96 protein-coding genes and 2 riboswitches (1 of these 98 running past the window's edge) are annotated in these 115343 nt (G+C 50.4%); of the genes, 27 read left to right on the top strand and 69 right to left on the bottom strand.

Annotated features, from left to right (window positions below; genetic code table 11):
* Positions 1 to 1003, bottom strand: the 5' portion of a protein-coding gene (locus tag CRG97_RS02780) for an ATP-binding protein (protein ID WP_098741654.1). It extends 626 nt beyond the left edge of the window; 1003 of the gene's 1629 nt are visible here — the first part of the coding sequence; its start codon is at positions 1001 to 1003; its stop codon lies off the left edge, out of view.
* A 239-nt stretch (positions 1004 to 1242) separates the two neighbouring features.
* On the opposite strand from CRG97_RS02780, the gene CRG97_RS02775 reads away from it, so the two are divergent.
* Positions 1243 to 1854 carry a hypothetical protein gene (locus tag CRG97_RS02775; protein ID WP_098741653.1) on the top strand — a complete coding sequence of 204 codons (612 nt, stop codon included), beginning with the start codon at positions 1243 to 1245 and terminating at the stop codon, positions 1852 to 1854.
* 165 nt (positions 1855 to 2019) lie between these two features.
* On the opposite strand, the gene CRG97_RS02770 is transcribed toward CRG97_RS02775, so the two are convergent.
* The 3 genes from CRG97_RS02770 to CRG97_RS02760 form a co-directional block, all read right to left on the bottom strand.
* Positions 2020 to 3480 carry an aspartate ammonia-lyase gene (locus CRG97_RS02770; protein ID WP_237566268.1) on the bottom strand — a complete coding sequence of 487 codons (1461 nt, stop codon included), beginning with the start codon at positions 3478 to 3480 and terminating at the stop codon, positions 2020 to 2022.
* 219 nt (positions 3481 to 3699) lie between these two features.
* Entirely contained in the window at positions 3700 to 5064 is a 1365-nt protein-coding gene (locus tag CRG97_RS02765; RefSeq protein WP_098741652.1) for a sensor histidine kinase, read from the bottom strand.
* Positions 5061 to 5780, bottom strand: coding sequence for a response regulator transcription factor (locus CRG97_RS02760; protein ID WP_098741651.1), 720 nt, complete (start codon positions 5778 to 5780; stop codon positions 5061 to 5063). Before CRG97_RS02760 ends, CRG97_RS02765 begins: the two co-directional genes overlap by 4 nt.
* Positions 5781 to 5940: 160 nt before the next feature.
* Between CRG97_RS02760 and CRG97_RS02755 the strand changes: the two genes are divergently transcribed.
* Positions 5941 to 6648, top strand: coding sequence for a hypothetical protein (locus tag CRG97_RS02755; RefSeq protein WP_098741650.1), 708 nt, complete (start codon positions 5941 to 5943; stop codon positions 6646 to 6648).
* A 126-nt stretch (positions 6649 to 6774) separates the two neighbouring features.
* Here the strand turns inward: CRG97_RS02755 and CRG97_RS02750 are convergent, their stop codons facing one another.
* The 11 genes from CRG97_RS02750 to CRG97_RS02705 form a co-directional block, all read right to left on the bottom strand.
* The gene (locus CRG97_RS02750; protein WP_098741801.1) at positions 6775 to 7692 is read right to left on the bottom strand and encodes a polysaccharide deacetylase family protein; all 918 of its coding nucleotides are present in this window, start codon (positions 7690 to 7692) and stop codon (positions 6775 to 6777) included.
* Positions 7664 to 8986 (bottom strand): MFS transporter, encoded by a 1323-nt coding sequence (locus CRG97_RS02745; RefSeq protein ID WP_098741649.1) that lies wholly within the window; start codon positions 8984 to 8986, stop codon positions 7664 to 7666. The genes CRG97_RS02750 and CRG97_RS02745 overlap by 29 nt, the downstream gene beginning before the upstream one ends.
* A gap of 351 nt (positions 8987 to 9337) precedes the next feature.
* Positions 9338 to 10369 carry a copper amine oxidase N-terminal domain-containing protein gene (locus CRG97_RS02740; RefSeq protein WP_098741648.1) on the bottom strand — a complete coding sequence of 344 codons (1032 nt, stop codon included), beginning with the start codon at positions 10367 to 10369 and terminating at the stop codon, positions 9338 to 9340.
* Positions 10370 to 10533: 164 nt separating this feature from the next.
* Positions 10534 to 10881 (bottom strand): hypothetical protein, encoded by a 348-nt coding sequence (locus CRG97_RS33480; RefSeq protein ID WP_237566267.1) that lies wholly within the window; start codon positions 10879 to 10881, stop codon positions 10534 to 10536.
* Positions 10857 to 11123, bottom strand: a complete 267-nt coding sequence (locus CRG97_RS33475; RefSeq protein WP_237566266.1) for a TetR/AcrR family transcriptional regulator — start codon at positions 11121 to 11123, stop codon at positions 10857 to 10859. The genes CRG97_RS33480 and CRG97_RS33475 overlap by 25 nt, the downstream gene beginning before the upstream one ends.
* Before the next feature lie 37 nt (positions 11124 to 11160).
* Positions 11161 to 12609: an MDR family MFS transporter gene (locus CRG97_RS02730; RefSeq protein WP_372238799.1), complete on the bottom strand. Its 1449-nt coding sequence runs from the start codon at positions 12607 to 12609 to the stop codon at positions 11161 to 11163.
* 277 nt (positions 12610 to 12886) lie between these two features.
* Positions 12887 to 13606 (bottom strand): glycerophosphodiester phosphodiesterase, encoded by a 720-nt coding sequence (locus tag CRG97_RS02725; RefSeq protein ID WP_098741647.1) that lies wholly within the window; start codon positions 13604 to 13606, stop codon positions 12887 to 12889.
* Positions 13607 to 13854: 248 nt separating this feature from the next.
* Complete coding sequence (locus tag CRG97_RS02720; protein WP_098741646.1) at positions 13855 to 14715, bottom strand: carbohydrate ABC transporter permease; 861 nt, start codon at positions 14713 to 14715, stop codon at positions 13855 to 13857.
* Positions 14705 to 15661, bottom strand: a complete 957-nt coding sequence (locus CRG97_RS02715) for a carbohydrate ABC transporter permease (protein ID WP_481856174.1) — start codon at positions 15659 to 15661, stop codon at positions 14705 to 14707. The genes CRG97_RS02720 and CRG97_RS02715 overlap by 11 nt, the downstream gene beginning before the upstream one ends.
* A complete protein-coding gene (locus CRG97_RS02710) occupies positions 15661 to 16998 on the bottom strand; it encodes an ABC transporter substrate-binding protein (RefSeq protein WP_098741644.1) in 1338 nt (445 codons plus the stop codon). Before CRG97_RS02710 ends, CRG97_RS02715 begins: the two co-directional genes overlap by 1 nt.
* Before the next feature lie 297 nt (positions 16999 to 17295).
* Positions 17296 to 17850 carry a glycerol-3-phosphate responsive antiterminator gene (locus CRG97_RS02705; RefSeq protein WP_076322389.1) on the bottom strand — a complete coding sequence of 185 codons (555 nt, stop codon included), beginning with the start codon at positions 17848 to 17850 and terminating at the stop codon, positions 17296 to 17298.
* A 575-nt stretch (positions 17851 to 18425) separates the two neighbouring features.
* Between CRG97_RS02705 and CRG97_RS02700 the strand changes: the two genes are divergently transcribed.
* Complete coding sequence (locus CRG97_RS02700) at positions 18426 to 19481, top strand: LacI family DNA-binding transcriptional regulator (protein WP_076322390.1); 1056 nt, start codon at positions 18426 to 18428, stop codon at positions 19479 to 19481.
* Positions 19482 to 19502: 21 nt separating this feature from the next.
* Positions 19503 to 21200 (top strand): NPCBM/NEW2 domain-containing protein, encoded by a 1698-nt coding sequence (locus tag CRG97_RS02695; protein ID WP_098741643.1) that lies wholly within the window; start codon positions 19503 to 19505, stop codon positions 21198 to 21200.
* Between the two features lie 141 nt (positions 21201 to 21341).
* On the opposite strand, the gene CRG97_RS02690 is transcribed toward CRG97_RS02695, so the two are convergent.
* The 9 genes from CRG97_RS02690 to CRG97_RS02650 all read right to left on the bottom strand — a co-directional run bounded on the left by CRG97_RS02690 (position 21342) and on the right by CRG97_RS02650 (position 33657).
* Positions 21342 to 21812: a DinB family protein gene (locus tag CRG97_RS02690; RefSeq protein ID WP_098741642.1), complete on the bottom strand. Its 471-nt coding sequence runs from the start codon at positions 21810 to 21812 to the stop codon at positions 21342 to 21344.
* Positions 21813 to 21962: 150 nt separating this feature from the next.
* Positions 21963 to 24035 carry an amylo-alpha-1,6-glucosidase gene (locus tag CRG97_RS02685; RefSeq protein ID WP_098741641.1) on the bottom strand — a complete coding sequence of 691 codons (2073 nt, stop codon included), beginning with the start codon at positions 24033 to 24035 and terminating at the stop codon, positions 21963 to 21965.
* A 25-nt stretch (positions 24036 to 24060) separates the two neighbouring features.
* Positions 24061 to 26214: a beta-glucosidase BglX gene (gene bglX / locus CRG97_RS02680; protein ID WP_272914350.1), complete on the bottom strand. Its 2154-nt coding sequence runs from the start codon at positions 26212 to 26214 to the stop codon at positions 24061 to 24063.
* 1 nt (position 26215) lies between these two features.
* Positions 26216 to 27040 (bottom strand): carbohydrate ABC transporter permease, encoded by an 825-nt coding sequence (locus tag CRG97_RS02675; protein ID WP_098741639.1) that lies wholly within the window; start codon positions 27038 to 27040, stop codon positions 26216 to 26218.
* A gap of 5 nt (positions 27041 to 27045) precedes the next feature.
* Positions 27046 to 27990, bottom strand: a complete 945-nt coding sequence (locus CRG97_RS02670) for a carbohydrate ABC transporter permease (protein WP_098741638.1) — start codon at positions 27988 to 27990, stop codon at positions 27046 to 27048.
* A gap of 99 nt (positions 27991 to 28089) precedes the next feature.
* Positions 28090 to 29334: an ABC transporter substrate-binding protein gene (locus CRG97_RS02665; RefSeq protein ID WP_098741637.1), complete on the bottom strand. Its 1245-nt coding sequence runs from the start codon at positions 29332 to 29334 to the stop codon at positions 28090 to 28092.
* Between the two features lie 173 nt (positions 29335 to 29507).
* Positions 29508 to 31061 carry a response regulator transcription factor gene (locus tag CRG97_RS02660; protein WP_098741800.1) on the bottom strand — a complete coding sequence of 518 codons (1554 nt, stop codon included), beginning with the start codon at positions 31059 to 31061 and terminating at the stop codon, positions 29508 to 29510.
* Positions 31062 to 31068: 7 nt separating this feature from the next.
* Complete coding sequence (locus tag CRG97_RS02655) at positions 31069 to 32871, bottom strand: sensor histidine kinase (protein WP_098741636.1); 1803 nt, start codon at positions 32869 to 32871, stop codon at positions 31069 to 31071.
* Between the two features lie 42 nt (positions 32872 to 32913).
* Positions 32914 to 33657: a helix-turn-helix domain-containing protein gene (locus tag CRG97_RS02650; protein WP_076322399.1), complete on the bottom strand. Its 744-nt coding sequence runs from the start codon at positions 33655 to 33657 to the stop codon at positions 32914 to 32916.
* 111 nt (positions 33658 to 33768) lie between these two features.
* On the opposite strand from CRG97_RS02650, the gene CRG97_RS02645 reads away from it, so the two are divergent.
* The 5 genes from CRG97_RS02645 to CRG97_RS02625 all read left to right on the top strand — a co-directional run bounded on the left by CRG97_RS02645 (position 33769) and on the right by CRG97_RS02625 (position 39386).
* Positions 33769 to 36057 carry a glycoside hydrolase family 65 protein gene (locus CRG97_RS02645; protein ID WP_098741635.1) on the top strand — a complete coding sequence of 763 codons (2289 nt, stop codon included), beginning with the start codon at positions 33769 to 33771 and terminating at the stop codon, positions 36055 to 36057.
* A gap of 192 nt (positions 36058 to 36249) precedes the next feature.
* Entirely contained in the window at positions 36250 to 36924 is a 675-nt protein-coding gene (gene pgmB, locus CRG97_RS02640) for a beta-phosphoglucomutase (protein WP_098741634.1), read from the top strand.
* Positions 36925 to 37093: 169 nt separating this feature from the next.
* Positions 37094 to 38056 carry a phosphotransferase enzyme family protein gene (locus CRG97_RS02635; RefSeq protein ID WP_098741633.1) on the top strand — a complete coding sequence of 321 codons (963 nt, stop codon included), beginning with the start codon at positions 37094 to 37096 and terminating at the stop codon, positions 38054 to 38056.
* Positions 38057 to 38081: 25 nt separating this feature from the next.
* A complete protein-coding gene (locus tag CRG97_RS02630) occupies positions 38082 to 38591 on the top strand; it encodes a hypothetical protein (protein ID WP_098741632.1) in 510 nt (169 codons plus the stop codon).
* 168 nt (positions 38592 to 38759) lie between these two features.
* Positions 38760 to 39386, top strand: coding sequence for a copper amine oxidase N-terminal domain-containing protein (locus tag CRG97_RS02625; RefSeq protein WP_202618857.1), 627 nt, complete (start codon positions 38760 to 38762; stop codon positions 39384 to 39386).
* 83 nt (positions 39387 to 39469) lie between these two features.
* Here CRG97_RS02625 and CRG97_RS02620 read toward each other — a convergent pair whose 3' ends face one another.
* The 7 genes from CRG97_RS02620 to CRG97_RS02590 all read right to left on the bottom strand — a co-directional run bounded on the left by CRG97_RS02620 (position 39470) and on the right by CRG97_RS02590 (position 48798).
* Positions 39470 to 40630, bottom strand: a complete 1161-nt coding sequence (locus CRG97_RS02620; RefSeq protein ID WP_098741631.1) for an extracellular solute-binding protein — start codon at positions 40628 to 40630, stop codon at positions 39470 to 39472.
* A gap of 1 nt (position 40631) precedes the next feature.
* Positions 40632 to 42473 (bottom strand): RNA polymerase sigma factor, encoded by a 1842-nt coding sequence (locus CRG97_RS02615; protein WP_098741630.1) that lies wholly within the window; start codon positions 42471 to 42473, stop codon positions 40632 to 40634.
* A gap of 195 nt (positions 42474 to 42668) precedes the next feature.
* The gene (locus CRG97_RS02610) at positions 42669 to 43379 is read right to left on the bottom strand and encodes a DUF1266 domain-containing protein (protein ID WP_098741629.1); all 711 of its coding nucleotides are present in this window, start codon (positions 43377 to 43379) and stop codon (positions 42669 to 42671) included.
* An 8-nt stretch (positions 43380 to 43387) separates the two neighbouring features.
* Positions 43388 to 44701 carry a J domain-containing protein gene (locus CRG97_RS02605; RefSeq protein WP_098741628.1) on the bottom strand — a complete coding sequence of 438 codons (1314 nt, stop codon included), beginning with the start codon at positions 44699 to 44701 and terminating at the stop codon, positions 43388 to 43390.
* Entirely contained in the window at positions 44694 to 46367 is a 1674-nt protein-coding gene (locus CRG97_RS02600; protein WP_098741627.1) for an Hsp70 family protein, read from the bottom strand. Before CRG97_RS02600 ends, CRG97_RS02605 begins: the two co-directional genes overlap by 8 nt.
* 133 nt (positions 46368 to 46500) lie before the next feature.
* Positions 46501 to 47613 (bottom strand): GIY-YIG nuclease family protein, encoded by a 1113-nt coding sequence (locus tag CRG97_RS02595; protein WP_098741626.1) that lies wholly within the window; start codon positions 47611 to 47613, stop codon positions 46501 to 46503.
* 315 nt (positions 47614 to 47928) lie between these two features.
* Positions 47929 to 48798: an AraC family transcriptional regulator gene (locus tag CRG97_RS02590; RefSeq protein WP_098741625.1), complete on the bottom strand. Its 870-nt coding sequence runs from the start codon at positions 48796 to 48798 to the stop codon at positions 47929 to 47931.
* A gap of 125 nt (positions 48799 to 48923) precedes the next feature.
* Here CRG97_RS02590 and CRG97_RS02585 point away from each other — a divergent pair, with 125 nt between their 5' ends.
* Positions 48924 to 50213, top strand: a complete 1290-nt coding sequence (locus CRG97_RS02585) for a Gfo/Idh/MocA family protein (protein ID WP_098741624.1) — start codon at positions 48924 to 48926, stop codon at positions 50211 to 50213.
* A gap of 69 nt (positions 50214 to 50282) precedes the next feature.
* On the opposite strand, the gene CRG97_RS02580 is transcribed toward CRG97_RS02585, so the two are convergent.
* Together CRG97_RS02580 and CRG97_RS02575 are read right to left on the bottom strand one after the other, a co-directional pair.
* Positions 50283 to 51302 (bottom strand): Gfo/Idh/MocA family protein, encoded by a 1020-nt coding sequence (locus CRG97_RS02580; protein WP_098741623.1) that lies wholly within the window; start codon positions 51300 to 51302, stop codon positions 50283 to 50285.
* A 25-nt stretch (positions 51303 to 51327) separates the two neighbouring features.
* Positions 51328 to 52101: a sugar phosphate isomerase/epimerase family protein gene (locus tag CRG97_RS02575; RefSeq protein ID WP_098741622.1), complete on the bottom strand. Its 774-nt coding sequence runs from the start codon at positions 52099 to 52101 to the stop codon at positions 51328 to 51330.
* Between the two features lie 139 nt (positions 52102 to 52240).
* On the opposite strand from CRG97_RS02575, the gene CRG97_RS02570 reads away from it, so the two are divergent.
* Complete coding sequence (locus tag CRG97_RS02570) at positions 52241 to 53068, top strand: helix-turn-helix domain-containing protein (protein WP_098741798.1); 828 nt, start codon at positions 52241 to 52243, stop codon at positions 53066 to 53068.
* 127 nt (positions 53069 to 53195) lie between these two features.
* Here the strand turns inward: CRG97_RS02570 and CRG97_RS02565 are convergent, their stop codons facing one another.
* From CRG97_RS02565 to CRG97_RS02520, 10 genes are all read right to left on the bottom strand, one after another.
* Entirely contained in the window at positions 53196 to 53648 is a 453-nt protein-coding gene (locus CRG97_RS02565) for a hypothetical protein (RefSeq protein WP_237566265.1), read from the bottom strand.
* A gap of 37 nt (positions 53649 to 53685) precedes the next feature.
* The gene (locus CRG97_RS02560) at positions 53686 to 54936 is read right to left on the bottom strand and encodes an MFS transporter (RefSeq protein ID WP_098741620.1); all 1251 of its coding nucleotides are present in this window, start codon (positions 54934 to 54936) and stop codon (positions 53686 to 53688) included.
* A gap of 193 nt (positions 54937 to 55129) precedes the next feature.
* On the bottom strand, positions 55130 to 56005 hold the full coding sequence (locus CRG97_RS02555; protein ID WP_161952908.1) for an arylamine N-acetyltransferase: 876 nt from the start codon (positions 56003 to 56005) through the stop codon (positions 55130 to 55132).
* Positions 56006 to 56144: 139 nt separating this feature from the next.
* Positions 56145 to 57212, bottom strand: a complete 1068-nt coding sequence (locus CRG97_RS02550; protein ID WP_098741618.1) for a bifunctional transcriptional activator/DNA repair enzyme AdaA — start codon at positions 57210 to 57212, stop codon at positions 56145 to 56147.
* Positions 57213 to 57469: 257 nt separating this feature from the next.
* A complete protein-coding gene (locus CRG97_RS02545; RefSeq protein ID WP_098741617.1) occupies positions 57470 to 58339 on the bottom strand; it encodes a carbohydrate ABC transporter permease in 870 nt (289 codons plus the stop codon).
* An 18-nt stretch (positions 58340 to 58357) separates the two neighbouring features.
* Positions 58358 to 59233, bottom strand: a complete 876-nt coding sequence (locus tag CRG97_RS02540; protein WP_098741616.1) for a carbohydrate ABC transporter permease — start codon at positions 59231 to 59233, stop codon at positions 58358 to 58360.
* 45 nt (positions 59234 to 59278) lie between these two features.
* A complete protein-coding gene (locus tag CRG97_RS02535; RefSeq protein WP_098741615.1) occupies positions 59279 to 60604 on the bottom strand; it encodes an extracellular solute-binding protein in 1326 nt (441 codons plus the stop codon).
* Positions 60605 to 60701: 97 nt separating this feature from the next.
* Positions 60702 to 62273 carry a helix-turn-helix domain-containing protein gene (locus CRG97_RS02530; RefSeq protein ID WP_098741614.1) on the bottom strand — a complete coding sequence of 524 codons (1572 nt, stop codon included), beginning with the start codon at positions 62271 to 62273 and terminating at the stop codon, positions 60702 to 60704.
* A complete protein-coding gene (locus CRG97_RS02525) occupies positions 62254 to 64074 on the bottom strand; it encodes a cache domain-containing sensor histidine kinase (RefSeq protein WP_098741613.1) in 1821 nt (606 codons plus the stop codon). Before CRG97_RS02525 ends, CRG97_RS02530 begins: the two co-directional genes overlap by 20 nt.
* Positions 64075 to 64480: 406 nt before the next feature.
* Positions 64481 to 65560: a copper amine oxidase N-terminal domain-containing protein gene (locus CRG97_RS02520; RefSeq protein WP_098741612.1), complete on the bottom strand. Its 1080-nt coding sequence runs from the start codon at positions 65558 to 65560 to the stop codon at positions 64481 to 64483.
* A gap of 293 nt (positions 65561 to 65853) precedes the next feature.
* Between CRG97_RS02520 and CRG97_RS33160 the strand changes: the two genes are divergently transcribed.
* The 4 genes from CRG97_RS33160 (at position 65854) to CRG97_RS02505 (ending at position 72151) form a co-directional block, all read left to right on the top strand.
* On the top strand, positions 65854 to 66024 hold the full coding sequence (locus CRG97_RS33160; protein WP_202618856.1) for a hypothetical protein: 171 nt from the start codon (positions 65854 to 65856) through the stop codon (positions 66022 to 66024).
* Between the two features lie 471 nt (positions 66025 to 66495).
* Positions 66496 to 67386 (top strand): streptogramin B lyase Vgb(C), encoded by an 891-nt coding sequence (vgb(C), locus tag CRG97_RS02515; protein WP_098741611.1) that lies wholly within the window; start codon positions 66496 to 66498, stop codon positions 67384 to 67386.
* Positions 67387 to 67547: 161 nt separating this feature from the next.
* Positions 67548 to 69194, top strand: a complete 1647-nt coding sequence (locus CRG97_RS02510; RefSeq protein ID WP_202618855.1) for an SWIM zinc finger family protein — start codon at positions 67548 to 67550, stop codon at positions 69192 to 69194.
* Positions 69191 to 72151 carry a DEAD/DEAH box helicase gene (locus CRG97_RS02505; RefSeq protein ID WP_098741609.1) on the top strand — a complete coding sequence of 987 codons (2961 nt, stop codon included), beginning with the start codon at positions 69191 to 69193 and terminating at the stop codon, positions 72149 to 72151. Before CRG97_RS02510 ends, CRG97_RS02505 begins: the two co-directional genes overlap by 4 nt.
* Positions 72152 to 73108: 957 nt before the next feature.
* On the opposite strand, the gene CRG97_RS02500 is transcribed toward CRG97_RS02505, so the two are convergent.
* Positions 73109 to 73948, bottom strand: coding sequence for a helix-turn-helix transcriptional regulator (locus tag CRG97_RS02500; RefSeq protein ID WP_098741608.1), 840 nt, complete (start codon positions 73946 to 73948; stop codon positions 73109 to 73111).
* Between the two features lie 135 nt (positions 73949 to 74083).
* On the opposite strand from CRG97_RS02500, the gene fabF reads away from it, so the two are divergent.
* The 4 genes from fabF to CRG97_RS02480 all read left to right on the top strand — a co-directional run bounded on the left by fabF (position 74084) and on the right by CRG97_RS02480 (position 78109).
* A complete protein-coding gene (gene fabF / locus CRG97_RS02495; protein ID WP_098741607.1) occupies positions 74084 to 75325 on the top strand; it encodes a beta-ketoacyl-ACP synthase II in 1242 nt (413 codons plus the stop codon).
* 201 nt (positions 75326 to 75526) lie between these two features.
* Positions 75527 to 76039 carry an RNA polymerase sigma factor gene (locus tag CRG97_RS02490; RefSeq protein ID WP_098741606.1) on the top strand — a complete coding sequence of 171 codons (513 nt, stop codon included), beginning with the start codon at positions 75527 to 75529 and terminating at the stop codon, positions 76037 to 76039.
* The gene (gene rsiV, locus CRG97_RS02485) at positions 76039 to 76920 is read left to right on the top strand and encodes an anti-sigma-V factor RsiV (protein ID WP_098741605.1); all 882 of its coding nucleotides are present in this window, start codon (positions 76039 to 76041) and stop codon (positions 76918 to 76920) included. Before CRG97_RS02490 ends, rsiV begins: the two co-directional genes overlap by 1 nt.
* Before the next feature lie 73 nt (positions 76921 to 76993).
* Positions 76994 to 78109 (top strand): DUF3298 domain-containing protein, encoded by a 1116-nt coding sequence (locus tag CRG97_RS02480; RefSeq protein ID WP_098741604.1) that lies wholly within the window; start codon positions 76994 to 76996, stop codon positions 78107 to 78109.
* Between the two features lie 180 nt (positions 78110 to 78289).
* Here the strand turns inward: CRG97_RS02480 and comJ are convergent, their stop codons facing one another.
* From comJ to CRG97_RS02450, 6 genes are all read right to left on the bottom strand, one after another.
* Positions 78290 to 78775 (bottom strand): competence protein ComJ, encoded by a 486-nt coding sequence (gene comJ, locus CRG97_RS02475; RefSeq protein WP_098741603.1) that lies wholly within the window; start codon positions 78773 to 78775, stop codon positions 78290 to 78292.
* A 35-nt stretch (positions 78776 to 78810) separates the two neighbouring features.
* Positions 78811 to 79461, bottom strand: coding sequence for a hypothetical protein (locus CRG97_RS02470; protein WP_098741602.1), 651 nt, complete (start codon positions 79459 to 79461; stop codon positions 78811 to 78813).
* A gap of 88 nt (positions 79462 to 79549) precedes the next feature.
* Positions 79550 to 80149: an SMI1/KNR4 family protein gene (locus CRG97_RS02465; RefSeq protein ID WP_098741601.1), complete on the bottom strand. Its 600-nt coding sequence runs from the start codon at positions 80147 to 80149 to the stop codon at positions 79550 to 79552.
* A 269-nt stretch (positions 80150 to 80418) separates the two neighbouring features.
* Entirely contained in the window at positions 80419 to 81498 is a 1080-nt protein-coding gene (locus CRG97_RS02460; protein WP_098741600.1) for a DUF418 domain-containing protein, read from the bottom strand.
* The gene (locus tag CRG97_RS02455) at positions 81495 to 82082 is read right to left on the bottom strand and encodes a TetR/AcrR family transcriptional regulator (RefSeq protein ID WP_098741599.1); all 588 of its coding nucleotides are present in this window, start codon (positions 82080 to 82082) and stop codon (positions 81495 to 81497) included. The genes CRG97_RS02460 and CRG97_RS02455 overlap by 4 nt, the downstream gene beginning before the upstream one ends.
* 159 nt (positions 82083 to 82241) lie before the next feature.
* Positions 82242 to 82877 (bottom strand): carbohydrate-binding family 9-like protein, encoded by a 636-nt coding sequence (locus CRG97_RS02450; RefSeq protein WP_098741598.1) that lies wholly within the window; start codon positions 82875 to 82877, stop codon positions 82242 to 82244.
* 198 nt (positions 82878 to 83075) lie between these two features.
* On the opposite strand from CRG97_RS02450, the gene udk reads away from it, so the two are divergent.
* Positions 83076 to 83714: a uridine kinase gene (udk, locus tag CRG97_RS02445; RefSeq protein ID WP_098741597.1), complete on the top strand. Its 639-nt coding sequence runs from the start codon at positions 83076 to 83078 to the stop codon at positions 83712 to 83714.
* A gap of 115 nt (positions 83715 to 83829) precedes the next feature.
* Here the strand turns inward: udk and CRG97_RS02440 are convergent, their stop codons facing one another.
* The 6 genes from CRG97_RS02440 to CRG97_RS02415 all read right to left on the bottom strand — a co-directional run bounded on the left by CRG97_RS02440 (position 83830) and on the right by CRG97_RS02415 (position 91256).
* A complete protein-coding gene (locus CRG97_RS02440; protein WP_098741596.1) occupies positions 83830 to 86142 on the bottom strand; it encodes a histidine kinase in 2313 nt (770 codons plus the stop codon).
* A 2-nt stretch (positions 86143 to 86144) separates the two neighbouring features.
* Entirely contained in the window at positions 86145 to 86771 is a 627-nt protein-coding gene (gene kdpC, locus CRG97_RS02435) for a potassium-transporting ATPase subunit KdpC (RefSeq protein WP_098741595.1), read from the bottom strand.
* Between the two features lie 81 nt (positions 86772 to 86852).
* Positions 86853 to 88886, bottom strand: coding sequence for a potassium-transporting ATPase subunit KdpB (kdpB, locus tag CRG97_RS02430; protein WP_098741594.1), 2034 nt, complete (start codon positions 88884 to 88886; stop codon positions 86853 to 86855).
* A 21-nt stretch (positions 88887 to 88907) separates the two neighbouring features.
* Entirely contained in the window at positions 88908 to 90587 is a 1680-nt protein-coding gene (kdpA, locus tag CRG97_RS02425; protein ID WP_098741593.1) for a potassium-transporting ATPase subunit KdpA, read from the bottom strand.
* Between the two features lie 30 nt (positions 90588 to 90617).
* On the bottom strand, positions 90618 to 90695 hold the full coding sequence (locus tag CRG97_RS34165) for a potassium-transporting ATPase subunit F (RefSeq protein WP_481856176.1): 78 nt from the start codon (positions 90693 to 90695) through the stop codon (positions 90618 to 90620).
* 150 nt (positions 90696 to 90845) lie between these two features.
* Positions 90846 to 91256 (bottom strand): hypothetical protein, encoded by a 411-nt coding sequence (locus CRG97_RS02415; RefSeq protein WP_098741591.1) that lies wholly within the window; start codon positions 91254 to 91256, stop codon positions 90846 to 90848.
* Between the two features lie 130 nt (positions 91257 to 91386).
* Positions 91387 to 91554: riboswitch (cyclic di-AMP (ydaO/yuaA leader) on the bottom strand.
* Positions 91555 to 92096: 542 nt separating this feature from the next.
* Positions 92097 to 92265, top strand: a riboswitch (cyclic di-AMP (ydaO/yuaA leader).
* Positions 92266 to 92403: 138 nt separating this feature from the next.
* Between CRG97_RS02415 and CRG97_RS02410 the strand changes: the two genes are divergently transcribed.
* Positions 92404 to 92868 carry a hypothetical protein gene (locus tag CRG97_RS02410; RefSeq protein ID WP_098741590.1) on the top strand — a complete coding sequence of 155 codons (465 nt, stop codon included), beginning with the start codon at positions 92404 to 92406 and terminating at the stop codon, positions 92866 to 92868.
* A gap of 57 nt (positions 92869 to 92925) precedes the next feature.
* Here CRG97_RS02410 and CRG97_RS02405 read toward each other — a convergent pair whose 3' ends face one another.
* A complete protein-coding gene (locus CRG97_RS02405; RefSeq protein WP_098741589.1) occupies positions 92926 to 93846 on the bottom strand; it encodes a proline dehydrogenase family protein in 921 nt (306 codons plus the stop codon).
* A gap of 203 nt (positions 93847 to 94049) precedes the next feature.
* On the opposite strand from CRG97_RS02405, the gene pruA reads away from it, so the two are divergent.
* Positions 94050 to 95597, top strand: coding sequence for an L-glutamate gamma-semialdehyde dehydrogenase (gene pruA / locus CRG97_RS02400; protein WP_098741588.1), 1548 nt, complete (start codon positions 94050 to 94052; stop codon positions 95595 to 95597).
* 72 nt (positions 95598 to 95669) lie between these two features.
* Here pruA and CRG97_RS02395 read toward each other — a convergent pair whose 3' ends face one another.
* The 7 genes from CRG97_RS02395 to CRG97_RS02365 form a co-directional block, all read right to left on the bottom strand.
* Entirely contained in the window at positions 95670 to 97097 is a 1428-nt protein-coding gene (locus CRG97_RS02395) for a serine hydrolase domain-containing protein (RefSeq protein ID WP_237566263.1), read from the bottom strand.
* 59 nt (positions 97098 to 97156) lie between these two features.
* Positions 97157 to 97918, bottom strand: coding sequence for a polysaccharide deacetylase family protein (locus CRG97_RS02390; RefSeq protein ID WP_098741586.1), 762 nt, complete (start codon positions 97916 to 97918; stop codon positions 97157 to 97159).
* The gene (locus CRG97_RS02385) at positions 97915 to 98751 is read right to left on the bottom strand and encodes a carbohydrate ABC transporter permease (protein ID WP_076322448.1); all 837 of its coding nucleotides are present in this window, start codon (positions 98749 to 98751) and stop codon (positions 97915 to 97917) included. The genes CRG97_RS02390 and CRG97_RS02385 overlap by 4 nt, the downstream gene beginning before the upstream one ends.
* A complete protein-coding gene (locus tag CRG97_RS02380; protein WP_098741585.1) occupies positions 98751 to 99626 on the bottom strand; it encodes a carbohydrate ABC transporter permease in 876 nt (291 codons plus the stop codon). The genes CRG97_RS02385 and CRG97_RS02380 overlap by 1 nt, the downstream gene beginning before the upstream one ends.
* Positions 99627 to 99789: 163 nt before the next feature.
* The gene (locus CRG97_RS02375) at positions 99790 to 101043 is read right to left on the bottom strand and encodes an ABC transporter substrate-binding protein (RefSeq protein ID WP_098741584.1); all 1254 of its coding nucleotides are present in this window, start codon (positions 101041 to 101043) and stop codon (positions 99790 to 99792) included.
* Between the two features lie 164 nt (positions 101044 to 101207).
* Positions 101208 to 102167, bottom strand: coding sequence for a LacI family DNA-binding transcriptional regulator (locus tag CRG97_RS02370; protein ID WP_098741583.1), 960 nt, complete (start codon positions 102165 to 102167; stop codon positions 101208 to 101210).
* A gap of 234 nt (positions 102168 to 102401) precedes the next feature.
* Positions 102402 to 103313 (bottom strand): DMT family transporter, encoded by a 912-nt coding sequence (locus tag CRG97_RS02365; protein WP_098741582.1) that lies wholly within the window; start codon positions 103311 to 103313, stop codon positions 102402 to 102404.
* A gap of 124 nt (positions 103314 to 103437) precedes the next feature.
* Between CRG97_RS02365 and CRG97_RS02360 the strand changes: the two genes are divergently transcribed.
* A complete protein-coding gene (locus CRG97_RS02360; protein WP_098741581.1) occupies positions 103438 to 104295 on the top strand; it encodes a LysR family transcriptional regulator in 858 nt (285 codons plus the stop codon).
* Between the two features lie 114 nt (positions 104296 to 104409).
* Here CRG97_RS02360 and CRG97_RS02355 read toward each other — a convergent pair whose 3' ends face one another.
* The 4 genes from CRG97_RS02355 to CRG97_RS02340 all read right to left on the bottom strand — a co-directional run bounded on the left by CRG97_RS02355 (position 104410) and on the right by CRG97_RS02340 (position 108107).
* The gene (locus CRG97_RS02355) at positions 104410 to 105234 is read right to left on the bottom strand and encodes an alpha/beta fold hydrolase (RefSeq protein WP_098741580.1); all 825 of its coding nucleotides are present in this window, start codon (positions 105232 to 105234) and stop codon (positions 104410 to 104412) included.
* A 17-nt stretch (positions 105235 to 105251) separates the two neighbouring features.
* Positions 105252 to 105758 carry an SRPBCC family protein gene (locus CRG97_RS02350; RefSeq protein ID WP_098741579.1) on the bottom strand — a complete coding sequence of 169 codons (507 nt, stop codon included), beginning with the start codon at positions 105756 to 105758 and terminating at the stop codon, positions 105252 to 105254.
* Between the two features lie 76 nt (positions 105759 to 105834).
* Positions 105835 to 106167 (bottom strand): ArsR/SmtB family transcription factor, encoded by a 333-nt coding sequence (locus CRG97_RS02345; protein ID WP_076322685.1) that lies wholly within the window; start codon positions 106165 to 106167, stop codon positions 105835 to 105837.
* Positions 106168 to 106457: 290 nt separating this feature from the next.
* On the bottom strand, positions 106458 to 108107 hold the full coding sequence (locus CRG97_RS02340) for a glutathione ABC transporter substrate-binding protein (protein ID WP_098741578.1): 1650 nt from the start codon (positions 108105 to 108107) through the stop codon (positions 106458 to 106460).
* A 160-nt stretch (positions 108108 to 108267) separates the two neighbouring features.
* Here CRG97_RS02340 and nikC point away from each other — a divergent pair, with 160 nt between their 5' ends.
* The 4 genes from nikC (at position 108268) to CRG97_RS02320 (ending at position 113468) form a co-directional block, all read left to right on the top strand.
* Complete coding sequence (gene nikC, locus CRG97_RS02335) at positions 108268 to 109164, top strand: nickel transporter permease (RefSeq protein WP_098741577.1); 897 nt, start codon at positions 108268 to 108270, stop codon at positions 109162 to 109164.
* A 19-nt stretch (positions 109165 to 109183) separates the two neighbouring features.
* Positions 109184 to 110107, top strand: coding sequence for an ABC transporter permease (locus CRG97_RS02330; RefSeq protein ID WP_009595864.1), 924 nt, complete (start codon positions 109184 to 109186; stop codon positions 110105 to 110107).
* Between the two features lie 1343 nt (positions 110108 to 111450).
* A complete protein-coding gene (locus tag CRG97_RS02325) occupies positions 111451 to 112464 on the top strand; it encodes an ABC transporter ATP-binding protein (protein ID WP_098741797.1) in 1014 nt (337 codons plus the stop codon).
* Positions 112461 to 113468, top strand: a complete 1008-nt coding sequence (locus CRG97_RS02320; protein ID WP_098741576.1) for an ABC transporter ATP-binding protein — start codon at positions 112461 to 112463, stop codon at positions 113466 to 113468. Before CRG97_RS02325 ends, CRG97_RS02320 begins: the two co-directional genes overlap by 4 nt.
* 131 nt (positions 113469 to 113599) lie before the next feature.
* Here CRG97_RS02320 and CRG97_RS02315 read toward each other — a convergent pair whose 3' ends face one another.
* Positions 113600 to 114919, bottom strand: a complete 1320-nt coding sequence (locus tag CRG97_RS02315) for an FtsW/RodA/SpoVE family cell cycle protein (RefSeq protein WP_098741575.1) — start codon at positions 114917 to 114919, stop codon at positions 113600 to 113602.
* Positions 114920 to 115343: the final 424 nt, after the last annotated feature.

The raw sequence follows: 115343 nt of genomic DNA, 5'->3' as shown, positions 1-115343 counted from the left end.
CAACCTGACCGGCAAATACCAGCTTTTCCGTATTCCGCAGCACTTCCTCCGTCCGCTTCAGCTCTGTAATATCACGAAGAAAACCTACCACCCGCATGAGCTGTCCCTCACGGTCATAAGCAGGCTGAACATCAAGTATATAGTGATTCATGTTTCCAGAAATCTCAAGCGAAAGCTCTTCTCCGATGCAGATTTGCTGCCGGTGTATCACCCGCTCATAATACTCGCCAATCGGCTTGATTCCGAATACCGATCGACCCACATATTGGGTTCGGTTTCGGTCGCTGCCGCCTTTGCACAGCAGGCTTAAGCTGGTTTCGTTCATCTCCAGAATCTGACCCTTTGCATCGGTAATGATTACGCCATAATGATTCGTTCCGAGGAGCACCTGATTCAAGGTTTGCAGCTGCGTGTTCTGTTTGCGGGTAACCATCTCCCGTTCCAGGGAATCGGCCATCGTGCACAGCAAGGCATGCAAATGCGGGTGAACAAACTCCCTGTGCGTCATTAAAGAGATCGTTCCTATGATCTCCTTCCCATCCCCGCCATGAAAGGGAGCCGAATAACATGCCATGCGGTGAAGAATGTGATGAAAATGGTCCTCTCCTACCAACGTAAACGGCCGCTCGTACCGGAGACACAGATCAATTGAGCTTGGACCGTCTTCTTGGGAATAGCCGTTGCCCTCGGCAATACCCAAATACCGGGCTGTTTCTATAATGGTCGGGTCCCCTTCCATATCAAGAATGAATCCCTCGTTATCCGTAATTGTAATCACGACAGGGTTTCCTGATCCGGAGGAAAGGAACTTATTTACGAAAACTTGTATTACTTCAATGTACTCTTTATATTTTGCACGCCTTGCGGCCAATACCTCATCATTCAATCGATTCGTATGTGTTGGAACAAGCTCCGGGTCCATCCCCTTGTCTATACACTGCTGCTTAGTTTGCTGAATGATCTCCTGATCAGTTATTTCACCACATTGATTATCCAAAATCACATACCCCTTTTTATTATACTGCCACTTTAATGTACCCTAACGTTTATTCTATCACTTTTATCGGCAGATGGAGCCTGCCGGTAAACTTAATAGAATGTGAACATGGCAGCGTTCATCTTAGCATTTATGAATATATACGGGATAAGCAGAACTTTGGAAACATATTCTTTTATTCTTCTCCTGTTTATGTAACTCTTTACAGGAAATATCCGTTTAGGATGTAAAGGAGATGAGAATCCATGTTCAAACCCAATATGACTTACCTGTTCCTCATGGCCGTTCTATTTCTTGTAACAGCCTGCTCGAGCAATCAAGCTGAAGCGCCGACTTCATCATCCGAACCTGCGACAACTGCAGTGATTGACTACAACAGTACGGCGGAGAACATTTTTTCATTATATAAAGAGGAGGACATGAGTACCGAGGATAAAGTCACGAACATGCTTGCTCAATTGGAAGGCATAGACTGGACAGAATATAACCGCCTGAGTAATGGCCAAACATTGGCGACTCTTGAGCTGCTGTATACCCACCGCTCCCTTATCAAACCCGAGCATTACAGAAGCCTGTTCCTGGCAACAACAAATCTCGACGGCGCCTCTGCCGAGCAATATGCCGCCATCGCAGGAGAATTGTTTACCCAAGACACGGAAGGCGTGGTTCAAGCACTTGCTGATTTGAGTGACGATGCTAACAGGCAAAGCGTCATTTCCAGTATTGCTTACCATCTTGGTTACCAGGATGTTTCACAGGTGAGGCAAGAGCTCGAACAATGGCAAACGAATAAGGGGCTGGGGGATCCCGAGAAGAACGTCATCACCTCCCTCATAGCCGCACTTAACAATCCATAATACCATTAACACCCTTGCCCTGCTGGTCATATCTTGCGACCGGACTCAAACGGTTTCACAAGCCTTATCTATGTCATCAACTCGAGATAACCGACAACGCCAAAAAAAGCCGACCAAGATCTACATCTTGGTCGGCTCTTTGTATCGATAAAACAAGGGTACACCTTATTGGTTTAGCAGGAACTCTTCTCCGGCAATGCCTGGGGATGTCATATGGTAAGGGTCCAGGATGACCTGGATTTGTTCCTCTGTCAAAAGACCTTGCTCCAGAATAATCTCCTTGATGCTTTGGCCTGTCTTCTGGGCTTCCTTCACCAGTCTGGAAGCTACGTCATAACCCAGATGCGGGTTCAATGCCGTAATAATGCCGTAGCTGTTATCCACGAAGTACTTGCAGCGTTCCTTATTCGCTGTAAGATCGACCATCAGATTCTTGTAGAACACATCCATGCCGTTCTTCAGGATTTTGAGGGAATGCATCAAGTTGTTCGCTGCAACCGGAACCATGACGTTAAGCTCGAATTGCCCGGCTTCGCATGCCAAACTGATCGTATGGTCATTGCCGATAACTTGAAACGACACCTGGTTCATGACCTCGGCCATAACCGGATTGACCTTGCCCGGCATAATCGACGAACCCGGTTGTCTCGCCGGCACGTTCAATTCGTTCAAGCCCGCTCTCGGGCCGGAAGCCATCAAGCGGATATCGTTGCACATTTTCGAGAAGTTCACGGCACACACTTTGAGCGCAGCCGATAATTCCATATACGCATCGGTGTTCTGGGTAGCATCGACCAAATCTTCAGCTTGCTTCAAGGAGAAGCCTGTCTGCTCAATCAAATGTTGAACGACGCTGTGCATATAGTCAGGCGTTGCATTAAGTCCCGTACCTACGGCCGTCGCTCCCATATTAACGACTAACAAACCTTGCGCCGCCCGCTCGATGCGATTGATGTCACGCGTCAGAACATTGGCATAAGCCCCGAACTCTTGTCCGAGTCGAATCGGTACCGCATCCTGCAGATGCGTGCGCCCCATCTTGATGACATCGTCAAATTCCTTGGCCTTCGCCTGAATGCCGGCAACCAAGGTTCGGAACACCTCAAGCAGATCCTGTGTCAGACGGTAAGACGCAATGCGGATCGCCGTCGGAATGGCATCGTTCGTGGATTGCGACATATTGACATGATTATTAGGATTGCAGTAGAAATACTCAGCCTTCTGTTTTCCCAAAATTTCCAGCGCCCGGTTCGCCAAGACCTCATTCATATTCATATTGATCGAAGTGCCTGCTCCGCCCTGGATGGAATCGACAATGAATTCGGAACGGAGATTGCCCGCGATGACCTCGTCTGCCGCATCTATAATGGCACTGCCTATCTTTTTCGGCAGCAGGCCAAGCTCCATGTTCGCCAGTGCCGCGGCTTTCTTAACCTCGCCCAATGCAGAAATCAATTCTGCATGAATGGGTACCCCGCTGATCGGAAAGTTCTCTACCGCCCTAACCGTATTAATGCCGTAATAGGCTTCCACAGGAAGCTGTTTTTCCCCCAGAAAATCTTTTTCAATTCGATACTGCATATCCATGGACAACATCACCATCGCCTTTTGATTATTTTGTATCATGCTTGTCACCTGTTATCATCCAGCTTGCCCGGATATATACAGAATTCTGCCTTCCAACTTGAAATCCTCTATAGCTTACGCGTTTTGTTAGTGAATATTGAATGATATGTGTGAATGCGCAAAAAAAGAGACTTTCTTTAAGTATAAATACCCAGAAAAAGTCCCTCTTACCCAACCAGGGTGATTTCGTCTATGGACACCGATTGGGGCAAACATGAACTAGACCATGGTTGTCTTCCTATACGGAGGAAAACCTAACGAGATGACGGCGCCTCCCTCTTTGCGATTCCCCGCCGTGATCAAACCTCCGCAGCGTTCCACAATTGCGCGGGCAATGGCCAGACCCAGGCCGGACTCCCCGTTCTTGCCCTTCACAAACCGGTGAAACAGGTACGGAAGCAGTTCCTCGGATATGCCTTCGCCATCATCGGAAACGGTGAGCAATACCCGGCCATTTTGGATACCGGCTTGAATGTATATATGCTTGCTCGCGTGCCTCGCCCCATTCGAAACGATGTTCAGCAGCGCTTGCAGCAGCTTATCTCGGTCGGCATACACCATTAATGATTCGTTATCGCCATAGGAAGGATGCACGAACAGTCCTTTTTTCACCAAGACCGGATTGACTCTTTCAATCGTTTCCTCCACGAGCTCCTTCAAATTAACCGCCGTGGCTTTAAATATATCATCCTCGCTGTCCAGCTTCGCGAGCAGCGTCATCTCGGTCACGATATTTTTCATGCGGCTGCTCTCACTCATAATGATATCCAGCCCTTTGCGGATATCCTCCCCTTCGAATATGCCGTCCCGAATTCCCTCCGCATACCCGGAGATGGACATTAGTGGCGACTTCAGTTCGTGGGATGCGTTCTGGAAGAATTGCTTCTGCACATGATTGTACCGCTCCAATTCCCCCGCCATTTCGTACACAGACTCTGCCACTATGCCGATCTCTCCGCTTGCCGACACCCGCTGAACTTCGGAGAACTGGCGCTCTTTCACCTTCTTCAATTCCTCCCGCAGCAGCATGAGGGGCTTAATCAATCTCTTGGTGATGAACAAGCTTAAGATAACCATAATTACGCCCCCCACAGCAAATACGAGCATCAAACGCCCCATCAGCGCCTGCTCAATAGCCTTGATTTTGCTGACTGGCGTAATCAGCGTTACCGTTCCTTGGGGAACAGCCGTGACCTCTGTGAGATACGTATCATTCTTGATGGCGGATTGGAAGGATGTCGGGTCATCCTGCGTGAAGCGAGCTATCTCCGTATACGGATAAGCAGGAGCAACGGCCATTGGAGCCACCACATTTCCCTGAGCATCCTGAATAATGACTTCCACATCCGCAATCCGAGAAGCGGCATAGCCGCTGACGGCGATCGGCGTGCTATCGATCGGAATGCTCTGGGCAGCAGCCGTCTCGAGCGTTGCCGAAAGTTCGGCGCCAATGGACTGCATATCCTTTCTCTGCGTACCGATAAAATGGTCCAGCAGCACGTAATGAATCACGACCGCCGTCACGGACAGCACAAGTATGAGTGATAAAGCAAAGGCAAGATTGATCTGATGCACCAGCTTCATATCGACGTTTCCTCCCCATCCGTTCTCATTCGGTATCCATGTCCCCATATGGCCTCGATCGGCAGATGCTCTACTTTCTTTCGAAGCCGTTTAATGAGATGGTCAACCGCCCGGTCACTTCCAAAATAGTCGTCCCCCCATACGGAGGTCAGCAATTCGTCCCTTGTAAATGCACGGTTCGGATGCTCGGCAAACACTTTCAGCATCTCGAATTCTTTGTTGGTCATATCTACTTCTTCCCCGTTCCAGAACACGCGTCTCTCCTCCAGCATTAACTGAAGTCGCCCATTGCTTAGCTCCGGGGAGGCTGCCGTAAGCCGCGGAACACTCTCTACATGATTGAATTTATACCACCGGTTTAGCTGTCGTTTGATTCGGGCAATCAGCTCACGGGGGCTGAACGGTTTGACCATATAGTCATCGCTGCCCAGCTCAAGCCCCAGTATTTTATCCACTTCGCTATCCTTGGCAGAGATCATAATGATGGGTACCTCGGCTTCCGCACGTATCCGCCGGCACAATTCGAAACCGTCCATGCCGGGCAGCATAATATCCAGCACCCACATATCCGGCGGATTCGTTCTCCACATCTCCCAGCCTTCCTCTGCTGTTCCAAGCCCTACGGTCCGGTAACCTTCCTTGCGCAAATAAGCTTCCACCAAATTCCGTATATGCTGATCATCGTCGACCACGGCGATGAGATAATTTTGGTTCATATATATCGTACCTCCGAGTTAATCTCCTCCCAGTATACCAAGCGTCGTGCGGCGAATGGGGAATGCCATTATTTTTCCACAAATACACCAATGTTCTGCCAATGCTGACTCGTACACTGGGTACTGTAAGACAAACCAACCCGATAAGGAGTGTTACACAATGAAACACAGATTATTTGGAAAACTCGCCCTAACCGCCGCCCTGCTTGGAACAGCAGCCCTTCCAGTCCATGCCTCAGGTACTGACACACCAAGCGACGCACCAAGTCAAACAGGTAAAAGCGCGCCTCTTAAATCTGCTGCAACCATCTCCATTCTGCCAAATCCGCTGGAATTGGCAGAGAAATACGCGCCGGAAACGGTTCAGGATTGGAAGGAGACTCTGGAGAAATACGGCAAGCTTGCCGGAGCTGAGGGAACATTCTTTTTCTCGGAGGCAGCAACCACCGTTGAGGTTAATGGGGACGTGAAGCCTGATGACGTAAAGGGTGCCCTCGAATTTTCAATCGCTGTGAAGGCTACGCCGGCTAAAGATATCCAGGAATTAATCGACAGCGGAGAAATTAAGGAATTCAATACAACCATGATCAAAGAAAGTGTCACGCCTCTTGAGGATGTAACAGTATTTGAAACAGGAGAAGCTGTGAAAACGGATTCCGTTGAGGTTCCATCCAGCTTGATTCAAGCTGATGAAGCGAGTGTTAAGGCAGTGAAAATCAGCGATGAGGATCTGGCTTTCATTCATGCAAGAATAGATCTCTTCAAATCAGTGGATTCCAAGGATTCTGCAGCCATTAAAGATGCGCTGGCGAAACTGCTGGACCAGTACAAGGAACAGATCACCAAGCTGGAAGCTGCAGCGAAATAAAGTTAAATACAGTTACGTACTGTTAAATACAGTTGTAACTCACAACGCGCTGCGCACGCCCGATCATACTTAACAAAACACCCCTTGCCGGTGCCGCGGCAAGGGGTGTTCGTGCTGCAGGTTCTTTCACGATTTTTTCGCCATAACCTTCATCAGCTTAACAGCCGAGCGCACGCGGGGCCGCTTCAAGTGCTCCTCCACATAGCGGTAATCCGTCAGGATCACTTTGGCATCCCGTAGTCCGTAAGCAAAATCGTCATCGAACAGCAGCCGATACTCCCATACCCGCTTTTCCCAATTCGGAATATTCGCCAGCATCCATTCATCTTCCGCTCCGGGATGGACATAGGTTTCGCTGACTCCTTCAGGGAGTCTGTACAGCTTATCGATGAGCGATTGCTTGAAGCTCTCGTAGGTCTCTCCCTCGACAACAGGAAACGGATGCGAGAGCAGATAATCCGGGATTGGCACGCCAAACGTATCAGCAAGGCCTGAGGCGAGCGCAACCGGACGCTCGATATTCGGCAGCGAGCTGAGCAGCGGATCCTCCGGGTAGATATAGCGGAACAGTCGTGCGGGGAGGCGCCAACGCGAAGTCTTCCACAGCATCTGCGGAATGAGGCTTCGCCCCGTTTCCATCCCGTACAGGCTGCCCATATGATTATCCACATGACTGATGCGAATGCCGGCCTTGCTCGCCAGACGGTACTGTGCCTCCAGCTCTTTTAACACAGCACCTGTCACTGCTCCCCGTTCAAACTCCGGAACGGTCCGGTATTGATGACCGCTAGCGTCATGAAGGGAAGAGTGCCCCGTTAAGCTGCGCCATCGCAGAGCCTCGAATTCGCTCGTCAAGGTCAGATGCAGCCCCACGTTCGGTTGACGTCGGCGTGCCACCCAGGAGGCCGCTTCTTCAAAGCCGGGAGCCACGGTCATGATGGTTGCCGAGGAGACTTTGTTCTCCTCCAGCAGATGGCGGATCGCCTCATTCATGGCCTTGCTTTGCCCGAAATCGTCACAGTTGATGATCAGTCTTCGCTCCATGGTCGTGTCCCCCTCCTATGGTTTTTGAAAATTCGATTTTGGTTGCAAACGATAACAGAAAGGAAATAGCCAGCAAGCACAATGGAACGACACTGATCAAATACCTGAAGGTCGATTCCGGATCGCTCCCCGGATTATCACCGCTTTCATACCCGAATATCATGCCTACAACAAAAAATGCCAAAGCAGAGATCAATCCGCTGGAACGCGTAATAAAGCCGCTGACAGCCGTATAGATGCCCTCTCTGCGCAGCCCCGTCCGTTCCGCATCCTCATCGATGATGTTGCCGCTAACCATGGCCGGCGTTACCAGAAATCCCGCCAGACCGAACCCAACGCCAATGCCCGCCAGAATCCCGCTCATCAGATCGTAACCAAACCAGAGCGGAATGACCGAAAGTCCATACACGCCGAGCGACAACCGCCATGCTCTCACACCATCCATTCTTCGGATCATCCAATACCAGACGAATACTAGCGGAATGACCGATACAAACACGGCAGCCAGCAGAATGGATACTTGATTGTCAGGGATGCTGAGCACGTATTTTGCATAAAATGGGATCGTCGAGCTTATCAGTCCATTTACCGTCTGGGCAAATGAATTGGAGATGTTAAACACCCAAAACTTCTTATTGCGCAAGGTTTCGCGGAACGCTTGGAAAAGCTTGAGCGGCTCGCTTGCGGTGTACACCTCCTGCTCTTGGACGCTCATCATGCAGAGGAACATGAACACGCCGAACAGCAGCGCGTACAGAATCGCCATATTCGAAAACCCCATGGCGTCATAAATAATCGGGGTCAACGCGGTACCGATCAATAGTGCCACGACCTGGTAGCCCTGTTGGATGGCCGAGGCTTTTGCCCGGATGCGGTCTCCGCGGAACAGCTCGGGGAACAGCGCTCCATAATTGACCCATAGTACGGTTGCTACCGCTTCATACAGGATAAGGGCAACCAAGAACCACACGAACAGTCCGTTCTCAGACAATCCTTCCGGCGGCGAGAACACCAGCACGAAGGTCAGCATGAACAGCGGAATGGCGCCGAACACCCACGGCCTGCGCCGTCCCAGCCGGGTCTTGGTTCGATCAGACCAATACCCCATGAGCGGATTGTTAACCGCATCCCAGATCAGAAATACGGTTCGTGCCAGGGATGCGAGCCCAATGCCTAGACCCAATGTATCCACGTAGAAAAAGATGTAAAAGGAGCTGAAAGCCTGGCTTGGGACCATCATGGCAAACATGCCAAGCGAAAATGAATACGGCGAATTCACCCAACTGCGCTTCATCCGTTTCCCTCCATCCGTCATGGACGATTTTGTTGTACAGTATTCTGCGGATGGCACGAATATACCTGCTCCTGCCGGAGGGTAAAGAGTTCTCACTAATAAAGCTCATACAAAGGCCATTATGCGACCATAAGATTAGATGATCTTCCGAAAGGGTCAATGCCATGGAATCCCTCAAAAGCCGTGAGAAGCAGTTGGATTATGAGCGGGACATCCAGTAAGATCAGGGCTCTTCACTTAGAGCAGATATTTTGAATATCACCATCTGCGATAAGGAAATCCCAATTCCCCGCTGTACATTAACGAGTAAAGAAGCCTGGCGTTATCCGCCAGGCTTCTTGTTTGCATCCCTTATTGAAGAACGATTTTGATCGCATTGCCGATCGGCGGCAGGCTCTTGGTGAGCATCGGACTGTAGTAACCGATAATCTCCGCATCGTCGGTCAATTCGGTAGCTTTCAAGGTTTTACCGTCTTTATTCACGAGAACCGTCTCGGGTGTCAGATTCAGGATCACTTCGCTCGGCGATTGTTCCGTTAGTCCTTTTCCCTTGATCGTAACACGTAGGTTACCGCCATCGGCATTGATATCCGTGATGGCACCAGCTGTAGCGAGCTGGTCCGTCTCTTCCTTGTCCGACTTAACTCTGATTTCAAATGCATAGGTCTGAGGAGGCAGGCTCATGGTCATCGCCATGCTGTGAACCGCTTCAATCTTCATGTCTTTTGCAAGATCCTTAAGCTCGATCTTCTTGCCTTCCGCATCGCGGATGACGGTGTTCTCATCCACGTTCAGTACGATCCCTTCGGTACCCGTGCCGTTCATGTGAACGGCTTTGCGATCCTCATGATTGATAACTTCCGTGATGGTTCCCACGACGGTTTCTTTCTTAACCTCTTCTTCGGACGTGATGTTTACTTTCGTTCCATCAACCGATACGTTAGCCTGGAGCACTTCGCTGAAGAAGTTAGCCGGAACATAAAGCGCGCCCTTCACATTCACCGGCGCAGCGCCGAGGGACTTGTACATTTTGTTAACCGTATACTGGTCCTTACCCGTTTGCACGAGGGTCCAGATCGGGGATCCCGGTTTGGTCAGCTCCGCAGAGCGGTCCTGTTGATTCCAGTCCAGTTCAAATCCGAGCGCCTCGGATACGCTCCGCAGCGGGATCATGACCTGCTTCGCATCGGCGTTCATATAAGCGGCGCCGGCCACTTCCTTACCGTTAACCAGAACTCCATAATCCATTACAGCCGATATCACGACCGGTTGTTGTTCCTGGTTGCCTCCAGCCTGGGGTGCTGCATAAGCCGCTGCGCCACCAGAGACAGCGATGGCCGCAACCATCAATGTCGCCGCTTGCTTCTTCCATTGTTTGTTCATGCTCATCATCCTTTCTAGGTGCCTTAAATTATCATGTACTACTATACTGACGGGCGTATTTGCCAAATGTTGCAATGAAATGATAAGCGAATGTGGAAGATAGTACGCAGAAAGGCCGTTCCGGGATAGACTTATCAAGTCTTCCGAAACGGCCTTTATCTGACTTAGCGATGGATAAATAGCGGGTCAACAAAGCTTCTGCAATATTCCTCCGCAATCTGCTCCGCGCTGTATCCCATATCACGCATGTATAGAATGATATCCGCGCGCGGCAGAGATGCGAGCATCACAGAGGTGAACTGAGGGTCAAGCGGCATCAGTACTCCCTGCTCCGCCGCACGCTCCAGCAGGCGCTTGATCTGAAACCGTAAAAACGTGAAGGGAGGGTTCTCGCACATAATGTTCTTGGTTTCCTCCAACCGGTCAGAGGTCAGCATCACCCTGAGCCACTCCAAGTCTTCATTGAAATGCAGAATGACCTTTGTCATCACCGTCCGCAGCCGATAAGCCACCGGTTCACCCTCACTGCTCTGAAGGTAAACGTCCAGCCCCTCCATAACCGATCGATCTTGGCTTCCATCAGCGTGAAGCAAATCTTGCTCTTGCTGGGGTAACGGCGGTACAAGGTGCCTTGCCCGATCCCGGCCGTTTTTGCCACTTGATGCATGGAGACGTCCTCGACTCCGTATTTATTAAATAAAGCCTGAGCCGTATCCAAAATCTTTTGACCCAACTCGTCATTCTCTTTCGGCAATGCACGCATCCCTTTCTAATTTGAACACACGGGAACCTTATGCAGCAGACTGTTCTTCTTCAACGGGTGAAGTTGTACGTTTAACAAATAAGCCCAGTACTAAAGCGATGATTGCAAGAACGAGTCCGATTACAAAAGCATTATGAAGACCGGCAACCATGCTCTCTACCGGATTGAGATCCCCGGTTGTTTCAACGTAATTTTTAGCACCTGCTGTCATGATGCTGATAAAGAGCGCCATACCTACGGCTCCTGCTACCTGCTGCAGTGTATTCATGATGGCTGTTCCATGCGGATACAGCAAGCGCGGCAGCTGATTCAAGGCTGTAGTCTGGGCCGGCATCATAACCATCGAAATCCCTATCATCATCATAACATGAAGGAAGATGACATAACCACCGGTCCATGAAGAGTCGATGCGCGAGAACAGGAAGATGGCGACGCTCAAGAGAGCAAGACCTGGGATAATCAGAACTCTCGGTCCGAATTTATCGAATAGCTTTCCTGTAATCGGCGCCATCAATCCGTTGATGATACCGCCCGGCATCATGACCAAGCCTGCTGCAAGCGCAGTTAAGCCCAGTGCGTTCTGCAGGAACAATGGCAGCATGATCATGGTGGAGAACATGCTCATCATCAGCACCAGCATCAGCACGGTCACGAGCGAGAACATCGGAAATTTGAAGGTACGCAGATCCAGCATCGGTTCCTTCATCTTCAGTTGGCGCCATACGAAGAGCAGCAAGCTGATAGCCCCTGCCGTAATGCACCATACTACCTTCGGATCAGACCAAGTGCCTTCTCCGGCACTGCTGAATCCATATACGATACCCCCAAAACCGATAGTAGACAGTATAATCGAGATATAATCGACCTTCGGCTTGGTCAGTATCGATACGTTCTTCAGGAAAACCGCTGCAAATGCAATGGAGAACGCAGCAAGCGGAATGACCAGATAGAACAACCAGCGCCAGTTCAGCGCGTCCACGATCAAGCCGGACAGCGTCGGTCCGATCGCCGGGGCAGTCATGATGACAAGACCGATCATCCCCATAGCGGCTCCGCGATTCTGAGGCGGATAAATACTAAGTATCGTGTTCATCAGAACCGGCAGCATAAGCCCCGTTCCGACCGCTTGCAGGATACGCCCTACCAGCAGCACCCCAAATACCGGTGAAAAGCCGCAAATAATCGTACCTATAAGAAATAGCGTCATGGCGCCTATAAACATCTGTCTTGTCGTGAACCACAGCTGCAGCAGCGCCGTGACTGGCACCAGAATACCGACAACCAGCATATAGGATGTTGAAAGCCACTGCACCGTAGACTCTCCAATACCAAACTGCTCCATCAAGCTTGGGAAAGCGATGTTCAGCAGTGTCTCATTCAAGATGGAAACGAACGCGCCAATAATCAGTGCGGCAACAATCGGCCCTCTCTTTATTTTGCTTAAATCAATCTTGGCCGAACTTGGCCCCACTCCCATATCCAAGAGCTTATCCTCCCTTATCTCTGTATACACGGACAATTGTCCGGTAATGCGTTTTTTATTGTAACGGACAATTGTCCGCAGGTCAACTGAAAATTTTCATTGAATTTTCAATAAAAGAAAAATGGATGCCGTCCATGGTACGAATCCGCCGAATCATGCTGTGGAGACACAAGGGCAGTTATGTTCTTCACAAAAAAAGGATCCGCCCTACGCCGCAACTTAGGACAGATCCTTCGATTCTAGTATTCACGCACGTCGGCTCCGTGAGCCGTTACGCGTTCAGCGCAATCTTCTCCTTGTATACTCTGGCCCAGCCCTCCAGATTGTTCGTAACGATCAAGAGCTCAGGGTATTGGGCAAGAGATGCCAGTACAGCCTCATCATCTGGCGTCCAAACAATAAGCTGTACCCCCCGCTTGCGCGCTTCCTCCATAAATGAAGGGGTCACGTACACGTATTTGACGGACACATAACGAGCGCCGATCTCCTCCAGGTAAGGGAACACCGATGGCGTAGCTCCATATATCACCAGGCCCAGCTCGATGTCAGGATCCAGTGAACGTGCTCGTTCAATGGAATAATGATCGAAGGAGGTGAGGAATACCTGCTTCTCCATGCCCGTATCCTTAATCACGTTAATGACCTTCTGTTCCAGGCCGGGGTAGGTATCCCCCATCTGCTTCAGCTCAATGTCAACGATCATCCGATCCTTGGCAAAGCGCAGAGCTTCCTCCAGCGTGGGAATGACTTCTCCTGAACCTGCATCCAGCTTGCGTATTTCCTCCAGCGTGAAGGCATTGATTGCCCCTGTTCCGTTAGTCGTCCGGTTAACCGTTGGATCATGGATCACAACGGGCACGCCATCCTTCGTCAGCTGGACATCCAGCTCCAGGTGCGAGAAGCCAAGCTCCAACGCTTTCCGAAAGCCCAGCATCGTGTTCTCCGGGTATTTCAGCGGATACCCTCTATGAGCCAATCCCCGTACTTCCATGTGCCTTTCCCTCCAAACTTAAGTCGATTGATGGCCTCGATCACGGCCAATACCGTACGTTAACGGACTGAGTTACGTAATCGGGATGCCATTTGAAGCTCTATAGGACTGTTCGCCATGAACCTTCCGATCCCTGCTGTCTGCAGTAGATCATAACCTTCGGTAGAAAACAGAGAGACGGCATGACGGTGTATGCTTACCCACCGTATCCATACCGTCTAGAATACCTACATCATCCGGTTATGCGGTTATTTAAACGTCGAATTCGCCATCGCGGCCACAATATGCCTCTGCATGACCGTAAAGACCAGCACGATCGGGATAATCGCCATAACGCTGGACGCCATAATAACATTGAAGAACATGGCTTCATTTCCGGCAATGGAATCCCTCAGCATCGCAATCCCTACCGTTAGCACGCGCATGTCGTTGTCATTAGTCATGATCAGCGGCCAGAAATACGAGTTCCAAGACGAGATGAAGATCAACACGCCCATGGTAACGATCGTTGGCATCGCCATCGGGAACAACAGCTTGTACAGTATGGAGAAACGACCGGCTCCATCCACGCGCGCTGCTTCCAGCACGTCGTTGTTAATCGATTTGAACGCCTGCCTGAGCAGGAATATCGCGTAGGCGGAAGCCCCGTGGGGCACGATGAGCGCCCAGAACGTATTCAGCCAATCCAGCTTGGACATCATGACGTATACCGGAACGAAAATAACCTGCTCCGGCACGATCAATGCGGCGAGAACGAGCAAGAATAAAGCGTCCCGTCCCCAGAACTTTCCCTTCGCAAATGCATACGCCGCCATAAGCGCCACGTTTAGCTGCAGAATAATCGTTCCGACCGCCATAAGCAGCGTATTGCCGAAAAATCGTGCATATGGGATAACCCGGAAGGCTTCGGCAAAGTTCTGCCAGGCAAAGGTTTCCGGCCAGAATGTAGGTACGGCCATCCGCATCTCAGACTGCGTCTTGAGCGCGCTGATCAGCAGCCAATATACCGGAAAGAACATGACGAGCGTCACGATCACGGCTCCGATGATACGGAGTGCCATCATGGTCTTTCGGTATTTGGCGGATCCAGCCATATAATTATCCTTCATAGTGCACCTTCTTCCTGCTGACCACCCATTGTACCAATGTTAACAGCAATATGATTACAAACAGAATCATGACAAGCGCCGAGGCTCTTCCTGTTTTGAATTCTTCAAAGGCCATCGTATAGATCCAGTACACAATCGCGTTTGTTGCCTTGAGCGGACCGCCGTCCGTCATAACATCGATCGACTGGAACACCTGCATGGAGGAGATAAAGCTCGTGATGACAAGAAACAGTGTCATAGGCGACAAGAGCGGCAGCGTAATGTTGCGGAACTGCCGTAACTTGCTGGCTCCATCAATCGAAGCCGCCTCATAATACTCGGCCGGAATCCCACGCATGCCCGCGATAAAGAGGATCATCGCAAAACCGACGCCCTTCCAGACCGAAACGGCAACCAGCGCCGGCAATGCCGTCGAAGGGTTGGTCAGCCATTCGACCGGTTCCATGCCGAACCAGGAAACAATGGAATTCAGCAGCCCATATTGCCCGTTGTAAATCCAGGTAAATACCATGGCGGCGACAACCATCGAGACATAATACGGCATGAAGATAACGCCGCGCATGAAACCGAACAACCGTGAGGATGACACGTTGAGCAGCAGCGCCAGCAGCAGCCCGATGACAAGCGTGAACACTACGTCCATCACGGTGTACAAGAACGTGACCTTCAAGGAGTGATAGAAATCCGGGTTTGACAGCAAGCGCGTATAGTTATCGACACCCACGAACTTCTTCAGGGGTCGCGTCATATTCCAGTTCGTAAAGCTGATGTACACGGAATAACCCAGAGGATAATACAGGAACACGCCCATGAATAACAACGCCGGGAGCGCGAACGAAAAGTCCTTCCACTTCTCGATCAACGTATGGGAGATCCGTTTAGAGACCGAAGCGGTCGCCCGATTGGACGCCGCCTTTGTCATTGGTTTATTGGTCTCCATAGGCATCACTCATAGTCAGCCAGAATATCGTTGATCTTCTTGGCTGCATCCTGCATAAGTGGTGTCGGATCTTTTTTGTTCAGCACCATTTCCCCTACAACTTCTTTGTAAACTTCGCTGAATTCAGGGTAAGCCGGGTGCTGCATGCGCGGTGTCACTTCGTCAAAGTGCTCGTATACCGCTCTGTATTGCGGCCATCTTTCGAAATATTGATCGCCTTCCTCAGACTCAATGGCGGATTTTCTTGTCGGCAGGTATCCAACGGATTCAGCCCACTTAATGTTTTGCTCCGCCGAAGTCATGAACTCGATGAATTTCCAAGCCGCTTCCTTCTCCAGATCCTCGGCACCGTCCATCATGACGATCCCTGCGCCGCCGATGTTGGAGGTCCGTACTTTATCACCAGGGATGAAGGATACGCCAACCTCGAAGTTCGCATTCTCGCGGTACATTTTCAGCATCGCGGAAGTATGCTGTACCATCGCGATTTCACCGTTCAGGAACATTTGACGCATATTATCGGAGGCCCCTTTACCGAAGCCCATATGCATGCTGCCGTCATTTTGCCACTTGTAGAAATTCTGGAGGTAACGGAGAGAATCCTCATTCTCGACGGCCGAGGCACTCAGGTCCTCCGTCAGAATTTGTCCGCCACCGTTAATGTTCCATGGGTCATAGTACCATGTGTCCCATCCTGGAACGGAGAAAGCATAACGCGTCGTTTTGTTGCCTTCCTTTTTCGTTACCTTCGCATTGAAATCCTCGATCTCATCCCATTTCGCAGGAGGCTCTACACCCAGCTCGTCCAGCATCGTTTTGTTGTAGACGAATACGCTGGTGCTGACGATCAGTGGGAATCCGAATTGTTTCCCGTTGTATGCATAAGCGTTCAGCATACCTTGAGCGAAATCATCCATCTTCACTTCGTCCCGCTTAATCCACGGACCCAGATCAGCAAAAACGCCGCTGTCCGCAAAGTTAGCGAGTGAAGATACCTCAACATTAGTAACGGCTGGCACATCGTTCGCTGCTACTGCAGCCGATAGTTTTTTGTGAAGATCAGGATAGCCGCCTTGGAACACCGGCTCTACCGTAATATGTGGGTACTTCTTCTGGAACTCTGCAATCATGTAGTTCAAGCCTTCCAGTTGAGCATCCGCATGGGCATGCCAGTACTGGATTTTGACAGGTGTTGTATCATTCTTCATATCCATCGAAGCAGCTTCCACATCGTCGAGCGAAACCTCTCCTCCGGCACTTTCACTTCCACCGCCGCCTCCGCAAGCCGTGGTAATAACCATAAATATGGTCAATAACATTAACAACCATGATTTCTTTTTCATAGATGATCTGTTGTCCCCTCTCGAATCTATTCATCATTCATCTTCATCACTGCTGTCTATCCACTTCATCAAATAGCCGGTTCAACGGCACGTGGATCCTAAAATGGGGGGGATTCCCCCATCCAATCAACCCGTCTACCCCTTAAAAAGCGCACAAAAATAGAGACGTCAAAAGAGCGCAACCTAAGAGCCACCACCTCCTATAAAAGCTAAAGTAGCTGCTACTCGGGTTATCTCATCGTCTCCACCCCTAGCAAATATGTAATTATAGTTAATCCATCAACCGTACAGGGAACCTTACGTCCAAAAACGCGTATCTCCTGTAGATACGAGGTCTGCACCATTTGCCAGCGCCTCATCGATTTCTTCCTCGCTTCGTAAAAAACCTCCCACAATAAGCGGACAGTGAATTTCCTTCTTCAGGTCGCGGATCACGCGGGGTATGAGTCCCGGCATTAATTCCACCTCATCCGGACGGGCTTGTCCGATCATTTTCACTGCGGTTCTTAAAGCTGTCGTATCAATGGCAAACACTCGCTGTATCGAGCTAATGCCCGCTTGGCGCGAAGCCAATACCGTATTCGTCTTCGTCGTAATAATCCCGTCGATCTTGTACGAATCCGCCAAATACTGCACAGCCGAATTATCCCGGCCAATGCCGCTTACCATCTCCAGATGAACAAACACTTTTTTGCCTGAGGAGTGAAGTCGATTAACGATATCCCTGAGTTTTATGATATCGCCTGTCATCAGGTTCACACGCTCCACCGTGCTGTTCACAGCTGCATCGATCTGTTCCAGCTTGGTAATCGAAGCGATTACGGGAAGACGCCGTGTCCTTTGATCTGCCATAAGTGCGTGTCCCCCTTTTACCGAACACTCTTATGATAAAGACATAAGATCATGACAGTATTAACGATATGTAAAATCTGTGTTAACGGCACTCGCCAAGGCTTCGATATATCATGTATACGCTTACTATTTAGTTAACAACAGATTCTGCTATATCCTGGTTTGGTGGATTCCCCCTAGACTTAGGATCATTCGGTTCAGCGAAGAGGATAGCGCTTTCAGAATGGCTTGCCAAGCTATTTAATATCTATCATAGAGGAATGATTTAGCCATAGTCTATAGCGAAATTTGTATTATTTTGTCGAATTTGAAAGAATATCAACTCAATGTAACAAATATCATGGCGCGAACGACGAATGCATGATACTGCATCACCTTAAAGACCGTGCTAACACCGTCTTACTCGATACATTCCCGGAGCGGAGGGAACTCCCAAGGTTCCCAGGGTCATTTGCAGCAAAAAAATGAAAAATTGCGCAAAAAGTTGTTGAATAATTTTCCAATGTAGAATAAGATTGCGACAAAGGGAAAGGTAAGCGCTTTCCTAAATTTCAATAGACAGGTGTTATGCCGAAATGAAAATAACTTTAAAAGACATTGCCGACCATGCAAATGTATCTATTTCTTCTGTATCGAGGGCTTTAAACAACGCAAACTCAACAGCACTTGTAAACGACCAAACGCGTCTGCGCATTATTCAAGTTGCCAAGGACCTGGGTTACCATAAGTTTAACAATTCACTGCAAAAAAATGAAAATTTTTCAGTGAATAAAAAAGTTCCAAAGAGAGTGGGACTCGCTTTATATGATGTAAAAGCTAAATACCAAGATCCGTATTTTTCAGAGATCATTTACGGGATCGAAAGTGAATTGCTTGATCAAGAATGTATATTGGACTTTACATTTGAGGTGCAAGATATTTTCAATTTCAATTTATTCGGGGATATGAACGAGAGTGACTTAGGAGTTATTTGTATCGGACCGCTTAAGCATGATTTTATAAATGAGCTTAATAAGCGGGTTCCATTTGTCATATCGGTGGGCGGAATACCTAAGCTGGACATTGATTATGTTACGGTGGATTTTCGTAATGCGGCAATGCAAGCAGTTCAATATTTGGTAGATCTTGGTCATCGCAAAATTGCTTATATTGGCGGAAGCTCTCAAGTTGGAATGCCGATTGATCAAGAAGAACGTTTCTATGGTTATAAAGAAGCGATGGAGTTTAACCATCTTGACATTATTCCGGAGTGGGTTCAAGACGGCTGCTTTGATCTGACCAAGAGTTATGAAGCCATGAAAAAAATTTTAAACACGCAGAGTCCGCCCTCGGCCGTATTTACAGCTAGCGACAAAATGGCATTTGGGGCGTACAAGGCAATTGGTGAATATGGGCTATCGATTCCAAATGATATATCTGTTGTTTCTTTTGATAATGTCGAAATGTCAGAATTCATTAACCCTCCGTTAACAACGGTACAGGTCCACAAGGAGGAAATGGGGAGAATCGCAGTCAAATTACTGCTTCAGCGCATGGAAGGGGGGATACCTTTGCCATTGATCAGCTATTTGCCGACAAAACTAATGGTCCGCAGTAGCTGTACCGAGAAAAGCGAAGTGAAAACTATATGAACGTTTGAGGAGGGTATAATAATGAAAAAAGTAATGGCTTGTCTCGGTTTAGCCGCTTGTATGCTTATCCCCTTAGGTGCTCCAGTGCACGCGCAATCAGCCCAAGGGGACATAAATGCAAATGAAAAAAAACCAAAAGCAACCTTTCAAGTGATCAGTGACCTGCATATTAGGGATACATCGTTCTCTCATAACAAGCTTTCGAAAGCGCTTCACGACCTGCATTCCATTGACCCGCTGGCAGATGCTATGGTCATCAACGGAGATATAACGAATAACGGTTTTCCCGAAGAATATGCAAAGGCTCGCGAGCTTCTTGATCAATCGCCTAAACCGATGAATCTGTATATGACCATTGGGAATCATGAGTTTTTTAATGGAGCTGGAAATGAAGTGAACACCAGTCGGTTCGCAGACTTTATCGAAGAGGAGCATGTGTATTACGAGAAAATGGTGAACGGCTATCCTTTTATATTCCTTGGCTCTGAAAGCTGGGGGCCTGTCGATTCTCCCGCCAAAGACGATGCCTATCTGAGCGACGAGCAGTTGAATTGGCTGGAAGATACTTTGGAGAAACGCAGCAAGAGCGAGAAGCCTATGTTTGTTTTTCTTCATCAGCCCCTTTCCGCCGTATATGAAGCAGCAGAAAAGCGTCTAACCGATCTCTTCTCGAAGTATCCGCAAGTTATTTTATTCTCTGGCCATACCCATCGGGATATGCGACTTCCAAATATTAACCTAACACAGAATGAATTTACGAGCATCAATACAGCCTCTGTCTATTATACAACCTTCGCACCGACAGTAAACTGGGACGAAAGCCAAGGATTGTATGTGCAAATTTACGATGACAGGGTCGTAGTCCAAGGACGTGACTTTTACCGTAAGCAATGGATTCCCGAAGCGCATTACACGATTGATGTCCAATCGGCAACCACATTTTCTTATCGTAATAACTACGTTATTCCGGGTGAAACCGCCCTATTAACCACGAAATTTACAAATTATGGACAAAACACAGTCAAGGATATCCAATTGGACTTAACGGCCCCTGATGGTTGGAGTGTAGAGGCAGTAACCGATCCTCTGGTCACCCATCTTTCGCCTGGAAGTTCGATTGAAACAGATTGGCGTGTGACGCCCCCTGATACTGTTGAGCCTGGATTCGCAAAATTAGATGCAGCCGTCTCATTTAAATATGGAGAAAATAATAAGCAAACAGAATGGAGTGCCGACTCTATAGTCTGGATACCAGAACGGCTCCCAGCTGCCGATTCTTATGTAAGTGATGTGGAATGGATTCATTCCGCAAATCATTGGGGGCCCGTAGAACGGGATCAAAGCAACGGTGAAAAAGCAAAAGACGACGGAAAAACCATAACTATTGGCGGCGTAGAATATACGAAAGGCTTAGGTGTGCATGCGAATGCTGAGATTGCTTATTATATAGGCGGCAACTTCTCGACATTTACCGCAGATATCGGAATCGATGATGAAGTGGGAAATAGAGGATCGGTCGTCTTTCAAATTTGGGCGGACGGCGAGAAGGTATATGACAGCGGGCTTGTTACCGGATCTGATTCCGCCAAAAAAGTTCATGCTGATATCTCCGGCGCACACGTACTGAAACTGGTCGTCATTGATGGCGGAGACGGCACTGGCTACGACCATGCGGATTGGGCAAATGCCCATATTGCCAGATCCGATGTAAACAGCTAGAAAGGCTAATAAAAAGGGTTAAAAGGCACCCCATTTCCGGTCATTTCCGGATTTGGGGTGCCTTTTGCATACCTTGAATTACATACGAATCCCACATGTTTCGTTGCGTGGCCCCTCCTTTAGTTCTTCTGCGGGCAAAGGCTATTCGAATAACGGTACCTTCGGATCCTTCCCGTTACAGTGAACCAGCATCGCATGCAGCTGTCCTCTATGGTGATACACATGCGCCACGATTTCGAGCAGCCATTCATATCTCGAATAGGTGACGCCCCAGTAGGAAGTCATCTCTTGATGGAGTTCTTCTTCCGTCATCTCTCTAAATGCCTGCTCCAGATAAGAATAGCTGCTTAATAATTCAGCCTGTAAATCTTTCAGGTTATTTAACGACACACCCTCGTAATAAGCGTCCATCTCCTCTTGCGTGGCGCCGCCCGATATGTAAAAATCAGCCCGGCAGATCACTGCGATATGCTTGAGCAGCTCTCCAACGGAATGTTTGCCCTCCGTCGGCTTAACGAGCAGGTCCGCTTCATCCAGCCTGTCGATAATCGCAACAATAGAAATGACAGCAACCTCGATTTGATGCAATGCATATGTGCAATAGGAATTCATATGTTCTCTCCAATCCAATATGTATACACTAATATGTTGTTCGAACTCGCTTCATTATTATAGAACATACGTTCTTAATATTTCAACAAAAAAACAACCGCCCCTTAAATGCTAAGAGGCAGGTTGTTCCGCTATATATCTTATGACCGATCAGCCAACGAGATGAAATCCAGTTGTATTCTTAAGCACTTCCACATGAAACGTGCTGCCGTCAGCCCCGCGCACGACGCTAACCGACAGGTGCCCGCTTCCGATTGCAATCTGCTCAACCTTCAGTTCATTCATCCCTTCCGGAAGGAACGGGGACAATGCGATTTCCTTGGTCACCGCATTCGGATACAATCCGAGCATCGCCTGCAGGAAGACGATCGAGGTTCCGGCCGCCCATGCCTGCGGCGAGCAGGTAGTCGGGTACGGAACCGGATGGCCCAGCTTCGCATCATGTCCGCAGAACAGCTCCGGCAGACGCTGGTATTCAAAATGTGCGGAAGCCTGCAGCAGGCCGGAGATCACCTTGCCTGCCTCAGCTTTGAATCCTTGCTTGCCGAGACCCAGTAGGATCATGGCATTGTCATGCGGCCATACGCTGCCATTGTGATAGCTCACCGGATAATATCCGGTGGAGTCTGTGCTCATCGTACGGATGCCGTATCCGTTAAACATATCGTTTCGGAGCATCCGCTCGGACTGGGCTTTCGCCCTGCTCTCTTCCGGCAGTCCGCTCATGAGCAGATGCCCCGGGTTCGAGGAGACGCTTCGGACCTGACGCAGGTCCTTATCCAAAGCGATGGCATAACACTGCTCATCCTCCATCCAGAAGGCCGCTTCGAAACGGACGCGAAGCTCCTCGGCTTCCATCTCCAGCTTGCGAGACAATTCAAGCTCGCCCAGCTCCGCGAAGACGGGTGCCAGCGATTTCTTCGCTTGATACACATACCCCTGAACCTCCGACAATGCAATCGGGGATTCCGCGTATTCCCCATTCTCATGGATGATCGAGTTGGCGGAGTCCTTCCAGCCCTGATTCGGGAAGCCCTTCTCGGCTTCCTGCTTGTAGGCCATGAAGCCGGAGCCAGCTTCAAGTGCGGCATCGATGTAATCCAATGCCCGCAGCATGTTTGGCTTAAGCTCCTCCGCCAAGGAAAGATCGCCCGTCCAGCGGTAATACTCGCCGATCAGCGCCAGAAACAGCGGCGTGGAATCGATGGTGCCGTAGTACGGCGAGAACGGGGATTGATTCGTCGTAACCAGCTCTCCATAGCGAATCTCATGCATGATTTTGCCCGGCTGCTCATCCCGCCAAGGATCGTTCTTCTCTCCTTGATAAGCTGCGAGCGTTCTCAGGGTCCCCTTGGCATGGAGCGGATTCACCGGAAGCATGAACAGGGCCGTGATCAAGCTGTCTCTGCCGAATGGAACCGCGAACCACGGCAGCCCCGCGACCGTTGTATCGCCGAAGCCTACATCGGTCGTCAGCATGCGCAGATCCTGCAGTCCTCTCTGGTACAAGCCGCAGAACAGCGCGGAATCCGACTGGACCTGCGAGCTGTTCGCGTACCAAGCTTCATAGGAGGCTTCGAGCTTCTTCAGCCCCTCTTCGTAGGTCAACGGCTCCGCTGCGAAATGCTGCTCCGTCATCGGCGAAACAAAGAACGTAATAACCTTCTGCTCTTTGGCTTTCAGGGACAAAGGGAACGAAACATTCCCGGATTCATCCGCTTGTCCGCCATCCGCATCCCAAGTAATGCGTGTCTGCCTTCTCAGGTTGTCGGCGCCGACATAGGCCAGCGTCATATCTTGATCGCCTGTCCGTATACCCTCCATCTTGCCAACTTCCCCGGTACGATATTTACGCACCAGGAACATATCCTGAAAATCGGCATCAAAGGAAACCGTGAACTCGATATTCGAATCCGTCACAAAATAATTAGTCAAGGTGCAGCGCTCGTACAGGATGCCATTATAGATGAAACGCTCCCGAAGGATTTCGATCGCCCCTACATCCTTAGTATCCTTCATCAGGCGGAAGGTTGCCACATAACTCTTGTCGCCCGTAGAGGACAAGAGCGAAGGCTTCTCGCCGTCGATGAACAGCTCCATGCGGCTCAGGAAACGCGTATCCTTCGTATACAACCCATGGCCTTGATCATCCCCGAGGACGATATCTCCATTAAGCCCGGTCAGAAAAAATACGTCTCCTTCTTTAATTACGCGGTAGTCCATGCATAAATCCCCCTTTGATTCCGGTTTATTCAACAACCACAAGCTCAGCCTGCAGTCCTTCTTCCGAATGCGGTCCGACCCAGACATGGAACTTCCCGGGCTCGACCGTAAACGCAAGCCTCTCATCCAGGAGCCCTAGCTCTTCACGCCCCAGCGTAAAATGCACCGTCCGGCCCTCGCCCGGCTGCAGCTGCACCTTGCGGAATCCCTTCAACTCTTTGACCGGCCGGGTAGAGCTTGCTACCAAGTCGCGGACATACAGCTGCGCGGTTTCCTCGCCGGCTCTGGATCCGGTATTCGTTATGCTCACGGATACATGTACGGTCTCGTCCCGGCCAATTTGATGCCGGTCCAGCTGCAAATCCGTATATTCGAACGTTGTATAACTGAGGCCATACCCGAACGGATACAGCGGAGAATCATCGCAATCGATATAATCTTCGTACAAATGAGGACGTCCGGTATTCTTCCGGTTGTAATACATCGGAATTTGGCCCGTCGCACGCGGAACGGTAACCGGTAGGCGACCACTCGGATTGTAAGCGCCGGTAAGCACATCCACAAGCGCATGACCTGTGGTTGTTCCCAAATGCCACGCTTCAACCACAGCATCCGTATGTTCATGCAGCCATGAAGTGGCGAGCGGACGTCCGTTCATCAGGACGACGACGATCGGCGTGTCGGTCTGACGTTTCAGCTCCTGAATCAGGCGCTCCTGACAGGGTGGAAGCGTAATGGAGGTTACGTTGTAATGCTCGCCCGTCATCGCTTCGGATTCGCCCACAACGACCACGGCGGCATCACACTGTCTGGCGAGCTCCACAGCCCGTTCCACTCCCCCATCCAGTTCCTCCAAAATGCCGCTGCCCTGCTCATAGAACACCTCGGCTTTAGGTTCGATTTCCGATTGAAAAGCGTCCCATACCGTGACAACGTCCTCATCGCGGCCTTTCCAAGCCCAGCAGCCCATCGAGTTGTGGCGGTCATCCGCCAGCGGCCCAATTAACGCCAGCCTCTTGTGCTTACCAGTATCCAGCGGCAAAATCCCGCCGTTATTCTGCAACAGCACGATCGATCTCCGGGCGCTGTCCCTGGCCTGAGCCAGATGATCCGCTGGAATGGCTTGCCCTTTCAGCGGATCTCCGGCTCTTTCAGCGTCTTCGCTCACATACGGATTCTCGAACAATCCAAGGCGAATTTTCACCTGTAATATGCGGAAAACCGCATCGTCCAATAGTTTAAGCAGCTCAGGGTTTTCCTGGACCAGCGTTTCCAGATGATCAAGATAGACTCCGGCGTGCATGTCCATGTCGACGCCGGCGTTCAATCCCTTCAACGCGGAATCCTTCCGGTCTTCCGCATAGCCATGGTAGATCAGCTCTTCAATCGACTCCCAATCGCTGACCACCATGCCGTCAAAGCCCCATTCCTGCTTCAATATATCCCGCAGCAGATACCGGCTTCCGGAAGCCGGAACGCCGTTCAGTTCGCTGAAGGCACTCATCACGGACAGAGCCCCTGCCCGAATCCCGTGCTCAAACGGCGGCAGCACGGTTTCCCGCAAGGTCCGCTCCGACATGTCTGTCGTGTCATAGTCCCGGCCGCCTTCGATCCAGCCATAACCGGCAAAATGCTTCACGCATGCCGCTACCGTCGGGTAGCCATCCTCATTCGCGCTTTGAAATCCTCGGACCTTCGCGGCAGCAGCCAAGGAAGACAGATAGGCGTCCTCCCCCGTACTTTCCGCGATGCGGCCCCAACGAGGATCACGCGTGATGTCGACCATCGGGGCAAAGGTCCAGCGAATACCTTCCGCGGCCGCCTCTACCGCCGCAATGCGGGCGTTCTTCTCCATCCCTTCCAGATCCCAGCTAGCGGCTTCGCCGAGCGGAATCGGAAAGATGGTACGAAAACCGTGAATGACATCATCCCCGATGAGAAGAGGAATCCCCAGCCTCGTTTCCTCCACGGCCAGCCGCTGTAGCTCATTGATCTTTTTCGGACCATGTACATTCAGCAGCGACCCGATCTTGCCTTCGGCCACCATCTTCAGTTCCTGATCCTCGCACCGGCCGTACTGCACCGTCTGGCCGACCTTCTCGGTCAAGGTCATCTGCGCGAGCAGGTCCTTCGCGCGCTGTTCCACGTTATCCATGTCTAATCCCTCCGATGCTTCTATATCAACCTTTGACGCCAGCGTTCGAAATTCCCTCGATATATTGGCGCTGGAACAGGAAGAAGAACAAGATGATCGGCAGCGTGGACAGCACGACCCCGGCCATAATCATCGGCGTGTTCTCAAAGAACATATCCTTCACGCTGTTCAGACCCACAACCAGCACATACATTTCCGGCGTATTCGCAAGCGTGCTCGGAACAAGATAACTGTTCCAGGTTCCGGCAAAAGCAAGAATCGACATCGTAATCAGTGATGAACGGGCCAGCGGATACACGATCCGCCAGAAAGCACCCATCTTCGTCAGGCCATCCATCCGCGCAGCCTCCAGGAACTCGTTCGGCACCGAGATGAAGAACTGGCGGAGCATGAAGATGTACAAGCCCTGATACAGGAACGGCACCGTTAGCCCCCAGAACGTGTTCAGCCATCCGAGCTGCGCCACGTTCACGTACACCGGGATCAAGATCATATGGTACGGCACCATCATAGTAGCCACGACAATCCAGTAAATCAGGCCTTTACCTTTGAAATTCAGCTTGGCTAGCGCAAAGCCGGCCATCGGGTTAATTATCAGGTTCCCGATCACAACAACGCCGGTCATGATAATGGTGTTCAGAAACCATCTCGGCACATTGTACGCATCGTTCGTGAAGAAGATTTTGAAGTTCTCGAGCGTCCAGTTGGCCGGCGACGTCAACGTATTGACGTGGCGCATCGGAATGATGGACGTATAGATGGTATAGAGAAAAGGAAGGGCGAATAAGAGCCCAAGGATGATCGTGCCGATATACAGAAACAACCGACCGTTATTCGTACGGGTCTTCATTGCCCTCACTCCTTCTCATCCAAGAATTTTTTTTGCAGATACGTAATCAGCATGATGATCAAAAAGAACAGCACCACCGCCGCGCTTCCATATCCAATGTTCATGTAACGAATCCCGTGCTGGTAGAAATACGTAACCACCGTACTGGTAGCGCCCGCTGGCGAACCGAGCGCGCCATACCGGGAAATCGCCGCAATCTGGTCGTAGATCTGGAAGCCGGCGATCGTCGATACCGACACGATGAAGAACGTGATCGGCTTCAGGAACGGCACCGTGATGTAGCGGAATTTGTTCCATTTGGATGCGCCGTCAATCTCGCCCGCTTCATACAGATCCTTCGGAATTTCCTGCAGACCCGACAAGTACACAATCATGGTGAAGCCGGCTTGCTGGAAGATAAACAGAATACATACGAATAAGAGCGCATAGTTGGTATCCGCAAACCATGTTACATTCCCGAAGCCTAAAGCCCCGAAAAATTCCGTCAGGAAGGTGCCCTGCTTAAACAGCATCATGAACACGGTAGTGATCGCGATTTGCGAGGTGATATACGGGATGAAGAATACCGTCCGGAATATCCCTTTACCCTTCAGCTTCTGATTGACCAGGATGGCCAAGAGCAAACCGAGGACGGTCTGAATCGGAATCGAGATGACCACGATTTCCAGGGAATGAAGCAGCGCCTGGAAGAATTCTTTATCTTGAAGAATAGTTACATAGTTTTCCAGGCCGATGAATTTCGCCTGGTCCAAGGCAGCGAAATTCGCATCCTGAAAACTCCTTACGAAAGACTGGATGAATGGATAGAGAAACCACCACGCCCACAATATCAAAAAGGGCAGCGTAAACAACCAGCCCAGTGTCTTGTCGGAGTCTGCCAACGAACGGAACCAGGATTGCCTAATCTTGTTTCCTTTCAAATCAGCGTGCTTGCTGCTGTAATCGGACATAAGTTATCCCCCGCTTCCATGGCTTAAATTGAATGGATCATTTAACAAAGGCTCCCGCTCCCCTGAGAACAAGGAGCGGGAGCGGGTGTTGCCTTTTTCTTATTTGAATTGGCCTTGAATATCGTCGAGAATTTGCTGAGCCGTTTTACCGGAGCCGCCAAGAATCAAGCCTTCCAATTCTTTAACGAGTTCATCCGTGAAACGCTTGGTATCTGTCGGATAACCATAGTCTGTGCTGTACTCCAGCGCAGGCTGCAGCGCCTTGAATTCAGGGTTTTTCTCGAAATACTGCTGGGACAATGAGGCTACCGCCGGATTAAAGCCAAGCTCCATGAATGCGGTTTGCGTATCGTCATTGGTCATGTAATAAGCAGCTTTGAGCGCAGCTTCTTTGTTCTTCGCGTCTTTCAATACCATGTAAGCGTCAGAGCTCATGGTGCTTCCGTTGGTTGTTCCTTTTGGTACTGGAATAGCTACCATTTTGAGGTCCGGATTGGCATCCTTCAGGTAACCTTTGTACCAGTAACCACCTGTACTCATAGCGCCCTGCTCGTTGCTGAATACTTCGCCGTCCCAGCCAAAGCCGAGTGATTTAGGAGTTACAGCAAGTCCCTGGTCATACATATCGATGATCATTTCCAGCGCTTTGACGTTCTCTGGAGAGTTGATGGTCTCACCGTTACCCCAGCCACCGCCAAAGCTCTTCACGTAGTTCGTGATATGGAAGGCATCCAGATTCACGATAATGCCCTTTACATTGCCTTTGTTCAACACTTTCGCCGCTTTGATCACTTCATCCCAAGTGGTTGGGTACTCGCCGAGGCCAGCATCTTTCCACATTTGCTCGTTGATGAAGAACATCGCCGGCATATCACTGTTAGGCACACCGTATTGCTTACCGTCCACATTCCAGATGTTCTTCGATGTATCCGGGAAACGGTTCATGTCAACGCCCGTTGCTTGAACCAGGTCATCGATTGGTGAGAACAATCCCTTATTGATGTACTCGTAAGCACCTTCGTTGGACATCTTAATGAAATCAGGTGCAACGCCGGCCGCAATTTCACCCGGAAGCGTGTTCCAGAATTGCTCACTGCTTGGATATTGTTTGATTTTGAGTTCAAGCTCTGGATATTGCTCGGAGATGGTATCCGCTGCTTTCTGATAAATCTCCAAATCCTGTGCCGTACCCCAGAATCCGAAATTCACTGTTACTTTTTCCGCATCTGCGGCTCCATTATCTTTATTGTCAGCGCTTTTATTGCCGCCGCAAGCGGTTAAACCAACAACAAGAGCCAGGCACAACACCAGCATGGCCGAAAACTTCTTGTTCAATTTACCCATGATGCTACCCCCCACGTTTCTTTTCGTTTTACCTTACACCTACATCATAAAGAGCCGAGACAATAAAAAAAATTAATCAAATGATGATTAATTTTTTAAAATTGACTATTTTTTTATAAATAGATTGCACGTCAAGAGCGTTTTTATGAAAAATCACACTTTCTTTTCGAATATCACACTTCTTCTTTCCTATATTGCTTAGGAGAAAAGCCTGTGTATTTTTGGAATACAATGGCAAAATGGGCCTGATTATTAAACCCCACCATCTCGGCAACGTCATAAATTTTGTAGCGGTAGTCCTTGAGGAGCACCTTCGCCTTCTCGATCCGAAGCTCGTTGATATAATCAAACAGTCCTTGACCGACCTCTTGCTTAAACAGCCGACTGACATAATTCGGACTGACATGAAACAGCTCCCCGAACAATTTTAACGAGAGGCTCTCCGGGTAGTGCTCTTCCGTATACTCCATAATATTGCGCGTGAGCTGGCTGTATCCCTTCATCTCCAGATGGTTGCGGTTCTTAAACCGCTCCTCGAATCTGGCCCGGTACGCAGCCGACAGCTGCTGGAAATGATGGATCTCTTCAAAAGCCGTTACATCCTCTTGAACGGTTCCGCCGGGCGTACCCTCGCTCTCCCCGATCATAAACAGCAGACCTTCGTAAACCTTACGGACATCCTTCTCTTCCATGCATTCTTCCTGCTCCAGAAACGTCTCCCACTTGGACAGCAGCTCCATAAACCGATCGTTTGCTTCTTCCCTGAGCGCAGACTTCATCTGGCTTAAATAGGCATCCGCCTGTTTATATACATGCTCACTCTTCTGCTTCAGATGCTGATAATAGAATATCGACGTATCCGGGTTATAAAATTGATGCGCTAACGCGGTTCCTGCCTGCTCGTAGCCCTTCTGAATGCCGTCGAAATCAGCAAACCAGTCGCTGATACCCAGCACGATGTCGATGTTCACAAAGCGCTTGAGCGCGGAACTGATCATCTGCACCATTTTATTAACACGCGTCAACGAAGCCAGCAGGCTTTTCAGCTCGCTGTTGCTGATGAATACGACGCTGCACTGCTCATCCAGCTGAAGATATTCAACTTCCTTCTCCGTGGACAGAATCTCGCTGACCACGTTCTGAACCGTATTCGGCAGGATGGATTCGGTTTCTTTGGTATACCTTTGGATGACCGTATGATAATTCTTGATTTTGAAAAGAACGACGTATATGTTGCCCTCTTTAAGTCCCGTTTCGTGCAGGCCATGAACATGGCCATGGAGTGCGTCATATAGCATCTTCTCCTTCCGGTTGCCCGCTGCACCCGACTCCGCCTGAGCCGGAGTCCCACGGCTTCCAAACTGTTCCCGGACGCTCTTCAGCATCGCGGTCAGCTCGCGTTCATTCATGTCGGGTTTGTGAAAATAATCGAACGCCCCCAGCTTCAAAGCTTCCTTCACATATGTAATATCATCGAAGCTGCTCAGCACAATAGTCTGCACAGGAAGCTGCCGCTCCTTAATCGCCCGGAGTACCTCGATTCCGTCCATCTTCGGCATTTTGATATCCAGCAGCACCACGTCAGGTGCGGTTTCCATTATCATGCGCAGCGCCTCTTCGCCGTCGCCAGCCTCACCCACGATAGCCACACCCTGGGCCTCCCAATCAATTGCCGATTTGATCCCGATCCGAACGAGCGGCTCGTCATCTACTATAAGTATTCGCACTTGCTTATCACCCTGTTTCTTCTGTGATGATCGGAACCCGAAGCCATGCCACAGTTCCGCCATGCTCTCCCCTCTTGATCCACAGGCCGTATTCCGGTCCAAAATGAAGGGATATCCGGTTCCGTATATTGTTAAGTCCAATCGAGTTGAAGGTATCCTGCGGACCTCCCTGCTCCACCTTTGCTTGTCCACCCTCGGGAAAACCGCGTCCGTTATCACTTACTTTCATGATGAGCGCGTCCCGTTCCTCATAAATCGATATCACAAGGTTACCCTTGTAATCGATACCTTCAAAGCCGTGGAACACCGCGTTCTCCACAAGGGGCTGAAGCAGAAATTTCAGGGTCCTATGATTCATTACGGCCGGATCGACTTCATACGTGACATCAAATTTATTAAAATAGCGGAAATCGAGAATTTTCGTATAGTTTTCCATGAATTGGACTTCCTCCGCAATGGTCACGTAGTCGCCTTCCTTCTTCACCGTAAACTTGATGACCGAAGAGAAAGCCTGAAGCGCTTCTTCAATGCCGGTTGCTCCCTGGATCTTGGCCATCCACTTGATGACGTTCAGCGTGTTATATATAAAATGCGGACGAATCTGCGACTGCAGCGCATTCATCTCCAGATTCCGCTTCTCCTCTTCCTCCACATAGATCCGCTCGATTAACTCGCGAATTTCCTGCAGCATCTGGTCTACGGTATGGCTGATCACGCCAATTTCGCCGTGCTGTCTCGTATCAAAGCTTACGTCAAGCTGACCTTGGGAGACAAGCTTCATTTTGCTGTTCAGCACCGCCAGCGGTTTCATGATCGTGGTCGCGATGCGTGCCGAGATCAGGATGGACAGCACGAGCAGCAGAATCAATGCGGCGATTAAGATGGCAACCATAAGATAGACAATCGAGAACAAATCCTTCTTCGGAATGACCGTAACCGCCTTCCAATTAGCCAAAGAAGAGGAAGAAGAAATCATGTAGGTATCCCGATTGATCTTCGTGTTCACTTCGCCGTCTGCGTTATATTGAAAATCATTCCCCAATACTTCGGATGCCGACAGCCCGATTTCCTCGGGGTGGACGCTATGCACGATATGATCGGCTTCATCGATCAGATAGAAATTCGTATTCTCGGAAAATGCCGTATCGCTCCACAGCGTCTTGAGTTTATCCACCGAAATGTTAAAGAGGATAAACCCAAGATCCTCCTTCGTGTACGGATCCATGATGGCCCGGCCAACCGACACGACCGGAATTCCCTTGGCTGACAGCAGCCGCTCCTGACGAATCCCTACAGGGACAAGGCGACCATGGGCTCCTCTGATCTTCCGGATAAAAGGCTCACGGGTAAACTGCTCCTTGAAATAAGCGAAGTTCATATATTCCCTGTTGCTTCGGCCAATAATCGACTGACTGTTCTCGTGATAGATGACAACGGAGTCAATCAAATCCGAATACAGCATGATCCCGCTCTGGATCAAGCCGTTCACTTTATCGAAATCCTGCCCCCGTTCAAGCAATGGATACGTCACCTTGCCGTAATCCTTGCGCATAATGGCATACACCGTGGAATCCTGAATCGGAAACATCGACAGTCGCAGCAGCGGCTGCAGGGAGGTGTCGATATTTTTAATAATTTGTTTGTTGTTCTCCACGGCGGCATCAATCATCGTACTCCGGTTATTCTCCACGTATACCCAGGATACGATGCCGCCGATCAGCAGGAGGGGAACGATGATAAAGGCGGAGAACGCCACGATCAGTTTCTTCTCCAGACTTAAGTGAAGCATCTTCTGCTTTAGTTTCTTCATGAGCCGTATCTCTCTCTTCTCGTTGTTCGTTATGATCGTCCTTTATCGCGCCGTCCCGCTTATCCGAAATTTTCTCGGCGTCATCCCCGTAAAATTCTTGAACAATTGCGTATAATAACTCTGGCTGCAAAACTTGAACGTAAACGCGATTTCGGATATTGACTGGTTCGTATTAGCCAGCAAATGTTTGGACTCCTCAATCTTCCGCCGATTAATAAAAGTTGTAATGGATACGCCCGTCTCCCGTTTAAAGCGATCGGACAGATAGCTCGGGTGGACTTTCAAATATTCCGCAACCCTCTGCAAGGTCAGCTCCTCAAAAATATGCTCCCTAATGTAATAGATCGCCAGGTTCACAATGTGAGAGAAGGACACATCCTCTTTCTCGGAGCGAATCATCGAAACAAACTGCACCAGCATTTCATACTCAAAATGAACCAGCCGCTCCACATCGGTCATTTTCTCGATCTCAAGGATCAGCGTATCGCTTAAGTGAAAGGCAATCTCAGGATCCACGCCGCCCCGGATGATCGCGCGGGTAAATAAGGTACAGGAAGCAATCAAGGCATTCTTCTTCGACCGAAGCGGATACGTCGCCAGCACAGCTGCTTCCAGCTCGTTAATCTTACGCAGCATATCCATGGCTCTATTCTCATCGCCGAAGCGGATCGCTTCCAGCAGCTCGTGCTCATAATCAAATGGGGGATGGATAAAATTCTCGCGCAAATAATGCATACGGGAAGACAGATAAAACGGACGGTTTCCCGAGCGTGAAGGCTCTTTCATTATTTCCACACCACCTAAAAATATTGATAAAAACCTTGATATTTTAGTATAACATAACCCCGATTGGCTCTAAAATTCAAGCATAACCATGCTAGGAAGGATGTGTAGACCATGACCTGGAATATATCAAATCCTGATTTGTCACAGCAAGCGTTGCTGAATATGGAAAGTATTTTTGCACTCGGAAACGGTTACTTGGGTGTGCGTGGCAACTTCGAAGAAGGCTACGGAGAGAGTTTGTCCACCATTCGCGGTACCTATCTGAACGCTTTCCACGACGTGATTGACATCCCTTACGGCGAGAAGCTCTTCGCCTTTCCCGATACACAGCAAAAACTCGTTAACAATATTGATGCCCAAACGGTCCTGATCTATTTAGGTGACGAAAAAGAACCTTTCCGCCTCGATCACGGCACGATCACTGCGCATGAACGCCACTTGCATATGAACAAGGGGTATTCGGAACGAATTGTGCAATGGAAATCGCCTGAAGGCAAAGAGATCAAGCTGACCTTCCGCCGCCTGGTGTCCTTTACGCACCGGGAATTGTTCGCCATCCATGTACGGATGGAGCCGGTCAATTTCAACGGCCAAGTTCGCATCGTCTCCACCGTGAACGGCAAAGTGAAGAACTACACCAATGCCAATGATCCCCGCGTCGGAGCAGGGCATGCGGAACGGATGACCGTCATCGATGCCGGCGTCAAGGGCAGCGATGCCTATGTCGTTGACGAGACGATGGCGTCCAAGCTGCGTGCGGCTTGCGTGACCCGTCACCAGTTGGATGCCGATGCCGACATTCAGCTCGAAGCCGGAGCCGGAGAGGTTACATTCACGGCTACTCTTCCATTGACCGGACCAATCCACTTTACGAAATACAATCTGTATACCGACAGTCTTCGTCACGGGCAGGAGATGATCGAACGTGGAATCCAGCTGCAGGAGGAGTTGAAGGATACCTCGTTTGAGGACTTGCTTGCCGAGCAGGCCGAGTATCTAAACGCCTACTGGAAATCGGCCGACGTCGTGATTCAGAACGATGACCAGCTGCAGGAAGGCATCCGCTTCAACCTGTTTCAGCTGCTGCAATCCGCCGGTCGGGACAAGCACAGCAACATCTCTGCCAAAGGACTGAGCGGCGAAGGTTATGAAGGCCATTATTTCTGGGACACGGAAATTTACATGTTCCCGGTATTTCTGATGACGCAGCCGGACATTGCTCGCCAGCTGCTGCTGTATCGCTATTCCACACTGGATCAAGCGAGAGACAGAGCTCGGGAAATGGGACACCGTCAAGGCGCTCTGTTCCCGTGGCGCACGATCTCGGGAACGGAATGCTCCTCCTTCTTCCCATCCGGAACGGCGCAATACCATATCAGCGCAGACATCGCCTACAGTTACATTCAGTATTATCTCGCCGAACAGGATCGGGATTTCCTCATGTCCTATGGGGCGGAGGTGTTGATCGAAACCGCTCGCTTGTGGGCCGACATCGGCCACTATTATAACGGCGCCTTTCATATTGATGAGGTTACGGGGCCGGATGAATATACCTGCTGCGTGAATAACAACTATTACACCAACGTTATGGCGAAGCATAACCTGAAATGGGCTACCCAGAGCTGCACCATTCTGAAATCCTACGATGCTCAAGGCTTCAAGTCCCTCTGTGACCGGCTCGGCGTCACGGAAGACGAGATCATGGAATGGGCGAAAGCGGCGGACGCTATGCTGCTGCCGTACGACGAGGCACTCGGCATTAACCCGCAGGATGATACATTCCTCCGCAAGGCGGTATGGGACTTCGACAACACGCCGGAGGACAAATATCCGCTGCTGCTAAACTACCATCCGCTGACCATTTACCGTTACCAAGTGTGTAAACAGGCGGATACGGTGCTTGCTCACTTCCTGCTGGAAGACGAGCAAAGCTTGGAAACGATCCAGCGTTCGTATGACTACTATGAAGGCATCACGACGCATGATTCGTCCCTGTCCTCCTGCATCTTCAGCATTATGGCTTCGAAGATCGGCAGCATGGACAAGGCGTATGAGTATTTCATCGAGACGGCACGCCTGGATCTGGACAATACACACGGCAACACGAAGGACGGCCTGCACATGGCTAACATGGGCGGTACCTGGATGTCCATCGTCTACGGCTTTGCCGGCATGCGCCTGAAGGAAAGCGGACTTTCCCTCTCCCCGGCCATTCCGCAGGACTGGGAGAAGTATGCCTTCCGCCTGAACTTCCGCGGCCGCCTCATCGGCGTATCCATCGAGAAGGACGGCGTGACCTTGGAGATCGTGGAAGGAGATTCCATCGAGATCAAGCTGTACGACAAGGCCGTAACGCTTGAAGAAGGGAAATCTGTGAAACATGCGCTTCAGAGCAAGTAATTAGGTTTAGGCCGTGGGGTGATTGCCCTACCTATACGTATGACATCACTCCCGGTTTACGAAGAAAACGATCTATCGACATATATTCCATGAAGACAGACTGCGATAAGCCGTCATTTTTCCTGCGTTATCAGAGAGGTCCCATGCATCGAGTTTATCCTTTCTGATATCTCAAAAAGGAGCTATAAAAACATGAACGAAACACGTAAGTTGAAAGCTGTCATCTTTGACTTGGACGGCGTCATTACCGATACGGCGGAGTATCATTATCAGGCATGGAAAGCCACGGCAACCGAGCTGGGCATTCCCTTCACGCGAGAGTTCAACGAGAATCTCAAAGGGGTATCCCGCATGGACTCCTTAAAGCTACTGTTAAGTCAAGCGGAGAAGCCTGTAAGCTATTCGGATGAAGAGCTGGTACAGCTGGCCGACCGCAAAAATAAGCTGTATGTCGAGCTGATCGAAACGATTACGCCAGCCGACCTGCTGCCCGGCATTACGGAATTTGTGGCAGACATCCGGTCGGCCGGCCTGAAGACCGGCATCGCGTCCGCCAGCAAAAACGCCATTGCCGTATTGACCCGGCTTGGCGTCATGGACGAGTTCGACGTCATCGTCGACGTGACCAAGCTGAAGAACAACAAGCCGGACCCTGAGATCTTCCTCACCGCTGCCGCGCAGCTTGGCGTAGAGCCTGCCGACTGCATCGGGGTGGAGGATGCCGTATCCGGCGTTGATGCCATCAAGGGCGCCGGCATGTTCGCCGTGGCAATCGGCAATGCAGCGCATTTCCCGCACGCGGATGTCGTGCTGTCCAGCACGGCGGAGCTGGACTTTCGTAAACTGGCGCAGACGTTTGAAGACTGATCATAGATTGAAGGGGTGCTCTCTAGGGGGCGCCCTTTTTTCATGTGCCCACCCATTTTTGCAACCGCTCACCATCTTCGGTAGACTTGTAGTTGGTAGTGAATACCTGTAACTTATCCGGTATGTCAGTCAGACAAGCATATCGAGAATACGATAAAGGGGACTTTCCATGGAACAGGCTGTTTTGGATCAAGGTGCCGAGCGATTCGGACAAGGTTCTTATTCACTGAAGTTACTTGGGGGATTCGATCAGAATGTATTTGAATACAACGGTGAAGCCGGACGTCACTTCATTATTAAATTCTTGGACGCATCCAAATACCGCAAGGCCTCGATCATTCGCGAGCTCACGTGGATGGCCTATCTCGCCGAGCATGGGCTGAACATGGTGGAGTCGATTCGATCCGCTCAGGATCTTCTTATTGAAGAGATAACTCATGAGTCGAAGCGATATTATGTCATTGCTTTTACAAAGGCTCCGGGCAGCCCGTTAACTGATTTGGCATCGGATTTCGCCATGATCAAGCAGTGGGGGCGCGGGATGGGCCGTATGCATAAACTCGGCAAAAAAGACTCCACCGCAGCTTCGCTCGTTCACCAAATGGCCTTTCCCCAGTGGAATGATCATGTAATATTCACCAATGCGTTCCCGGAGGCTGCAGGTGAAAGAGTCCATGCACAGTGGAAGCAGTATCTTAAGGAACTTGAGGCCCTCCCGCAAGACCAGGAAGGCTACGGCATCGTTCACAATGATCTCCACCATAACAATTTTCACGTACATAACGGGGAGATTATTTTTTTCGACTTCGGGGATGTCTCCTGTCATTGGTTTGCCTACGATATCGCCATAGCCATCTATCATGCGGTTCAGACCGTGCCTGAAAGCGGAAAAGCCGAATTTGTCGCCAGATTCTTCGACTCGTTCTTATCCGGCTACCTTCAAGAGAATACGCTGAGTGAGGATTGGATCGAGCGAATTCCATTTTTCATCGACTTCCGCAATATCTACTCCTTTGTCTACTTTTCCAAATTCGTAAACTGGAAAGAGATGAACGAGCGCACCCGGAATTATCTCTTAGGGATGAAAGCTGATATTGAGGCAGGCAAATCGGTTGTGAAGCTGTCCATTTAATATAGAGAAGGAAGATTGCTCTACCATGAAACCAAAATCAAAACCTCTCCGCCGGCTCGGCTATTTGGGCCTGGGGTTACTCCTCTCGGCCTTCATTCTATACCTGTTGTTCCTACGGCCCACGCCAATCAAGGTGGGTGGATTTACATCCTTTACGGATGAAAACACCATGATCTTCGAGGTGATCAATGAAGGATTCGCCGATGTGGAGCTGCTGGACGTGCGGGTAAACGATGGCCGGAAGCCGGCCAAAGCCGAGCTGGGCGTCAGTTATTCCCTTCATCTTGTGGGTGGCAGCGACCTCGATGAAGATCCTAATATTGAATTCGTGGATATTCGGGAGTTGCCGCTAAAGCCCGATCTCATGCCCGAAAAGAAGAGAGCTGCGCTCGATCAAGGTTCTCGCATTCCGCTTAATTACGGCATCCGTCTATATAATGATGAGCCCATCACCCAGATTGAAGTGAAATATAAGTATGGAGGGATTACCTTTACGAGGGAGATGCCGATGGGACGATTTTTCAATAACGGCTAAGTCGTCCTGTCCGGCCTAATCCCCATTGGTTAAACATGAATTGTTTCGAGGTGGTAGCAATGAATCCGGTTCCGTCCTCATAGATACCCCTATAATTGGATTTAGTTAAAACTATATCCAATTATTTGCGTCTCTAGTTATATACGATAATTACGTGGAGGGATCAGGATGAAGAAAAGGTTGTTTTTATCATTATTGGCAGTAGTCATTGCTTTAACTACCGCCGTTGGTATGGCTTTTGCAAGGGGAACCATCAAAATCGTAGTTAACGGCGAACCCATTAAAACGGATGCTGTACCGCAGATAAGTAACGATCGAGTCATGGTCCCGATCAGCTTCATTTCAAAAGCCTTAGGTACCCATGTAAGTTGGGACCAGAAAAATCAAACGGTTTCAATAACGAGTAAGTCAGACGTTCAGGAAGATGTCTGGAATCAAAATCTTAATTTGACTGGTAGCAGCTGGTCACAAGTCAAAAATCTGATCGCGCTTTATATCGCGGGTTTTGATACGCGTGACGATAAGTTAATCCGCTCCATAGCAGTTGAAGGATTCGACATGATTCCAATCGGTGGTATGTACCCATCCATAATTGATTATGATATTGTGGATGCTCAGTCATCAAAGGGATTGATTAAGGTGAGAGTAAAAGTAATCTTTTATGAAGAAAAGCTCTTTGGAGAAGACTGGGACATTGAAATCGCTCAAGGCAAAATTAAATCGATGCAGAAATCCAAGCTCTTTGATGTCGATAATTATACTGTGTTCCCAGGACTCTCTTTTGAAAATAAATAAGTAAACCAAAGCCTCTATCCGTGTTGGATAGAGGCTAATGTGATAAAAACCAATTCCACAGTTCTCTGTAACTGATAGATTTCCTACGATACAATCTCCGCCCAGCGGGATAACGTCTCCTCAACACCTGCTTCTCCCTTGATCATCCGCTCAATATCCTGATTGATCTGCTGCCTGGACAGGTTCCAGACCTGATTGGAGAGATAAGCATTCTTATCGATTCGCTCCATGGCATACAAAGCCGGACCCCACCAAGGGTTATCGATACGTCCAAGCTCCTTAGCCAATGTTCTTGTGATGGGCACGCCCCAATAAGCACGCCTCGCTTCCTCTGAAGAAGGCAGTGCTAATTCTTTCAGCAATTCCCATGCCAGCTCCGAATACTTGGACGTGACAGGAATGCCGTAGCCTGTCGAGTACATCGTATAAATATCCCTGCCACCCTGTGCATGAGGCAATCCTACCACGCCATAGGTTTCACTTAACTCGGGATCGTAGGCAATCCCGTTATGCCAGCTAAAGTCATAGATCATGGCAAACCGATTCGAACGGAATATGTTGTCCACTTGGACGCCCGGCATAGGAGCCACTCGATGCTTGCGGTAAAGATCTACAATCCATTGATACGTCGCATGCGCAATCTCGCTATCCGCATAGCCCTTACCGACAGTTCCATCCTCCGACAAATGCCGCCCTCCCCTGCGCATAAGAAACGGTTCCAAAAATTCCACATCCGGATAAATGTAAAAACCATACCGTGATTCATCCCGGTTCTCTCCGTGCCGCGTCAAGCGGATCGCAACATCAAGAAATTGATCCTCTGTCCATTCATTCGTAGGAAAGGGTACATTCGCTTCGGCAAACCATTTTTTGTTATAAAAAATTTGGGGGACTGCGACATCCACAACCGGCAGCGCAGCTAGCTGGCCCTCCCACATCGGATGCGTCAATGCTCCCTGATAAAAATCATCCATCTCCAGCACCGGATCATTCTTCAGATAAGGCAGCAAATCTTGAACAACACCTTTGCGTAACTGAGTAGAATAACCACCCTCACGGATATGCAGCAGATCAGCCCCTTCGTGATGGAATTGTTCCATCACACCATAGCTGTCCTCCGCCTTTACCAGCACCACTTTGACGTCTGGCCTGAAAATTTCGAATGATTGAATCACCGTTTGCACATATTTTAGATCATGTCCGTTCGCTTCTGTGATGAGGCGAAGTTCAGTCGGTGTTGTCATTTTAATGATCCCTCCGTGTATGGTTAATCACGACTTGCAAATGCTTCATAGCTTCCCTCTCCTGTTCATGAGCCCAATTTAAATGACCGATCGCCGCTATGATCGATTCCGGGTCTGAACGGTCAGTGCCGCAAGGAAACGGGAAGAGCGCTTCCAATTCCGTCCACATCCTTGCGGATTCTTCATAACATGTTATGAGATGATCATAGACTTCATTTATCTGATACACAGGCGATGTCGGCGAATCATGGACTATTCCGCTATCAGCCGTTACATGGCAGTCCCTTTCTTTGTGCGCACTCCATTGATCCTTCAGATCACGCAGATACGCCACGGCATACCGCCGGGCATCCCCATACACACGAATCAAATAGCTCATCCCATGCAGATTGATATGCGCTTCACCCCGCTCCAGGTGATCCCTCCAGGCATCATAAGCCGTCAAACCCTGCACATAATAAGGAAATGGGGTACGCGGCGAATAACCGTCACCCTCTACAGCGACTCTGGCGATACGGCTTAGCTGCTCCGCCATAGAAGACGCTGCAATCTGCCCTGTGTCATTTACCTGTTCGGGTCTCTTTTTAATTCCGCACAAAAAACGCAAGCTGCTCGTTGTCAGCTCTTCGTACGTTATGATTTTCGTGTAAGGAGCCGACGGGTCCGTCACATAAAGCTCATGCCGACCGTCATCGTAACCGTAAATCAAGCTCCATTCAAACGTGAAGGGCTTCTGAACATAGGTATCAAAAAACATCACCGGCGTTCCCGCAATCAGATATTCCCTGATAAAGTTCATGACCTCAGGACTCCTTGATTTGGCAAAAGGAAAGGAGGAGGCTACGGGGACCAGCGGAACGATACCTTCATCCGGAAGCTGACCACTCACGAATGAAGTCTCATATCCCATCCCATCAAACAGCTGCCTTAATACCTCCTGCCAATCGAACACAAACGCACCGTCAGCATAGGTGGACAATCCGGAAATCCGCAAACGGAAAGCATAACCGGAGCGTCCCATCAGCTCGCTCACACTATATGTATGATTCGTCATGTCCAGCATCATGGAGACGGTATCGATGAGTGAAGACGCCGTTTTACTCGTTCTTGATTTAGGCAATGGCAATTTTATCACCTGGCCGTTTCCTCCATTCTCCTCCTGATCCAGTTTCCCTGGAGATGCAGGGATCAGCATGCGGGAATGTTCCTCGCGCACCTTGCGTTTGGCCCTATAGATGTAGGTATAGACCGACTGGGTTGTCGTCTGGAATAACGCGGCGATCTCATCAGGAGACCATTGTTTAAAAAAATAGGCTTCAAATATCCCGCGTTCCTTGCGGTTTAAGCAGTGCAGAAAGGATTGGATCATATCAATCGTTTCCTTGCGTAGGTACAATGTCTCCGGATTCAACTGGTTCTGTTTGTGCGTTAGCTGCATAGACAGAAATTGCAAAATATGTTCCACATCGCCCCAATCGATGTTGGCGGAATCCATCGCTTGGGATAGCTTTAGGCTGGTGAATGGCTGTTCGATTCGATAAGGACCGCCGCGTCGCAGCTTCATCTGGGCCTGCCTGCGAACAATGGCCTGCAGCCAGCCCATGAATCTGGATGAATCGATCAGCTGTCCGACGTGAAGGAACGCCTTGATTAACGAATCCTGCACGATATCCTCTGCCATATGGGTATCCCGGGTCATGGAACGCGCCCAGGAACGAGCCGAGGCACGATGGCGGCGAACAAGCTCCCCGAAGGCTTCCGTATCTCCTGCCTTCGCCCGCTCTGTTAAGATGCGGTCCTCCATCGTCTCGATGGTGGTCCCATCTGCCGTGGTTTCCAGCATAAGTTCCCTCTCCTCCTCTCTTTGAACGGTTATTTATAGGACCTATGAAGAAGATGCCTGCGGCACATATCATTTGAACAAAAACTACGAAATTTTTTAAAGCACAGTGGAAAAAACCAAGGTCTCCAATTCCAAGCAAGCAAGGAAAGGATCTCTTGGTTATCTGCATATCATCATTCACCCACTTCCTTATATTTACTGACATTGATCCCATGTGAGGTGTTTCCAGTAACTATATGGATGCTGTAGGCAGTTATAATAATTTTTCAAGAAGGCATCATCACTTCCACTGCCAGCCCAGAATACTCCACCTACCGTGCTGGACAGCGCATATTCTTTAAAACTTCTAAAATGTGTCTTGGCAAGAGAAGCCGTTTGTTCCAACCAGATCAGCATTTCTTCTTCGTCTATGTATCCTAAATATGCACACAATCGGCACAGACTCGTACCATTTGCAATATCGAAACCTCTAATGCCACAAGAGAGCAACGTCTTGTCGTATTGAGCCACAACCGAATATCGTATGTATTTTTCTTGTTCCTGTTGGGTACTTTTTAGCAGCTTAGCTCTTTCCTGCAAGGGCATAACAAGAAGTGAGCCCCTTATTGAATCAAATAAAGCATTCAGTTCGCTACCCTGAAGCAGCTCCTCCATCTTCACTTTAAATGTCTTGTGACTTGAAACACCAAAACGGTCTAGAAACTGACTGATTTCTTCCTTTCTTATCGCTCTCTCTAGCCCTTGTGATTCAGGAACGCCGAAAATGATTTCGGAATCGAGCCTAACCTCGTTATTCTTGATGTTCTCCCAAAAATCCTGCTTCGTAGACATGATCTCTAAATCATACTTTGCTCCAAATGCAGAAGTCATACTTAAAGAGAGATTCCATAACTTTTGATGAATCATCGAATAACTTACCTCTCTAATTGATTTACTAGTAATACTACTTTTATTACTCCAATAATCAAGACAACGATCAAGATCATGGACAGCAACACTTCTCCCATTTCAAAAATCATAGAGTATACCATAGTTATTAGAAACAGTAACATGCCACTAAACACGATGATCTGAAAAAGGAGAGGAAGGTTCCTCCTTATAAAGGTTAAATAATTCTCCTTCTCAGGAAGATCCGGAAAAAAGAACATACTTTCACTGCATTTGGAATAGTCCAACTCCAGATCCATTGCATAAAGATGGTCAAAACACTTGTCTTCCACCGTTTGGTTGCGAGCCTTTATTTCCTTAAGAATCAGGCCCAGGCCTCTCCGTGCCTCCATGTTATCCTGATCCCTGGATAAAACTTGATTAAAATCCTGCTTCGCTTTTTCATAATCGCCGTTTTGATAATATGCATAACCCCGATATACAAGGGCATCTACATCATTGGGAATGAACTTTAATACCCTGGAAAAAGTAATTTCAACGCGATCATAATCACCCACAACATAGTAAGATACGCCTAACAACTTATACAATACCGGGTCTCTATTGTATATTTCCATAGCCTGCATAGCATAATCTATGCCCTCTACGTATTTCCTATCACGGATAGCCAAAAAAGCTTGAAATCTTAAATCAGCATACTTCTCGTAATCAACAGCAAGATTAGGATCCAAGTATTGAAAAGTGAGCCCCAGGTCATATTGAATCATATCCTTCCAAGGGAACCATGAACGTTTGCTGAGAGACAATTCGCTGTCCAGGTATAACCATATGTCATGCGGCAGGTGAGGGTTGTCTATAACAAATTGTATGGCAATTTCGGATAATCGCTCGCTATCCACCAAGGATTGATGTAAAAAAAGTGATCTCCAGCTATTTATATCCCTACGTTTAAAAATATCCTCATAGATGGCACGCATCTCTTCATAAAAGCCGCTTGCCTCGACTTCATCTGTAATGATAAGTGGTGGCTCAGCTTCTCTGGATTCATCCGTAATAACAATTGGTTCTTCTTCCTCGGCTTCATCCATAATAACCGTTTGTTCTTCTTTCGTTATGAAGTTAGCTTCAGAACCAAAGAGCGCTGAATGAGTATTATTAGAAGGGGCTTTATCAAGCTGTTCGGCCCACTTCATAGCCTGTTCATATGCGGCCCGAAGCCTCATGAACCCGTCCGGGTTATCTTCCGGATGATATTTTTTTAATAATCTGGTGTAGGCACGTCGAATATCTTTTTTATTTTTTGTGGGCTCGATCTCCAAAGTACTCCACAATTCATTCAAATGGCCACTCCTCCACGCTTCTTAAAAATCGTTCGAGTCGCTGTGCCGCCCTATTAATTTCTTGAGGGTTTTGTTGATCTAAAATTTTCTCGAAATTCTCTAGTTCACGGGCAATGGTAATTCTTATATCCGATAAATTTTCCTCATATAACCTTTCCCCAAGCGCTAACAAATATTGATTTTTACTGTTCTCGCGAGGGTGGATTTTTAATTCTTCAAGTTCACGCAGTCGCTGATTTATTTCTTCCTCGGTCATGGTTATAGAACTATTGATAATAACCTTAGACTTCTTTTCCCGAGTTACGTGGGAATAAGCTTCGACCTCCAATAAACCATTGATATCATAGGTGAATCTAACATCAATGGCCGAGTGTCCTGCAGGAGCCGGCGGTATATCCAATTCAAGATCCCCAAGTTTCAAATTGTTCTCGCTATTGCGGCTTTCTCCTTGATAAATGCTTATTTTGATATGAGTCTGATGGTCATAAGCATTGCAGAACTCATCTACTTTACTGTAAGGAATAACTGTATTCCTCTCAATTAATGGAGCAAACCGACCGCCTGCAAGTCCAATACCTAAGGTATACGGACAAACATCGGTAAGTACCGTCTCGCGGAGATTCTGATGACGTTCTTTCATCGCTGCATAAATTCCGGCTCCAATACCTACAACCTCATCGGGATTTAAATGGACAAGAGGGAATTTACCGAATAATTTAGATACAAATGCGCGAATAACAGGCATCTTCGTCGAACCGCCCACTAAAATGACATGGTCCAATTCGTCTGGATGAACCGAGGAATCCAATAATGCCTGCTGTAGGGGTTTCCTGAATTTTACAAGTAAATCCGTTACCATCTTTTCAAATTCATTACTTGTAATCTCCGATATATAATTCACTCCGTTGATCATACATGACATCTGGGCAACATCTGATTGTGAGAGAGCCTTTTTACAATACTCTGCTTGTTTGCGGAGCATGGAGTAAGTCTTGCGAGCGGTCCTGTCTAACTTCATGTTGTGCTGCTCCAAGAAATACCGGATCAGACAATCGTCAAAGTCTTCACCGCCCAACAAATTATCCCCTGCAACAGCCCTTACTTCCATGACATCCTCCAACATATCTAAAACCGAAACGTCAAACGTTCCTCCACCCAAGTCAAAAATAAGCACTTGCTTTTCTTCTTTCAATTCATTTAAACCATAAGCTACAGCCGCCGCCGTAGGCTCATTAATCAATCGTTCGACCTTCAACCCCGCCAAAATCCCCGCTTCCTTCGTAGCCCTTCTTTGATGATCATTAAAATAGGCTGGGACGCTGATCACTGCCTCCGTAACTTCCGTTCCCAAATAGTTCTCTGCATCGGCTTTAAGTGATTTAAGTACAAAAGAAGAAAGCTCCGTTGGTGAAAATTGATAACTGCCCAGATCATACCTTTTTCCTGTACCGATATGACGCTTAAAAACAGCAGCGCTCATATGTGGATGAGTTATTAACCGCTCCTTGGCTGCACTGCCAATTATGATTTCACCTGTCTCAAGTACACTCACCACAGACGGGGTCAGTTTTTCTCCCATCGAATTGGGAATGATTACACACTCATTTTCTATAAAACAAGTAACTAAACTGTTCGAAGTCCCTAAATCAATGCCAATAATAGCCACTTCCATCACTCCATCTTTATTACAAATTTTCCAGAAAAATAATTCTTTTATATTTATATCGGCATTCCAAACTTTTTTTTGATTTTTTGGTAACAAAAAAACCGGGCTGTAGCAGCCCGGTTCATGAGCAATATTATAATGACACTATATCATGATTCAAAAAAATAAAATCCCTCAGAGCAGCCTCCATATCAGGCTCCCCACCGTCTTCGATCCACGGATCCTGAATAACAAGATAACGGCAGGCGCTGCTCTGCAAATAGCTGTAGATGATTTGTGCAGCATCGATATCTTCCCGGGTAACCTCGGTCGCATCGCAGTCCATATCCCTCGTGAAATAGCTGATAATCAAGGCTTTGACCCTCTGCCTCAGCGATTCAATGTCCACCGTGGTAGCCACAGAGCATCGCTCGCTGTGCAGCACAACGTTCCCCTTAATCAGGAATAACTTGATCGTATCTTCGTCTAGATACTCGTAGACAACGATGCTGTGATTCTCTTCGGCGAACTCGATCACATGCCGTTTACTTAAGAGAAAGTTCACCGCCTCCATGCCGTCCCTGTATTTTGCAGCCTGCTCAAAATCGAAACGCTCTGCGGCGCCCAGCATGGTTCGCTCCATTTCATCATATAAACTTCGGTCGTCCCCCTGAAGCAGAGCAATGAATCGATCCATGATTTCATCAAATTGCCGCGCGGTTTCGCCGCCAAGACACTTGCCAAGACAGAGGCCAATCGAATAATTCAAGCAGGGAGTATTTGCCGAAGAAGCGGCAGGTGTATGATTACAGGCGATTTTACGGCATTCCTTAACCTTTTGCACTGCATGTTCTAGACTATGTCTACTGGCTGTATAGGGGCCGAAAAAACGAGACCAGTCGCGACCGCCTTCATCCAGTGTATCTGTAATTTCCAGCCATCGCCAATCTCGCTTTTGCCGCAATACGATATAACTGTAACCTAGCGGATTTTTCATCTTGCGGTTATACATCGGCTTTAAGTCCTGAATGAGCCTGCATTCCAGCATGAACGCCTCAAACTCCGTGTCGGTGACGATATGCTCCAGGTCTTTGACATGCTGAACCAGCTTCTTCACTTTTGGGGAGTGCGATTTATTGTTGTAAAAATACGATTGTACTCGCTTTTTGAGACTTTTGGATTTGCCAACGTAAATGACCGTTCCCCGCGAATCTCTCATGAGATATACGCCCGGCGACAGCGGCAACTCTTGTATTTTTGTTTTCATTCGACTGTCGATCCTCTCAACGAATCTATCAAACATGGCGTTTTCCGTTCAATTCCAAGATACCATATGCACACCAAAAAGCACCACCGTCACGGGCTGATCCAACTCGATGAATGTGGTGCCTCTATTACCTCGACGGCACGCGCTGCGAAGATGGATAGATGACCAACTCAAATGCCCTCGTATGCCTTCACAACCTGCTCCGCATATTCCTTCACCCGTTCGGCCACTTCTCCATGTAAGACGAACCCTGATTCTTTTGTTCATCTAGAAATTCAAGGTGGAAGAACGGTAGGATGTAGCTTTCAGTTTCATTCAACTCATAATGACCCGATACTGCTGCCTGTAGGCTCTCGGCGACATCTGGGCCGCCCGCTTAAACATCTTCCCAAAGTGAGAGAAGTTGTTGAATCCCGAACGCATGGCGATATCCGTGATGGAATCATCGCTTTCCCGCAGCAAGCGCTGCGCTTCTTTAACCCGAAGCAGGTTCAGATAATCGCTAAAGGTAAAACCCGTGGTCTGCTTGAACAGCCGGCTGAGATAATGCGGGCTGATTCGGAATGCCGCTGCAACCTCGGGCAGCGTTAAGGCCTTCCGGTAGTTGTCGTTAAGATACCGGACGACCGCCTGGGTCTTCGGATGAAGAACCGGCTCGGTATCGGCGGAACAAACCTTTCCCAGATGTCGGTTACGGTAGGCGAAGAGCAGCAATTCAACCGTCCGGTGCCGCAGCAGCCAGCTGCTCCCCGCCTGGGGACGGACCATCTCCTCCACCATTTCACCGACCATTCGCTCCATGACTTCACATCCCGGTGAAGGAAGCCTTAGAATCGGAACATTCCAGCCGAACGGCTCCTTCAGTCCTTCGGCCAGGTCGGGTGATACGGTCAATTCCGCAAACAACTCCGGACTTATATAAAGGACAACCCGGTCATGATCGGGCCGGCCGCTGTCCAGCGTCTTATGAACGGCATTCCGGTCCACGAAAACGAGATCCCCAGCTCTGATCCGGTAGGAACGGTCCTTAATGAAGTATATGCGCTCACCCGATAAGAGGTAGTACAACTCGTAATGATCATGAAGATGGTCAACCGTCATAGAGAAGTATCCAATGCGGCGGTCATATTCAATGTCCAAATATCCGCTAGGATCGTGGTAATCCGCTCGAAACGGCTTCGTCATGTCGCTGCCCCCTTTGCTTGGATTATAGCAAAATAAGCGGTGTTCGAAAGCGATTGCGCATAAAATGCGGCGAAAGAAGTACTTCTTTGTTATAGGCTATAGCTATATTCAAGGAGGCGATAGAGATGAGTGACAAGAAACGCTATGTATTGGTCGGAACCGGCGGCCGAGCCGAATTTTTTTATGGCGCCCTGGCCCAGAATTTCCGTGACAGATCCGAGCTTGCTGCCTTTTGCGATATCAACCAGACTCGCATGAATTACGCGAATCAGCTGCTGCGGGAAAAATATAAATACACCGAGGTACCTACATACACCGCGGACCAATTCGACCAGATGATCGAGAACGAGAAGCCCGACTTCGTCATTGTCACGAGCATCGACCGGACCCATCACAAGTACATTATCCGCGCGATGGAGCTTGGATGCGATGTCGTGACCGAGAAGCCAATGACGATCGACGAGGAGAAATGCCAAGCCATCTTGGATGCCGCCAAGCGGACCGGACAAAATATCAGGGTCACCTTTAACTACCGTTACGCTCCCCATCATACCAAGGTACGGGAGTTAATCATGAATGATACCATCGGCCAGGTGACCTCAGTTCACTTCGAATGGCTGCTGAATACCCGCCACGGAGCGGATTACTTCCGGCGTTGGCACCGGGACAAGCGGAACAGCGGCGGACTGCTCGTCCATAAATCCACCCATCACTTCGACTTAGTCAATTTCTGGATCGGCTCGCATCCTGAAACCGTTTTCGCATTTGGAGATCTCATGTACTATGGTAGAGAGAATGCCGAAGCACGGGGCGTAACGCAATTTTACAATCGTGCCACCGGCAACAAGGTTGCGAAAGAGGATCCTTTCGCGCTCCATCTGGATTCCGATGCGCATCTCAAAGCCATGTATCTGGATGCTGAGCCGGAAGATGGCTATCATCGGGACCAGAGCGTTTTCGGCGACGGCATTAATATTGAGGATACGATGGGCGTTCTCGTACGATATCAGAACAAAGCCATTTTAACGTATTCGCTGGTGGCCTATCAGCCGTGGGAAGGCTATCGCATCGCCATTAACGGCACCAAAGGCCGGATCGAGATGAACATTGTTGAACAATCCTACGTGAATTCGCTGGGCGACAAGAATCAGGAAGGCGCGTTAATCGGAAAAACGCTGCGGGTGCTTCCAATGTTCGATGCCCCTTATGAGGTTCAAGTCGAAGAGAAAAAAGGCGGGCATGGTGGAGGTGACCCGGTTCTTCTGAATGATTTGTTCGGAGAGCCCGTGGAAGATCCGTACGCCCGTGCGGCCAACCATATCGATGGAGCGAGATCCATACTGACAGGAATTGCGGCCAACCGTGCCATCGCAACCGGCATGCCTGTCCGAATCAACAATCTGGTTCGTTTTTAAGCCGTACAAGGGTGCTCCACACACAACAGAAAAAGAGCCGTCCGCAGACGGCTCTCCTCTGTATATCTATTACAGCTTCACAATTTTACCCGTCTCTTGGGATTCGAATGCACCCAGGATCACGTTTAAGGAACGCAGTCCTTCCTCACCGGAAATGCTAGGAGGCGTGTTCGTAAGAATGGATTCGACAAAAGCGTCGATGACGCCGCTCGGAACCTGCTTCTCATTGGTTGCCATGACGCCAACCTTGTAGGTTTCCACCGTACCGTCGGTCAGCTCAACAACCACCTCATCGCCGTTAACAGTACCGATCTTCATGGCGCCGTTCTCGCACCACAATACCGTTCCGTTATCGCCGGATCTGTAATGCGTCCAGCTCGCCATCAGCGTGCCCACGGCTCCGCTCTTCATGCGAACGATGCAAGTCGCATTGTCGTCTACATCGGTTCCGTCTTTATGAACCGTTCCGATGAAACCCGCCACTTCCACGATTTCATCGTTCAGCAAATAACGGATAAAGTCGGATTTATGCACGCCGAGGTCACCCATAGCGCCCATAATCGCTTCTTCTTTGCGGAAGAACCAGCTGTCGCGACCATCGAGGCTCCAGCTCTCCGGACCGCCGTGGCCGAAGGAAGTACGGAAGGTAAGCACCTTGCCGAGCTTGCCGGAATCCAGGATTTCCTTCGCTTTCACGTGCGGAGGCATGAGACGCTGGTTGTGGCCTACCATCAGGTAAACCCCATTTTTGCGGGCTGCCTCGATCATTTGCTCTCCTTCTTCAGCCGTTGTTGCCATCGGCTTCTCCACCAGCACATGAAGACCGGCATTCGCAGCCGCGATGCTCATTGGAGCATGCAGATAGTTCGGCGTACATACGCTAACGGCATCGAGCTTCTCGTTCTTCAGCAGTTCTTGATAGTCTGTATAAGCTTTACCGCCATACTGGGCTGCCATCTCTTCGGCGCGTTCCTTTACCGGATCGGCAAAAGCAACCAGCTCCACGTTAGCATTGTTCGCGTATTCAGGAATATGTCTGCGCTGGGCGATTGCGCCGCAGCCAAACACAGCCACTTTAATTTTACTCATTGAAAGTCTCCTTTGTGCAAATAGATTAAAATTGGTTCAGGTAGTTCTGCTTCAGCCAGTTCATGCTGTTCTCGACGCTTTGCAGCGGCGGATTCTGACATACGTCCTGCTCGACGATCAACCATTCCGTGCCTGCATCGGATGCAGCCTGAATGACGCCCGGCAGGTTAACCGAGCCTTGGCTCAGCTCCAGTGTTTTCATGTTGCCTTCTGTATCCTTGCTGAAATCCTTCAGGTGAAGCAGCGGAAGACGGCCTGCATATTTTGGAATGTAAGCAAGCGGATCTTGTCCGGCAAATTGTACCCAGCATACGTCCATTTCCACTTGCACGGCTTCCGGCGTCGTTGCGGAATACATCGCATCAAATACGAACTGGCCATCGACCTCGGCTTCGAATTCGAATGCATGGTTATGGTAACCAAAGATCAGTCCCTGCTTGCGTGCTTCAGCCCCTACTTCCTCCAGGAAGGAGAAGAGGTTCTTCCAATCGTCGGCATCTTTACGATCTTCTTCGGCCACATATGGACACATCATATATTTAGCGCCAATGGTTTTCAGGTAATCAATTTCCTTCTGCAGATCTGCACGAAGAAGGTGCAGGCCTACATGACTGCCGATCGCTTTCAGGCCAAGTTCTTGAAGAAGCGTTTTCATTTCCTCGGCTGGAATGTCTCCATACCCTGCGAATTCCACGCCTTCATAACCTAATTCAGCCACTTTGCGAAGCGTACCGCGGAAATCCTGTGCTGTCTCATCGCGCAGCGTATACATTTGCAAACCAATGTTCATTCTTCTCATTATAGCGCACCTCGATTCCAAAAATGAGTTACTGCTCTATCTGCTACTATCATACATGCAAATAGGCTAAAATGAACATAAACAATATTGCTGCAACATGAACTATCTGCTTACATTTTTACTGGGGGTTGTTACCATGATGGAAGCAAGGCTGCTCATCTGCGACTATTCCTATCACTTTCAGCAGTTCAGCAACAGCCATCGGGGCGGCTTGACGACCTATCTGTTCCGTCTCCAAACCGAAGGCTCCTGCGAAATCTACTGCAACGGCATTGAGCACCACGTGCAGGCAGGCGACCTGCTGCTGCTGAAGCCCGGCGATGAATACGAGCTGCGGGTGAAGGAAGACAGCGAGGATGGCCGCGTGTCCAGCGGGGATTATTTTATATTTTGCGACGGCTCCTGGATTGATGATTGGTGGAACCGCATCCCCCGCCCTGTCGTCAGCCATGTCGGGCTCGACGATCATTTGCTGGGCCTGTGGAGACAGATGCTGCTGGAGAAGCGGCGCGGACTTGAGGGGGAAATCGGGGAGCTGACCGATTACCTGCTGCGGAGTCTCTGCCTGTGCCTAGATCGGGCCATTACCGAGATCAAGCCGACCGATCGTCTTGCCTTCACTGCCCTGCGGCTGAAGCGATTCGTGGAAGAACATGCCACCATCACCTTCAAGCTGGAGGAAGCTGCTTCCCATGTCGGGCTCAGCTTATCCCGGGCGGTTAAACTGTTTAAGGAGTATTACGGAAAAACCATGATCCAGTACGCCCTGGAGATCAGGCTGAATGCAGCCGTCGAGCGCATCAAATACAGCACCATGACGCTGGAGGAAATCGCGGAAACCTGCGGTTTTGCAAGCTATTCCTATTTTCACCGGGTATTCCGGGCCAACTACGGCGTGTCTCCGGTCAAGTTCCGGGCAACGGCAACGGTACCGGCCAGGCCGGAACAAGCGAAAGGCCCCCGCTGAATTTTTTCTACTATATAATGAAGTATTAAAAAAGCAGCCCATGCTCATCCATAAAGGCAGGAGCTTGGCTGCTTGCACATTAATAACTCGATATATTCTCCAGAATGCTTTTTCCGGCCACATCCATTCATATCATCGCGGCCCCGGCAGCAGCAAAGACTAGGGCGAAATAGACGCCTACACATACCAGATGATTGCGATTCCACTCCCGCGGCTTGATCTCAACTATGTACGGGAGCAGCCACAGGAAGCTGGCGACAAACCATACAGCGGAGGCCAATCCGATAAACAGCAGCTTCTGTCCTTGCTCGTATTGGAAGGCAGGGTCCATCCCGTTAAAACGGATCAGGGAGCCGCTGGTCAAGGTACAGGCATAGGCCAACGCCATGAACACGGCCATGACCAAGAGCGTGCCGATGACCTTGATCCCATCCGGGGTCAGGTAATTCGGCCGTCTCCCCTTCTTTCCGGTAAAGCCGATTAGAAAGAATACAAACCCGACCAGAATAGCCACGCCCGCCCCGGAGGCGACAACGCCCCCGGAAACGGCTGCTGCCAAGGCTAGAATCGAAACCATCATGTCGTCTTTCCCTCTCTTTCGTACCTGAACGATCGATCTAATGATTCACATCCGTCGTATCATCCATCTGGGCAGCCCGCATCGGTGAGAATACGAACCAAACTCCGACTACAGCCAGTCCGGTGATAACAGCGCCTAAGGCAGTCCGAAATCCAAATACATCAGCGATTAAACCACCCAGAGGCGCACCAATAACGATCATACTGCGGTTGATAGACCTCATGGTGGCATTCATACGCCCATGCAAGTGTGCAGGTGTGATCGTCTGCCGATAACCCATCTCAATCGGACCCTCAATACCTAATGCAAAACCATAGAGCAGTTGCCCAAATCCGATCAAGAGGAAGGTCAGAATCGACAGATTACCGTCATCAGTGGAAGGTGCCAGAACCATGAACAGGACCGCAGGTGCATACAAAAGCCTGGCAAACGCGATGCTGCGTCCAATTCCAAATCGCTTGCTGACCCGGGTAGATAACGTCGTGCCTATAACAGCGCCAATCCCGGCTGATGTCATGACCAGTCCCAGGGTTGACGCATTAAATCCCAATTCGGTGAGAGCGTAAGTTACCAGCACCGTACCCAGCATACTGTTAAATAGAAACCACACATGGGTATTGAGTGCCAGCGTACTAAGAAAAGGATGCCGGTAGACCCAGCGCAATCCTCCCTTTATCAATTCAACCATGCGTTCATTCGAGGCTTTTTCCTGTACGGGCTGATGTTTAATGAAAGCCATAACCAGCCCTGAAAACAGATACGAAGCTGCGCTAACCAAGACTGCAAACGGAGCCGTAACGATGGAGACTAATAAACCGGCAGCTGCGGGGCCGCTGGTTCCCGCAACGGCTGCGCTTTGCTCCAGCCGTGCATAAGCGGTCATTAAAAACCTTCTCGGCACGAGCTGGGGCACAATGGATTGAGATGCAGCATCATTGAATAACGACATCGCCCCGAATAGCATCATGATAATCATCAGAATGCCCACATTGATTCCATCGAACAATGCCAGTAGGCAAATCGCTACGAGCAAGATCCCCCGTCCCAAATCGGTCAGTACCAGGATGTTCCGACGACTGACGCGATCAATAATCACTCCCGCCACCAATCCCAGCAGCACATAGGGTAGCCACCTCGAGGAATTGATCCAGCCCACATCAACGGTACTGCCTTCCAGGTTAACCACCACCAGCACTTGGAGAGCAAGTGTGGTTATATACGTGCCAAAATATGAAATGGTGGAGGCTAACCAGAAAAATACGTAACTCTTATTGTTGGTGAGATTCATCTCTAACCTCCATCTGAGCGCCGTATTTTTCGGGTTAATTGTATATCAGTCACTGCTGAATGAAGTCACGAGCGCTATAACTAGTTAGATTGTAGCATATCTGTAACAGATAGAGTCGTACTCATTCCAATCGTTCCACGATCAAACCAGGGGGCGACTTATCGACAGAATGAATGTGTATGTTTCTAACGATCTACTCCAAGGAATTCGTTATAACGCTTCCCTTAAAAATATCATATCCGAGTTCCTGAAGAACCTTCACGGCATCTTCAACAGGCAGCTTGGGAAGATGAAACTCCTGATCGATGACCTCTCGCAACTCGCTGAGATCGGATAAAATACGCTTTTCCACCTTCCCGTTTGCATGCCGGATACTCAGCACATTGTCGACCAGGGACAGCGAGCGCTGCTGATCCAATTGCCACAGCTGACAGCGTAATGAAGAGGTGAAGAGATCATTCGGTTTAAAATAGGTTGCAATGGCCGGTTGGAAATCATCGAATTGATACGTTTCCCTCGTATCGAATGACCAAACCAATTCTGTCAGCAGCCGACCATCCGCATACCGATAGTACGTATACGTTCCGGGTTCATCCCCTGGGCGCAATCTGACTTCAATCCCAGCATATCGGGAAACATGATCGGGATCGGTCTCCAAACGAACGGGTTCGAAAAAAGGTGCGGAGTTTCCACAATCCACGTACACTTCTTCGTTTTCGTTGGGCAGACGAACAAGCAATCCAACATGCCCTCCGCCCAGCAACGTATAACGGGTTTGGAAACCAAGCCGGTTCAACAGCTGATGAAGACTACTGTTGATCATATAACAAGTACCTCCCGCATTCAGCTGCCAAAGCTGATTTACAAACCTCTGCTCATCCTGCTCCAGCCTGCCTTTTTGATGATACTCTTGATACTGCAGCAACGTGGTCATGTTCTCGAAAGGAATCCGCTGATGATGCGCGGTGCAAATTTCAGTCAAATATTCCAATGAAGGTTCCTTTACTGGAACTTGAATATATTGCAAATAATCGGTGGCCCATTCAGGTAATCGCTCTTGCTCCGTCACGAGGTTCACACTCCCTTATCAGATGTTAATATATTCTCTATTTTAAAGATTTGGCATCTGAATACCTCGTACGAACGACGGTTTGATCTATACAAAAATGGTCTTACCTATAGGTAAGACCGTCTTTTACGACTAAAGTCTAACATTCATGTATTCTTGCGGTACTCATGGATTTCTCGTGATTTAAGAGCCACTGCTTGCGCGACAATCCTCCGCCGTATCCGCCCAATTCGCCGCTCGTATTGATCACCCGATGGCATGGAATGACAATCGCGAGCTGGTTGGCGCCATTCGCTTGGGCAACGGCACGATAAGCGGTGGGCCTTCCCATTGTTGTCGCGATCTCGCCATACGAAGACGTTTGTCCGGGTGGAATCTGCAGTAACTTGTCCCATACTTCTTTTTGAAATGGCGATCCTAATAGAAACAAAGGCGTCTTAAATTCCGTTAGTTCCCCATCAAAATACGCGCCGAGCTCAAGCTCGATCGAACGAATCGGAGCTGTGTAACCCGGAACGATTGCCGACTTGGTTCTCTGCCGAAGACGCTCAACCTCACGCTCCAAGCCCCGACGGTCTACAAATTCGAGTAAATACAGCGCCTCCTCATCTGCGATGGCCATCATCGGTCCGAGACGCGTGTCGAGCCACGATGCTTTTAAGATCTTGTTATGCCCCGATCGGCTAGGCGCAGCGCCCATAATCCGCGAAAAGGCGTCCCTGAATCCGCTGCTGGACTCGTAGCCGGTCGACAGCTGCGCATCAATGACGGCATGCCCATCCCGGATTTGCTTCAGGGCAAGTCCCATCCGCCGTGCCCGTGCATATTCGACGAAGGTCATCCCAAACCGCTTTTTGAATTGGCGTCTCGCCGTCGAAGCATCCACGGACAGCTTCTGAAAATCCTGGTTGGTCCACCTTTTCTCCGGATTTTCTTCCACCGCCTCGACGAGCAGCCGGACCAGGTTGGACACCTGATTGGGGTGTGATAGCGGACGGCATCGTTTACAGGGCCTGAAGGAAGCAAGCAGCGCTTCTTGAGCCGTCTCGTAAAATTCGCAATTTTCCATCTTCGGTTTTCGGGCCGGACATGTCGGGCGGCAGAACACCCCCGTGGTCTTCACGCCCACATAAAACACGCCCTCGTACTCCGATTTCTTTTCCAGCAATGCCTGGTAATACTCCTGTTGATTCGCAGCCGATATCACTTGGGGTTCCTCCCTCGAACTAATGTACTTACTCTGTTGCTATCGCTTGCAAGCCATCCTATCATGCTCTCTTTGTCCTGGTGTTCCTATTATATTGGATATGCCGGCAAGACGTAGCCGAAAATCGTGCATGAATATTTTCGAGGGAGACGCGCCAACCCGATGATCCTGGTTGACCTAATCATACGAAAAACCCCTTCCGCGGACCGGAAGAGGCCTTTCTTTTAAGAATATTGAAATTCCTTAAGACTAAAGATTTAACCTTTGATGGACCCTGCCACCATACCCTTCATGATCTGCTCCTGCAAGATCAGGTAGGCCACGATCGTTGGAATGACTGCGATCGCCATCGCTCCCATCGTCAAGCTGTAATCCGTGCCGAAGCCGTCCGAGAACAAGGACAGACTGAGCGGCAGCGTCTTCAGCGCTTGCGTATTGATAAATACGAGTGCGAAGGAGAAGTCATTCCAGAATCGGAGGAATGCCAGAATCGATATCGTTGCTACGATGGGCGTACAGAGCGGAAGAATCATTCTGGCGAAGATTCCCCACCAGCCGCTGCCGTCAATCATGGCCGCTTCTTCAATCTCTCTTGGAATGGATGACATGTAGGCCATCGCCAAGAATATCGCGATCGGCAGCTCAAATGCCGTATAAGGAAGAATGAGCGCACCGTACGTGTCGAGCAGGCCGATATTTTTCATCATAATAAATAGGGGCACCAGCGTACTATGAATCGGAATCAGCAGCCCGGTCGTAAACAACACGACCACCAGCTTTTTGAACCGAAACTGGAATCTGGACAATACATATGCCGCAAGTACACTGAGCAGGATGGTCAGAACGACAGCTGTAATCGTCACAACCGTTGAATTCAGCATCGCTCTGCCCATATTTCCAAGCTCCCATGCCCGGAATAAATTCTCGGTCATCCACTCCTTCGGCAAGCCGTAAGGGTTGGTGAAGAAATCCTGATTCGATTTAAACGCGCTCGTAAAAAGCCAGTACAAGGGATAGAGCGTAAGAATCGCATACACAATCAGCAGCAATTTTACGAACCCGGTTAACCCCTTCGTGATGACGCGTTTCCCTGAGGCACTTCCGGTCCCGGTCGTCTGTAAATTCACATCGCTCCCTCCTTCATGTTAGCTTGACTTTCTGCGCGTTGCGAAATAGTTAAGCGCGATAAGAATGGCGCTGACGATCATAATCATCGTGGAGACGGCGGAGCCGTAACCGTAACGGTACACACTGAACGTGCTGTTGTACATATAAGTGGCAAGCAGCTCGGTCGATTGCGCAGGTCCGCCACCCGTCATGACGATGACATGGTCAAAAGCTTTCAGGCTTCCCGAGATGCAGAGCACAATGGTTACGACAACCGTGCTCCAGATCATCGGCAGCGTGATTTGCATCAGCTTGTTCCAGCCGGTGGACCCATCGATTTTGGCCGCATCATGGATCTCCGGTGAAATATTTTGCAGTGCTGCGATAAAGATGACCAGATAAGGGCCGACGTTCGCCCAGTTAATCGGGATCGATATCGCCAGCATGTTCACTTTTGGATCGGACAGCCAGGGACGGGTCCATGAGTCCAGACCGAGCATCTCCAGCACATAGTTGGCGATCCCGAACTGAGGATGGTAAATGTAACCCCAGATGAGACCGACAACAACCGTGGAGAGAACCATCGGCATGAATACGGCAGACCGAATGAACCTGGAGAAGAACGAATTCTTGAACAATACAATAGCCAGAATCAACGCGATTGGAACCTGACCGATAATGGATGATACGACCAGAATCAGGTTGTTTCGAAGCGCCCGCCAGAAGATCGGATCCTTGAACATCTCTTTATAATTATCAAGGCCGATAAAGGTGGCGTCTCCGAACCCTTTCCAACTGAAAAATCCGTAGTAAGCTGACCAGAAGACCGGAATAATGACAAATATTAGAAACAACAGAAGCGCTGGAAGAAGAGCTATGGCTATAAATCCTTTGCTTCTCATCGCTGTAGGCATGGCAGCCTCCTCCCTCCTAATCCTTATGCAGTGATGAATGGTTTCTTATGGAGTAGCGGATCTGGCTTGCGCATCCTGTAGCTTCTGGGCCACACCTTCGACGGGACCGCCCATCATAATTTCCTGCAGACCGTTGTTGATGACTTCAGCCGCCTCAGCAGACAGATAAGCATCGTATACCGGCGTAATGCTTGTGGATTTCACCAGGTTAAAGGCTTTGTAGTACAAGGAAGTAACTTTGGCCTGATCGATTTCGGTATCGTACATTACCATAGAGTTGCTCTCGGCAATCGCTTTTTGCGCTTCCGGTCCGCTGACCGCATAAATCAGTTCCAGCGCCAATTCTTTCGCTTTCCCTTCCGTTCTGCTGCTAAGGGCCAGACCGCCGCCAGCTCCGCCGGAGATCGTGTTAGCCTCACCTTTACCGCCCGGGATCGAAGGCAATGTCGTGACTTCAATATCCTTCATTTGCTCCTCCGAAGAAGAAGCCGCCAGGTTCGTGAGTGTCCATGCACCGCTGATCATCATCGCTGCATTTCCTTGGATGAAATACTGCTCGGCTTGCGTGTTGTCGATGCTGTTCGCGCCTTCCTGGAAGGCTTTGTTATCTACCAGCTCTTTGAAATATCCAAGCGCTTCGATAAACTCAGGATCGGTAAATTTCGCGCCATCCTGTGCTGCCGCTTTCTTGAACCATTCGGTGCCTGTCACACGGTCGGCAATCGATCCGATAATGGTGGATTGCGCAACCCATGGCGCTTTGTTTCCGAGCGCGATCGGCGTAATGCCGTTATCGTTGAACGTTTTAACCGCCGCCATCATTTCTTCCCAAGTCGTTGGAACTTTTACGTTATGTTTGTCAAACAATGCTTTGTTGTAGTAGAGAATCGAAGTTGCGGACATGCCTAGTGGAGCGGAGTAGATCTGGCCGTCTTCGAACTCGTACGGATCAAACGCTCCCGGTAGGAATTTATCCTTCCAATCCGAATGCGCATCGAGCACCTCTGTAATCGGCTGAAGCAGTTTCGCCTGATGAAGCTCGGCCGACTGGCTTCCTGCATATACGAAGAATACATCCGGCATTTCATTCGCAGCCGCAACCGTACTCAGACGTTGACGGTAACCGTCCGGCGGAATCGCTTGTGCATCGAGCGTAACTTCAGGATGGTCCTGAGCAAACTGATCGATAAAGCTTCGAACTGATTTTGCACGCAGGTCATCACCGGCAAAGTTATGCCAGATTGTCAGCTTGACCTTCTCTTGGTTGCCCTCATTTCCTCCCGCCTGCTCTTTGCTCTGCCCGCCTCCGCAAGCTGCAAGGACCAGTGACATCATCAGCAGTACAAGACCTATTTTACGTTTTGGTCTCATGGTCAATCCCCCTTTTTAATATACGAAAATGATGAAACGTCTTAGATGATTAGTCCAAGTATATAAAAGGATATAACGCTTACATAGGGGATATAATTCAGTCGATAGAGGGACAAAATTCAGGATTTGCCCGATACTCCGACGGGGTTTGTCCCGTCCATTTCTTGAACAGGCGGTTAAAATACTTAATATCCTCATAGCCGATTTCATTCGCGATTTCACTGATTTTGGCTGGCGTTTCCCTTAGCAGGTGCATCGCCTTTCGCAGTTTCGCCTGGGTCACGAATTCGATATAATTCTGCCCGGTTTCCTTCTTAAACATCTCGCTGAAATAGTTGGGGTTCATATGAACATGCTTGGCCACTTGTTGGAGAGACAAGCTCTGTCCCAGATGCTCATGAATAAAGGAGATCGCTCGCTGGACGGGACTTGTCGTCGACACCATATCACGGTACTCCTTCATGATGAGCCCGAGCGAATCGACCAGCACCTTCTCCGGATTCTTGGTCAACTCGCGGATATCGTACGTCTCTTCCACTTTCACCGGACTGGTATAGCCGATAGACGTCGCAGCCCGTATAAGCCAGCGCTGTGCCGAGACGATCAGGGAATGCAGGTAAGCCTGAACCGAGCCGGGCGTTGCCTGGCCCTGACTTTGGATGCGCCGCAGCAAATCCGTCACCCATGCCTGCAAGTCGGCGGATTCTCCCGAACGCAGCAGGGATGACAGCTTGGTTTCTTCTTCCATCGAACAGACCGTGCGGATGCCTGTACGTCCTTCGATATCTTCATAGCGGATATGCCGTTCCGATTGCAGCAGCCACTCGTAGGAGCTGGCCTCTACCGCGGTAGCCAGCGCAATGTGCAGCTCCCTGGCGTTTGCGACCCGTCGGCCGCTGGCAGCCGTGATGCGGCAGGCGTGCGTGGATTCCATCTTCCGCAGAGCGGAATCCACCCGCCCCCAGCCATTATTCGGCTCTGCCCGCACCAACAGAAGCAGGGAGCCGTTCCACTCCAGCCACGCACATTGCAGCACTTCGGCCAACTCCGTGCCGATTAATCGATGCAGCTCGCTAACGTTCGCTTGTTCCTCTTCTTCTGGATGCAGCGGATATACCGACAGCATCCAGATCTGCAGCACCGAGCCATTCGATTCCAAACGCAGCTCCGGGTATCGCTCACACAATTCGGCCTCGGCATGCTCGTCCAGCGGAGTGCCGGAAGCAAGCAGCCTTCTCAGGAAACCCCGGCTGACTACCAACTCCTGCGCCCTTCCCTTCGCTTGTGTAAGCCTGCGCTGCAACAGCCGTTCCCTGGCTTGGACAGCAGCCTCGATAATTTCCCCGGGCCTGCTCGTCTTCAGCAAATAGTCACTTACGCCTTCCCGCATCGCCTGCTGCGCATATGAAAATTCATCATATCCCGATATAACAATGATTTCGATCTCGGGATACTGCTGCTTGACTTCATGTGCCATATCCAGTCCGCTCAAGCCTGTCATGCGAATATCGGTAAAAATAATTTCGGGCATTTCAACAGGAATACGCTGAAGGGCTTCCTCCGCTGAAGCCGCGGGCGTCAGCACCGTAAAGCCGTTATCGGCCCAATTGATCACTGTACTCAGACCATTTCGAATGATCACTTCATCATCAACGATCAGTACCTTCAATGTCGCCATCCCCTTTGCTGGATAATTCAGATTGTTGAATTTCAGGTAAATCAGGTATCGTAAACATCACCCGTGTTCCGACTCCTTCCGTACTCTCCACACGCAAGCCCGCATCCTTGCCGTAATGAAGGAGCAGACGTTTATGGACATTTCGCAGCCCGAAACTTCCGCGCGGGGTCTGCCCCTTCTCGTACTGCAGCGGATTCTCAACCAGCTGATCCTGAAGCCACTTCAGGCGCTCCGTCGTCATTCCGATGCCATCATCCTCCACCACGAAGTGGATTCCTTCATGTTCACGGTGTCCGCGAATTGTAATCGTCCCCATCCCGTCACGGCTCAAAATACCATGCAGCATGGAGTTTTCAACCAACGGCTGCAGCAGCAGCTTTAACATGGTGTGCTGATACAGCTCTTCCTCCACATGAACCTCAAAGTTGAACTTTTCCGGATAGCGGATGGTTTGGATATTCACGTAATGACGGACATGCATAATTTCCTGCTGAATCGTACAATATTCCTGCCCGTTATTGAGGCTGAACCTCAGGAAATCGCTGAGCGATCCCACCATCTCGGCGATTTTCACATCCTGGTTCATCAGTGCCAGCCAATGGATGGATGACAGCGTATTGTAGAGGAAATGCGGATTAATCTGCACCTGCAGTGCATGCATATCCGCCTCCTTCTTCAGCGACTCATTCAATTTCACTTCATCGGTAAGCTTCACAATTCGGGAGCTGAGCCGGTTGTAACTGATAATGAGCTGCCCGACCTCATCGACCGTCTTAACCGGGAGCGCAGGCAGCGGCTCCTCCGGGCTTGAGTTCTTGAGAAACCTCGTTAGGACGGACAGCGGATTCGTAATTTTCTGGATCAGGAAAAGAACCAGTATTATGGCAAGCAGAATGGCCACGGTGACGGCAACCGCCGTCAATTTGATGAAATACTGGTTCTGGGAACGGTATTCCTGTGAGGGAATGATGCCGACCAGTTTCCAGTTCACGCTGGACATTTTCTTATAGAGAATGGTCTTCTTGTTGCTCCCCTCGCCATAGTCTATATTTCCGCTGAGCCCCTCAAACTCTCCAATCGAAGGATAATAGTCTGCAAGCGTGAGATTGGTCTCCATATCCGGCGGACCGGCGATAATCCGATTATTCTCGTCAAGAAGAAGGACAAACCCGGTCTTCTCCAGGACGGCCTGCCGGAATTGATTGGCAATGACGCCCTGGTCCAGGTTGATCTGCAGATTCCCGATCGGCTTATATTTATCCGTGCTCCGGATCGGCCTGGCCAACGTAATGACTTTCCTAACGCCTTCAAAGGTCCACTGGCGATGAACAAAGGACCACCATTTGGGATGTTGCTCGTAATAGTCGGGGACCACTTCGGTAATATTCCGGAACTCGGAGCGTACCAAGGATTTGTGCGAGATCGCATCTTTGCTGCCGAGCGGTTCGACAATGATGTTGGCAATATAATCTTTGGAAAAGGCCAGATTCGTCAAAAAATTAATAACCGTTGTCTGCTGGACATAGTTGCTCTGCTCGGTCTTCAGATAGGCTTGAACACCGATATGCCCGATGAGAAAAAGCGAGATATTCTCCACGTCTTTGACCATCGTATCCAAGTAAGCTTCCAGTTGCCGAAGCGTATTCATTCCTGTAATCTTGGCCTTCTCCTCCGTCAGACTCTTGGCTATGTTAAAAGAGAAAATTCCGAGAAACAGCAGCGGCACCAGCGTAGCGATAATAATAAGTAACGACAATTTATGCTTTAGCGATTTCCCAAGCCATTGCTGCATAAAAACACCTCGTTCAAAGCCCCCATGGTATGGACTTGTTATATTACTTGACATTGAATGCGTTTACTTCGAAACAACTCTCTTTCCCTAGCAAAAATGTGTCAGGTTTATTAACTATCTTAGAGGAATCTTAAGACTCAAGTAAATGGTAATAAAGACCTATGAAAGAGGATGAAATCTTCTTTCATAGGTTCTATATGCGCCATTCTCTCTGGTTCCTTTTTGGAAGTATGGAGGGAATAAATGGGATGGGCTGGATATTAAAAAGCACAAAAAGGGCGCCGTAGCACCCTTTTGATAAGCGAAGCACATCATTCTATCAAGATTTATGCTTCTGGTCCATGTTCATAACGTCTTATCAGATATGCGTTTATATGTAGATCTAAAGTTTCACATCAATAAACCGTTACTTCCCCCATTCTTCCAGACTACGATATTCAATGCCATCCACCACCAACCGGTTCAACTCTTCTTGAAATCGGTATGTTATTTGGAGATCGCCAGCGAAACCGGCAGGGCTGATGCTTCCTGCAGCTTCCGTAACAAGCTCGCCTTCCGCTAGTTTGTGTCTGACGACGGCCCCGAAGCCAACCTCATCATATAGGTAGCTTTTATCCTTGGAATCATCCTCGATCCTTTCGACATACTCCTTCCCGTCGATCAAAAGCTTGATCACAAAGTGGTCTGCATACTTCTCAATGTTGGATTGCACATGGCTCAATACCGCCTGTTCCAATGATTCGATAGGAATTTCCTTCAGAGTCTCGGCGTCGACTACATGCATCTCCCCCATGTAAAGACCCGTGCCGGTCCCGTTCACATAGAACACCACAACTTCCGGCTTGCCATCGCCTGTAACATCCTGATATTGAATGACGGGTTTGCGCATACCATCTCCGCCGTTCCAGTCCTTAAAGACCTGTTTCCTGCCTTTGACCTCGACCACCATACCTTCATATCTGCCGTATTTCGTTGCGCTTACCGGATACAGCTTCACATCCCGGTTCTCCTCAGCCGTCGACACGTCAACCTCCGGTGTATAGATGTAGACCATCCCGGCCTTCGTATCCAAGCTTACCTGTGCACCATACAGCTCCGCCATCCATCGAGCGGGAACCATGACGCGCCCATCCTTTAGCTGAGCGGGAACAGACAAGGTGTAGATCTTCCCCTTTCCCTTGGCTTCCTTGCTCCCCATTTTTAGGGTGACTTGATCGGTGCCTGTGTTGACGGTTAGTGTTTTGTTCCTGTTATTCCAGCGGAGGTGCATAGGCTTCAAATATTCCCTCACCGTGTTCAAAGGGACGAGCGCCGTACCATTCACGATGACAGGTTTAACGTCCGTCGTGACAACATAATGATTAACATTTAATCCCAATTCCTTCTTGTGCCCAGCCTCAGCCTGAGCCTGTACCATCGAGCTTAACAGCATTGTGGCCGCTATAGCGCCGCTTGCCGCCAGTTTTGTCCATTTCTGGGTTGTCATGTTCTTTAAATCTCCTTAGCTGAAAATATGAATCCTTATAAACTTTAACGCATCGTGACCGGGATTGGTTAGTCCATATCAACAAATAATGAAAATACTTTATCTGGCGTCCCCTTCCCGCCGAGCCTCCAAGCATTCGCCCCATTCTATGTCAAAAAATCATGAGCCCGATCCTTCTGATATGTTAGAATCAGATATGATTGTTATATTATGGGAAACAATTTGTTCGAAACGATTATGATGCCCGTGCCAGGACGGTCATGTACGGAAAATGTTGAAGGGAGGTGGGCTGCATGAGTATGGGGAGTTCCATGTTTAGTTTATGGCCGATGTTGATATTAATCATAAACGGACTTTTTAAGCTGCTTGGTTTGTATGCATTGTATCTGCTTATTAAATTTTTGATTCGCGCCATAACAGCTGTCGAGCTTTACATCGATGAGAAAAGAAACCGGCGGTTGTGAAGGTAAACTTCAGATCATTTAGGATTGAAACTACTGAATCTCCTGTGGTAAAGTCTAGGCAACCAGAAATGAAAGGGTGAACCAAAAGCCAATGATCTACTAATCCTGTCCCAAACATTGGAAAAATACTTCGATATGAGGTTTTTCGGGATAGGATTCGTGCGGCTTTTTTTATATGTGACGGGTAGATGCTTGAAGCTTCTTTATTCATGAAGCCGGTATCTTCTTTTGTCCGTATTCAGCCTCCTATTCCGAAATCTCGGAGTGGGAGGCTTTTTATGCAGCATTCGTAAACGCTATGATCCTGGCATGATCAGGAGCTGGTGGAGATCCGTTGGTGGGACGCTGATATCGAGTTAATCAACTGACTTATGGGTGCGATCGTGAGCGGTGACTTGGATACGCTTAGACAAATGAAGAATCCGTCTTAAAGCATTCCTAACAACTTTCTATACAGGGAGGCATGTTTGCATGCAGATCATAACGCAGGAGTACAAGACAGCTAATCGGGAGTCGGGACCTTATGGTATTACGACAGGACAAGATGGGACCATATGGTTCACGGAACAAAAAGGAAACCGGATCGGACGGCTCACCAAGAATGGGGATATGCGCACGTTCGAAGTGCCGACTCCGGATGCCGGGGTCATGTCCATCCTATCTACCCATACCGGTGACCTCTGGTTCACGGAGTACAAAGCGAATAAAATCGGAAGAATGACAGTGGAAGGAACATTTACGGAATTCGAAATACCTGAAGCCAACTCGTCTCCTTACGGCCTGACGGAAGGTCCGGATGGAGGCATATGGTTCACCGAGCTAACCGGCAACCGAATCGGAAATATAACGCCGGCAGGCGTTATCGCGGAATATGACTTACCATGCGAAGGGGCGTACCCTTCCTATATTACAGCCGGTCCGGACGGCGCGTTGTGGTTTACGGAAAACCAGAACAACTGCATCGGACGGATTACGGTGGACGGAGAGATTACCGAGTTCCGCATTCCAACAGAGCAATCCGGCCCGGTCGGCATCACGGCAGGTGCCGATAGCGCCCTATGGTTTGTTCAAATCAACGGCAATCAAATCGGTCGGATCACAACGGCCGGGGAATTCACCGAATTTAAGATCCCGTCCGGGAATGCCAGACCCCATGCCATCACGGCGGGGGTTTGCGAAGATCTATGGTTTACCGAATGGGGAGCCAATCAAATCGGACGAATTACCTGTAACGGGGACATTACCGAGTACCCGATCCCTACCCCCTCCGCAGAACCACATGGCATTACCGTGGATTCCGGCGGCGAGGTCTGGTTCGCCGAGGAATGCGATCAGATCGGCCGGTTTACGATTCAATATTAGGCTTAGGATGCCAACATATTGCTCCACCCATAAAAAAGCCCGTTCAGCAGCCTGTTGCCGGGCTTTTCCAATGCAAAGCTGCCCCGGCTTGTTTCTTCATCTATGCGAATATGATAGATTAAATGGATACTTAGAATTATTTCTCTTAGGAGAGTCCAATAATGAACCCAAACCAAACGTTAGATGATATACAGTGGCAGACGCTCATTCAACAAACCGCCGGTTACTTCAGCGATTTGACTATTAAACGGGGGTTTCAATATTACAAGCAAGGTCGTGTTCACACAAGCGAGTTGACAGAGGCTGCCGGGATAATTGAGGCTGCCGTTGATGGAACGGAAACTTACCGTATCCAGCTCCATCTTCATTCGCTGAGTGACAGCACATGCAGTTGTCCCGTTAATGAAGGCTGCAAGCATATGGTGGCTGTTCTGCTTGACTATGCCCAGCTTCAGGGTCGTTCCATTCACGCCCTAGTTAATGCCCATTCCACCACGTATGCTCCCACCTCTACGTATGACCGAAAGGAGTCCGACTTCAGCCCAGCGCAAGAACGGCCGTCTGCCGGAGCATCAAAATGGAGAGTCAAGGCGGACCATTTGCCCGAGCTGCCGATCTCCGCATGGCATGAGCTGTTCGAAGTTTGCACGGCTTCGCTGGGAGCTAATACGCAGAACTCGTTTTACGCCAAAAATGCACTGGCCTCCCTCCATCACATCAAACCGCCGATGCCGCCGGAAATGGGATCATTGTACGAGCTTCATGCTCATCTCTTTATTCTCGAGAAGCTGGTCAAGCAGCCCGCTAGTGCCTGGAATTCCTCCGGATCCTACATCGGCTATCATACGCAGGTAGCAGCGGATCATATCCTGGCCAGAATCGAGCGCATCTTCCATGAAGGGCTTGAGAGCAGCGAACATGGAGAGGCATTCAAGCAGCGACTGACCGAGACCATTTCGCATGTCCGGCGAATCATGCTGAGCGAGCCGCGGAACCGCAAATTTTACGCCCAGGTCTATATGCAGCTCTGGATGTACTGGATCTATCCGTTTGCCAAAAAGGACAACAGCTTAATCCAGGCGGAGTTAGAGCAGTTACAGGCAGCCGAAGCCGAATTCGGCAGCACCCTCTCGCGTGCCTCGTGGTATATGGCGCAGGGCTTAATGTCCTTCTACCTCGGACAAGACGAAACGTCTTGGAGCCTGATCAGGGAAGCAGACAAGGTGAGCAGTCTGTCTCCGGCTTTCGTCCTGGGCTTCTTCGACATGCTGCATTCCGGGCAACAATGGGAACGCTTAGCTCACTGGCTCCCAGAGATCGGCCCGCTGCTTGGCAGTCACCGCAACGAGCATCTCAGCAGCTATCAGTTCTATTGGGATGCCGTCATAGAGCACCTGCCCGAGGAGGCTGAACAGATGTGGAGCAGTCTTGCCGACATGCTTCCTTATGCGAAGGACATCTATCAGAATGCCTTGATCACGCACGGCAGATGGCGGGAATGGATCGACTACCAATTAAGCACAGGCCGGGAGCCGCTGGAGCTCCGGGTCAGCGAGCTCGCGCCGATTGAGAAGAATGCGCCCGAGCTGCTGCTGCCTTTTTACCATCAGGCCGTCGAGCGGTACATCCTTCATAAGAACCGAGCCGGCTATAAAGCAGCAGTCAAGCTGCTCAAACGGTTGGCCAAGCTATATAAAAAGCTCAAGCAGCAGGAGCGCTGGGATCTGTTCATTATCTCGTTGTCCGTACGAAACAGCCGGCTTCGCGCATTCCAGGAAGAGCTGCGGAGAGGAAAGCTGATATCATGAGCAGACACACAGAAACCATCACGGTCCACATGGCATTAAGCGAATACGGAGATGCCGTCATATACGGCTCTACCGTCATGCGGGGTTACGTGTCCGGACAATACCTGAAGCACCGTTTATTCGCGTGGCACGAAGCTTCCTTCTACGGAACAGAGCTTACCGTTCAATCCGTCCAGGATATGGAAGTGATCATCCTGCCTTCCGAGCAGGTCATACCGTTTTTTGCGGATGGACGACTGCTCGAGCATATTGAATGGGTATGGGACGAGGATTGTCTTCCCTTCATTGAAATTGCTCCTTCGCTGGCAGCTTGCATTCAGGACAAGCAATACGCACCCAGCTTGAGTGCCTTCAAATCGGGCAAGCTGCAATGGATTTGGGATCCGGAGGCATTCACAGCGGAAGAGTTGTCCCGTCTTTCCCTGCTGAATGCAGACGAGATATGGAATGAGGGCTTACGGGCGGCGTTCTCTGCCGCCGTTCAAGATCAGTGTTACGGCAGCGAAGAGGCGGCGGCTGACCTGCGCAGAGAATACCCTCTTCTCTTCTCGCCGAACCGCACGGCAGCCGAAGGCATGGACGACAAGTCATGGCTGATCGCCATCGGATGGCGGCCGGATACCGCTCCATTCCGACCGCTGCTGCAATTGTTGGAGCCTGACGAAGAAGAAGCCGCATGGCGCCTTCGGCTTGTATTGCAAGACAAGCAAGACGCTGGATCGCTTGCAGCCGTTCGTCTGGCTGAAGACGGGCAGGCATACGGATCATGGCCGGAGACATGGACACCCCATATCAAGGAGCGGTCCCCCGGGTGGCTCCAAGGCTTGCAGGCAGCACTGCCGGCAAGGGTGCTTCACGCTCCAACTGAAGATGCGCTCGGTACGCCTCTATCCGACGAGGCTGCATGGCAGTTCCTGACCGTTGACAGCCAGCGGCTGCTCCAGTCAGGTTGGCTGGTCCTGCTGCCCGCTTGGTGGGAAGCCGCCAGCAAGAAGAAACCCAAACTGCGGGCGAAGGTACGCTCGGGCGAGGGCGAGAACGCCGAGCGAAGCAGCGGCGGTTCCCTGTTCGGTCTGGATGCGCTGGTCAATTTCGATTGGCGGATCGCCATCGGCGAAGCTACTCTTTCCGAGGCGGAATTCGCGGAGCTTGTTGCCCGGAACGAACGGCTGGTACGGTTCCGGGGCCAGTGGATTCCGTTGGATCCCGCTCTGGTCGCCCAAATCCGCCAGATGATGGCGGGCGTAGATCGTGAGGAAGGCCTATCGTTCCAGGATATTCTGCACCTGCATCTGCTCGGGAACAACGATGAGTCGGAGCAGACTCAGCAGGATGCTGAGGAAGCGCGGGACCCGGAACGGATCAAGCTTGAGGTGGAGCTGAACGAGCACCTCGTGAAGCTTATCGGCCAGCTTGGCCGACAAAGCGAATGGCCGAACCTTCCTGTCCCGGCTGGGCTGAAGGCCGAGCTGCGGACTTATCAGCATGACGGCTTTGCCTGGCTTGCCTTTTTGCGGCGTTACGGGCTTGGGGCATGCCTTGCCGATGACATGGGTCTTGGCAAAACCGTGCAGTTTATCGCCTACCTGCTGCACGTGAAGGAGACGGCGATGCAGCGGGAAGAGCGGCGCCTCCCTTCCCTGCTGATCTGTCCCACCTCGGTGCTGGGCAATTGGCAGAAGGAGCTTGAACGGTTTGCCCCGTCGCTTCAGGTCATGCTTCACTACGGCGGCAAACGAAGCAGCAGCGAGGATTTCTATAAAGAGGCTTACCAAGCCGATATTATCCTTACTTCCTATGCGACGGCCACGCTCGATCAAGAAATGTTAAGAGACATGAAGTGGGAAGCGATCGGCATCGACGAGGCCCAAAATATCAAAAATGCCGACACCAAGCAATCCGCCGCCGTGCGAAGTTTCCCGGCAAGGCATCGCGTTGCCTTAACCGGCACACCGATTGAGAACCGGCTGTCCGAACTGTGGTCCATCTATGACTTCATCAATCCAGGATATCTTGGAAGCCTGCGCGCGTTCAATCTCCGGTTCATCCAAGCCATCGAGAAAGACAGGAGCGAACAGCGCACGGCTGATCTGCAGAAGCTGATCAAGCCCTTCATGCTCCGGCGCAAGAAGAAGGATCCTGCAATTCAGCTCGACCTGCCGGACAAAAACGAGATGAAGACCTATATCCATCTCACAGCTGAGCAAGGTGCGCTTTACGATCAGACCGTGAACAGCCTGCTGGAACGCATGCAAAAGCTCGAGGGCATCGAGCGCAAAGGGGCCATCCTGGCAGCTCTTACACAGTTCAAGCAGCTCTGCGATCATCCGGCTCTGCTTACGAAGGAGCCGCTTCCGGAATTGCCGGGAGGCGGCGGCTTGCTCGACACCGAAGCTGTCGTCAACCGTTCAGCCAAGCTGGAGCGGCTGCTGTCCATGGTGAAAGAGCTGCGGGAAGAGGGCGAGCGCTGCCTGATCTTCACCCAGTATATCGGCATGGGTGAGATGATGCGACAGGTGCTGCATCAAGAGCTTGGGGAGCCCGTGCTATACTTGAACGGCAGCACGCCCAAGCGGACGCGCGACCGCATGATCGAACAATTCCAATCCCAGACGCTGCCGCCCGAAGAGCAGCCGAATGTCATGATCCTCTCGATCAAGGCCGGCGGCGTTGGTCTGAATCTGACCGCGGCGAATCATGTGTTCCACTTCGACCGCTGGTGGAACCCCGCGGTGGAGAATCAGGCAACCGACCGCGCTTATCGGATGGGACAGACCAAGGATGTCCAGGTGTACAAGTTCATCTCCATGGGGACGCTCGAAGAGCGGATCGATGAGATGCTGGAGAGCAAGCAGCAGCTGAGCGATCAGGTCATCGCAAGCAGCGAGGGCTGGATTACCGAGCTGTCCACCGATGAGCTGAAGGATCTCTTCACGCTGCGGCGCGACTGGGCGTAAGCGTCGGATCAAGAAGTACACGGATAGGCGACATTCGACGGATCTGCGGCAATTCTTCCTCATAGATCAGGACCTCGATCTGGACATACGGCCCCAACAGGTGGAGCACAGCGGAATGCCTGTGGAACTCCTAAGCGGCCACCAGGTGTCGCTCTATAACCATATGTTGAATAATAGAATGCCCCGTGTGCGACACGGGGCTTTTGTTGTTTAGAGGAGTTTAATGATTAGAATACTTTCGCTTTGGTTTACGCGCATGAAGCTTATATGACTAAGGATTCTAAGGTTCGAACCAGTTGAAGTACTTTGTCTTGGGTAATCAGGCTCAACTTAAGATACTCTTGCTTAGAAGATAATCCGCCTCACTTGCGCGAGTTGGGCAGCACCCTTACGTCGGGCCTGGTAGCAGGGTAATAGGTGGCGATGCTATCCATAAACGGACACAGAATACGTTATTCAGGAAAAAATCCACCATTTTTGAACTCGAACGGACCCTAGTTCCGTTATTTGCTCCAAAAAACGATGAAAAGGCCGAAAACGAGCCCAATAGCGGATCTAGTGTCCGCTAAGTTTGAAATTATGGCATGATCTCATAATATAACGGATCTGGAGTCCGATAGGTCGGGAGCAACAAGTAGTAGATGACTTCAAGACCAGTAAGTACCGGCACGGAATCCGCTATTTCTGGTGTAGTAAGTGCAAACGCCACTGGAGCCCTCAACTCCAGGCGCAACGAGTGCAATCAGCAACGGAATCCCTACTCTTGGTGCGCAAGTGCACACATCACTGGAGTCCTCTACCTCAGTTCCACCAAGTGCAATCAGCAACCTGTTCCCTACACCAGCCACACCTAGTACAATCGGTAACCAGGCCGCTACTTCAGCCGCACCAACAGCAAACAGTAACCAAGCTCCTTACACCAGGAGCAACAAGAGCAGCCAGCCCCACTCCCTCCGCTTACTTCTCCTCCATCAGCTGCCGCAGCTTTGCTTCTGTTGTCGTATCGGGAGCTGGCGTATAGATGCTGCACCGCAGGTCATCATTCCCGTACACTTTGAGCGACGTGAGCTCGTATACCATTTTTCCGGCCTTGGCATGCCGGAACTCCAGATGTACTTCCGGGGCGTAGCTGACCTGGCTGTGCTCCCACATCCGATTGAAATCCGGATGCCCCTGCTTCATCTCTTCCAGAAAACGGTCATACCACTCATCCTCGACATATTGACCGTAATACGACCGGAACATCGACAGGAAGCCGCTGGCGAACTGCTCCCAGTTCACCGCCAGGCGTTGAAACTCCCTGCGGGTGAAGAGCAGCCGGATCATATTCCGCTCCTCGGGCGGAATGCGGTCAAAATCAAGGAACACGTATGCAGCTGCACGGTTCCACCCCACGATGTTGCACATCCGATCCGATATCATGACGGGGCAATATTTTAGCTCGGTGATGATTTTTTGCAGGGACGGACTGATCTGCACCGCCTCTTGTTTGACCGTATACGGCTCCGCTCCGCTCTCCAGCGCCAGCGAATACAGATATCTACGCTCATCCGCATTCAGCTGAAGCGCATTGGCGACACAGTCCAGCACGGATGACGACACCTGGATGTCGCGTCCCTGCTCGAGCCAGGTGTACCAAGTGGTGCTGACACCCGCCAGTTGGGCGACCTCCTCCCTGCGCAAGCCTGGTGTTCTCCGTCTAGTCCCGGGCGGAAGTCCGACGGACTCGGGCAAGATTTTGGCACGCTGACCTTTCAAGAATGCCGACAACGCTTGCAGCCTAACCTGGGAATTCATTGTACAAGCCCCCTTCATTCATTAAGGATAGCAGTATTTATACTAGGATAAACGGTATCTTGTAATAGGATACTACACGTGACATTATAACCTTAAGATTGACAAGTTATAAAGTCTTAAGGAGGCTGTTGATCCATGGAAAGAGTTGTTATCACCGGTATGGGCGTCATATCACCGCTGGGCCATGATGTTGAGACGTTCTGGTCCCGGCTTGTACGGGGAGAGTCCGGTATTACACATATAGAAACAATGGATACATCAAGACAAAAAGTAAAAATAGCGGGTGCCGTGAAGGAGTTTGACGCAAACGCGCTGTTTGGCGTTAAGGAAGCTCGGCGTTTGGACCGCTTCTGCCAGTTTGCCCTGGCTGCGGCGGATCAAGCCATAAGTCAGTCGGGACTCGATCTTGATCAGATCGATCATGAGCGGATGGGGGTATACGTTGGCTCCGGCATCGGCGGTATTCAAACCTTAATGAATCAGAGCGACACGCTGTCTTCGCGAGGACCAGAGCGGGTGAGCCCCACCCTGGTTCCCATGATGATTCCCAATATGGCGGCAGCGCTCATTAGCATTAAATACAAGGCGCTGGGCTCTACGCTTGCGCCAGTTACGGCATGTTCGATCGGCAATACGGCGATCGGCGAGGCTTTCTTTAACATCCAGGCAGGCCGATCCGACGTGATTATTGCAGGAGGCTCCGAAGCAGCATTGACCGACATCTCGCTGGCCAGCTTCGCGAATGCAACCGCCCTTTCCTCCCGTAACGACGAACCGGGCCGGGCCAGCCGGCCGTTTGATACAGACCGGGATGGATTCGTCATGGCGGAGGGTGCCGGCATCCTCGTTCTGGAATCCCTCTCCCATGCCTTGAGCAGAGGCGCTGAAATTCTGGGCGAGGTCATTGGATACGGCGCCAGCTCGGATGCCTATCATATGGTCGCCACGCCGGAAGACGGCAACGGCGCGGCACGGGCGATGAAGCTGGCCCTGACCGAGGCGAACCTCTCCCCAGCCGACGTGGATGTCATCAGCGCCCATGCCACAAGCACGGTCATCGGTGACCGTTCGGAGACAGCGGCCATTAAGCAGGTGTTTGGCAAGGAGGCGTATCGCATTCCGGTAACGGCCAACAAGTCGATGACCGGACATATGCTGGGCGCATCCGGCGGCGTGGAGGCCATTGCACTCGTGAAATCTCTGCAAGAAGGCATCATACCGCCGACGATCAATCTGGAGCATCCCGATCCGGCATGCGATTTGGATTATGTACCGAACCAGGCGAGAAACGCCGAGCTCCGGATTGGCATGTCGAATTCCTTCGGCTTCGGCGGACATAATTCGGCGATTGTTATCCAGAAATATGAGCACGAATAACCATGAGTTCCAGACCCCAGTGAAAACTGGGGTCTTTTTCTTGTTGCGATTCTGGAAGAATGGGCTGAATAATGAGACAGAAACACTTTTTAAATTTTTTTTCGCAGAATCAAACTTTTTGCAAGACTCGCACGTCTTGCTTCCGTAAGGCAATTGCAATTGATGGTTACCCGCGCGGGCCCAAAGGAGTGTCATATTTACATGAGTGGCGGCCGGAAGCTTGAGAAGCTTCTTATTCAATGTATAACCGAAAATCAGGACAGCGCCTACCGGCTGGCATACAGCTACGTTAGAAATAAAGAGGATGCCCTCGATATCGTTCAGGACGCGATCCACAAAGCATTTTTATCCATGGAAAAGCTGAAGCAGACGGGTTCAATAAAAAGCTGGTTTTTCCGAATTATTGTTACAACCTCCCTGGATTTCATTAGAAAACAGAAAAAAGTCCATGTCATGGACGACGAGAACCTGGAGGTTATATTACCCGGGAGCCATGATCACTATCCGAATCTGGATCTGGCCCAATCTTTGGAGGAATTACCCGATAAGTATCGGGTCATCATCATACTCCGGTTTTTTGAAGATATGAAGATTGACGAAATTGCCGAAGTGCTCCACGAGAACGTCAGCACGGTGAAAACGAGATTATACCAAGGACTACAGAGACTGCGGGTGAACTTAAGCGAGGAAGATCAAGAGGAGGCACAACGATAATGCATGACAAGCTGAATAGGATGAAAGAGCAGTACGAGAGCACTCCTATTCCTGACGAACTAAGCTCGATTGTCAACAAGACCATAGCAACCAGACGAAAAAAAAATAGAGCGCTGCCCTGGCTCGCTAGTAGCGCAGCTGCATGCATCCTACTGTTCGCCGGAGTGAATACCAGCCCTGCCTTCGCCCGGGCCATGTCCGATGTGCCGGTTCTGGGCCATATCATCAAGGTGATCACCATCCGTGAATATGCCGAGCAAGACGATAACACGGAAGTGCATATTGAAACACCCGGCATTGCCAACTTAGGAAATACAGAGCTTGAGCAAACCCTGAATAACAAATATCTGGAAGAAAATAGAAAGCTGTATGAGAACTTCAAAGACGAAGTCGCCCTGCTAAATAAAGAAGGCGGCGCGCATCTGAGTCTTGCTAGCGGTTATGAAGTAATCACCGACACTGAACAGCTGCTGACGCTTTCGCGCTATATTGTCGAATCTGCTGGAAGCTCCGCCGAATCAAGAAAATACGATACGATCGACAAGAAGAACCAGATGGTGATCACGCTGCCAAGTCTGTTCAAGGATGATCGTTATATCCAAGTCATCAGTGACAATATCAAGGAGCAGATGCGCCAGCAGATGCAGGATAATCCGGACAACATCTACTGGGTGGAGCAGCCCGGTGTGGAGTCCGATGTACCGGAGGATCTGTTCCAAACGATCGCCAAGGACCAAAACTTCTACATCAACCAAAACGGCAAACTGGTCATCAGCTTTAATGAATACGATGTTGCACCCGGCTATATGGGTGTCGTGGAATTTACGATCCCAACGGAAGTGATCGCAGACCAGCTCGTCAGCAGCGAATACATCCGATAGATTGACCGTTCATCACTACGAATACAGATCACAAATTGTAGATACCAAACCATAAACCTGGAGGTAATATATAATGAAAAAAACAATGAAAACAACAACCCCAATAACCAAAACCCTGGCGGCTGCCGGATTAGCGGGCATCCTGATGATATCCGCTTCGGGTCTGCCATCCGCTCATGTCCATGCCGAAACCAAAGCTGCAGCGAGCACGAATCGGGTGACCGCTCCAACCGTTGCCCCGCAACGGGTAACATCCAAAGCACTGCAATCCAAGGATAAATGGCTGGAAACCCATATTAAGATCCCTGTATTCCAAGGTCTAACTGACACCAAATATCAAGACCAGTTGAATGACATTATTGAATCCCATGCTTCCAAGGATATGGACAAATGGGAGAAAGAAGCGGCGGAAGCTGCTGCAAATGCACAAAAGAACGGCTATACCATGCACCCTTATCAGCTGACCATCACTTATGAGCTCACATCGGATGGTAAAGACGACAGCTTGATCTCCCTTAAGGTTATCACTGAAGGCATCGGAATGAACAATGGCGATCCCCGCGTGGATACGTACAACTTCACGAACGAAGCCGAAGCCCAGCGCGTGACGCTCGAAGATCTGTTCGGTAAAGATTACAAATCCATCGTGGATAAGGCGGTCAAAACGGCGATTGCCGCGGATCAGGACAATTACTTCACGAACGAAGACGGATTTCAAGGCATAGATGCAGAGCAATCCTTCTATGTCGCGGACGGAAAAGCCTATATCGTATTCGAAAAATACAGCATCGCCCCCGGATCCACAGGTACACCGGAATTTGCCGTAAAGCTGCCGGGTAAAGTTTCCAACCAAAAGCCTGCTGCAGCCGTAGTGAAATCAGGCGCTTATTACAAAGATAACAACGGCAAGATCATGGTTCAGGTATCCGTGCTGCGCCAGCTGCAATTCAATATCAAGTGGAACGGCAAGAGCAAAACCACAGAAATCTCCAAGGGAGCTGTCTGGAGCGCGGTGAAGCTGAACAAGGATGCTTACACTTTGGGTAAAATGACCCCACGTTCGCTGGGCTCGGCTCCTGTAATGAAAAAAGGCCACATCTATGTTCCGCTTGCTTTCCTGACAGACGTTCTGAACCTGAATGCAGATCACAGCAAGGATGGCCAGATTACGGTGACAGCTGCAAAATAATAGATCCACTCCATTCAAAGCCTGCGCCTCCTGCACACCATCTTTTAAAGCAGGGACAGCACGGCATGCGGTAAAAAAGAGGCCCTCTCCAACACGGAGACGGCCTCTTCTTATTTCATGTTAAGCTAAGGACGTACCTTAACGAGGCCTTCCGTACCCTCGTTACAGTGCAGCATGCCGTCAACAATACCCCTCCGACAAATCTTCTCCTGCCTTGCCGCCCCATTCATCATCCATCAGATACCGGGCATGAACCCTTTCTCCCTCATCCACAAATGTGAAACGATAATACACTTCTTCATCCTCGCAAATCTCAAAATACAGTGCATATCGCCCTGCTTGCAGCGGAAGCTCAATAACGGCGTCCGACATGACGGACAACAACTCCAGCTTCTCGGGATCGAGAACGTCAAACGGCACGACCATCCGCCGCTGCGCGTTCGGATCTTCGATGAACGCCTCTTTCAAGGCCAGTTTCACCCAGGCGCCGAAAGCATCCTCAGGGATGGGATCAAAGGTGAGATAACCGGGATGAATGACAACGCCCTGCTTGATATTGGTTTCTCCCCATTGGCACAAATCCTCATCAAAGTCCCGTGAGCGGACTTGTATCTGATGGTGCGATATAGTGAGATCGACCTCTTGAGTCATTTTCGTATGCTGCATATGTATAAGCACCTCGCTTTTTGGATATCTGCATTCTATTTAAGCCGCTCCATATGGATCGTGGCCAGCCTGCGTTCCTTATCCACCTGAACCCGCATGCTAATGCCCAGCTTCTCCTCGAACAATCGGGTGACATTCAGATACTTATCCTCTACGACTCCCGATCCTCCTCGGCCGTTGGAACGCGTCATGCCTGCGGTGATAATCTCTTTCACCATATCCCCATCCGCTTTGGCGTCCGGATCATATGTAAATATAGGCTCTTTACGGTCATTATAAAAGATCATGTCCTGCCGGTAATCCTTTGCGTTCACATACTCTTTTCGCGTCTCGATATAGTCGCTCTCCAGATGGTCATACTGAACCCGCCCTGCCAAGAACGGATTGTCCTCCGAAACCTCCACCTCGAACTGCCCGTATGCCAATTGATACAGCATGTTGAGGTCCGACCCTTCCAACCTGTAGTACAACGGACGAAGTTCCCCTTGCTTGTCGGTTGCGGCGAAGCCGGCCAGCAGCGGCCAAGCATCCACTTGTTCACCATCCACATCAACGGCCAGCTGGTACTTGGTCAGGACCACCTCATTCTGAAAAAGCCCATACGTGCGCGCAATAAAATAGCCGGGTATCAACAGCGTGGCTGCCACCAGTATGATCACTCCCCAGAGGACCCGCCTGCCTTTCATGCTGTCACCTCCCCTCGCTAGTTCTTCTTCTGATTATCACGCACAACGACATCTTATGTAAGCATCAAGAGCGCTTCCTGCTAATCCATCAGTAGTCCACCTCTTCAATGTCGGTGCGCAGATTGCGATTGGACGCCTGAAGCAGCTCCGTGAAGGAAGGCGCGATATAATACACAAAATCAGGATCATGCACGTACATGATGATCTGCCCGGACGTTCCCGGCTCAGCCGGATCGAAATCCAGCATCAGATACAGCGACCCGCCTGCCATCGTGGCAAACGGATACCACGCCTTGTGAAACAGGTACGGTTTAATCTCCGGATCCAGCTGCTGTATTTCCTCCGAACTATAATACGCATCCAGTGGTTCATCCCGCTCGCAAAAATAAGATTTGACTTCCTTCATCTCATCCAGGCTCATCAGATAAAACGGCGTGTATTCCCCATCCCCCTCATTACCGGGATAGAGCACGTGAAACCCGTATCCGCTGCCGTTCTTCTTACTGTAAAACGAACGAAAGTCCTGCGGCAACTTGATCCCGAACTCCGCTTCGAAAAGCTGCAACTGGTCAGGAGCAGCCCCCTCCAATTGTTTATATTCCTCCAGCAGATCCCGAAGATCTTCGGCGACCTTCTCCTCCAACTGCTGCTCCAGCTCGAGCATCAGTCCATCAATGACAGCATTCATACAATAACCTCCGTTTATTACATGTCCACTTACTCCAAGCGGGGTGCTTCCCTTTACTAAAAGTATATAGAACGCTGCAATGAAAACAACATGTCCTGCGGCATGCAAAAAAAGGGACAAAATCCCTGTTGAGATGTTGGTTTTGGTTCTTTTATGAAAACACCCCAGGATATTTATGGCTGCTGAAGCGAAGCTATTTCATGCCGGAATCAGTTAATTCCATCCCAGGGATAAGCGGGACAGAGATAGCCCGCTCTCCTGCCGGAGAGTTAGCACCATTTTCGCATAAGCAGCTCCATGGGACCTCGCTTCACTCGCTTTCTCCATACCCAAGAGAAGATGACAGCCATCACAAAGTAACCGCAGCCGTAAGCAACCGCAAAGCCCAGATTGCCATGGTTCAAATACCCGATCGCTTCCAGCAGCCCCAATCCAATGAAGATATGACCGAGATAATGGGAGAGCGAGAGCTGCCCGGTCCATATAAGCCACCTTGTCAGACGGTTCTTCTCCAAACGCTCAACGATATAAAAACAGATCGTAATCACGGCAACAGCCAGACAAGCGGCAGAACATACATAGAGCAGCGTGGGTGGCATCGGCTTGGTGGTAAACAGATAACTCGCCGAATCGGCATCAAGCCACGGGGACGTCCAGCGAATGAGGAAATACGATAACAGCTCGAATATAACCGCTCCGGACAATGAATAAATCATGAGCTTCCGTCTGTGGTTGCCACCCCACCAGCCTTTTCTTCCAAGCCACATGCCGATGAGGAAAAAGCTGCTCCATGGAAAAAGAGGATGATATCCGTTGAACATCAAATTACGGATGAATCCTTCCCCGGTCCAAAAGCCCGTATATCGATGAAAACCGGAGTCCCAGCCCTTGCTGTAGTCCATCAGGATCAACATGAATGACGATAGAATCAGAACGAGTCCGGCCAGGATTAGGAGCGTTCTGTCCGATACCGTTATAAGTACCGCGGCCAGAAGTAAAAATACCGCATAATAGTGCAATATATCGGCGCTCCATCCGGTCAGCAGCAGAAGTGTCCCGGCTATGAACAAGAATACGGCTCTCCTCACCAATGTCTTCCGATTCTCTCGAATCATGTGTGGGTCACGGGAAACACTAGCCTTCGCAGTCATTAAGGATACACCAATGCCTGCCAGCACCACGAACAATGCAGAAGCTCTTCCTTCAAACAGACCGGCGATGGTTTGCAGCCAAATGGCTCCATGATCCCCCACCTCCATGGCAAGTTTATAATTGACAATAATCATGCCGAAGATGGCCCAGGCCCGAGCATAATCGAGTGCGGTTAAACGCGTTGTCTTAGAGCTCATTTCCCGCCAGCTCCTGACATCACCTGGTTGACCGCTTGCGTCCAGATCACCTCATAATCGTACTCAAGACCGTAACTCATGAAGTTATCCATGCTGTCAATGATCATCGTCAGCATCTGTGCCTGAACTCTCATATTGCCCTCCGGAAGAGCTCCCATGGAAACACCATGCTGTAGCAGCTCCGTTAAGCCGGAAGTGAACCCTTCCAGAATGCCGATTAGCTGCCGTGCATATTTAGGATCGCGGTAACCCAAGGCCTGATACTGATTCATAATTCGAGTGTAGTGTTCATCTTCCTGTTGCGTATGAATCATGTTCAATCCGTCAGAAGTAAGCCTCGCGCCGAAATTCTCCACCGTATATTGCTCCAGTTGAAAATAAACATGAAAACCGATGCTGCGGCAAATCTCTTCAAAAAGCTTGTCAATAAGAGCTTCCTTCGAAGAAAAGTGATAATAAAGCGCAGGCTTGGATACATCCAATTCCTTGGCGATCATCGCCATGCTCGTTTTCTCAAAACCTTGTTCCGCAAACAAGCGATAGCTTGTATCTAAAATAACCTCGTACGTTGATGGATTACTCATCTTGATCTAAACAGCTCCTCATAATTCTACTTACCGGTCGGTAAGTGAATGATAATACAGGATGATCTTATTTGCAACATGATTCTCTTTGCAAACACAAGAATGCCGCACAGCGGATATGAAAATCCACCGATGCGGCATTCCGGTTACATTGATATGCTAGATGACATCGACAAACTCCAGCTTCCCAAAACGCGAAGGAATATGGTAGTTCACCTCACCGGTCGGGCTCCATGCCTGATACTCCCGGTTTCCTTGGGTGTCCTCGTCAATGCGGTAAAAATTCACGTTCCAGCTTCGTCCCGCTTGCGGTGGATTCTTGAAGTTCGCAGCGGGAATGCGAATTTCATAAATCAAATTCCCCTTGCCGTCATCCTCTACCGAAGTCTGAAGACCGGCAAAATCCCACTTTATATCGCTGCTTGCGATCGACTTATGTCCGTCGCTTTGGATCAGGGCGTCAAATATAATATTGTTCGGGCTAACCTCAAGCTCGATATATTCCATTCCCGTTCCTGCTTCGTCGATAAACAGTTCCACGACATCCTGATCATACAGCGGATCATCCCGATGCTGATACTCTGATACGATATGAGAATCCTGACAAACAAACCGTACATAGAAGTATTCGGAGCTCCAGCAGGCGCGAACCTCGGTCGCTTCCTTCGTAGCAAGCCCGGTCACGGTATCACTTAAGGCCACCGCTTCATAACGGTCCCAATCGACGCTCCCCTGATGCTCTCCCTGCTGAATGTATATAACGGGCTTGCACGGGTAAATTGCCGTATACTGCATGATTATCCCTCCGAAAAAATTCAATAGTTAAATCTATCCTCTATGATAAGACATACAGATTCGGTTAGCTATTCCATGGTAAGAATAAAGAAAGTACGGGAAATCCCATCTTTTGCTCTATGTCCCCATAGTGAAAATAAGCGCATGCTGTGCTACAATAATAAAATTGCAAACTCTAGGGAGGGTTATGGATTCGCCATGCTCATAATTGGTATCGCCGGCGGCACCGGATCGGGCAAAACGACGGTTGCCCGCTCTGTCATTGACCGTCTTGGTTCAGATAAAGTGACTTTCATTTCGCAGGATAACTATTACAAGGATCATAAGGAACTCAGTTTCGAGGAACGCGAAGCGATTAACTATGATCATCCGTTCGCCTTTGACAACGAGCTGCTCGTCGAACATCTCGGCATTTTGAAAAGCGGACAACCCGCATTCGCACCAGTGTATGATTTTACTGCCCATGCCCGCTTCACGGATCAGACCCTCGAACTGAAGCCGAACAACATCGTCATCATTGAAGGCCTTCACGTGCTGTCCGATGAGAATCTGCGCAAGCTGCTTCACATTAAAGTGTTTGTGGATACCGATCCCGATGTACGCCTGCTTCGCCGGGTCGTACGCGATATCGAAGACCGCGGCCGGACCATCCAGTCGATTCACAATCAGTATCTGACAACCGTTAAGCCAATGCATGAGGCGTTCATTGAACCCTCCAAGAAATACGCCGACCTGATCATTCCTGAAGGCGGAGAGAATGAAGTTGGCATTCGCCTGCTCTCCATCTTAACCGAGAAATATTTGACCGGCGACCGCACATTGTCAGGTGAACAATAGGACAAGCCTGCGTATCAGCCCTTTGGCAGTTTGGCAGCAAGGAAAAAAGCCCGCGGATCTGTAATTACAGGTCTGTGGGCTTTTTGGTGTTATCCGTGTCCTTGCGCTAGTATTGCTAATCCGCAACCACGAGCACATCCATATGCCTTGCACATCGCAGCAGGCTCCGGATCATTTTCCGCTGGGCGTACAGCTTCCATCCGGCCATCTGCGGCTGTCCGATAATCAGCTGGGTAGCTTTCGCCTCATCGGCTGCGGCGACCAATTGAGAAGAAATGGCGCGTGCTGGCCCCTTTTTTAAGGGCAGCAAGGTGAACGTTCCTCCGAGGCGGTCCGTTAACGTCTCAAGAGCCGTCAAGCGCTGGCGGTCGTCATGGAATAGATGAAGTTGACACGCCCTTGGGAATGGAAATGCCACATACCAGGCAGCCTTCAGCCGATGGGCGATCCGGAAGCCGCGGCGAATGAGCCGCTCAGCCTGTGGGCCGCTGCCAACTATGACATAAATAACCTCCTCGCGCCGCCACGGTCCTCGAAGCGAGCTGCTGCGCTGCCATGACTCCAGCCTCTCGTCCACATCATCCGCGATTTCTCTTAAGGCAAGCTCTCTTAAAGCAATGAGGTTTCCCGTCTTAAAAAAATGGCCGAGCGCCTGCGGGATTTTCTCCGGCGCATAGATTTTCCCGTCCTTCATCCGCTGCCGCAGCGACTCCGGCGTCACGTCGATGAGCTGAACCTCATCGGCCAATTGCAGAATATGGTCCGGCACCGTCTCGCGGACACGAACACCGGTCATTTGCTCAACGGCATCATTCAAGCTCTCCAGATGCTGCACATTCACGGTTGTAATGACAGAGATGCCGGCCGAGAGAATACCCTGCACGTCTTCATACCGTTTCTTGTGCTTGCTTCCGGGAACATTCGTATGCGCCAGTTCATCCACAAGAACCACGTCCGGCCTGCGACGAATGATTTCATCGGTATCCATCTCCTCAAGGCGTGATCCCTGGTATGCCATCACTTTTCGCGGAAGAACCTCGAGATCACCTACCTGGGACAGCGTATCCATCCGGCCGTGCGTCTCCAGCAATCCGGCCAGAACCGTCAATTCCTTCTTTAGCAAATCATTGCCTTCGCGCAGCATCGCATACGTCTTGCCCACACCCGGAGCAGCCCCGATATAGACTTTAAACCGCCCCCGCTTGACCTGCTCCATCTTCCGGTCCAACTCTTGTTCATTCAAGCGATGGAACGATTCGGAAGGGAGCCGCTGCGGATGGAGCCGAGCCGGGATAATCCGCTCTCCGTCATGTGCCGCCCGATCCGCCACCATAAAAATATCCATCCCGCGCGTCTTCTTCAGCAGATCCTGAAGGATCGAGCCCTGCCACAGCTCTTGCATGCGCGTCTGCTTCGAATGGCCAAGAACAATGCGTGTAACATGGTGCTCCAGCGCATACTGAACAAGCGCGTCAGCCAGCTTCCTCCGGGAACGGAGGGGCAGTTCCTCCAGATTGGCACCAATCCGCACCGCGAGCTTAACCATGGAACGCTTAAAGGCGGCCTGTTCTTTGGTAAGCTCTAATCCCGGTTTCACAAACGTGATGGCCAGAAGCTCGCCGTTCAATCTCTTCGCGATCTGCTGCCCGCGCCGCATATAGATAGATCCGTTCCAATGATACTGGGTAGATACCAGTATTCGCTCATGGGCTCCCGATGGGCCGACGAGTCCCTGTTCTTTGCGGTACCGCTCCAGCGAGTGGCTCACTCCCTCGGCAACGAGGCGGAGCGTCAACTCCCGGAGCACGGCCAGATTGCCCTGCTTCCATACGCTGCCGCCTCCAAGCAGGCCATCCTGTGCCCGTTCCAGCATCGTTTCGGGCGTTACGTCAATGAGCACCACCTCATCGGCACTCTCCAGCGTATCAGCCGGCACCGTATGGCTGGCCTTAATGCCCGTCAGCTTGGCGGCAATGCCTTGGACGTCCTCCAGCTCATACACATTGACCGTTGTGATGACGCTGATCCCCCGGCTTAACAGGAATCGGATGTCATCCAGCCGCGTGGCATGCCGCGCTCCCTTCCGGTTCCGATGGGCAAGCCCATCAACAAGCACCACCTCCGGGTTGCGCTGCACCAGCAGATCCAGATCAAGATCCTTCTTCTCTACGCCGTCCTCCACCCAATGAATGCTGGGCACCCGCTCCAGATTCCGGACCTGCTCCACCGTTTCCGGACGCTGCATCGTGGATACGGCACATATGACGACATCGATGCCTTGCAGCCTCAGAGTCTGTCCTTCGCGAAGCATATGATAGGTTTTTCCCGAACCACTCACAGCCCCGATATATACCTTGAGCCTTCCATGATGAAGCTTCGCAATCGACCTTAAGATTTCCTCCGGCGATTTTCTCCGAAATGGGTCCATAATCAATCAAGAAGCTCGGCAAGAGCCAGGTTCAGCTTCAACACATTGACGCGCGGTTCACCGAACACGCCCAAATCCCGTCCCTCCGTATGCTCCTCTACCAACTGCTTAAGCTCCGCTTCCGTGATTCCGGTCAGCTTGCTGATCCGCGGAATCTGAATATCCGCTGCCTGAGGCGAGATGTGAGGATCCAATCCGGAGCCGGAATTCGTTACCAGATCCATCGGCACCTCGCTCACCGGAACGTCCGGATTGTTCTCCTTCCATGCTTCAATCGAAGCCTTCGTTCGTTCGATCAAATCCGGATTGGAAGGTGCGTAGTTATTGCTGCCTGAGCCGGCTCCGTTGTATTCAATGCTGGACACCCTACCGTGAAAATATTGAGGTTTCGTAAAGTTCTGGCCGATCAATTCCGAGCCAACCACCTTTCCGCCCCGATCCGTGACCAAGCTGCCGCCGGCTTGCTTCGGCATGAGCAGCTGCGCCGCTCCCGTCGTAACCAGCGGATAGAGAACTCCGCATAACACGATAAATACAAGACTCGTTCTTAGGGCAATGCCCAGGGAGATACGGGCGGCACCTGCCTTGGCATGAGGCGCCGTTGATGATTGTTGCAATGGATTATTCATGGTTCCTCGATCCTTTCCTTCATATCTTCCACGTAAAGTAATCTTCGAGTTATCTCTTTATGCCTGTTACGATTATCATATCTAGATCCATAGATGGACGATCATGTCGATCAGCTTAATCCCGATGAACGGTACGATCACGCCACCTAAGCCATAGACCAGCACATTGCGCTGCAGCAGCTTCGACGAGCTCATCGGCTTATAGGCTACGCCCTTCATCGCAAGCGGTATCAGCAGCGGGATAATGATGGCATTAAAGATCAGCGCCGACAGAATCGCCGACATGGGGGAACCCAGTCCCATGACGTTGAGAACATTCATGCTTGGTATGGCGGCTGCAAACATCGCCGGTATGATGGCAAAATATTTGGCGACATCGTTCGCGACGCTGAACGTGGTCAGCGCGCCCCGCGTCATCAGCAGCTGCTTGCCGATGGCAACCACCTCGATAATCTTCGATGGATCCGAATCCAGATCCACCATATTGGCCGCTTCCTTGGCTGCGGTGGTACCGCTGTTCATCGCCAGCCCCACATCGGCCTGCGCCAGCGCCGGGGCGTCGTTCGTACCGTCACCGGTCATCGCTACTAACTTCCCTTCGGCTTGTTCTCGGTGGATGACGGCAATCTTATCCTCGGGCTTGCTCTCGGCGATATAATCATCGACACCTGCTTCACGGGCAATCGTCGCCGCGGTGAGCGGATTGTCGCCCGTGCACATAATCGTCTTGATGCCCATCCGGCGCAGCTGCTCAAACCGTTCCTTCATGCCCGGCTTCACGGTATCCTTCAGGTAGATCAGACCATAGATGCGGTTATCCACGGCGACAGCGAGCGGAGTTCCGCCCTCTGTTGCGATGGCGTCACTGTTTGGCGTCAAATCCGAAGGGATGGAGCCTCCTTGCGACAGCACCCACGCCTTGACGGCATCCACCGCGCCCTTGCGGACTTTCCGTCCATCCTTCAGATCCATACCGCTCACCCGGGTCTCAGCCTTAAATTCGATGAATTCCGCCCGAGCCGCCATGCTTTCATCCACTTCGAGTCCTTCCTTCTTCAGCAGCTCCAATACCGAGCGTCCTTCCGGCGTCTCGTCTTGCAGCGAGCTCACGGCTGCCCACTGGGAAACCGAGGCAAGCGATTCACCGCCAACGGGAATCAACTGGCTGGCCATCCGGTTCCCAAACGTAATCGTACCCGTCTTATCCAGAATCATCGTATTGATGTCACCGGCGGCCTCCACCGCCTTGCCCGACATCGCCAGCACATTGAACTGCGTCACCCGGTCCATGCCGGCAATCCCGATCGCCGACAGCAAGCCCCCGATCGTGGTCGGGATGAGACATACCAGCAGCGAGATCAGCACCGGAACGGACAGCTCGATGCCAAGATACTTCGCAATCGGTGCGAGCGTAACGACAACGATCAGGAAAATCAGCGTTAAGACGATCAACAACGTGTTCAGCGCAATTTCATTCGGCGTCTTCTGGCGGGAGGCTCCTTCAACAAGCGAAATCATCCGGTCGATAAACGATTCCCCCGGATCGCTCGTAATCCGGATTTTGATCGTATCGCTGACAACCCGAGTGCCCCCGGTGACCGAGCTGAAATCGCCGCCGGCTTCTTTAATGACGGGTGCGGACTCGCCGGTAATCGCCGATTCGTCAACGGACGCAAGGCCCGCAATGACTTCCCCGTCCCCGGGAATCATCTCGCCCTGCGTAACGATCACGATATCTCCTTTGCGAAGATCCGTGGACGGCACGGATTGTACCCCTCCGTTCTCCATCACTTTATGGGCCGTCATTTCCTGCTTGGATTGCTTAAGGGAATCGGCCTGCGCCTTCCCGCGTCCTTCGGCAAGCGCCTCTGCGAAGTTAGCGAACAGCAGCGTCAACAGCAAAATCACAAACACCGTCAGATTAAATCCGATACTGCCCTCTGTCCCGAAATAGGACGGAAATAACGTCATCAGCAAAACAACCAGGGTGCCGGCCTCCACCACAAACATGACCGGATTTCTCATCATTAGGACGGGATTCAGCTTCGTGAAGCTCTCCTTGAGCGCCTGACGAACCATCTCTTTGGACATCACTTTTTTTCTCGTATTATTCATGGTAATAGGCCACCTTTTCTATTAACGGATCGTCAGATGCTCAGCAATCGGACCAAGCACAAGTACAGGCAGGAAGGTCAATGCACCGATAATCAGAACCACCGCAATGAGAATGCCGGCAAACAGCTTATTATCTGTCCGGAACGTCCCAAGCGTCTCGGGAACCCATTGCTTCCGCATCAGCGAGCCGCCTACCGCCAACAGGGCAATCATCGAGATGTAACGGCCGAAGAGCATGACCAGTCCGGTCGTAATGTTCCAGAACGGCGTGTTATCTGACAGACCCTCAAATCCGGAACCGTTATTGGCTGCGGAAGACGTGTATTCGTACAATACCTGCGAGATGCCATGAAAGCCCGCATTGGTAATGCCTGCCTGCCCTGCATCCGTCATCAGCGCAAGTGCGGTCGGAGCCAGGATGATAAATGGATGCACCAGGATAACAATTGCAATCAGCTTCATCTCCCGCGCCTCGATTTTTCTGCCTAGAAATTCGGGGGTTCGACCAACCATAAGACCGGCCAGGAACACCGCCAATATCGCGTACATGAGCATATTCATCAGCCCAACGCCCTTTCCGCCAAAAACAGAGTTCAGCATCATCAGGGACAGCGGCGTAATCCCGCCAAGCGGCGTGAGCGTATCATGCATGTTGTTGACCGACCCGGTCGTGGCCGCGGTCGTCACCGTGGTGAACAGAGAAGATTGGGCAACCCCGAACCGGACCTCCTTGCCCTCCATGCTGCCTTGCGAGGCATCGATGCCCAAGCGGTTCAGCGCCGGATTGCCATTGGTTTCAGCGGCATAGTTCAGCGACAGGAAAGCTATAAACAAGGTCATCATCACCGAGAAAATAATCCAGCCCTGTTTGCGGCTCTTGGCGAATAAACCGAACGTATACGGAAGCGCCGCCCCGAGACTCCACATGGACAGGATTTCGATGACATTGGTCAGCGGGGACGGGTTCTCGAACGGATGTGCCGAGTTCACTCCCATATGCCCGCCGCCGTTGGTGCCCAGATGCTTGATCGATTCAAGCGCAGCTACGGGCCCTACAGCAATTTGCTGCTCACTACCTTCCAGCGTGGTGACGCTGAGCGTAGGCTTCAAGGTCTGCGGCACCTGCAGCGCAACCAGTATCATTGCAATGATGAACGCAGCCGGGATGAACACCCGGGTGTGGGCTTTGACGAAGTCCTCAAAAAAGTTACCGACGGTTGTACCCTTACTGGTCACCGACCGGATAAAAGCAATCGCCACGCAGAGCCCGGTTGCCGCGGACGTGAACATCATCATCGTAATGACAGCCATCTGGGCCATATAGGATAACCCCGACTCCCCGCTGTAATGCTGAAGATTCGTATTGGTCATAAAGCTGATGATCGTAGAGAACGACAAGGTCGATTCCATATTATCGATGCCATTCGGGTTGAAGGGCAGTACTCTCTGCAACCGCAGAATCAAATACCCCGCCGCGACCAGCACGATATTCGTCATCACAAAGCTGATGGCATACCCTTTCCACGTCATTCCCTTGCGTTCTTTCAAGCCAATCAGTGCGAAGATCGGTTTCTCCGCCCAGGAGAACCATCTGTCCGTTCCATTGCTTTCATTGCGAAACACCTGATATAGATAAGTTCCAAGCGGCTTTACCAGCAGCACCAGAACGAGTATAACGATGGCAATTTGTAAAATGCCCATGGCGAATGCCTTCCTCCTTCAGCTGTCTCCCTAGAATTTTTCAGGGTGAATCAGCGCATAAATCAAGTACAGAAAAATAAAGAGCGTGCATACCAAAATGATTATCATGGTTAATCCGCCTCCGGTTCCGAAACCACGCGCCCGCACCAGGACATAAACAGCATGAACAGTCCGTAGGTTCCTCCCAATATGAGCACCATATATAAATCCTGCATGAATATAACCTCCTAAAACCTCGTTGTGATATCCGCCAAAACCTTAGCTGACAATGGATGAAATCAGGAAGGATACCTGGTGATGATTCGTATGAAGCACCACATCGGCACCCAGCCCTTTGTATATCAATCGCGGATTGCTGGAGTGGGTAATCACATAAATCGACTCCGTGGTCCAAGTCCGGAAAATCCGTAAATAGCGGCAGCATAGATTCAAGCTGCTCTCGAACAGAAACACCTTGCTGACGGGAAACTCGGGAATGATCCAGGTTTGCTCGTCCCTTGTATCGATTAGTATCATGTTGGTGCAGCCCAGTTCATGCAGCCTCTCCTGTTCAACCCGGTTGTTGGCTATGGCCACAAACGAAATGCGCTTAAAGATCAGCTGGCGGATAAATTCTTCCCCGGCCTTGTTCGGTGCGGATACCAGGATAAACTCCTGCGATTTCTCCATCTTTTGTTCTCCTCCTAAGTTCGGAAAGAGAAGACAACAACAAAGAAGCCTGTGGAAAGAGAAGAACTCTTCCCGCAGGCTCCTTAATAGGACACGGTGAAATACACCGTGGCCCAAGTCCACGACAATCGTTGCCTCTCTCGATACGCTTACGAGGTTAGCTGACGGATTCGGGCGTGAGAGTCGCCCTACCCATAGACCGTTATCTTGTCCATAGGATTCACCCCTGAGAGATAGGTTCATCTCCCGACTGGTTCCCCCGTTCCTTTTCCATTCAAGGACTCAGCGAAAATTGAAAACGAGTAGCATGTTATTCTATTAGCCATTGACTAAACATCCAGGTCCGGCAAAACAACACAGCATCAGGTTCGAGCGGTGAGAGTCGCATCATCCTGCAAGCTCAGCGAAGGCCCATGGTGCCTTCGCCCGAGATTCGATCCATAAAAGAGCCTGACGCAGCTCTCACACTGTCTGTAGGCCTTCATGGAACGGCTGCCCGTATGCCTGTCGCTGATGTCCGTCAATTCATAGTTCGTATCATACGTCTGGCCCTGCAGGAAGTAAATGTGAGCAAAAACACATGTGGCGTTATGTCGAACAGGAACTGACCAATATCACTTAATTATCTCCTGAATACTGCTCTATACTATGTATTTCTCTTGTTTTCTTGTATTTATCGCAATCTATCGAGATACCGAGATTTTGCCATGATAATCGATGACACGACTGAATGTACACGTTTTCTTATACGGTTTTCATCGATTTTCGGAATGTATCCGTCCCATATGGTCATTTACTTTTAGATTCCTCCGGCGTATGATTCATCCATCTATTCGAAACATTCGTTATACGCTGAGCTCCCGACAGATGGGGAGACGGGGGAACCAAAAGCCAGTCTTCGATTGGTGAATGGGGTGAATCCGCTGTGCCTAGGATCAAATGGACCGGCGGTAGGGTGCTCTCAGCCCGAATCCGTCAGCTAACCTCGTAGGCGCGTTTTTGAGAGAGAACACCATCCAAGCTTTGGCATAGCGGCCGCCGGAATTGGGCCTCTAACCATAAATAGGCCTGGAGAGCGGGGTATCTCTGCTCACCAGGCCTTTTTGCCGTGCATATAACATTCTTATAAAGGAGCGTAGATCATATCATGACGAAACTCATCGAGGCAGCACGTACACCCGTCATCGAAACCGCAGTGCCTGCATTAGGTGAAGAGACCATTCGCCATATGGAGATATTTCGTTTCGACCAGGGCTCGGCTGAACGCTTTATCCCCTGGAGCAACCGAGATTGGAACTGCGGTTTGTTCAAAATCAGCTGCAAAGACGCGGCCGGGTATGCCGAATATGCGCTGCCAAGCAACAGGCAATTCACGGATCTAGTCCGCTGGGCATCCGTCTTTACGAGGCTGAGAGGCATGTCCGTAACCGAGGCCGTTCGCTATGCCCAGAAGCAGCACCAGTGGGGATCCGCCCGGATGCAGCTCGCCGTATCGGCCCTCGCCGATCTGGAGACCAATCTGCAACAGCACATCACCCGTAAGCGGTTAGGCAGCTTGCCGCTGGAGCGTTCCTTCCTGATGGACTGCTCGGAGGCGTATTATTTCTTCTAGGACAGTAGCTAGAGAGCTACCGTCCTCGCTTCCCTTTCAATTGGTTGTTTCCCCCGCTCACTTGAACATATTTTTGAGCACCATCATCAGGTTGGCCGGCTTCTCCGCCAGCCGCCGGGTAAAATACGGGTACCACATCGTTCCGTAGGGCATATAACACCGGATGCGATAACCGTCCTGTGCAAGCGCTGCCTGATCGTTCATCCGCAGCCCGTACAGCATTTGAAACTCAAATTCCTGTTTGTCTATGTGGCTCTGCTCGGCAAACACCTTCACCCAGTCGATGATGTTGTCATCGTGCGAAGCAATCGCGACGTAGGTACCCTGATCAAAATGCATTTTGATCAATTTCTTATAGTTGTCAATGACCTCCCGCTTCTGCTGAAAAGCGATGGTTCCCGGCTCTTTGTACGCCCCCTTCACCAACCGCAGATTAACACCGGCATTGATTAAATTCTTGACGTCCTCCTCCGTACGGAACAAGTAGGCCTGCATCACGGTCCCCACATTGGTCAGCCCCTCCTTATGGAGCCGCAGCGTTATGTCTATCGTCGCCTGGGTATACGGCGAATCCTCCATATCCAAACGAACGAAGTTGCGGTGCTCTTTCGCCTTTTTCGCCACCAGCTTAATATTCTCGTAAGCCTTCTCGGGGTCCAGTGCCATGCCCATCTGCGTCGGCTTCAGCGATACATTCGATTTCACTCCCCGCTTGGCAATCCCTTCTACAAGCTTCAAATACTCCTCCCGGTACCCGGCCGCTTCGTCCAGCGTCGTGATACCCTCCCCCAAATGATCGAGCGTGACGAGAATGCCCTTCTCGTTCAGCCTCTCAATTTCATCCAGCGCCTCGTCCAAGGTATCGCCGGCTATGAATCTGCCCGCCAGTTTTCGGCCGTACTTGATCGACAACCACTTCACGAATTTATTACCGGACACCGTCAGGATCACTTTACGGTAAAGTTCGGTTCCGTCCATGCGAGCTCCCCCTTTGCAAAAGGCAAACCAAAATGCACTCTATCTTAACTCATATGCAAAAATCATGACGGCATGCAGAAAGACATACATATCTAACATCGAGCTTTTCACCAAGAGATTCTAAACACCCCACCATGACGCATTCAGCAGCTGGACCATAAACCTAAAGCTCCGAATCATATCATGTTAAGGAGGGGCCTTCCATGCGAGTACCTTTTCGGAATGAACCATTTCTGGACTTCAAGAACGAGTTGAACAACAAGTTATACGATGCTGCGCTATCCGCGGTCGAAGCCGAACTCGGCAAGACGTACCCTCTGGTTATCGGCGGTGCCCAAATCCATACGGAGCGTACCCTAAAGTCGGTCAATCCGTCCCGTAAACGTCAGGTCATCGGCATTGTATCCCAAGCCGATACCGAACTTGCGGAACAAGCCATTCAGACAGCCGCACGGACTTTTGAGACGTGGAAACACACCGCGCCGAGCGAACGGGCACGATATTTGTACAAGGCTGCAGCAATCATGCGGCGACGCAAGTTTGAATTCTCCGCACTGATGACGCTGGAAGCCGGCAAAACGCGTGCCGAAGCGGATGCGGATACGGCCGAAGCGATCGATTTCATGGAATTCTATGCACGCGAAATGCAGCGCCTGAGCGCGCCCCAGCCGCTAACGGTTCATGAGGAGGAAGAAAATCATCTCTATTACATTCCACTCGGCGTCGGCATCGTCATTCCGCCGTGGAACTTTCCGCTCGCGATTATGGCAGGCATGACCACGGCGGCCATCGTCTCGGGCAACACCGTTGTGCTGAAACCGGCGAGCACCACGCCGGTCATTGCCGCCAAATTCGTGGAGCTACTGGAAGAAGTCAGCCTGCCTCCGGGTGTTGTTAACTTCCTGCCGGGACCGGGCCAGGAAGTAGGCGACTATCTGGTAGATCATCCGCTGACCAGGTTCATCAGCTTTACGGGATCCCGCGACGTTGGACTGCGGATTCAGGAACGCGCGGCCAAGACACAGCCGGGGCAACAATGGATCAAACGCGTCATCGCCGAAATGGGCGGAAAAGACGCCATTATCGTAGACAGTGAGGCCGATCTGGACCTCGCGGCAGACGCGATCACCGCCTCCGCATTCGGTTTCTCCGGCCAGAAATGCTCCGCCTGCTCCAGGGCCATCGTGCATGAGGACGTCTATGATACCGTGCTGCAGAAGGTTATCGACCGCTCCAAGAAGCTGGTTATCGGCAGTCCGTTACACGCCGCGGTGCAGGTAGGGCCTGTCATCGACGAAAAGGCCTACCGTAAAATTCTGGACTATATCGAAATCGGAAAAGGCGAAGGCACGCTGGTACTCGGCGGATTTCCGGGCGATCCGGAGGGGTATTTCATCCAGCCGACGATCTTCGCGGACGTGGCCAGCACCGCCCGTATTTCCCAAGAGGAGATCTTCGGCCCGGTGGTGGCCTTCACGAAGGCCGCCTCCTTCGACGAAGCGATCCAATTCGCCAACAACACCGACTACGGGCTGACCGGCGCGGTGATCTCGAACAACCGCGCCCACCTGGAGCAGGCGCGGCGTGATTTCCATGTTGGCAACCTGTATTTGAACCGGAAATGCACCGGTGCCTTAGTGGGTACCCACCCATTCGGCGGCTTCAATATGTCCGGGACCGATTCCAAAGCCGGCGGGCGCGATTACCTGCTCCTGTTCACACAGGCGAAGGCGGTGTCAGAGCGATTCTGATTACGGCATGCAAAAAAACCTCTCCATGACGATGGAGAGGTTTTTTATGTACCGTTGCTTATTTTACTGGCTCTATGCCTTAACCTTGCCCTTAATCTCCCGGACCACCTTGCCCTCGAACGATTGATTCATCCAGTATGCAAGATGAATGCTTTCCTCACCGAAGGTGCATTCCGTAGTTAAGTAGAATGGCGTCTCTGTCAGTCGGATGGTCAACTTCAACGTCCGGTCATCCTTCCAGGTCATGGAGGCAGCATATTCGTTATCCGCCGTCATCATTAGCTTCGTGGTTCCCGACTTCCACTCGTTACGACCACAGACAACCAAATTGATGCCGTGTTCCCCCTCAAGCTCCATGACCGCGCCATCTTCTTCAAATCGAACGGAGAATGAACGCAGCTTCTCCTCATTCTCCTCGAGATCATAGACGATCCCGGAGACGTCCTTCTCAATTGGGGATACCGCCTCTTCGATTGGCGGATCCAGCTTAAGCTCTTGCAGCATTCTAGTAAGTGAAGCCTCCGCTCCGGTATCGACCGGCAGCGCATCCAATCCCATCGCTGGCTGCAGATGCTCCCATATCTCATTCAGCACGGCCTGCATGTCTCCAAGGCCGGAGGTAATCGCAATCACCGCATCCTGTTCCGGGAACACGACGCAGAATTGTCCAAAGGCACCGTCGCCGCGGTAGGCCCCGTGGCGGCACATCCAGAATTGATAGCCGTACCCTTCGGTCCAATCCGAAGAGGAATCCGCAGGTCCGTTTGATATCTGCTTGGAGGTTGCCTCTTCAATCCACGCTTCCGGGATCAGACGCTGGCCTTCCCATACCCCCTTCTGAAGATAAAGCTGACCGAATTTGGCAATGTCCTCAGTCTTCAGCTTAAGTCCCCATCCGCCGGTGTTGATCCCCTGCGGACAACTTTCCCAGGTGGCTCCATGGATGCCGAGCGGCTCAAACAGACGGGGCTGCAAATAATCCAGCAGCGTGATGCCAGTGACCTTCTGCAGAATGGCCGAGAGCATGTAAGTCGCTGCGCTGTTATATACAAAGTGGGTCCCGGGTTCATGTTCAACCGCTTGTTTAAGAAAATCGGCCACCCAAATATCGGACTGCATGGCAGGCTCCTCGGCGTGCCCCGTTCCCATAATCAACAAATCGCGAATCGTCATCGCGGACAGATTCGGCGAGGGATCTTCAGGAGCGTATTCCGGAAAGAAGTCGATCACCCGATCCTCCAGCGTAATCCGGCCTTCCTGGACCAGAAGTCCAATCGCAGTAGAGGTAAAGCTCTTGCTTAGCGAGAACAGCATATGCGGTTTGTCCGCATCATACGGCTTCCACCAGCTTTCCGCTACGACATGTCCATGCTGTACCAGCATGAAGCTGTGGAGTTCCAGCTCCTTTTCCTGAATCGATCGGATAAAGCGTTCGATAGACTGCGATGAGATTCCTTGATTTTCGGGGGTGCTTCTTGGCAATAATTGAACCATTTTCATGTTCATCTTCCTTTCGCCTCTCCCTGTATCCATAAGGTAAATTCATTACGGCCCTTCCATTATACACCAGGTAATGGTACCGCTTCATCATAACGAATAGCGCGGAAACCCAGTCGCTCACTAATCTCATTTAAGTCCTTCCGTGCAAGAAAAGAAGCCTCCTGATCGCGTCCGCGCGCCAGCTCTTCCCCATCCACTTGAGCATTGCCGCACTGCACCATTTCCTTCGAATATAGGGCTGGATGGGACAGGAAGAAGTACTGGTCTTCCGTCAGGCCGCCAAGCACCCTTTCAAACGACTCGACCCCGTCCGGAACGCCACCCGGGAAAAAGTTGTAGTAATGGCGATGGTTGATTAGCCCCTTCGCTTCAATCCAGCGGTCCAGCTCTTCCTGCAGCCCGGGTATGAAGCGCTCCGGCAGCATATGAGAATCGACATAAGAAATGCTGAAGCCTGCTGCGGTCAGTTTATCAAGCTGTGCTTCGCACTCTACAAGGATCTCCTGCAGCGAAGGCGGATGATCCTGAAACAGGAACGGATCCTGATAGAAATATCCGGCCTCATCGACAAGCGAAGGAACCTGTTCCTTCGCGGCAACAGGTCCCCAGCGTACGTCATCCCATTCCGCGTTCAGCGTCATATGGAAACCGAAGCAGATGTCCTTGCGATGCGCCAACAGCTGCGCGGCCTCGGTAAGATAAGAGCCGGGCGCCATGATGGACACATTTTTGATGAACCCGGCCTCTACCGTCCGGGTAATCGCTAGATTGGCGGAACGGCTGGAAGCATAATCGTCGGCTCTCGTAATGATTCGCCTCATTTTACCGCACCTGCCGCAATCCCCTTGATGATGTATTTCTGAGCGAAAATATAGAAAATGACAACCGGGATGATCGTCAGCGTCAGACCGGCCATCGCCTGGTTCCACACAATCGTGAACTCCCCGAAGAAATAGAAGGTCGAGAGCGGAATCGTCCGCAGCCCTTTATCCGACAGCGTCAGCGATGGGAGCAGGTAGTCGTTCCACAACGCAATGACGTTCAGAATCGCGATGGTCACACTGATGTTCTTCAGCAGCGGGAATACGATTCTCCAGAACACGCCCAGCTTGGAGCAGCCATCTAGCGTTGCCGCCTCCTCCAGCGCAACCGGCACGGATTTGATGAACCCGTGGTACAGGAAAACCGCCATACTTGATGTAAAGCCGACGTTCATATAGATCAAGCCCTCATGGGTATTGAGCATCGGAATGTGCAGATTGCTTCGAATCCAGTCCATCACCTGCATCAGCGGCATCATGAGCGTCTGGAATGGAATCAGCATGGTCGCTACAAACGTGAAGAAAATGATTTTGCTCAGCTTATTATCCGTCCGCACCAGCATCCATGCCGTCATGGAGGCGAGAACGATGACAATGATCACCGAGATGACGGTGACATAGAGCGAGTTACCCAGAGCGGTGAAGAAATTCATCTTCTCCATCGCCAATTTATAATACTCAAAGCTGAAGGAAGAAGGCAGCGCGAGCGCATTCTCATATAGCTCCGCACGATCCTTGAACGAGTTAATCAGCATGATGAAGACCGGAGACAAGAAGACCAGTGCAACGAGGAACAGCAGGATATCGAGCAGCCATTTCCCTGATTTCTTCATTACATCTGCACCTCTCTTCTCTTCGTGATGATAACTTGCGTCAGCGTAAGTCCGGCAACAATCAGGAAGAAGATGATCGCTTTTGCCTGACCTAAACCATAATTACCGTAAGCAAAAATCTCGTTGAAAATATTCATCGCAAACATCTCCGTCGCATTGCTCGGTCCACCCTTGGTCAACGACAGGTTCACGTCATAGATTTTGAACGCCCCGGACAGTGTCAGGAACAGACAGATCGTGAACGAAGGCATTAACAGCGGGAACACAATGCTCTTCAGTCGCTGCCATATGTTGGCGCCATCGACCTTGGCCGCTTCCATCAATTCATCCGGAATCCCCTGGATGCCCGCGATGTAGATGATCATCGTATAACCCGCCAGCTGCCAGGTGAATACCGCAACGATCGCGTACAGTGCAAACTGCGGATGCAGCAGCCAGTTAAAGAACACGCTGTCAAATCCGGTCTTCTCGCCCAGGAAACTGAAAGCATCCGTAAAAATAAACTGCCAGATGTAACCCAGAATCAGGCCGCCGATCAGGTTCGGCATGAAAAACATCGTCCGCGCCGCATTTCTCGAGCGAAGCTTTGTCGTAACGAGCAGCGCAAACCCTAGACCCAGAATATTGACGCACACCAGCGCGAGCAGCGTGAATTGAACCGTATGCCAAGCCGAGGTCAGGAATCGGTCGTCCTGAAACAGCTGAACGTAATTGTCGAACCCAACGAATACTTTAGGATTCGCCGGAATGCCGTCCCAATTGACGAAGGAGTACACGATCCCGATAATGAACGGGATGATGACCACGGTCGTGAAAATAAACAGAAGCGGCACCGTAAACAGGGCAAACCAGGCTTTATCCTTTCTTTTGCTCATAATCCATACCTTCTTTCCGGTCCGGATGATTCCCGCAAGGCGGCATCAAACCTTGAATTCGTGTTAGAAAAAACAAAAGCCTAACGCTCATCATTAGAACGTCTGAGGCTAGGCTTTCGTTTTCATGGAATTGTTATTTCAGGTGGTTTTCGTTTCGCCTCGATTATTTCGATGCTTTCGCCCATACTTCATCCAGCTTCTGCAGGAACTGCTCTCCTGTCATGCCTGGATTCATGAAGTACTCCTGCGTCGCCGGAGCCAGGTCATTGGTGATGATTCCCGATGGGAAGTAGTTCAACGCCCAAGTGATCGTCTCACCCTTCGTTGTTGCTTCGTGCACCGCTTGCGACAAAGGATCCAGATCGCCCGCTTCAATATTCGTTAAAGCCGGGATGAATTTGAAATCGTCCACGATGGCTTTCTTGCCGCTGTCGCTAGTAAAGAGCCAGTTCAGGAAAGCGTTCGCAGCTTTGACTTCCTCAGCATCCGCCTGATTGTTTACGACCCAGTAGCTGGCCACGCCGACGGCGATTTTGTCATTGCCGGCGAGCGGGAATGGCATCATGCCGACTTTGGAGCCGAAATCACCGAAGTCCGCAAGCATGGAATAACTCCAGTTGCCTTGATGCACCATAGCCGTTTTTTCCGTTGCAAAGTCACCCATCTGGCTATCATATTTCACTTCTAGCGGATTCTTGGAATTCGCCTTGATCACGTCCATGAATTTCGCCCACTCTTGGAACTCCTTCGTATCCGCCATCTTCACTTCGCCTTTGTTCAGCTGCTCGATAAAGGCCAGCGGATCGGATTGAAGGGCAAACGGCGTGTTGATGATGTGTCCGATCAAGAAGTAAGCCTCCTGGGACAAACTCAAACCGTTCTTGCCGTCGGCTTTCAGCTGCTCCAGCGTTTTGGTGAAGGAATCCAGATCTTTCATGTTAGCCGGATCTACCATATCCTTGTTATACACAAGACCGAAACCTTCTACGCCGTATGGAACGCCGACCGTTTTATCTTCGACCTTCAATTCCATGTCAGGCGCAATGTTCTTAACATACTCTTCACCGCTCAAATCGGAGAAATAGGATTTCAGCTTCTCGGACTCGGGCCCTGGAGCCACGCTGAATATGGTCGGTCCCTGGTTGCTGCTGAGCTTCGCTACCAGCTGCTGCGAATAAGCGTCACCTGCGGCACCCCATACTTCAACCTCATTGCCGGTTTCTTCTTTATAGGTTTTAACCAAAGCTTCAAGAGGTTCTGTAATTTCAACTTTCGATTGGAAGAGCGTAATTTTCTTCAGCTTATCTCCCCCGGATGCTGCTCCAGAATCTTTGTCAGATGTACCACCACAGGCTGCAAGTGTCGCAACCAAAGCCGTTGCTGTTAGTATGCTTAATACCTTTTTTACTTTTTTCAAGTGACACGCCTCCCCCTTAAGGACTCTATAAAGTAAAACGTTTACAAACCCATCATAGGGCGGTTTACCTAGAATGTCAATAAAAATTGTACGCGTTTTCATAAAAATACTAAGTAAAAAAACTAGTAAAATTATTGATATTTTACTAGTTGTAATCATAAAGTTTATTTCACCGTTTTTCTCCACTGAATGGTGGCATTCAGCTTAAAGGGCTCCCTGCCCGTTGTGCCCTTGATCATCTCGAGCAGCTCCTTCGCCGCCAAATAACCGCTTTCATAACGCGGGATTGCAATCGTGGTCAAACCGGCCATCGCCGCCGCATCCGAATTATCGAATCCGGTGATCGAGATATCCTCCGGGACCCGTATTCCGTTCTCTTCCAAAGCTTTGATTGCGCCGAGAGCCATATTGTCATTCGCACAGACCAGCACTTCCGGCAAGGCGTTGCTCAGGATCAGAATTTTGGCCGCCTGATATCCGCTTTCCTCACTGTAATCGCCATGGAAGTAATTGCGGCGGTCAAACACGATACCATTCTTCGCAAGCGTATCCATAAATCCAACGAACCGCTCCTTGTGATCCAGGGTAAACTCCAAGCCGCCAATGTATCCAAAGTTCGTAAACTGTTTATCCACCAAGGCCTGGACCATTTCACACATCACGGGGTAGTTGTCCACGATCACGCTTTTGGTGTTGGCGAACTCATTATCAATAATCCGATCCATGAGAACGACAGGGAACTGCGGCGTGGCCACCGAGACTAAATATTCGTCCGTCATGTTCCGATCCAGACTTATGGTACCGCTTGCAAATTTACTGCGCATAAAATTGGTGCTGGATTTATTCGTACAGATGATAAGATCGTATCCATTCTCCGTCAGGCAATGGCTGATCCCCTTGATGATCTTTAAATAATAATCGCGATCAAAGTCGCTGAAGACAAATATAATCGTGTTGCTTTTATCGGATTTGGTTGACTTATGCGGAAAATAGCCGTGCTCCGAGCATAATCTCAGCACCCGCTCCCTCGTCTCCCGCCCCACGTTCTTACGCCCGTTCAGCACGTTGGACACTGTAGACACCGAGACATCCGCGAGCTTTGCAATTTCCTTCAAACCACTCATGAATCCTATCCCCTCTCCAAAGGCGTTAGTAAATTTAATATAACATGGATTTATTTTTAATAAAATTTACTTATTTTGCTTGGACGAGATTTTCCTTGGAACATCATCCTTGTCATTGCTTCTCATGATACCTGCTCAGACGAGAAAACCTTTGTTCGCCATAGCAAAAAAGCAGGCCACGCGAATCCATTCGCTGTGACCTGCTAAATCCGAATTTATTAGATTTCTTGCCCTTTATACGGTACCGCACCGCTCCCTCATCGTGAATGGATCTTTTGTTTTGTCTACTCGTCTAGGCCGATTCACTAGATAAATGCCAAGCCCGATACACACTGTGCCGGCCAAGGTGTACCAATGCAGCTGCTCGCCTAGTATAAGCCATCCGGATAATACACCGAACACGGGAATGAGGAACAGATACACGTTGGCTTTATTGGGATCGCTATTGCGCAGCACGTAATACCAGGTGACGAACTGGGCAATCGAGCTCATCAGAATCATCCAGCCCAGAACAAAGAGTTCCTTGACGATCTGGGACGAATCCCATACAAAATGCGGCTGTTCCAGCAGCGGACTTGCGATGAGCAGAAGGATGCCGCCGATCAGCATCTGATAGGCAGCCATCACCCAAGCGTCAAACTCCTTACCCCAACGGGAACTTAGCAGCGTCGCCATGCCCCAGGCCATCCCTGCGCCCAGCGCAAACCAGAATCCGCTCTGCATCTGCATCTCCAAGCCTTGCGTAATGAACACGCCGATAAAACCGATGATCACGCCCGCCCACTGAAGAAGACGGTACCTTATACCGAAGATCAGGAAGCTGAACACGATGAACCAGATCGGGTTGCTGGAGGACAGAACCGATGAGCTGCCGGAGGAAATCGTCTGCATGCTCAGGTAGATGCCACTCATCACGAGTGCCGATTGAAACAGACCGATCGTTGTCAGCTTCAGCCAGGCAGTGCCGCTCCTGGGATGGGGCCGTCTTACAATGAAGGGCAGCATCAGAAGGCCCGCTCCCACGAACCGGATCGCCAGCAGCACGAATGGGGAACCGAAGGACAGCGCAATTTTGCCGATCGGGAAGTTAAGTCCCGCGACCAGCATCGTAAATATCGTCAGAAACAGCATACGCGGTTTGCTCATGCCATAAATTACCCTCTCCTTAACCAAGTGTATCCTCAGTTTATTCCGACCTTCATATCATGTAAAATAATTAAATAAGATTCAATCCATCACTGTGAATGATGGATATAAGGAGGCTCCTAAGGTGGAGAGTGGGGATCTGAAGATATTCCAGGCTGTTGCCCGTGAAGGAAATATAACCAAGGCTGCCGCCAGCCTAGGTTACGTGCAATCGAACGTGACCGCTAGAATCCGGCAGCTTGAATCCGAGCTGAACACGCCTCTGTTCTATCGGCTCAGCCGCGGCGTTGCCTTAACTTCGGCCGGCTGCAATCTGCTCAAGTATGCCGATCAGATTACGCGTTTGCTTGACGAAGCCGTGAAATCGACGCAATTCTCGGAAGAACCGTCGGGTCCGCTGCGAATCGGCTCATCGGAAACTACAGCCGCGGTACATCTACCCGGCATCATGCTGGATTATCATAGACGGTATCCTGACGTGAAATTGTCATTAATTACAGGCCATAGAGCTGACTTGATTCGAGCCCTGAACGAGTATGAACTGGACGGGGCGTTTATCAGCGGGCCTCTGGATTACCCGGACTTTGACGAAATCCGGGCCTTTGACGAGGAGCTTGTTCTCATCTCGGAACCGACGGAGTCTGCGCTTCGCGATTTACTCACCAAACCGCTGCTGTTCTTTGGCAAGGGCTGCTACCATCGTGAACGGTTGGAGCAATGGCTTCATGAAGAGAACGTGGGACCCATGAACATTATGGAGTTTGGCACATTGGAAGCCATCATGGGCGGCGTGGCCGCCGGGCTGGGTATCTCGCTGCTAACGCGGTCTTCCGTTAAGGACTGGGTGGATGCCGGGAGATTGCAAGCTTTCCAAATCCCCGAGCGTTATCGCAGCTCCAAGGTCCATTTTGTATTCCGGCGCGACCTGTTTCGCACCAGCGCCTTTAATCATTTTATTGAGCCGTTTAAGAAGACCGAATAAATACTTCGAACGGAACGGGAAACAAAGAAACCGTGACCCTAAGGGCCACGGTTTCTTGATGAGCAAGGCACACTTACCTCGGTATTTGATCTGCCGAAGATGAGCCAAGCACACTTAACTCGGTATTTGGTCTGCCGAAGGCTGCAGAAAACCCGACACCTCGGGAGCCAGCACTTCCGGCGCCATCACGACGGCAGAATGGTCCTGACCAGGCAGCATCAGGTGCTCGCACTGAGGGAGCAAGTCGACCAATGCGCTAGCGGCCCCATGGAACATGGACCCGCTGTTCTCGCCCGTCATCACCATGACCGGGACATCGACATCCCAGCGATCCGTTGGCAGCGGTTGACCAGATTGCGTGCTCCCCATAATCATGCCGTCATAGGCCAATGTATGCGCCATGCCCTCCATGACCTGCCAAGAAGGATCTGCCTTCATGAATTCTATATATTCCGCGGGGATCCCCAGCGCTGCTGTCATGAAATATTCTACGGCTTCGCTGCGTCGATTCCCGGCCATCAGTGCATTCAAATGCTGCACGTATTCTGTCGGTACGGGTTCACGGCTATCGTCAATGATAAACGGCGGCTCATATAGAAACAGTTTTCTAACTTTGCTGCTTCCAAGTCTGCTCGCCGCATCCAGAGCCAGAACAGCGCCCGAAGAACTTCCGAATACATACGCGCTCCCGCCCGCCTCCTGAATAAGGGCATCGATATCTTCGACCTCACGTTCAACGGCATACGGAGCCGTATCCGTACTACTGCCCCGCCCCCGCCGGTCATAATTGTAGACGGTGAATTGTTCAGACAGAAACTCCCCAAGACGCGTTGTATCGTTGTGATCCGAAGCTGCGGCAGCTACAAGAATAATAGCTGGACCAGTCCCTTTCTTTTCATAAAAAATTCGGGTACCGTCATTCGACATTGCATAACTCATGGTCATCTCTCCTTTTATTATCCTGTTATGTACAAGCTAATTTCATTCTCAAACCGTTCCAGCGTATCCGTGTATCCTTCTACCATTCCCATGCCTTCCGCAGCTTCCAGTTCCTCTGCACTCGCAAAATGGGTAATGATGCATAGCCTGGTCCCTTCCCCGGCCTCTTCAAACGTAACCGAAGTCAACATGTCGCTGCCTGCTACGGGGTTCCAGTTCGGATCCGTGAATGTGTCCGTAAATACGAGCCTTGATAACTCCGTCACTTCGGAGTAGGTCGCCTTGCAAAAGGCTTCTTCCCCTTCTCCTGCCTTATCAGGAGCCAGCCTGTAGCGCCATACGCCACCCGGTCTGACATCCATCTCATATATCGTGGCATTCCAGTTCCTTGGCCCCCACCAGCGTTCAATGTGTTCCGGCTTAGTCCATCCCTGCCAGGACAGCTTCAGAGGTATGGATACGACACGTTCCACGGTCAGCCTTCGCTGCTCCCGGTCTTTTGTAATGGTGGTTTTCCTGCTCAAACAAACCCCTCCTCTCTGTGAAACCGGCTCTGCGTGCAGAGCCGTATCTTCCTGTGGATCTAATAAAAAAATGGGATTAACTCTCCTTTCCGTTGAAGTCGCTCATATAGTCCTCGAACTTGTCGAGTCGCTCTTCCCACAATCGACTGAACGAATCGAACCAGACGTCCAGCTCCTGAAACGGCTGGGCTTCGAGACTATAAATGCGCTGCTGTGCGTTCTTACGGACTTTCACCAATCCGGCCTCGCTCAGTATCCGCAGATGGCGGGATACTTGGGGCTGGCCGATTCCCAGAATCTCTACGATGTCGCTGACCGATCTCGACCCTTGCTTTAAGAGTTCAATGATGTTGAAGCGGTTCGGCTCCGAGATCGTGAACAGGGTTAATTGCATAGCTGAAGTATTCATGGTTTTAATATACATAAATTCGTATATACATGTCAACGTATATAAAGTTCTGTTTTTTTCATCATTCTTTTGACGCGAAAAATGTGACATCACATCAATTCCACCCCCTCGGACATGCTGCATAATCGATTCAGATGCACAACGAACACAGCTTATTAATCTATTGGGCGTCCTATTCACCTGTCCCCGCACTCTAACAACATCACAAAAGAGGCCCCAACATAGGGCCTCTTGCTATAAACTATGCTATAAATTAAGGTCATTCAAAGCTATAAAGCTTTCAGACTTCCTTATGGCTGAATGGACACTTGATGCAGCTGCATGATGCCGTTCGGATGCCGCCAGAAGCCCTCGACCTTGCTGCTGACTCCGTTTAAATACTCCTGATGATGGATATACAGCATCGGCGCTAACTCAACCAGCTTCTCTTGAGCCTGTTTATAGATAAGCTTGCGTTGTTCCGGATCGTTCTCTTTACGCCCGGCATCCAGCAGTTTATCCAGTTCCGGATCCTTCGTGAAGGTACGGTTGCCCGGCTCCCCTACATTCTTGGAATGGAATAACTCATACATGCCATAGTCGGCATCAGCCGTTACCGTGGACCAGCCGAGGATAAACATATCATGCTTGCCTTCTGCTGTTTGAGCCAGGTATGCGCCCCATTCGACCACTTCGATTTTGACTTCAACATTCAATTCCTTCAGCTTGGATTGTACGTACTCGGCGACCTTAATCCGTTCCGGATTATCATTGGTCCAGATGGTCGTTGAGAAGCCACCCTCGTATCCAGCCTCCTTCAACAGCTCTTTTGCTTTGTCGATGTTATGTTCGATTGGCTTTACGGTAGCATCATAACCGTTCACGTCCGGTGCCAAAGGCCCGACGGCAGGAATGCCCGTGCCCTCATAAACGCCCGAGATGATTTCATCCTTGTTGATAGCCATCGACAAGGCCTGCCGTACCCGTACATCGTTAAACGGCTTTTTGTCGTTGTTAAACCCGATATAAGACAGGCTCAGCGAGGCCTGACGGTTCAAAGACATGCCGTCCGTGCTCTCAATGCGGCTGATGCTGCTCGGCGACACCGGATCGATAATATGCGCATAGCCGGTTTCAAGCTCCGCGATCCGCGTTCCCTCTTCGCTTACGACCTTGAACGTGACCCGTTCAACCTTCGCTTTATCTCCCCAATAATCGGCATTCGCAACCAGCTTCACTTCCTGTCCGGGGTTCCAGCTCTCTAATTTGAATACGCCTGTGCCTACAGGGTTCTGCGCCAGATATGCGCCTCCCTTCTCGCCTGCCTTCACCTTCTCGTAATCCAGCTTGATGGCTTCGGCACTAATCATCCCCACCGCAGAATGGGCCAGATGGGCAAGCAGCGGCGAGAAAGCATACTCGGTCACGAGCTGCACCGTGTATTCGTCAACGACTTTAACCTCTTTAATCATGCCGACAAGCGAAGCGCGCGGAGAAGCAACCTCCGGATCCTGCATACGATCAATGTTGGCTTTGACCACCTCTGCATTGAATGGAGAGCCGTCCGTAAACTTCACGCCTTGTCTCAGCTTGAACTCCCAGGTCAATTCATCGATCGCTTTCCAGCTCTCGGCGAGCCCCGGCTGAATATTCAGATCCTTATCATGAATCACTAATGTGTCATAAATATGTGTTGTCATTACGCTCGTTTGCTGGTCCGTCGACATATGAGGGTCCATGGATGGCGGATCAGAAAGCCAGGCAATCACAAGCTCATTTGCACCGGTATCGTCCGTTCCTTCGGGAGGATCTTTAGCCCCCGGCTCAGGAGCTGGCGTATTGGTGCCGCTTGGCGGCGTTTCGGGGTTACTGCTCTTGCTTGGACTACCACACGCCGAGATCATTACGGTAAGCATGACCAGGATGCAGACAAGCCACTTTAATCTTCTATTACCTGTCATGTGAAACAAACTCCCCCTTCTCAATCAAAATAGGAAAATATTTTATACACAGTTAACATATATTTTACTATTTGATATTTATACCAGTAGAAGCCAGATTTACCTCACGTTTCTACGACACCAATGCTGACATCCAAACTTGGAGAAAGGATGATTTCACGTGCCTAACATGACCGCTGATGCCAGAACACAAGAACCGCTCCCTAGTGGTACCCGTCTCGTTCAATGGAAATCTTTCTACCACCGTCTGAAGAAGAATAAAGCGGCCTTATTCGGGGGCTATTTTCTCCTGCTGATGATTCTTGTCGCGATTTTCGGCCCCCTGCTCACCCAGTATGATCCGACCAAAGTGGATTATTCTACGAAACTGTTGAAACCGTCCGCTGACCATTGGTTTGGTACGGACCACAACGGGCGAGATATTTTCACCAGAATTATCCATGGCATGCGTCTTACGCTCTCGGTCGGTTTTATCTCGGTCATCATCGGGGCAGCCTTTGGTGTCGTACTCGGAATCATATCCGGTTATTACGGAGGTAAATGGGATGCACTCATTATGAGAATTACCGATGTCATGCTGGCGTTTCCCGGCATTTTGCTGGCATTGGCGGTTGTCAGCGTTCTTGGAAAAAATCTGTTCAACGTGATTATCGCCGTTAGCATCTTCTCGATCCCCACCTTTGCCAGAGTCGTGCGCGGCTCGACGCTGGCCGTCCGCAAGCTCGAATATATTGATGCCATGCGTTCGCTGGGCGCGAGCGATGGACGAATCATCTTCGGGCATATTTTGCCGAATATCACATCCCCTATCATCGTGCAGGCTACGCTGCGGATCGCTGTTGCTATCCTGACCGCCAGCGGCTTGTCCTTCCTCGGTCTTGGCGCACAGCCGCCGACGCCGGAGTGGGGAGCCATGCTGAATGATGGGCGCAACTATATTATGGATCACCCCCATGTTGCCCTGTTCCCCGGCTTGTCGATCGTGTTCGTGGTCATCGCATTTAATTTGCTGGGTGACGGCTTGCGGGATGTCCTTGACCCGAAAATGAAAAAATAATGAAGGGAGCTGCCGGGCCATGCTCATCTATTCCATTCGAAGGCTAATTCAGACCATACCTGTTGTCATTGGTGTAACCATTGTCGTCTTCCTGCTGATGCACCTCATTCCGGGAGATGCGGCGCAGGTCATTATCGGGGAAGGGGCGCCCAAGGAGCAGGTGGAGAAGATCCGCGAGAACCTGGGATTGAACGATCCGCTGCCGCTTCAGTATTGGAACTACGTCAGCGGCTTGCTGCAGGGAGATTTGGGAGATTCGATCCGCAGCAGCCGCCCCATCGCCGATGAAATATTCAAAAGCCGGTTCTGGATCACCGTCGAGCTTGCCGTATACTCTACGATCCTGGCTGTATTTCTCGGCATTCTGGCCGGCATCATCTCCGCCGTCAAAAAAAGCTCGCCCGCCGATATCGGCGTCATGTTCATTGCCCTGTTCGGACTATCGATGCCGAATTTCTGGCTGGGGCTTATGCTGATCCAATATTTTGCCGTGGATCTGGGCTGGTTCCGTCCCTCCGGCTGGGGCACGTGGTCGCAAACCATTCTGCCCGTGATCACGCTCGGGACAGGCGGCGCCGCTATCATCGCCAGAATGACCCGTTCCAGCATGCTGGAGGTCATCGGCCAGGATTACATCCGTACCGCTCAAGCCAAGGGCGTCCGGGAGCGCGTCATTATCTACCGACATGCCCTGAAAAATGCCATGATTCCCGTCATAACCGTCATCGGTCTGGAATTCGGCGGCCTGCTGGGCGGGGCGGTGCTGACCGAGTCCGTATTCGCCGTGAACGGCATGGGGCGATACGTCATCGACTCGATCAGAGCAAGGGATTTCCCGGTCGTACAGGCAACCGTGCTTGTGCTCTCGATCATGTTCGTGCTCGTGAACCTGCTCGTGGACATCTCCTACCGGTACTTCAACAAGCGCATTGATTTCGATTGATTGGTGAGTTTTAGCTGTGGTGTGGGCTGTGGGATTAGTGTGTGGTTATTTGTGTGATCTACAGTTTGTGGTCTATCGCGTGTGGTCATTAGGGGGATCTATAGTTTGTGGTCTATCGCGTGTGGTCATTAGGGGGATCTATAGTTTGTAGGATTAATGTTTGGTCATTAGTGTGGTCAATAGGGAGATCTACAGCGGGATCTATAGCGGAATATGTGTAGTCTTTAGTACGGCCATTAGTGTGTTGTTTATCGCATGTGGTCAATAGTGTGAACTCTACATTGTGTGGCAAACGTGTGGATTAGTGTGATCTCTAGTGTGGTTCATACGGACACACAATCCGCTATTTACCGAAAATCGAGCTATTTTCGAGCCCGTGCGGACACACGATCCGTTAATGCACCCAAAATCACGAATTTAGCAACCTATTTCTCGCAATAGCGGATCTCATGTCCTCATACCCTCAGTAATGAGCAGAAAATAAGGTAATAGCGGAACTACAGTCCTCATACATCGCCAATCCAGAGCAATCGAGCTGTTTTGGGGTCCGTGCGGACATGGGATTCACTGTTTGCAGCAATACGAGCTATTTGGGAGTCATGCGGACACACGATCCGCTATTTACCGAAAATCGAGCGATTTGGGAGTCCATCCGGACACTGGATCCGTTAATCTACCTAAAATCACAAATTTAGCCTGCAATATCTTGCAATAGCGGATCTCATGTCCTCATACCTCCACTAATGAGTAGAAAATGAACAAATAGCGGAACTACTGTCCTCAAATATCACCAATCCAGACCAATCGAGCTGATTTTGAGTCCATGTGGACATACGATCCGCTATTTGCTGCAAACCAGTCCTTTTTGAAGTCCACGCGGACACAGATCTGCTACTTTGCTGCAAAACTGGCTAATGGGGAGCCACGCGGACACACGATCCGCTATTCACCGAAAATCGAGCTATTTTTGAGCCCGTGAGGACACAGGATCCGTTAATCTACCTAAAATCACAAATTTAGCCTGCAATATCTCGCAATAGCGGATCTCATGTCCTCGTACTTCCACTAACATGCAGAAAATAAAGTAATAGCGGAACTCATACATCGCTAATCCAGACCAACTGAGCTATTTTGAGTCCATGTGGACATACGATCCACTATTTGCTGCAAATCAGTCCTTTTTGAAGTCCACGCGGACACAGATCTGCTACTTACCGAAAACCGAGCTATTTGGGGGCCCATCCGGACACACGATCCGCTATTTACCGAAAATCGATCCATTTTGGAGTCCATACGGACGCATGATTCCAAGACCAATTGAAAGCGAAGGGAGCTTAGACAAGATGGAACAGCACGCATCAAGTTTGCTTACGATCAAGAACCTGCGAACCTCTTTTTTCACCGAACTGGGCGAAGTGAAAGCTGTGGATGATATCAGCCTTACCGTACGCAAGGGGAAGACGCTCGGCATCGTGGGCGAATCCGGTTCAGGCAAAAGCATACTGTCCCTCTCCATCCTGCGGCTGATCTTTCATCCGGGACGAATCGTCGGTGGCCAAATCCTATATAACGGTGTGAATCTGCTCGAACAATCGGACCGGCAGATGCGCAAAATAAGGGGCAATCAGATCTCGATGATCTTCCAGGAGCCGATGACATCGCTCAATCCGGTCTTCACCGTTGGCGATCAGATCGCGGAGGCCTACCAAATCCATGAGAATCTGAGCAAAAAACAAGCGATGGACAAAGCCGTCGAGATGTTGAAACTGGTCGGCATCCCTTCCCCGGAAAAAAGAGTCCGACAGTACCCCTTCCAACTGTCCGGCGGTATGCGCCAACGTGTCATGATTGCCATGGCACTGGCATGCAATCCGGATCTGCTCATTGCAGACGAGCCGACCACGGCGCTTGACGTGACCATTCAGGCTCAAATTTTGGAGCTGATGAAGGAGTTGCAGCGGAAGCTGCAGATGTCGATTATTTTTATCACCCATGATCTGGGCATCGTTGCGGAAACCTGCGATGACGTAGCGGTCATGTACTGCGGAAAAGTGGTGGAATATACCGATGTGCGCACCCTCTTCAAGCATCCGAAGCACCCTTACACCATCGGCCTGATGAACTCGCTGCCGCGGCATGATATCGATAAGGAAACGCTGGAGCCGATTAAGGGCTCGGTTCCAAGCCCCTATGATCCGCAAGAAGGCTGCCGATTCGCCCCCCGCTGTCCCCATGCAGCCAAGCTGTGCTATGACAAACTGCCGGAGCTTCATGCGCTGGATGATAACCAACAAGTCAGGTGCTGGAAATACACCGATCAATGGGAGCCGGAAAGCGAGGTGAACGTTCTGTCATGAGCAAAGAGCTGTTAACCGTCAAAAACCTTAAGCAGTATTTTCCGATCAAGGGCGGTATCCTGGGCCGTGCCGTCAACGTCGTAAAAGCTGTGGATGATATTTCATTCTCCGTACATGAGGGAGAAACTGTCAGTATCGTGGGCGAATCCGGCTGCGGCAAATCAACCACGGGCCGGGCCATCCTGAGGCTGGACGAACCAACCGCTGGCGAGGTGGTGTTCGAAGGCACCGATCTGCTTTCCCTAAATAAAGCGCAGATGAACCGAAGGCGTAAAGACCTGCAGATGATTTTTCAGGACCCCTATGCTTCGCTGAATCCCAGAAAAACAGCGCTGCAAGTCCTGGAAGAAGCGATGGACATTCAAAACGTTGTTCCCAAAAAAGACCGGCGGGGGCGGGCCATCGAGCTTCTGGAAACGGTCGGCCTGGCCGCCTATCAAGCCAATCGGTACCCGCATGAATTCAGCGGCGGGCAGCGGCAGCGGATCGGAATTGCTCGCGCCTTGTCCGTGAATCCCAAGCTGATCATCAGTGATGAAGCGGTCTCTGCGCTTGACGTGTCCATCCAGGCACAAGTGCTCAATCTGATGAAATCACTGCAAACCGAATTCAAACTGACCTATCTCTTCATCTCCCATGATCTCGGGGTCGTCCGGCATATTTCCGATCGGATTATCGTGATGTATCTGGGGACGATCGTGGAAATCGCGGATAAGCACTCCCTCTTCCGGCACCCACAGCATCCTTACACTCGCGCTCTGCTGTCGGCCATCCCGACACTAGATCCCGAGCGCAAGAAGGAACGGATCATTCTCAAGGGGGATGTTCCGTCCCCGATCAATCCGCCTTCCGGCTGCCGGTTTCATACCCGCTGCATGTACGCCAAGGATCACTGCAGATCCGAAGCCCCGGTGCTGCGGGACGTGGATGAGCAGCGCGGAGGCCATCAGGCGGCCTGCCACTATATTGAGGAAATCGCATCCGGTGCGCTGGAGAAGGTGTAACTTATACGCCACCGAACGGATAACGATACCTCTCTATAAACGAGAAAGAAAAGCGAGAATCAAGCTCTCGCTTTTTCTTTTTCAAAACTTTATCCTGCTAACCGGAATTGAAAGATGATCTTCAGCCTCAACTAAGCCACTTTCATAGGAGCCGCCTCCCCCACCTCGCTTGGGATCATGTTTTTGCGTCTGTAGATGGAGAGGAGCAGGCCGACTGCTGCCATGTCCAGGATTTGGTTCATCCCGCTGTAAGAGAAGAAGGGTGGATCCAATGTAACCCTTGGAAGAATACCGAGCCCCATGAGTAGCGGCCATAGCAGCCGAAATCCAAAGACAACGATGAGTAATGCAGCGATATACTTCGCATAAGGATCCCTGTGGACCGTAGAAATATTCCATATTCTAACGAGAAACAGAAGAATCAGTACGCCAACTACGATCCCGAACAACCAGCCGAAGCAATAGATGAGGTATGGAAACACGTTATCATAAAGGACATATGGGATCTTCGGTGTAGCTTGACCAAAACCTTGCCCAAACCAGCCTGCTGCTTGGATGGCATCTGCGTTATTCCCTATATACCACATTTCTTTGGCTGAAGGGTTCATAAATTCTCTCCACCGAAACAGTAAATGATCCGTCCGGGTGCAGAGGAAAATAGCTAATCCTGCAAATGGCAGCGTGGAAATCATAACAAATTGTTTCAAGCTTTTACTTGTTCTCCATGTCAAAACCAGGAACCCGATCACATAGATATACGTGTAGATAATAGAGCCGCTTATACTATATAGGACTACAGGCAGTCCCCCTCGATAGAGGATGTTCAATACCGTCTCCCACCGTCCCCATTGGCTGGCAGGCTTCATCCCTGCCAAAGCGAGCAGAAGCGGTATCAAGGAGAAAGTGATCATATTGACTCCAATTGGACCTATGTTGATATAGGCAGTTCTTCTATCGTGCAGTTGTCCATATACCAATGAAATGACCATTAGAATAACAATAAAGAAAAACACAGGGGCCGCGTATTTCTTCAGCTTCCGATAATCCAGAAAATAAAAACCTATCAGGAATAATACTCCGATTCCGAAGTAAAACAACTTCCTCTCGACTAGGCTAACGGAATACCTTTCATCCGCGTAATAAACACTCACCATGCCAACCAGTCCAATGATTAAGAACAGGGCCAGCATAACGAGCAGCTTCCAATCCAACTGAGGCCGATGAGCCATATGCAGACTTTTGCCGATATCCCCCGGATCCCCCATTTGTTTCACCGCTTCCTGTACAGCGAACTCTTCAGGATGTCCCTCCAGCATCAACAGTTCGGCCCGATCCTCAATATGACCCAGCAGTTCCTCTCGAATCTCGGGATGCATTTGCCTCGTGCGCACTTGCTTGCACACACGGTCCAGAAATTGCCGGACAACCATATACTCCTCCATTTGCCGCATGTGGTTCCTCCTTGACAAGGATATAAATTATCGTTTGAATTTCATGAATTTGATGGCATAGCCTCGAATATAGATAGGGGTTATTAGTTAAAAGATGAATCTTTTTACAGTCAATTATGATAAAAAAAGATAACTCCCCTCAAGATGGATGCTGGTGCTCAATCATACCTCGGATGAACATCCGTGATTTATTGAATCCCGTTCCACCCGAGCCAATCCGAAGAGAGTTATCTGGTCATCTATGAGAGTTAAAAACAGCAGGTGTTGTACGATAAGTCTGTTCGATAAAAATATAAGCTGCCTAGGTCGGCCATTCCGCTAAGCCACCTTCATAGGAGCCGCATTCCCCACCTCGCTTGGGATCATGTTTTTGCGTCTGTAGATGGAGAGGAGTAGGCCGACGATGGCAAAATCCAGCATGTTG

This window comes from Paenibacillus sp. EZ-K15, assembly GCF_002573715.1.
Lineage (GTDB): Bacteria > Bacillota > Bacilli > Paenibacillales > Paenibacillaceae > Paenibacillus_AQ.
The sequence above is the reverse complement of the archived record's forward strand: the minus strand, read 5'-3'. Positions and strand labels throughout refer to the sequence as shown.

Bases quoted from the DNA above. Each gene is read 5' to 3' on its own strand.
- CRG97_RS02775 (WP_098741653.1), top strand. From the start codon at position 1,243: ATGTTCAAACCCAATATGACTTACCTGTTCCTCATGGCCGTTCTATTT.
- CRG97_RS02770 (WP_237566268.1), bottom strand. From the start codon at position 3,480: ATGATACAAAATAATCAAAAGGCGATGGTGATGTTGTCCATGGATATG.
- CRG97_RS02765 (WP_098741652.1), bottom strand. From the start codon at position 5,064: ATGAAGCTGGTGCATCAGATCAATCTTGCCTTTGCTTTATCACTCATA.
- CRG97_RS02760 (WP_098741651.1), bottom strand. From the start codon at position 5,780: ATGAACCAAAATTATCTCATCGCCGTGGTCGACGATGATCAGCATATA.
- CRG97_RS02755 (WP_098741650.1), top strand. From the start codon at position 5,941: ATGAAACACAGATTATTTGGAAAACTCGCCCTAACCGCCGCCCTGCTT.
- CRG97_RS02750 (WP_098741801.1), bottom strand. From the start codon at position 7,692: ATGGAGCGAAGACTGATCATCAACTGTGACGATTTCGGGCAAAGCAAG.
- CRG97_RS02745 (WP_098741649.1), bottom strand. From the start codon at position 8,986: ATGAAGCGCAGTTGGGTGAATTCGCCGTATTCATTTTCGCTTGGCATG.
- CRG97_RS02740 (WP_098741648.1), bottom strand. From the start codon at position 10,369: ATGAACAAACAATGGAAGAAGCAAGCGGCGACATTGATGGTTGCGGCC.
- CRG97_RS02730 (WP_372238799.1), bottom strand. From the start codon at position 12,609: ATGGGAGTGGGGCCAAGTTCGGCCAAGATTGATTTAAGCAAAATAAAG.
- CRG97_RS02725 (WP_098741647.1), bottom strand. From the start codon at position 13,606: ATGGAAGTACGGGGATTGGCTCATAGAGGGTATCCGCTGAAATACCCG.
- CRG97_RS02720 (WP_098741646.1), bottom strand. From the start codon at position 14,715: ATGAAGGATAATTATATGGCTGGATCCGCCAAATACCGAAAGACCATG.
- CRG97_RS02715 (WP_481856174.1), bottom strand. From the start codon at position 15,661: ATGCCTATGGAGACCAATAAACCAATGACAAAGGCGGCGTCCAATCGG.
- CRG97_RS02710 (WP_098741644.1), bottom strand. From the start codon at position 16,998: ATGAAAAAGAAATCATGGTTGTTAATGTTATTGACCATATTTATGGTT.
- CRG97_RS02705 (WP_076322389.1), bottom strand. From the start codon at position 17,850: ATGGCAGATCAAAGGACACGGCGTCTTCCCGTAATCGCTTCGATTACC.
- CRG97_RS02700 (WP_076322390.1), top strand. From the start codon at position 18,426: ATGAAAATAACTTTAAAAGACATTGCCGACCATGCAAATGTATCTATT.
- CRG97_RS02695 (WP_098741643.1), top strand. From the start codon at position 19,503: ATGAAAAAAGTAATGGCTTGTCTCGGTTTAGCCGCTTGTATGCTTATC.
- CRG97_RS02690 (WP_098741642.1), bottom strand. From the start codon at position 21,812: ATGAATTCCTATTGCACATATGCATTGCATCAAATCGAGGTTGCTGTC.
- CRG97_RS02685 (WP_098741641.1), bottom strand. From the start codon at position 24,035: ATGGACTACCGCGTAATTAAAGAAGGAGACGTATTTTTTCTGACCGGG.
- CRG97_RS02675 (WP_098741639.1), bottom strand. From the start codon at position 27,040: ATGAAGACCCGTACGAATAACGGTCGGTTGTTTCTGTATATCGGCACG.
- CRG97_RS02670 (WP_098741638.1), bottom strand. From the start codon at position 27,990: ATGTCCGATTACAGCAGCAAGCACGCTGATTTGAAAGGAAACAAGATT.
- CRG97_RS02665 (WP_098741637.1), bottom strand. From the start codon at position 29,334: ATGGGTAAATTGAACAAGAAGTTTTCGGCCATGCTGGTGTTGTGCCTG.
- CRG97_RS02655 (WP_098741636.1), bottom strand. From the start codon at position 32,871: ATGAAGAAACTAAAGCAGAAGATGCTTCACTTAAGTCTGGAGAAGAAA.
- CRG97_RS02650 (WP_076322399.1), bottom strand. From the start codon at position 33,657: ATGAAAGAGCCTTCACGCTCGGGAAACCGTCCGTTTTATCTGTCTTCC.
- CRG97_RS02645 (WP_098741635.1), top strand. From the start codon at position 33,769: ATGACCTGGAATATATCAAATCCTGATTTGTCACAGCAAGCGTTGCTG.
- pgmB (WP_098741634.1), top strand. From the start codon at position 36,250: ATGAACGAAACACGTAAGTTGAAAGCTGTCATCTTTGACTTGGACGGC.
- CRG97_RS02635 (WP_098741633.1), top strand. From the start codon at position 37,094: ATGGAACAGGCTGTTTTGGATCAAGGTGCCGAGCGATTCGGACAAGGT.
- CRG97_RS02630 (WP_098741632.1), top strand. From the start codon at position 38,082: ATGAAACCAAAATCAAAACCTCTCCGCCGGCTCGGCTATTTGGGCCTG.
- CRG97_RS02625 (WP_202618857.1), top strand. From the start codon at position 38,760: ATGAAGAAAAGGTTGTTTTTATCATTATTGGCAGTAGTCATTGCTTTA.
- CRG97_RS02620 (WP_098741631.1), bottom strand. From the start codon at position 40,630: ATGACAACACCGACTGAACTTCGCCTCATCACAGAAGCGAACGGACAT.
- CRG97_RS02615 (WP_098741630.1), bottom strand. From the start codon at position 42,473: ATGCTGGAAACCACGGCAGATGGGACCACCATCGAGACGATGGAGGAC.
- CRG97_RS02610 (WP_098741629.1), bottom strand. From the start codon at position 43,379: ATGATTCATCAAAAGTTATGGAATCTCTCTTTAAGTATGACTTCTGCA.
- CRG97_RS02595 (WP_098741626.1), bottom strand. From the start codon at position 47,613: ATGAAAACAAAAATACAAGAGTTGCCGCTGTCGCCGGGCGTATATCTC.
- CRG97_RS02590 (WP_098741625.1), bottom strand. From the start codon at position 48,798: ATGACGAAGCCGTTTCGAGCGGATTACCACGATCCTAGCGGATATTTG.
- CRG97_RS02585 (WP_098741624.1), top strand. From the start codon at position 48,924: ATGAGTGACAAGAAACGCTATGTATTGGTCGGAACCGGCGGCCGAGCC.
- CRG97_RS02580 (WP_098741623.1), bottom strand. From the start codon at position 51,302: ATGAGTAAAATTAAAGTGGCTGTGTTTGGCTGCGGCGCAATCGCCCAG.
- CRG97_RS02575 (WP_098741622.1), bottom strand. From the start codon at position 52,101: ATGAGAAGAATGAACATTGGTTTGCAAATGTATACGCTGCGCGATGAG.
- CRG97_RS02570 (WP_098741798.1), top strand. From the start codon at position 52,241: ATGGAAGCAAGGCTGCTCATCTGCGACTATTCCTATCACTTTCAGCAG.
- CRG97_RS02565 (WP_237566265.1), bottom strand. From the start codon at position 53,648: ATGATGGTTTCGATTCTAGCCTTGGCAGCAGCCGTTTCCGGGGGCGTT.
- CRG97_RS02560 (WP_098741620.1), bottom strand. From the start codon at position 54,936: ATGAATCTCACCAACAATAAGAGTTACGTATTTTTCTGGTTAGCCTCC.
- CRG97_RS02540 (WP_098741616.1), bottom strand. From the start codon at position 59,233: ATGCCTACAGCGATGAGAAGCAAAGGATTTATAGCCATAGCTCTTCTT.
- CRG97_RS02535 (WP_098741615.1), bottom strand. From the start codon at position 60,604: ATGAGACCAAAACGTAAAATAGGTCTTGTACTGCTGATGATGTCACTG.
- CRG97_RS02525 (WP_098741613.1), bottom strand. From the start codon at position 64,074: ATGCAGCAATGGCTTGGGAAATCGCTAAAGCATAAATTGTCGTTACTT.
- CRG97_RS02520 (WP_098741612.1), bottom strand. From the start codon at position 65,560: ATGACAACCCAGAAATGGACAAAACTGGCGGCAAGCGGCGCTATAGCG.
- CRG97_RS33160 (WP_202618856.1), top strand. From the start codon at position 65,854: ATGAGTATGGGGAGTTCCATGTTTAGTTTATGGCCGATGTTGATATTA.
- CRG97_RS02510 (WP_202618855.1), top strand. From the start codon at position 67,548: ATGAACCCAAACCAAACGTTAGATGATATACAGTGGCAGACGCTCATT.
- CRG97_RS02505 (WP_098741609.1), top strand. From the start codon at position 69,191: ATGAGCAGACACACAGAAACCATCACGGTCCACATGGCATTAAGCGAA.
- CRG97_RS02500 (WP_098741608.1), bottom strand. From the start codon at position 73,948: ATGAATTCCCAGGTTAGGCTGCAAGCGTTGTCGGCATTCTTGAAAGGT.
- fabF (WP_098741607.1), top strand. From the start codon at position 74,084: ATGGAAAGAGTTGTTATCACCGGTATGGGCGTCATATCACCGCTGGGC.
- CRG97_RS02490 (WP_098741606.1), top strand. From the start codon at position 75,527: ATGAGTGGCGGCCGGAAGCTTGAGAAGCTTCTTATTCAATGTATAACC.
- rsiV (WP_098741605.1), top strand. From the start codon at position 76,039: ATGCATGACAAGCTGAATAGGATGAAAGAGCAGTACGAGAGCACTCCT.
- CRG97_RS02480 (WP_098741604.1), top strand. From the start codon at position 76,994: ATGAAAAAAACAATGAAAACAACAACCCCAATAACCAAAACCCTGGCG.
- comJ (WP_098741603.1), bottom strand. From the start codon at position 78,775: ATGCAGCATACGAAAATGACTCAAGAGGTCGATCTCACTATATCGCAC.
- CRG97_RS02470 (WP_098741602.1), bottom strand. From the start codon at position 79,461: ATGAAAGGCAGGCGGGTCCTCTGGGGAGTGATCATACTGGTGGCAGCC.
- CRG97_RS02465 (WP_098741601.1), bottom strand. From the start codon at position 80,149: ATGAATGCTGTCATTGATGGACTGATGCTCGAGCTGGAGCAGCAGTTG.
- CRG97_RS02460 (WP_098741600.1), bottom strand. From the start codon at position 81,498: ATGAGCTCTAAGACAACGCGTTTAACCGCACTCGATTATGCTCGGGCC.
- CRG97_RS02455 (WP_098741599.1), bottom strand. From the start codon at position 82,082: ATGAGTAATCCATCAACGTACGAGGTTATTTTAGATACAAGCTATCGC.
- CRG97_RS02450 (WP_098741598.1), bottom strand. From the start codon at position 82,877: ATGCAGTATACGGCAATTTACCCGTGCAAGCCCGTTATATACATTCAG.
- udk (WP_098741597.1), top strand. From the start codon at position 83,076: ATGCTCATAATTGGTATCGCCGGCGGCACCGGATCGGGCAAAACGACG.
- CRG97_RS02440 (WP_098741596.1), bottom strand. From the start codon at position 86,142: ATGGACCCATTTCGGAGAAAATCGCCGGAGGAAATCTTAAGGTCGATT.
- kdpC (WP_098741595.1), bottom strand. From the start codon at position 86,771: ATGAATAATCCATTGCAACAATCATCAACGGCGCCTCATGCCAAGGCA.
- kdpB (WP_098741594.1), bottom strand. From the start codon at position 88,886: ATGAATAATACGAGAAAAAAAGTGATGTCCAAAGAGATGGTTCGTCAG.
- kdpA (WP_098741593.1), bottom strand. From the start codon at position 90,587: ATGGGCATTTTACAAATTGCCATCGTTATACTCGTTCTGGTGCTGCTG.
- CRG97_RS34165 (WP_481856176.1), bottom strand. From the start codon at position 90,695: ATGATAATCATTTTGGTATGCACGCTCTTTATTTTTCTGTACTTGATT.
- CRG97_RS02415 (WP_098741591.1), bottom strand. From the start codon at position 91,256: ATGGAGAAATCGCAGGAGTTTATCCTGGTATCCGCACCGAACAAGGCC.
- CRG97_RS02410 (WP_098741590.1), top strand. From the start codon at position 92,404: ATGACGAAACTCATCGAGGCAGCACGTACACCCGTCATCGAAACCGCA.
- CRG97_RS02405 (WP_098741589.1), bottom strand. From the start codon at position 93,846: ATGGACGGAACCGAACTTTACCGTAAAGTGATCCTGACGGTGTCCGGT.
- pruA (WP_098741588.1), top strand. From the start codon at position 94,050: ATGCGAGTACCTTTTCGGAATGAACCATTTCTGGACTTCAAGAACGAG.
- CRG97_RS02395 (WP_237566263.1), bottom strand. From the start codon at position 97,097: ATGAAAATGGTTCAATTATTGCCAAGAAGCACCCCCGAAAATCAAGGA.
- CRG97_RS02390 (WP_098741586.1), bottom strand. From the start codon at position 97,918: ATGAGGCGAATCATTACGAGAGCCGACGATTATGCTTCCAGCCGTTCC.
- CRG97_RS02385 (WP_076322448.1), bottom strand. From the start codon at position 98,751: ATGAAGAAATCAGGGAAATGGCTGCTCGATATCCTGCTGTTCCTCGTT.
- CRG97_RS02380 (WP_098741585.1), bottom strand. From the start codon at position 99,626: ATGAGCAAAAGAAAGGATAAAGCCTGGTTTGCCCTGTTTACGGTGCCG.
- CRG97_RS02370 (WP_098741583.1), bottom strand. From the start codon at position 102,167: ATGAGTGGTTTGAAGGAAATTGCAAAGCTCGCGGATGTCTCGGTGTCT.
- CRG97_RS02365 (WP_098741582.1), bottom strand. From the start codon at position 103,313: ATGAGCAAACCGCGTATGCTGTTTCTGACGATATTTACGATGCTGGTC.
- CRG97_RS02355 (WP_098741580.1), bottom strand. From the start codon at position 105,234: ATGAGTTATGCAATGTCGAATGACGGTACCCGAATTTTTTATGAAAAG.
- CRG97_RS02345 (WP_076322685.1), bottom strand. From the start codon at position 106,167: ATGAATACTTCAGCTATGCAATTAACCCTGTTCACGATCTCGGAGCCG.
- CRG97_RS02340 (WP_098741578.1), bottom strand. From the start codon at position 108,107: ATGACAGGTAATAGAAGATTAAAGTGGCTTGTCTGCATCCTGGTCATG.
- CRG97_RS02330 (WP_009595864.1), top strand. From the start codon at position 109,184: ATGCTCATCTATTCCATTCGAAGGCTAATTCAGACCATACCTGTTGTC.
- CRG97_RS02325 (WP_098741797.1), top strand. From the start codon at position 111,451: ATGGAACAGCACGCATCAAGTTTGCTTACGATCAAGAACCTGCGAACC.
- CRG97_RS02320 (WP_098741576.1), top strand. From the start codon at position 112,461: ATGAGCAAAGAGCTGTTAACCGTCAAAAACCTTAAGCAGTATTTTCCG.
- CRG97_RS02315 (WP_098741575.1), bottom strand. From the start codon at position 114,919: ATGCGGCAAATGGAGGAGTATATGGTTGTCCGGCAATTTCTGGACCGT.